The organism is Vibrio sp. PNB23_22_6, from assembly GCF_052877535.1.
In genome coordinates, this window is sequence record NZ_JBNFXP010000003.1 from 1 (window position 1) to 114,662 (window position 114,662).

The 114,662-nt window shown below is 46.0% G+C and carries 113 protein-coding genes and 1 pseudogene (1 of these 114 running past the window's edge); 80 read left to right on the plus strand and 34 right to left on the minus strand.

What is annotated here, in order from left to right; genetic code table 11:
- Positions 1–144 precede the first annotated feature (144 nt).
- Complete coding sequence (locus ACVA54_RS03090) at positions 145–990, minus strand: hypothetical protein (RefSeq protein ID WP_119464527.1); 846 nt, start codon at positions 988–990, stop codon at positions 145–147.
- A 679-nt stretch (positions 991–1,669) separates the two neighbouring features.
- Here ACVA54_RS03090 and dinB (ACVA54_RS03095) point away from each other — a divergent pair.
- The gene (dinB, locus tag ACVA54_RS03095) at positions 1,670–2,719 is read left to right on the plus strand and encodes a DNA polymerase IV (RefSeq protein WP_099079685.1); all 1,050 of its coding nucleotides are present in this window, start codon (positions 1,670–1,672) and stop codon (positions 2,717–2,719) included.
- A gap of 165 nt (positions 2,720–2,884) precedes the next feature.
- Positions 2,885–3,904 (plus strand): annotated as a pseudogene (gene dinB, locus ACVA54_RS03100) (DNA polymerase IV); the annotation flags it as partial.
- On the opposite strand, the gene ACVA54_RS03105 reads toward dinB (ACVA54_RS03100), so the two are convergent.
- On the minus strand, positions 3,901–5,826 hold the full coding sequence (locus tag ACVA54_RS03105; RefSeq protein ID WP_446649398.1) for a RecQ family ATP-dependent DNA helicase: 1,926 nt from the start codon (positions 5,824–5,826) through the stop codon (positions 3,901–3,903). The pseudogene dinB (ACVA54_RS03100) and the gene ACVA54_RS03105 overlap by 4 nt on opposite strands.
- Before the next feature lie 76 nt (positions 5,827–5,902).
- On the opposite strand from ACVA54_RS03105, the gene ACVA54_RS03110 reads away from it, so the two are divergent.
- The 3 genes from ACVA54_RS03110 to ACVA54_RS03120 all read left to right on the plus strand — a co-directional run bounded on the left by ACVA54_RS03110 (position 5,903) and on the right by ACVA54_RS03120 (position 8,784).
- A complete protein-coding gene (locus ACVA54_RS03110) occupies positions 5,903–6,382 on the plus strand; it encodes a GreA/GreB family elongation factor (protein WP_172438133.1) in 480 nt (159 codons plus the stop codon).
- Between the two features lie 60 nt (positions 6,383–6,442).
- Positions 6,443–7,186, plus strand: a complete 744-nt coding sequence (locus ACVA54_RS03115; RefSeq protein WP_099079806.1) for a YggN family protein — start codon at positions 6,443–6,445, stop codon at positions 7,184–7,186.
- 233 nt (positions 7,187–7,419) lie between these two features.
- A complete protein-coding gene (locus ACVA54_RS03120) occupies positions 7,420–8,784 on the plus strand; it encodes a sodium-dependent transporter (RefSeq protein WP_099079689.1) in 1,365 nt (454 codons plus the stop codon).
- A gap of 93 nt (positions 8,785–8,877) precedes the next feature.
- Here ACVA54_RS03120 and ACVA54_RS03125 read toward each other — a convergent pair whose 3' ends face one another.
- The 5 genes from ACVA54_RS03125 to tsaA form a co-directional block, all read right to left on the minus strand.
- The gene (locus ACVA54_RS03125) at positions 8,878–9,069 is read right to left on the minus strand and encodes a DUF4250 domain-containing protein (RefSeq protein ID WP_099079690.1); all 192 of its coding nucleotides are present in this window, start codon (positions 9,067–9,069) and stop codon (positions 8,878–8,880) included.
- On the minus strand, positions 9,066–9,275 hold the full coding sequence (locus ACVA54_RS03130; protein ID WP_099079691.1) for a YaeP family protein: 210 nt from the start codon (positions 9,273–9,275) through the stop codon (positions 9,066–9,068). Before ACVA54_RS03130 ends, ACVA54_RS03125 begins: the two co-directional genes overlap by 4 nt.
- Positions 9,276–9,388: 113 nt before the next feature.
- The gene (locus ACVA54_RS03135; RefSeq protein WP_099079692.1) at positions 9,389–10,057 is read right to left on the minus strand and encodes a tellurite resistance TerB family protein; all 669 of its coding nucleotides are present in this window, start codon (positions 10,055–10,057) and stop codon (positions 9,389–9,391) included.
- A gap of 146 nt (positions 10,058–10,203) precedes the next feature.
- Positions 10,204–11,919, minus strand: coding sequence for a proline--tRNA ligase (locus tag ACVA54_RS03140; protein WP_446581139.1), 1,716 nt, complete (start codon positions 11,917–11,919; stop codon positions 10,204–10,206).
- A 111-nt stretch (positions 11,920–12,030) separates the two neighbouring features.
- A complete protein-coding gene (gene tsaA / locus ACVA54_RS03145; RefSeq protein WP_099079694.1) occupies positions 12,031–12,726 on the minus strand; it encodes a tRNA (N6-threonylcarbamoyladenosine(37)-N6)-methyltransferase TrmO in 696 nt (231 codons plus the stop codon).
- Between the two features lie 424 nt (positions 12,727–13,150).
- Between tsaA and ACVA54_RS03150 the strand changes: the two genes are divergently transcribed.
- Entirely contained in the window at positions 13,151–14,737 is a 1,587-nt protein-coding gene (locus tag ACVA54_RS03150) for an AbgT family transporter (protein ID WP_099079695.1), read from the plus strand.
- Between the two features lie 65 nt (positions 14,738–14,802).
- On the opposite strand, the gene ACVA54_RS03155 is transcribed toward ACVA54_RS03150, so the two are convergent.
- Positions 14,803–15,246 (minus strand): YaiI/YqxD family protein, encoded by a 444-nt coding sequence (locus tag ACVA54_RS03155; RefSeq protein ID WP_099079807.1) that lies wholly within the window; start codon positions 15,244–15,246, stop codon positions 14,803–14,805.
- Positions 15,243–15,536, minus strand: a complete 294-nt coding sequence (locus ACVA54_RS03160) for a hypothetical protein (protein WP_099079696.1) — start codon at positions 15,534–15,536, stop codon at positions 15,243–15,245. Before ACVA54_RS03160 ends, ACVA54_RS03155 begins: the two co-directional genes overlap by 4 nt.
- 902 nt (positions 15,537–16,438) lie before the next feature.
- Between ACVA54_RS03160 and ACVA54_RS03165 the strand changes: the two genes are divergently transcribed.
- Positions 16,439–16,924, plus strand: a complete 486-nt coding sequence (locus ACVA54_RS03165; protein ID WP_172438134.1) for a GNAT family N-acetyltransferase — start codon at positions 16,439–16,441, stop codon at positions 16,922–16,924.
- On the opposite strand, the gene ACVA54_RS03170 is transcribed toward ACVA54_RS03165, so the two are convergent.
- Both ACVA54_RS03170 and ACVA54_RS03175 read right to left on the minus strand, forming a co-directional pair.
- On the minus strand, positions 16,884–17,183 hold the full coding sequence (locus tag ACVA54_RS03170) for a DUF3301 domain-containing protein (RefSeq protein WP_099079699.1): 300 nt from the start codon (positions 17,181–17,183) through the stop codon (positions 16,884–16,886). The genes ACVA54_RS03165 and ACVA54_RS03170 overlap by 41 nt on opposite strands.
- 13 nt (positions 17,184–17,196) lie before the next feature.
- A complete protein-coding gene (locus ACVA54_RS03175) occupies positions 17,197–18,234 on the minus strand; it encodes a DUF3549 family protein (protein ID WP_099079700.1) in 1,038 nt (345 codons plus the stop codon).
- A 76-nt stretch (positions 18,235–18,310) separates the two neighbouring features.
- Between ACVA54_RS03175 and ACVA54_RS03180 the strand changes: the two genes are divergently transcribed.
- Both ACVA54_RS03180 and truC read left to right on the plus strand, forming a co-directional pair.
- Positions 18,311–18,625, plus strand: a complete 315-nt coding sequence (locus ACVA54_RS03180) for a YqcC family protein (protein WP_446616984.1) — start codon at positions 18,311–18,313, stop codon at positions 18,623–18,625.
- 5 nt (positions 18,626–18,630) lie between these two features.
- Positions 18,631–19,395, plus strand: a complete 765-nt coding sequence (truC, locus tag ACVA54_RS03185; RefSeq protein WP_119463467.1) for a tRNA pseudouridine(65) synthase TruC — start codon at positions 18,631–18,633, stop codon at positions 19,393–19,395.
- 92 nt (positions 19,396–19,487) lie between these two features.
- Here truC and ACVA54_RS03190 read toward each other — a convergent pair whose 3' ends face one another.
- The 3 genes from ACVA54_RS03190 to map all read right to left on the minus strand — a co-directional run bounded on the left by ACVA54_RS03190 (position 19,488) and on the right by map (position 23,623).
- Entirely contained in the window at positions 19,488–19,871 is a 384-nt protein-coding gene (locus ACVA54_RS03190; protein ID WP_099079703.1) for a DUF3461 family protein, read from the minus strand.
- A 148-nt stretch (positions 19,872–20,019) separates the two neighbouring features.
- A complete protein-coding gene (gene glnD, locus ACVA54_RS03195; protein ID WP_099079704.1) occupies positions 20,020–22,644 on the minus strand; it encodes a bifunctional uridylyltransferase/uridylyl-removing protein GlnD in 2,625 nt (874 codons plus the stop codon).
- A gap of 100 nt (positions 22,645–22,744) precedes the next feature.
- Entirely contained in the window at positions 22,745–23,623 is an 879-nt protein-coding gene (gene map, locus ACVA54_RS03200) for a type I methionyl aminopeptidase (protein WP_099079705.1), read from the minus strand.
- Positions 23,624–24,013: 390 nt separating this feature from the next.
- Between map and rpsB the strand changes: the two genes are divergently transcribed.
- From rpsB to ACVA54_RS03305, 21 genes are all read left to right on the plus strand, one after another.
- Complete coding sequence (rpsB, locus tag ACVA54_RS03205) at positions 24,014–24,742, plus strand: 30S ribosomal protein S2 (RefSeq protein ID WP_099079706.1); 729 nt, start codon at positions 24,014–24,016, stop codon at positions 24,740–24,742.
- Positions 24,743–24,873: 131 nt separating this feature from the next.
- Positions 24,874–25,719: a translation elongation factor Ts gene (gene tsf / locus ACVA54_RS03210; RefSeq protein WP_099079707.1), complete on the plus strand. Its 846-nt coding sequence runs from the start codon at positions 24,874–24,876 to the stop codon at positions 25,717–25,719.
- A 149-nt stretch (positions 25,720–25,868) separates the two neighbouring features.
- Positions 25,869–26,600 (plus strand): UMP kinase, encoded by a 732-nt coding sequence (pyrH, locus tag ACVA54_RS03215; RefSeq protein ID WP_099079708.1) that lies wholly within the window; start codon positions 25,869–25,871, stop codon positions 26,598–26,600.
- Between the two features lie 97 nt (positions 26,601–26,697).
- Complete coding sequence (gene frr / locus ACVA54_RS03220) at positions 26,698–27,255, plus strand: ribosome recycling factor (RefSeq protein ID WP_099079709.1); 558 nt, start codon at positions 26,698–26,700, stop codon at positions 27,253–27,255.
- A 96-nt stretch (positions 27,256–27,351) separates the two neighbouring features.
- A complete protein-coding gene (locus ACVA54_RS03225) occupies positions 27,352–28,107 on the plus strand; it encodes an isoprenyl transferase (protein WP_099079710.1) in 756 nt (251 codons plus the stop codon).
- 12 nt (positions 28,108–28,119) lie between these two features.
- Positions 28,120–28,962: a phosphatidate cytidylyltransferase gene (locus ACVA54_RS03230; protein WP_099079711.1), complete on the plus strand. Its 843-nt coding sequence runs from the start codon at positions 28,120–28,122 to the stop codon at positions 28,960–28,962.
- A gap of 54 nt (positions 28,963–29,016) precedes the next feature.
- Positions 29,017–30,222, plus strand: coding sequence for a 1-deoxy-D-xylulose-5-phosphate reductoisomerase (gene ispC, locus ACVA54_RS03235; protein ID WP_119463465.1), 1,206 nt, complete (start codon positions 29,017–29,019; stop codon positions 30,220–30,222).
- Positions 30,222–31,580: a sigma E protease regulator RseP gene (gene rseP / locus ACVA54_RS03240; protein WP_099079713.1), complete on the plus strand. Its 1,359-nt coding sequence runs from the start codon at positions 30,222–30,224 to the stop codon at positions 31,578–31,580. The genes ispC and rseP overlap by 1 nt, the downstream gene beginning before the upstream one ends.
- Before the next feature lie 43 nt (positions 31,581–31,623).
- The gene (bamA, locus tag ACVA54_RS03245) at positions 31,624–34,038 is read left to right on the plus strand and encodes an outer membrane protein assembly factor BamA (RefSeq protein WP_099079714.1); all 2,415 of its coding nucleotides are present in this window, start codon (positions 31,624–31,626) and stop codon (positions 34,036–34,038) included.
- 13 nt (positions 34,039–34,051) lie between these two features.
- Positions 34,052–34,561, plus strand: a complete 510-nt coding sequence (locus ACVA54_RS03250) for an OmpH family outer membrane protein (RefSeq protein WP_172438131.1) — start codon at positions 34,052–34,054, stop codon at positions 34,559–34,561.
- 6 nt (positions 34,562–34,567) lie between these two features.
- Positions 34,568–35,599 (plus strand): UDP-3-O-(3-hydroxymyristoyl)glucosamine N-acyltransferase, encoded by a 1,032-nt coding sequence (lpxD, locus tag ACVA54_RS03255; protein WP_446616989.1) that lies wholly within the window; start codon positions 34,568–34,570, stop codon positions 35,597–35,599.
- A 173-nt stretch (positions 35,600–35,772) separates the two neighbouring features.
- The gene (gene fabZ / locus ACVA54_RS03260) at positions 35,773–36,225 is read left to right on the plus strand and encodes a 3-hydroxyacyl-ACP dehydratase FabZ (protein WP_009707417.1); all 453 of its coding nucleotides are present in this window, start codon (positions 35,773–35,775) and stop codon (positions 36,223–36,225) included.
- A 1-nt stretch (position 36,226) separates the two neighbouring features.
- Entirely contained in the window at positions 36,227–37,015 is a 789-nt protein-coding gene (gene lpxA, locus ACVA54_RS03265) for an acyl-ACP--UDP-N-acetylglucosamine O-acyltransferase (protein WP_099079716.1), read from the plus strand.
- A gap of 118 nt (positions 37,016–37,133) precedes the next feature.
- Positions 37,134–38,273, plus strand: coding sequence for a lipid-A-disaccharide synthase (lpxB, locus tag ACVA54_RS03270; protein ID WP_119463463.1), 1,140 nt, complete (start codon positions 37,134–37,136; stop codon positions 38,271–38,273).
- Positions 38,274–38,282: 9 nt separating this feature from the next.
- Positions 38,283–38,921: a ribonuclease HII gene (gene rnhB / locus ACVA54_RS03275; protein ID WP_099079718.1), complete on the plus strand. Its 639-nt coding sequence runs from the start codon at positions 38,283–38,285 to the stop codon at positions 38,919–38,921.
- 92 nt (positions 38,922–39,013) lie between these two features.
- On the plus strand, positions 39,014–42,493 hold the full coding sequence (gene dnaE, locus ACVA54_RS03280) for a DNA polymerase III subunit alpha (protein WP_446581123.1): 3,480 nt from the start codon (positions 39,014–39,016) through the stop codon (positions 42,491–42,493).
- 46 nt (positions 42,494–42,539) lie between these two features.
- The gene (gene accA / locus ACVA54_RS03285) at positions 42,540–43,499 is read left to right on the plus strand and encodes an acetyl-CoA carboxylase carboxyl transferase subunit alpha (RefSeq protein WP_099079720.1); all 960 of its coding nucleotides are present in this window, start codon (positions 42,540–42,542) and stop codon (positions 43,497–43,499) included.
- Positions 43,500–43,575: 76 nt separating this feature from the next.
- Positions 43,576–44,892, plus strand: a complete 1,317-nt coding sequence (gene tilS, locus ACVA54_RS03290; RefSeq protein ID WP_446649399.1) for a tRNA lysidine(34) synthetase TilS — start codon at positions 43,576–43,578, stop codon at positions 44,890–44,892.
- A 47-nt stretch (positions 44,893–44,939) separates the two neighbouring features.
- Entirely contained in the window at positions 44,940–45,254 is a 315-nt protein-coding gene (locus ACVA54_RS03295; protein ID WP_099079722.1) for a c-type cytochrome, read from the plus strand.
- A 139-nt stretch (positions 45,255–45,393) separates the two neighbouring features.
- Positions 45,394–45,732, plus strand: coding sequence for a nitrogen regulatory protein P-II (gene glnB, locus ACVA54_RS03300; RefSeq protein ID WP_172438132.1), 339 nt, complete (start codon positions 45,394–45,396; stop codon positions 45,730–45,732).
- A gap of 133 nt (positions 45,733–45,865) precedes the next feature.
- Positions 45,866–46,711 (plus strand): endonuclease/exonuclease/phosphatase family protein, encoded by an 846-nt coding sequence (locus ACVA54_RS03305; RefSeq protein ID WP_446596147.1) that lies wholly within the window; start codon positions 45,866–45,868, stop codon positions 46,709–46,711.
- A gap of 18 nt (positions 46,712–46,729) precedes the next feature.
- Here the strand turns inward: ACVA54_RS03305 and ACVA54_RS03310 are convergent, their stop codons facing one another.
- From ACVA54_RS03310 to gloB, 3 genes are all read right to left on the minus strand, one after another.
- On the minus strand, positions 46,730–47,416 hold the full coding sequence (locus tag ACVA54_RS03310; protein ID WP_099079725.1) for a YIP1 family protein: 687 nt from the start codon (positions 47,414–47,416) through the stop codon (positions 46,730–46,732).
- Complete coding sequence (locus ACVA54_RS03315) at positions 47,413–48,999, minus strand: lytic transglycosylase (protein ID WP_099079726.1); 1,587 nt, start codon at positions 48,997–48,999, stop codon at positions 47,413–47,415. The genes ACVA54_RS03310 and ACVA54_RS03315 overlap by 4 nt, the downstream gene beginning before the upstream one ends.
- Before the next feature lie 237 nt (positions 49,000–49,236).
- On the minus strand, positions 49,237–49,995 hold the full coding sequence (gene gloB / locus ACVA54_RS03320; RefSeq protein ID WP_099079727.1) for a hydroxyacylglutathione hydrolase: 759 nt from the start codon (positions 49,993–49,995) through the stop codon (positions 49,237–49,239).
- A 35-nt stretch (positions 49,996–50,030) separates the two neighbouring features.
- Here gloB and ACVA54_RS03325 point away from each other — a divergent pair, with 35 nt between their 5' ends.
- Complete coding sequence (locus tag ACVA54_RS03325) at positions 50,031–50,798, plus strand: class I SAM-dependent methyltransferase (RefSeq protein ID WP_099079728.1); 768 nt, start codon at positions 50,031–50,033, stop codon at positions 50,796–50,798.
- Here ACVA54_RS03325 and rnhA read toward each other — a convergent pair.
- Positions 50,795–51,259 carry a ribonuclease HI gene (rnhA, locus tag ACVA54_RS03330; RefSeq protein WP_099079729.1) on the minus strand — a complete coding sequence of 155 codons (465 nt, stop codon included), beginning with the start codon at positions 51,257–51,259 and terminating at the stop codon, positions 50,795–50,797. The genes ACVA54_RS03325 and rnhA overlap by 4 nt on opposite strands.
- Positions 51,260–51,317: 58 nt before the next feature.
- Here rnhA and dnaQ point away from each other — a divergent pair, with 58 nt between their 5' ends.
- From dnaQ to ACVA54_RS03345, 3 genes are all read left to right on the plus strand, one after another.
- Entirely contained in the window at positions 51,318–52,040 is a 723-nt protein-coding gene (gene dnaQ, locus ACVA54_RS03335) for a DNA polymerase III subunit epsilon (RefSeq protein ID WP_099079730.1), read from the plus strand.
- Positions 52,041–52,048: 8 nt separating this feature from the next.
- Entirely contained in the window at positions 52,049–53,299 is a 1,251-nt protein-coding gene (locus ACVA54_RS03340) for a TIGR03503 family protein (RefSeq protein WP_099079731.1), read from the plus strand.
- Between the two features lie 796 nt (positions 53,300–54,095).
- Positions 54,096–54,359: a DNA polymerase III subunit epsilon gene (locus tag ACVA54_RS03345; RefSeq protein ID WP_099079732.1), complete on the plus strand. Its 264-nt coding sequence runs from the start codon at positions 54,096–54,098 to the stop codon at positions 54,357–54,359.
- Between the two features lie 106 nt (positions 54,360–54,465).
- On the opposite strand, the gene fadE is transcribed toward ACVA54_RS03345, so the two are convergent.
- Complete coding sequence (gene fadE / locus ACVA54_RS03350; protein WP_446581111.1) at positions 54,466–56,910, minus strand: acyl-CoA dehydrogenase FadE; 2,445 nt, start codon at positions 56,908–56,910, stop codon at positions 54,466–54,468.
- Between the two features lie 358 nt (positions 56,911–57,268).
- Here fadE and lpcA point away from each other — a divergent pair, with 358 nt between their 5' ends.
- Both lpcA and ACVA54_RS03360 read left to right on the plus strand, forming a co-directional pair.
- The gene (gene lpcA / locus ACVA54_RS03355) at positions 57,269–57,844 is read left to right on the plus strand and encodes a D-sedoheptulose 7-phosphate isomerase (RefSeq protein ID WP_005436835.1); all 576 of its coding nucleotides are present in this window, start codon (positions 57,269–57,271) and stop codon (positions 57,842–57,844) included.
- A gap of 62 nt (positions 57,845–57,906) precedes the next feature.
- The gene (locus tag ACVA54_RS03360; RefSeq protein WP_446642103.1) at positions 57,907–58,752 is read left to right on the plus strand and encodes a class II glutamine amidotransferase; all 846 of its coding nucleotides are present in this window, start codon (positions 57,907–57,909) and stop codon (positions 58,750–58,752) included.
- A 135-nt stretch (positions 58,753–58,887) separates the two neighbouring features.
- Here ACVA54_RS03360 and purN read toward each other — a convergent pair whose 3' ends face one another.
- Positions 58,888–59,529 (minus strand): phosphoribosylglycinamide formyltransferase, encoded by a 642-nt coding sequence (gene purN, locus ACVA54_RS03365; protein WP_446581109.1) that lies wholly within the window; start codon positions 59,527–59,529, stop codon positions 58,888–58,890.
- A gap of 142 nt (positions 59,530–59,671) precedes the next feature.
- Positions 59,672–60,712 carry a phosphoribosylformylglycinamidine cyclo-ligase gene (gene purM, locus ACVA54_RS03370; RefSeq protein WP_446642102.1) on the minus strand — a complete coding sequence of 347 codons (1,041 nt, stop codon included), beginning with the start codon at positions 60,710–60,712 and terminating at the stop codon, positions 59,672–59,674.
- Positions 60,713–60,890: 178 nt separating this feature from the next.
- Between purM and upp the strand changes: the two genes are divergently transcribed.
- Positions 60,891–61,517, plus strand: coding sequence for a uracil phosphoribosyltransferase (gene upp, locus ACVA54_RS03375; protein WP_005445324.1), 627 nt, complete (start codon positions 60,891–60,893; stop codon positions 61,515–61,517).
- Between the two features lie 184 nt (positions 61,518–61,701).
- On the opposite strand, the gene ACVA54_RS03380 is transcribed toward upp, so the two are convergent.
- Complete coding sequence (locus ACVA54_RS03380; protein ID WP_099079737.1) at positions 61,702–62,955, minus strand: uracil-xanthine permease family protein; 1,254 nt, start codon at positions 62,953–62,955, stop codon at positions 61,702–61,704.
- Between the two features lie 234 nt (positions 62,956–63,189).
- Here ACVA54_RS03380 and ACVA54_RS03385 point away from each other — a divergent pair, with 234 nt between their 5' ends.
- Positions 63,190–64,476 carry a DUF2066 domain-containing protein gene (locus tag ACVA54_RS03385; RefSeq protein WP_446642101.1) on the plus strand — a complete coding sequence of 429 codons (1,287 nt, stop codon included), beginning with the start codon at positions 63,190–63,192 and terminating at the stop codon, positions 64,474–64,476.
- Positions 64,477–64,718: 242 nt separating this feature from the next.
- Here ACVA54_RS03385 and ACVA54_RS03390 read toward each other — a convergent pair whose 3' ends face one another.
- From ACVA54_RS03390 to bepA, 4 genes are read right to left on the minus strand one after another with little or no spacing between them, the layout of a single operon-like run.
- Entirely contained in the window at positions 64,719–65,159 is a 441-nt protein-coding gene (locus ACVA54_RS03390) for a DUF2069 domain-containing protein (protein ID WP_119463455.1), read from the minus strand.
- A 20-nt stretch (positions 65,160–65,179) separates the two neighbouring features.
- Positions 65,180–65,752, minus strand: a complete 573-nt coding sequence (gene wrbA / locus ACVA54_RS03395) for an NAD(P)H:quinone oxidoreductase (RefSeq protein ID WP_099079739.1) — start codon at positions 65,750–65,752, stop codon at positions 65,180–65,182.
- Positions 65,753–66,103 (minus strand): arsenate reductase (glutaredoxin), encoded by a 351-nt coding sequence (arsC, locus tag ACVA54_RS03400; RefSeq protein ID WP_099079740.1) that lies wholly within the window; start codon positions 66,101–66,103, stop codon positions 65,753–65,755.
- 16 nt (positions 66,104–66,119) lie between these two features.
- Positions 66,120–67,571: a beta-barrel assembly-enhancing protease gene (bepA, locus tag ACVA54_RS03405; protein ID WP_099079741.1), complete on the minus strand. Its 1,452-nt coding sequence runs from the start codon at positions 67,569–67,571 to the stop codon at positions 66,120–66,122.
- A gap of 277 nt (positions 67,572–67,848) precedes the next feature.
- Between bepA and ACVA54_RS03410 the strand changes: the two genes are divergently transcribed.
- Together ACVA54_RS03410 and ACVA54_RS03415 are read left to right on the plus strand one after the other, a co-directional pair.
- Entirely contained in the window at positions 67,849–68,085 is a 237-nt protein-coding gene (locus ACVA54_RS03410; protein WP_172438135.1) for a sulfurtransferase TusA family protein, read from the plus strand.
- Between the two features lies 1 nt (position 68,086).
- The gene (locus ACVA54_RS03415) at positions 68,087–69,157 is read left to right on the plus strand and encodes an AI-2E family transporter (protein ID WP_099079743.1); all 1,071 of its coding nucleotides are present in this window, start codon (positions 68,087–68,089) and stop codon (positions 69,155–69,157) included.
- Between the two features lie 69 nt (positions 69,158–69,226).
- On the opposite strand, the gene bcp is transcribed toward ACVA54_RS03415, so the two are convergent.
- Together bcp and ACVA54_RS03425 are read right to left on the minus strand one after the other, a co-directional pair.
- Entirely contained in the window at positions 69,227–69,697 is a 471-nt protein-coding gene (gene bcp / locus ACVA54_RS03420) for a thioredoxin-dependent thiol peroxidase (RefSeq protein WP_099079744.1), read from the minus strand.
- A gap of 15 nt (positions 69,698–69,712) precedes the next feature.
- The gene (locus ACVA54_RS03425) at positions 69,713–70,255 is read right to left on the minus strand and encodes a glycine cleavage system protein R (RefSeq protein ID WP_446618999.1); all 543 of its coding nucleotides are present in this window, start codon (positions 70,253–70,255) and stop codon (positions 69,713–69,715) included.
- A gap of 409 nt (positions 70,256–70,664) precedes the next feature.
- On the opposite strand from ACVA54_RS03425, the gene dapA reads away from it, so the two are divergent.
- The gene (gene dapA / locus ACVA54_RS03430; protein ID WP_099079746.1) at positions 70,665–71,543 is read left to right on the plus strand and encodes a 4-hydroxy-tetrahydrodipicolinate synthase; all 879 of its coding nucleotides are present in this window, start codon (positions 70,665–70,667) and stop codon (positions 71,541–71,543) included.
- A 65-nt stretch (positions 71,544–71,608) separates the two neighbouring features.
- Entirely contained in the window at positions 71,609–72,631 is a 1,023-nt protein-coding gene (gene bamC / locus ACVA54_RS03435; RefSeq protein ID WP_099079747.1) for an outer membrane protein assembly factor BamC, read from the plus strand.
- Positions 72,632–72,780: 149 nt separating this feature from the next.
- On the opposite strand, the gene ACVA54_RS03440 is transcribed toward bamC, so the two are convergent.
- From ACVA54_RS03440 to ACVA54_RS03455, 4 genes are read right to left on the minus strand one after another with little or no spacing between them, the layout of a single operon-like run.
- Positions 72,781–72,993 (minus strand): DUF2897 family protein, encoded by a 213-nt coding sequence (locus ACVA54_RS03440; protein WP_446649400.1) that lies wholly within the window; start codon positions 72,991–72,993, stop codon positions 72,781–72,783.
- Positions 72,987–73,688, minus strand: a complete 702-nt coding sequence (locus ACVA54_RS03445) for a M15 family metallopeptidase (RefSeq protein ID WP_119463453.1) — start codon at positions 73,686–73,688, stop codon at positions 72,987–72,989. The genes ACVA54_RS03440 and ACVA54_RS03445 overlap by 7 nt, the downstream gene beginning before the upstream one ends.
- Before the next feature lie 35 nt (positions 73,689–73,723).
- The gene (dapE, locus tag ACVA54_RS03450; protein WP_446581102.1) at positions 73,724–74,860 is read right to left on the minus strand and encodes a succinyl-diaminopimelate desuccinylase; all 1,137 of its coding nucleotides are present in this window, start codon (positions 74,858–74,860) and stop codon (positions 73,724–73,726) included.
- A gap of 18 nt (positions 74,861–74,878) precedes the next feature.
- On the minus strand, positions 74,879–75,229 hold the full coding sequence (locus ACVA54_RS03455; RefSeq protein ID WP_099079751.1) for an ArsC family reductase: 351 nt from the start codon (positions 75,227–75,229) through the stop codon (positions 74,879–74,881).
- Between the two features lie 301 nt (positions 75,230–75,530).
- On the opposite strand from ACVA54_RS03455, the gene ACVA54_RS03460 reads away from it, so the two are divergent.
- Entirely contained in the window at positions 75,531–75,818 is a 288-nt protein-coding gene (locus tag ACVA54_RS03460) for a winged helix-turn-helix domain-containing protein (RefSeq protein WP_005445349.1), read from the plus strand.
- A gap of 37 nt (positions 75,819–75,855) precedes the next feature.
- Here ACVA54_RS03460 and ACVA54_RS03465 read toward each other — a convergent pair whose 3' ends face one another.
- Positions 75,856–76,188 carry a DUF4156 domain-containing protein gene (locus ACVA54_RS03465; protein ID WP_099079752.1) on the minus strand — a complete coding sequence of 111 codons (333 nt, stop codon included), beginning with the start codon at positions 76,186–76,188 and terminating at the stop codon, positions 75,856–75,858.
- Position 76,189: 1 nt separating this feature from the next.
- Positions 76,190–76,543: a DUF2956 domain-containing protein gene (locus tag ACVA54_RS03470; protein WP_446649401.1), complete on the minus strand. Its 354-nt coding sequence runs from the start codon at positions 76,541–76,543 to the stop codon at positions 76,190–76,192.
- A 144-nt stretch (positions 76,544–76,687) separates the two neighbouring features.
- On the opposite strand from ACVA54_RS03470, the gene ACVA54_RS03475 reads away from it, so the two are divergent.
- From ACVA54_RS03475 to ACVA54_RS03655, 37 genes are all read left to right on the plus strand, one after another.
- The gene (locus tag ACVA54_RS03475) at positions 76,688–77,173 is read left to right on the plus strand and encodes a DUF2919 domain-containing protein (protein ID WP_099079753.1); all 486 of its coding nucleotides are present in this window, start codon (positions 76,688–76,690) and stop codon (positions 77,171–77,173) included.
- Between the two features lie 42 nt (positions 77,174–77,215).
- Complete coding sequence (locus tag ACVA54_RS03480; protein ID WP_099079754.1) at positions 77,216–78,118, plus strand: Dyp-type peroxidase; 903 nt, start codon at positions 77,216–77,218, stop codon at positions 78,116–78,118.
- 145 nt (positions 78,119–78,263) lie between these two features.
- Positions 78,264–79,397, plus strand: coding sequence for a flagellin (locus ACVA54_RS03485; RefSeq protein WP_119463452.1), 1,134 nt, complete (start codon positions 78,264–78,266; stop codon positions 79,395–79,397).
- 262 nt (positions 79,398–79,659) lie between these two features.
- Positions 79,660–80,793: a flagellin gene (locus ACVA54_RS03490; protein ID WP_099079756.1), complete on the plus strand. Its 1,134-nt coding sequence runs from the start codon at positions 79,660–79,662 to the stop codon at positions 80,791–80,793.
- A 289-nt stretch (positions 80,794–81,082) separates the two neighbouring features.
- Positions 81,083–82,213, plus strand: coding sequence for a flagellin (locus ACVA54_RS03495; RefSeq protein ID WP_099079757.1), 1,131 nt, complete (start codon positions 81,083–81,085; stop codon positions 82,211–82,213).
- An 81-nt stretch (positions 82,214–82,294) separates the two neighbouring features.
- Complete coding sequence (gene flaG, locus ACVA54_RS03500; RefSeq protein ID WP_099079758.1) at positions 82,295–82,729, plus strand: flagellar protein FlaG; 435 nt, start codon at positions 82,295–82,297, stop codon at positions 82,727–82,729.
- A gap of 20 nt (positions 82,730–82,749) precedes the next feature.
- A complete protein-coding gene (gene fliD / locus ACVA54_RS03505; protein WP_446649402.1) occupies positions 82,750–84,735 on the plus strand; it encodes a flagellar filament capping protein FliD in 1,986 nt (661 codons plus the stop codon).
- Between the two features lie 3 nt (positions 84,736–84,738).
- Complete coding sequence (locus ACVA54_RS03510) at positions 84,739–85,044, plus strand: flagellar protein FliT (RefSeq protein WP_119463449.1); 306 nt, start codon at positions 84,739–84,741, stop codon at positions 85,042–85,044.
- Positions 85,045–85,056: 12 nt separating this feature from the next.
- Positions 85,057–85,467, plus strand: coding sequence for a flagellar export chaperone FliS (gene fliS, locus ACVA54_RS03515; RefSeq protein WP_099079761.1), 411 nt, complete (start codon positions 85,057–85,059; stop codon positions 85,465–85,467).
- A 270-nt stretch (positions 85,468–85,737) separates the two neighbouring features.
- Complete coding sequence (locus ACVA54_RS03520) at positions 85,738–87,204, plus strand: sigma-54 dependent transcriptional regulator (RefSeq protein WP_446642929.1); 1,467 nt, start codon at positions 85,738–85,740, stop codon at positions 87,202–87,204.
- Between the two features lie 192 nt (positions 87,205–87,396).
- Positions 87,397–88,434 (plus strand): sensor histidine kinase, encoded by a 1,038-nt coding sequence (locus tag ACVA54_RS03525; RefSeq protein ID WP_099079763.1) that lies wholly within the window; start codon positions 87,397–87,399, stop codon positions 88,432–88,434.
- Entirely contained in the window at positions 88,434–89,846 is a 1,413-nt protein-coding gene (locus ACVA54_RS03530) for a sigma-54-dependent transcriptional regulator (RefSeq protein WP_446579886.1), read from the plus strand. The genes ACVA54_RS03525 and ACVA54_RS03530 overlap by 1 nt, the downstream gene beginning before the upstream one ends.
- Positions 89,847–89,971: 125 nt before the next feature.
- Positions 89,972–90,283, plus strand: a complete 312-nt coding sequence (gene fliE / locus ACVA54_RS03535; RefSeq protein ID WP_099079765.1) for a flagellar hook-basal body complex protein FliE — start codon at positions 89,972–89,974, stop codon at positions 90,281–90,283.
- A gap of 14 nt (positions 90,284–90,297) precedes the next feature.
- Positions 90,298–92,040 carry a flagellar basal-body MS-ring/collar protein FliF gene (gene fliF / locus ACVA54_RS03540; protein WP_099079766.1) on the plus strand — a complete coding sequence of 581 codons (1,743 nt, stop codon included), beginning with the start codon at positions 90,298–90,300 and terminating at the stop codon, positions 92,038–92,040.
- The gene (gene fliG, locus ACVA54_RS03545; protein WP_099079767.1) at positions 92,033–93,088 is read left to right on the plus strand and encodes a flagellar motor switch protein FliG; all 1,056 of its coding nucleotides are present in this window, start codon (positions 92,033–92,035) and stop codon (positions 93,086–93,088) included. The genes fliF and fliG overlap by 8 nt, the downstream gene beginning before the upstream one ends.
- A gap of 75 nt (positions 93,089–93,163) precedes the next feature.
- Positions 93,164–93,964, plus strand: coding sequence for a flagellar assembly protein FliH (gene fliH, locus ACVA54_RS03550; RefSeq protein WP_446649403.1), 801 nt, complete (start codon positions 93,164–93,166; stop codon positions 93,962–93,964).
- A gap of 3 nt (positions 93,965–93,967) precedes the next feature.
- Positions 93,968–95,287 (plus strand): flagellar protein export ATPase FliI, encoded by a 1,320-nt coding sequence (gene fliI, locus ACVA54_RS03555; protein ID WP_446639890.1) that lies wholly within the window; start codon positions 93,968–93,970, stop codon positions 95,285–95,287.
- Positions 95,288–95,293: 6 nt separating this feature from the next.
- Positions 95,294–95,737, plus strand: coding sequence for a flagellar export protein FliJ (gene fliJ / locus ACVA54_RS03560; RefSeq protein WP_099079770.1), 444 nt, complete (start codon positions 95,294–95,296; stop codon positions 95,735–95,737).
- Positions 95,738–95,899: 162 nt separating this feature from the next.
- On the plus strand, positions 95,900–97,612 hold the full coding sequence (locus ACVA54_RS03565) for a flagellar hook-length control protein FliK (RefSeq protein ID WP_446649404.1): 1,713 nt from the start codon (positions 95,900–95,902) through the stop codon (positions 97,610–97,612).
- A gap of 66 nt (positions 97,613–97,678) precedes the next feature.
- Positions 97,679–98,179 (plus strand): flagellar basal body-associated protein FliL, encoded by a 501-nt coding sequence (fliL, locus tag ACVA54_RS03570; protein ID WP_099079772.1) that lies wholly within the window; start codon positions 97,679–97,681, stop codon positions 98,177–98,179.
- 7 nt (positions 98,180–98,186) lie between these two features.
- Positions 98,187–99,233 (plus strand): flagellar motor switch protein FliM, encoded by a 1,047-nt coding sequence (gene fliM, locus ACVA54_RS03575; protein ID WP_099079773.1) that lies wholly within the window; start codon positions 98,187–98,189, stop codon positions 99,231–99,233.
- Between the two features lie 89 nt (positions 99,234–99,322).
- Positions 99,323–99,733, plus strand: coding sequence for a flagellar motor switch protein FliN (fliN, locus tag ACVA54_RS03580; protein WP_099079774.1), 411 nt, complete (start codon positions 99,323–99,325; stop codon positions 99,731–99,733).
- 1 nt (position 99,734) lies between these two features.
- Positions 99,735–100,148 carry a flagellar biosynthetic protein FliO gene (gene fliO, locus ACVA54_RS03585; protein ID WP_099079775.1) on the plus strand — a complete coding sequence of 138 codons (414 nt, stop codon included), beginning with the start codon at positions 99,735–99,737 and terminating at the stop codon, positions 100,146–100,148.
- Positions 100,135–101,004, plus strand: coding sequence for a flagellar type III secretion system pore protein FliP (gene fliP / locus ACVA54_RS03590; protein ID WP_446631300.1), 870 nt, complete (start codon positions 100,135–100,137; stop codon positions 101,002–101,004). The genes fliO and fliP overlap by 14 nt, the downstream gene beginning before the upstream one ends.
- Before the next feature lie 26 nt (positions 101,005–101,030).
- The gene (gene fliQ / locus ACVA54_RS03595; protein WP_099079777.1) at positions 101,031–101,300 is read left to right on the plus strand and encodes a flagellar biosynthesis protein FliQ; all 270 of its coding nucleotides are present in this window, start codon (positions 101,031–101,033) and stop codon (positions 101,298–101,300) included.
- Positions 101,301–101,308: 8 nt separating this feature from the next.
- Entirely contained in the window at positions 101,309–102,091 is a 783-nt protein-coding gene (gene fliR / locus ACVA54_RS03600; RefSeq protein ID WP_099079778.1) for a flagellar biosynthetic protein FliR, read from the plus strand.
- A 9-nt stretch (positions 102,092–102,100) separates the two neighbouring features.
- A complete protein-coding gene (gene flhB, locus ACVA54_RS03605; RefSeq protein ID WP_119463441.1) occupies positions 102,101–103,231 on the plus strand; it encodes a flagellar biosynthesis protein FlhB in 1,131 nt (376 codons plus the stop codon).
- A 245-nt stretch (positions 103,232–103,476) separates the two neighbouring features.
- Positions 103,477–105,576: a flagellar biosynthesis protein FlhA gene (gene flhA / locus ACVA54_RS03610; RefSeq protein WP_446618993.1), complete on the plus strand. Its 2,100-nt coding sequence runs from the start codon at positions 103,477–103,479 to the stop codon at positions 105,574–105,576.
- A gap of 28 nt (positions 105,577–105,604) precedes the next feature.
- Positions 105,605–107,116 carry a flagellar biosynthesis protein FlhF gene (flhF, locus tag ACVA54_RS03615; RefSeq protein ID WP_446608554.1) on the plus strand — a complete coding sequence of 504 codons (1,512 nt, stop codon included), beginning with the start codon at positions 105,605–105,607 and terminating at the stop codon, positions 107,114–107,116.
- A 14-nt stretch (positions 107,117–107,130) separates the two neighbouring features.
- A complete protein-coding gene (locus ACVA54_RS03620) occupies positions 107,131–108,018 on the plus strand; it encodes a MinD/ParA family protein (protein WP_099079782.1) in 888 nt (295 codons plus the stop codon).
- Positions 108,011–108,745, plus strand: a complete 735-nt coding sequence (locus tag ACVA54_RS03625) for an RNA polymerase sigma factor FliA (protein ID WP_099079783.1) — start codon at positions 108,011–108,013, stop codon at positions 108,743–108,745. Before ACVA54_RS03620 ends, ACVA54_RS03625 begins: the two co-directional genes overlap by 8 nt.
- Before the next feature lie 45 nt (positions 108,746–108,790).
- Entirely contained in the window at positions 108,791–109,159 is a 369-nt protein-coding gene (gene cheY, locus ACVA54_RS03630; RefSeq protein WP_099079784.1) for a chemotaxis response regulator CheY, read from the plus strand.
- Positions 109,160–109,269: 110 nt separating this feature from the next.
- Positions 109,270–110,010: a protein phosphatase CheZ gene (locus ACVA54_RS03635; RefSeq protein ID WP_446649405.1), complete on the plus strand. Its 741-nt coding sequence runs from the start codon at positions 109,270–109,272 to the stop codon at positions 110,008–110,010.
- Positions 110,011–110,019: 9 nt separating this feature from the next.
- Positions 110,020–112,242, plus strand: coding sequence for a chemotaxis protein CheA (locus tag ACVA54_RS03640; RefSeq protein WP_446649406.1), 2,223 nt, complete (start codon positions 110,020–110,022; stop codon positions 112,240–112,242).
- Positions 112,243–112,271: 29 nt separating this feature from the next.
- Positions 112,272–113,399, plus strand: coding sequence for a protein-glutamate methylesterase/protein-glutamine glutaminase (locus tag ACVA54_RS03645; protein WP_099079787.1), 1,128 nt, complete (start codon positions 112,272–112,274; stop codon positions 113,397–113,399).
- On the plus strand, positions 113,396–114,172 hold the full coding sequence (locus tag ACVA54_RS03650; protein WP_099079788.1) for a ParA family protein: 777 nt from the start codon (positions 113,396–113,398) through the stop codon (positions 114,170–114,172). The genes ACVA54_RS03645 and ACVA54_RS03650 overlap by 4 nt, the downstream gene beginning before the upstream one ends.
- On the plus strand, positions 114,165–114,662 hold the start of the coding sequence (locus ACVA54_RS03655) for a chemotaxis protein CheW (RefSeq protein WP_099079789.1). Its footprint extends 540 nt past the window's final position; the window shows 498 of its 1,038 coding nt (coding positions 1–498); the start codon lies at positions 114,165–114,167; the stop codon falls past the right edge of the window. The genes ACVA54_RS03650 and ACVA54_RS03655 overlap by 8 nt, the downstream gene beginning before the upstream one ends.

The window sequence follows — 114,662 nt, forward strand, 5'->3', positions numbered from 1 at the left end:
GTGGGCTGTCACCAAATGAGTATGAAAGACAGTATTTTCAGAAGCTTGAAAGTGTATAGAGATCTGGGGTCTTACCAAATTGTGACTCTGCAGCAAAGACTGAAAAAGAGGGCAATACGATTAATGGTAATATTTTTAGTCGGTTCATAGCGCGCCCTCCATTAGTGTTTTTGCATCAAACGAACACGACTTGTAGAACTCACTATATTTGGAACCTTTTGATACCACGCCTGCAATTTGCTCATGAAAAAGCGAATATCTTGCGGTTCTTTCCCGCGTACTCATTTGCTGCGATACTATCTCGCCGACAGCACGATCATAGTTCTCATCCATCACATATACCGTGCATTCAAAAGCACGTTCAAAGCGAAGTAAGTTTTCATATGATGCGTCTTTGGATTCTGCTTGAATAAGAATAAGCTGTAATGCTTTGGCCACATCCATGAGTGCCAGGCGGGACGCTTCATCACTTGAATGCGAGAGCCCTATGTGACGCTGTATATCGTCTCGAACCCCATCTTCATCACTGTCTACACCTGCGATCGTCAAGTCATTCTCAGGCCCTGGAGCTGGCGGAAGAGGTAGGTTCGAAGAAGGGGAGATAGTGAGGACAACAGGAAGTGGCGAAGGCAGTACTTGTTTCGGTTTTCCCGCTTTGACTTCTCTTACTTGAATTACTCCATCAACGGTTTTTAACCCCTCATCGCTTGGGATGTTAATGACTACAAACACTGTATGAGCCTGTTTTGTTGAGGTATCCTCAATGTAACTCGGTGTAATCGATATCCATTGTTGAAGAGCGGGAACTACATGTAGTTTGATTCCTTCTACATCTGGAACATTATTAATGACAAGTTTTACCTCCTTAACTTGGCCTTGCTCAACACTTAACTCTAGTGAGTCTTGACTCCATGTTACTTTATCACTCGATGCGTAACTTGCGGAGCAATAAAGGAACAAAGCGGAAGCCAACCATAACGTAATTTTCATAGTGCATCCTTTCATTCTAATAGGCCATATTAATATAGTTAATATTAATATGAATGCATATCATTTCTTATTAATTTTAAGCTAATCACGATTTCATGACTGCTTAAGGAGATTAATTGGAATTCTGTAAAAAGATGCTAGTCAGTGTTGTGGATGAGTTGATTTGGCCAAAGGATAAGAGGATTTGTCATATCTTTGATTATCCGTTAAATACTAATTTAGCAAAATCACTGACTCACTTTTGTCCAAAAGCTTGCTAGCACTCGGTTAATGAATATTGTGATCACCAAGCGATTCTGTCGTACCTTAATTACCAAGCGAGTAGGTCACAATTAATAAACTTCTATGGCCGCCGCAGGCGGTATAAGCAACCCACTGAATTAATTGGGATGATCAGAATTCAAATTGCGGAAACTGCTGAACTAAAGCGGGTCACTGACCCTCTTTTTCTTTCTTGCAAGACCAGGGGCTTATAGCAGGTTCGGACGTCAGATCGGATTTGCGCAGCAAATCTAGCGGAGTCGTGCGATACTGAAGCGATCAATTTTAAATTTTGTAAGTGACTTGCAAAAAAAAATCGAATGATATCAGGCGGTAACAGCTCAGTTTCAACACATGCAAATTTAACCAACTGGTTCAATCAATTTATAAATGACTAGCGAGTAGTGAGCTTTCGTTAATGAAAAAGATAATCCATATAGATCTCGACAGTTACTATGCTTCTGTTGAAGTCAGAGACAATCCTGAATTGCGAGGAATACCTCTTGCTGTTGGGGGGAAAAATGGACGTGGGGTGATTTCAACGTGTAGTTATGAAGCAAGGGCTTTTGGTGTTCGTTCTGCCATGTCTACCGCCAAAGCCTTACAGCTTTGCCCTCAACTAACGGTTGTTTCTGGAAATATGGAAAAATATCGCTCGGTTTCTAAACAAATTCATGAGATTTTTAGTCGCTATACCGACATAATAGAGCCACTATCTTTAGATGAAGCTTACCTAGATGTGACTGATTCCCCGTTATTTAAAGGTTCTGCAACTTTAATAGCTCAAGATATTAGGAAGTCCATTAAAACTGAGTTACATCTTACTGCTTCAGCAGGTGTTTCTCCGTTAAAGTTCGTTTCAAAAGTTGCATCGGATGTGAATAAGCCAAATGGTATTTGCGTTGTTACGCCTGATGAAGTTCAATCATTTATTGATAATTTGGATTTAGGCAAGATAAATGGTGTGGGCAAAGTTACTTTAGAAAAACTTAATAAGCTTGGTTTGTTTAAAGGTAAAGATGTCAAAGAAGCCGATAGGAATATTCTGATTAGTCATTTGGGTAAATTCGGTAATACTCTATGGGATAGGTGTCACGGAATAGATGATAGACCTGTTGTTGTTGAGAGGGTAAGAAAGTCAGTAGGGGTCGAAAGAACTTACTTAAATGATATTGATAACTTAGAGCAATGCCTTTTAGCAATTGATCCCTTGTTTTTAGAATTGGAAAAAAGATTGCAGAAAGCGCTTGAAGGGAAGTTTATTTCAAAGCTTGGTGTGAAGATTAAATTTAATGACTTTCAACAAACAACAGTTGAGCATAAGCATGATACTTTTGATAAGCAGTTTTTTATTAAGTTATGTGAAGAAGCATTTAATAGAAGAGAGGGCCGAAGTGTTCGTTTGCTTGGTCTAAGTGTTGGTGTTGAACCAAAACTATCTACAGGCCAGTTAGACCTCGCTTTGTGATTTTTTTGTAAGTGGATTTGTGGTTAAATCGCTACTCTTTTTTATGAAAAATCAAAATATTTATGTAAGGGGCTTTCGTTAGTGGGTTTTCCCTTGTAAGTCACTATATAAAAACGTTTTTTACTCACTCGCTCACTCACACTTACATTTTTTACCTCAGAGTTCTATTGTGCCGCAGTGGAAATGCGCGACAACCCGAAATTCCGGGGAGTGCCACTTGCTGTGGGTGGTCATGAAAAGCAACGTGGAGTAATTAGTACCTGTAATTATGAAGCGCGAAAATTTGGCATTCGAAGTGCGATGCCAACGGCGCGTGCACTCCAACTTTGTCCTAATTTGCTCGTTGTTCCTGGGCGGATGCATGTATATAAGCAAGTCTCTCAACAAATCCGTGCTATTTTCGAGCGTTATACCCAGACCATAGAGCCATTGTCTCTCGACGAGGCGTATCTGGATGTGACCAACGCGACGGTATGTCGAGGCTCTGCGACCTTAATTGCAGAATCGATTCGTAATGATATCTACAATGAACTTGGCCTAACTGCCTCTGCAGGTATCGCGCCGATTAAGTTTCTTGCCAAAGTTGCGTCTGATATGAATAAGCCGAATGGCCAGTTTGTTATTCCACCTGATAAGGTTCAAGAGGTGGTGGATAAACTACCTTTAGAAAAGATACCGGGAGTGGGTAAGGTCAGTTTAGAGAAATTACACCAGGCTGGCTTTTATCTTTGCGAAGACATTAAAAATAGCGACTACCGCGAACTGTTACGCCAGTTCGGCCGCCAGGGCGCTTCGCTGTGGAAACGCAGCCACGGTATTGATGATCGAGAAGTTGTGGTTGAGCGAGAACGTAAGTCGGTGGGGGTCGAGCGTACCTTTAGCCAGAATATTTCAACTTATGATGAATGCTGGAAGGTGATTGAAGATAAGCTTTACCCTGAGCTAGAGAAACGTTTGGAGAAAGCCAGTCCGGATAAATCGATCATCAAGCAGGGCATCAAACTTAAGTTTGCCGATTTTCAGCTTACGACGATTGAGCATATCCACCCTCAGCTTGAGTTAGAAGACTTCAAAGCGCTTCTAAGAGATATCCTTAAACGACAAAATGGCAGAGAAATACGTTTACTGGGCCTGAGTGTGATGCTCAAGCCCGAACAGCAAGCGCGTCAATTAAGCTTCTTTTAGGCTCGCAGCGCTTCAACTTGTTTTAACACTTGCTCGAAAGAGACATTCGCCAGAGCGCCATACCCTCTTAGTTTACTTGCTTTCAGCTGAGTGATGATTGGTGTGCTGATCCCACATAGAAAACGAGCCACGGCCTCATTGCTGATGGCGCTAGGTGAGAGTTGAACAAACTCATTAACCCATGCTTTCAGATGGCGTGTTTCTGGTTGCTCATGTTGCGTTCGAGGGAACGTCGCCACTTCTCCGCGACATACTGAGCAATGACCACATCGTGTTGGTGCATTATGGTCTGCAAAGTAATGCGCCAGTTGATGACTTAAGCAATCGGACGATTGGAACAGATTCAGCATCGTATGGATACGCTCAATATCCTTGCGTTCTTTGGATTGGAACAGTTCAACCAAATGCTGAGAGAGATCCTCTTGGTTTTGAGTGGCAGGAAGAACCGAATACACATCTGTTAGCTGCTTGCTCTCTAATTCAATCCAACCGTTCTGGTGGAAGTAGTCAAGCGCCGCGACCACACGAGCACGTTCTGATTGATAGTTCATCCATAGTGCTTCTAAGTCCACTTGGCACCAAACTTTGGCTTTGGTTGAGCAAGCGAAAATAGCCTCAACAAATTGACGACGTTCGCCTTGGAAATGGTTGAGAATGAAGCTTTGCTCTTGTGAAAATTTGAATCGATATTCGGCGAAATAACTGTATTTTGCTTCAATCACTTTTGCCAGTTCAAGGTAAACTAATAAGGTTTTAAGCGGTAGTTGGCGAATGTTGCTGTCGCGAGATAAACGCAGTGCCATCACTTCCCATTGTGGCGTGTTCTCGCGGATTTGTTCCAGTACATAATTGATAGAACTTGGTTCTGGCGTGTCACCGTAAATGAAGTTCTCGAGTACAGTTAAGCCAGAAGTATTGCCCAGCAGAATACACTCCGAACGCTGACCATCTCGTCCGGCACGCCCAATTTCCTGCGCGTAGTTTTCGATAGATTTCGGCAAGTCGAAGTGAATTACACGGCGAATATCAGATTTATCTACCCCCATACCAAACGCGATCGTTGCGACAATACAGTCGATTTGCGAGTCCATAAATTGTTGTTGGATTTTCTCACGGATGTCGCTCTTCATACCTGCGTGGTAAGCGTGAGCATTGATGCCCAAACGAATCAGTGAGTTGGCCACTTGCTCTGCGGTTTGCTGTTGAGTTACGTACACGATACTCGGCAGTTTAGGCGCTGCAGCAACGATGTCATTAAGCTGAGTTTGCTTGTTTTCTTCATCACAAGGCACCACGGAAATGTCGAGGTTAGGGCGGTAGAAACCAGTAACAGTAATGTTCTCGCCCGCGATATTAAACTTGCTTTGCATATCTTCAATAACCGCTGGAGTAGCTGTTGCGGTTAGCAAAAGAGTCTGAGGGATATTCAGTTCACGCTGGTATTGAGGCAGTTTAAGATAATCTGGTCGGAAGTTATGCCCCCATTCTGATATACAGTGCGCTTCATCGACCACCATCAAAGAGATTGGGATTTGACGGATGAATTCACGAAAGCGTTCATTCTTTAGTCTTTCTACCGAGATCATCAATATTTTTATCTGACCGTTCTTAACGCCAGCCATAACTTGTTGGGCGTCTTCTCGGCTTTGACTGCTATCAATCGAGGCGGCAGCAATGCCTTTGCTTTGTAAAAAGGTGAGCTGATCTTTCATCAGTGCAAGCAAGGGAGAGATCACCAAGGTAAGATTCGGTAATTGCGTTGCGGGAAGCTGATAACAGAGTGACTTTCCCGAGCCTGTAGGAAAGATTGCCGCTGCAGAGTAACCATTCATTACGGCCTCAATGACAGGTTGTTGACCGGCTCTTAAGCAATCAAAGCCAAACACGGATTGAAGGGTTTGCTGAAGTGGGCCACTTTGCATAATGGGGAAACCTTTCTTTGATGATAAACTAGAGCACATTACCATATCCTTAGTGCTCAATGCGCGCCTTAAAAGTATGAACAAAGCAGAGCTAGTCCAAATTATCATTACGCAATTGGAAGACAAACTTCACATTGCCCATGCATCGACTCAACGAGCTATCGATGCCGCCACCGATGAACAGACGGTGCCCGAGCACAAATATGACACCTTAGCGTTAGAAGCGTCTTATCTTGCTCATGGGCAGGCAATGCGAGTACAAGAGAGTGAAGAGGAGCTACGTCAATATCGTGCACTGGTTATTCGTGACTTTACTGAATCTCCGATTGCTGTCGGTGCATACGTTGAACTGCAGGATGAGAATGATATTGAGAGATCATTTTTCATCGGCCCATGTTCAGGTGGGTTAACGGTGGAGTGGCAAGATAAGGAAGTATTTGTTCTTACTTCCAAATCTCCGCTTGGTCGTGCTTTAATGGGCAAAGAAGATGGCGAAGAGATAGAAGTTAAAATTCACGATAAAACGAAGTGTTATGAGGTTGTGACGGTCTACTGACATCCAACCGATCATTCACTGTTATAGTTGATAGAAATCACCATGACAAAAGAGAAAGTAATGAAAAAACTGTTCACACTCTCATTGCTGATGGTCAGCGCAACTGGCTATGCAGCGCAATGTCGTGTCGACATCAATAATGAAGTTCGGATGGATGGTCAGAACTTAGAAATTTTACACGCCAACGGTGAAAAAGCGGTGGTGGATGAAGATAATAACCTTTTCATAAAAGGCGAATTGATCACTCTCAATGCGGATCAAAAGGCCGCGATTGAAGATTATCGTGAAAAGATGAATGCGTATATTCCGCAAGCAAAGCAATTGGCAAGCGACGGTCTGGCGCTAGCAAACGACATCATTGATGATATCGCAGTGAGCTTAGACGCGCCGGATTCATTTGATAATGTGAAAGTTGCCGTGAAAGCGTTCTTTGCGGATGTTGAGGCTCGTTACTACAAAGATGGCGATTTTATTCTACCTGCTGAGAGCTTCGAGTCTATGAGTGAATCTTGGACCGCGGACTTTGAAAAAGCCCAGGAGATTTTTAACAAAGAGTTCATCGCGAGCGCGTTTGATGCACTCTCAGCGAAGATGAAAGAAGAGGGTGGTTTAAATTTAACAGCATTGTCGGAAAGCATGACGGAATTGGCTGCGAAAGTAGAACAGCGTTTAGCTGAGCATTCAAAAGAGGTTGAGCAGCAAGCGGAAGGCTTGTGTGAGTCACTGGATGAAATGGCTGATCAAGAACAAGAACTATTGAAGAAGATCCCGGCACTAAGAGACTACCAAGTGTTTACGATCTAAATTGGTTTTTTTAGTTACGCCAAGATACAGGCCGTTGAGTGTTCTCAGCGGCCTTTATTATATCGATTTTCGAATGCATTCCTCGTCGGTGTGGGATGTATGCGGAAATTTACCAATTGAATGATGGCGAATGAATTTGATTGCCGAGTAATTAACCTAATTGCTCTTGTTTAATAGATGACATTGCTATAGTGTACTAGTTCACTAGTTCGTTGATATTTCGTGTGAGTAGTATGACACAACAAACCTCTTCTCAATCCCGTGAGCATTTTAGCTCTCGTCTTGGGTTCATTTTAGCGGCGGCAGGGGCGGCTGTGGGCTTAGGTAATATTTGGGGGTTTCCTACTCAAGCGGCAAGCAATGGCGGTGGTGCCTTTTTGCTGGTTTACTTAGTGATGATTCTTATCGTCGCTTTCCCTATGCTAGTGGTTGAGATGGCGATTGGTCGCCATGGCCAAGCTAACCCAGTAGATAGCATGCGTTCATTAACGGACAACCCAGTCGGCAAGAAGTTAGGTGGCATTGTTGGTTGGATTGGCTTGAGTGTGCCAAGTGCTGTACTGGCGTTTTACTCTATCGTTGGCGGTTGGTTGATCTGTTTTATGCTCGGTGCAATCAGCGACATCATGGGCATGGAAGCGGCGACACAATGGTTGAAGGGCTTCAGCGTTGAACGCAATCTTTTCGGTACGATTACCTTTTATGTATTAACTATTTTGATTGTACAAGGTGGCGTAAAACAAGGTATTGAGAAGTGGTCGACACGCCTAATGCCTGCATTGTTTGTTCTGTTTGGTTTGCTGTTCATCTACATCATGACACAAAATGGCGCGATGGAAGGTTTGAAGCACTACTTAGTACCGGACTTTGATAAAGTATGGGATCGCAAGCTTATCCTTGCAGCAATGGGACAGGGCTTCTTCTCACTGACCATTGGTGGCTGTTCGATGCTGATCTACGGCTCTTACTTAAGCAAGAAAGAGAATTTACCTAAGATGGCCATGAACGTAACCATGGTCGATACCGCCGTTGCCTTTATCGCAGGTTTGGTTGTCATGCCTGCTATGTTTGTTGCGATGCAAAAAGGTGTGCAAATCTACGCGGAAGATGGCTCGCTACTGAGCTCAGACACCTTGGTATTCACGGTACTACCGTTGATGTTTGATAGCCTTGGTTTGTTAGGACAGTTATTCTCAATTGCTTTTTTCTTATTGCTCACCATTGCTGCGTTGACGTCATCGATTTCTATGTTGGAGTGTCCAGTTGCGTTAGTTGGCGAGCGTTTTAATACTAAGCGCAGCACAACCAGTTGGGTGTTAGGTGGTTTGATAGCGCTATTTAGTGTGGTGATCGTATTTAACTTTGGTGCCTTATTTGGCATGGTCGCAACGCTTGCGACGCAATATCTACAACCAATGGCAGCGTTGTTGTTCTGTCTATTCGGTGGCTGGGTATGGAACCGCCACTCGAAAATTAAAGAACTTGAGCAAGGTTGCCCTGAGTTTACACAAGGCTGGTTTGGTAAGTTGTGGCCTGCGTATGTGAAGTTCGTTTGTCCGATTCTCGTGGCGACGGTTATCTGGGCTTCATTCGGTTAATGAGCTGACACAATGCACAAATGAAAAGGGCTTGATGAATGCATCAAGCCCTTTTATCTATTCGTTGTTTACGTTGTCCGTCGTGATTAACGATTAACGGAACTGTCCGGCGTCAGGCAAAAAGTCAAAACCTGCAGACGCCAGCTTTGCTTCAAGCGCGGCACGGTCAATCTCAAAAAAAGCCACGAGTTTATCGAGATCACCACCGAAGTCGTCACGCAGCTTCATGTTGACGATGCTCATCAGCATTATTGGATCCATCGATTCAAAGTTCGCCAAGTTCATTGCTTATCCTCGAAATCAGAGATCAGTAGGTTTGCCGCAGCAAATGCCGCTTTTTCACGAACGTCTTTAGGTAGAGACTCGTCAGCCGCAACGTCGTTCAGTGCTCTTACTGCACATGAGATTGCTTGAGGGATGTAAGCTTGATCGCCACTACCAATTTGAGCGTAAAGCTCACGAACCAAATCACAACAGCCGTATACTTGCATGGCTAAATCCTTAATAAATGATAACTGCTCTCAAATATACACATAGCCGTTTTGAAACTCAAAGCAGAGAATTGTTTTGGCTCAAATTCACAGACAACTTGAGCAAATATTCATCACTGTAATTGTACTTCCAGTTGATGTGTGACCTCTGGAGAAAGGTTGAGCTGTTTCGCAAGCTCTTGTAAGTAAGCTTTTTCCATAAAGTTTTGCTCATCTGCCACAATCAGTGATGCGAGATAAATTTCTGATGCTTGCTGGGGTGATGTCGCAAGTCGCGCGATTTCGGCAGGATCGAGTGGCTTGTGCAGTTCTTGGTGAACTAATTGCCTTACTTGCTCGTCTGCGCCCATTTCAGTTAGTGCTTGTTCAATACGAACCATCTCTTCTTTGTCCACATGGCCATCAGCTTTTGCTGCGCCAATCATGGCTTTGAGAATCAGCTTTGCGTGCTTGTTGTCATTCGGGTCGAAAGTTTCATTAATGCCTTGCGCATCTTGTTTGGCTTGCCAATCGTTGTAGACTTTGTAAGCCAGTGCGCCTAGTGCAGCAGCACCGCCGACCTTAAGTGCACCTGTGCCCATTTTCTTCGCCATCTTTTTGCTTTTTTTCGAGCCCATTAGCATGCCAATGAGGCTGCCACCAATTGCGCCTGCGCCAAGTGTTTTCAGTTGGCTAGATCTGGATGATGATTTGATATTGCTCGTTTGTTTGCTGAGCGCATCGGTACCTTGTTTAAGTAGGTCTGATTTGAGTGCTTGGTTAAGAAGACTTTTTAGATCCATGAGTAACCTCCTTACTAGATTGAATCCAGTTTAAGGTGATAAATCTGAACCAAAGATTAACAACACAAATAATAGGGGGCTTTCTACAGACATAAAAAAGGGCTGACCGAAGCCAACCCTTTTTATCGCTATGTATTCAGAACAGATTATTGTAGCTGAGCTTTAATGTGCTCAACGATATCAGCCATCGCTACCGCTGTTTTCTCACCGCTACGACGGTTCTTGTATTCGAAGTTACCTTCGTCCATGCTGCGGTCACCAATCACGATAGTGTGAGGGATACCGATCAGTTCCATATCAGAGAACATAACACCTGGGCGTTCTTTACGGTCATCGAATAGCACTTCGATGCCCATAGCTGTCAGTTCAGTGTATAGCTTCTCTGCTGCTTCTTGAACGCGTTCAGATTTGTGCATGTTCATTGGTACGATAGCAACTTGGAAAGGCGCGAGTGCGTCTGGCCAGATGATGCCGTACTTGTCGTGGTTCTGTTCAATAGCAGAAGCGACAACACGTGATACACCGATACCGTAACAACCCATCTCTAGGATCACGTTCTTACCGTTAGAATCTAGAACACCACAGTTCATCGCTTCAGAGTAAACATTACCTAGTTGGAAGATGTGACCGACTTCGATACCACGCTTAAGCATGATAGTACCTTGGCCACATGGGCTTGGATCGCCTTCTACCACGTTGCGTAGATCAGCGATTTGGCCTAGTTCAACATCACGGCCCCAGTTAATACCGAAGTAGTGTTTGCCGTCGATGTTTGCGCCCGCACCAAAGTCACTCATTACTGCGACTGAGTGGTCAACGATAAATGGTAGCTCAAGACCAACAGGGCCTAGTGAACCTGCGCCAGCACCGATTAGCTCACGCATTTCTTCTTCGGTTGCCATCTCTAGAGGAGAAGCAACTTCAGCTAGGTTTTCTGCTTTGATTTCGTTCAGCTCGTGGTCACCACGGATGATCAGGGCAACGATAGGTGCATCGATTTCATCTGAAGCTTTCACGAACAGAGTTTTAACGGTTTTCTCGATTGATAGACCGTGTTGCTCAACCAATTCCGTGATAGTTTTCGCGTTAGGTGTATCAACTAGCGTCATTTGCTGAGTTGGCGCAGGACGTTCAATCGCAGGCGCAACCGCTTCTGCTTTTTCGATGTTTGCTGCGTAATCAGATTCAGTCGAGAAGGCGATCAAATCTTCGCCGCTTTCCGCTAGAACGTGGAATTCTTGAGAACCATTACCACCGATAGCACCAGAGTCAGCCAGTACAGGACGGTATTCTAGGCCCATGCGGTCAAACGCTTTACAGTAAGCGTCGTGCATTGCTTGATAAGATTTCTCTAGACCAGCTTTGTCGATATCAAAGCTGTATGCATCCATCATGCAGAATTCGCGTGCGCGCATTACGCCAAAGCGTGGACGACGCTCATCACGGAATTTAGTTTGGATCTGGTAAAGGTTGATCGGAAGTTGCTTGTAAGAGCTGACTTCGTTACGAACCAATGCAGTGATCACTTCTTCTGCTGTTGGGCTAAGTACAAACGGACGAATATGGCGGTCAGTAAAGCGAAGCAGTTCAGGACCCATTTTCTCAGAGCGACCTGTTTCTTCCCATAGTTCAAACGGCTGAACAACGGGCATCAAAGTTTCGATTGCACCTGCATTGTCGATTTCTTGACGAACGATGTTTTCGACTTTACGCAGTACACGTAGACCAGTAGGCAGCCAGGTGTAAAGACCTGAAGCCAGCTTACGGATCATACCCGCACGTAGCATGAGCTGATGGCTCACTACTTCTGCGTCGTTTGGAGTCTCCTTCAGAGTAGAAAGAAGATAATTACTGGTACGCATTAAATTTATCCGTTTATTAAAGTTAAATACTCTCGCCAAAGTGGGCTAGAGTACGAAGGCCCCATGATGGGAAAATGGTTAGCCACCTATAATATCAGCCAAATGACTTTGTCAAAAGCTTTCGATCGCAGTAACTGATATTAAGTTTTCGTTGACAGTAAACTTCACGTTTAGATCGAACAAATTTACCGCATATTCCTTGCTGTCAGGTTTATTTTTCTTATAAGCCGGGCGAGGATCCTGTGCGAGAACTTGTTCAATAACAGTGGTCACATATTCAGTATCGTTGCGTTTTTCTAACATCGCCAATGCATCGGATGAGAAGGCGACAGAAGATTTATCTGGTGCGCCTTCCGCATACCCACCAACCGCTTCTGGAATGGAATCTGAGTAGGGGATATAAGGTTTGATATCGATAATGGGCGTGCCATCGACTAAGTCTACGCTGCCTAGTTCCAAATAGTTTTGGTCGCCTTTCTTAGTGACGCCTTTTACTTCAACTGCTGACATCCCAATACCATTGGGTCTGAAGGTTGAGCGTGAAGCAAACACACCAATACGCTCGTTGCCACCTAAGCGCGGTGGCCTTACCGTAGGCTTCCATCCCGCTTCCAGATTTTGATCAAATAAAAACAGTAACCAGACATGAGAGAACTGATCTAAACCTCTTACGGCTTCAGGGCTGTTTGCGTCCCCCACGAGTTTGACTCGAGACCTTGCCGCAGGTACCAAACGAGGTTGACGTGGAACGGCAAACTTCTCTTTATATGGGCTTTCAATAATGCCTATTGGTTCAATGGAATACATAGATAGTGATTTCAATTAAGGTTTGAAACGAAAATACCATAAATTTGGTTGGTTTTTGTTGTGGTTTTTAAATCTTAAGGGAAGAACCTTGTAGAGGGCGTCTCATGCGAATTGCTGCATTATAAAAGTCGGTAATCCATCGAGCAGAAATTCCGGCTAAAAGGAATGTATAAGTTCAACACGTGATGAAGAAATAGCCACAAGTATCTTAGCGTTTATAGCTGTGGCCAATGCATAGTTCTGAGTTATTTTATCTATGTGGATGATGTAACTGCCTTCTGGGTAATTTATGGTTAAAATATCGGCCTTTATTTACAAATTGTAACGTATTGAACTTTAACTTAACTCTCGTGTCGAGTAACCTGCGCAAGCTTTGTGACATTTGTGTCACATATGCGCAGGAATAACTACAAGGAGGAAACAGATGAGTTCATCTGCTTCGATTAAACAAAACTCGCCAAAAAAGCCGTTATTTACGCGCTTCCTCGATACTGTTGAATATTTGGGGAACCTTTTACCCCACCCAATTACGCTTTTTGCTATCTTCTGTGTGGCCATTTTAGTGACGTCAGGCATCGCTGGATATTTCGAAGTATCTGTCATGGATCCCCGTCCAGAAGGAGCCAAAGGCCGTGCTGCTGATGGCATGATCTACGTAGTAAGCTTGCTCAATGCAGAAGGCTTGCAGCTCATTGTGACTAACTTAGTGAAGAACTTCGTTGGCTTCGCGCCGTTGGGTACGGTGCTTGTTGCAATGCTTGGTGTTGCGATTGCTGAACACTCAGGTCTATTGTCTGCAGCAATGCGTGGCATGGTGATGGGTGCATCTAAGCGTATGGTCACTTTTACCGTCGTGTTTGCTGGTATCATTTCAAATACAGCATCTGAACTTGGCTACGTGGTATTAATTCCACTGGCAGCGATGTTGTTCCACTCTTTAGGTCGTCACCCATTAGCTGGTCTTGCTGCGGCATTTGCTGGTGTCTCTGGTGGCTACTCAGCAAACCTTCTGATCGGTACGGTTGATCCACTGCTTTCAGGTATTACAGAAACAGCCGCGCAGATGATTGACCCAACTTACACCGTTGGTCCTGAAGTAAACTGGTACTTCATGTTTGTATCTACCTTCTTTATTGCGATTACCGGTGCATTCGTTACTGAGAAAATCGTTGAGCCAAAACTTGGCAAATACAACGATGAAGAAGCGTCAGAAGACCTATCAAATGACTCGATGGGTAAGCTAACAGATCTTGAGAAGAAAGGTCTTAAGCTAGCGGGTCTTGCCGTTCTTGCTGTATCAGCACTCCTTGCTTGGACGATTGTGCCAGCTGACGGTGTTCTACGTTCGGCAACAGGTACCGTTGCAGGTTCTCCATTCCTGAAAAGTATCGTAGCGTTTATCTTCGTATTCTTCGCAATCCCGGGTTTCGTCTACGGTAAAGTGACAGGTTCAATGAAGACTGACCGCGACGTGATTGACGCAATGGCGAAGTCTATGTCTTCGATGGGCATGTACATTGTACTTGTATTCTTTGCTGCTCAGTTTGTTGCTTTCTTTAAATGGACGAACTTCGGTCAAGTATTCGCAGTAGCGGGTGCGAGCTTCCTACAAGAAATTGGTCTAACAGGTCCAATGTTGTTCTTCGCATTCATCCTAATGTGTGGCTTCATTAACCTAATGATTGGTTCAGCTTCTGCGCAGTGGGCGGTAACGGCACCTATCTTTGTACCAATGCTAATGCTTGTGGGTTACGCTCCGGAAACGATTCAGGCGGCGTACCGTATCGGTGACTCAACCACCAACATCATTACTCCAATGATGAGCTACTTCGGGTTAATCTTAGCGGTAGCGAGTCGTTACATGAAGAACTTAGGCATCGGTACGCTGATCGCAACAATGCTACCTTACTCGATCTGCTTCATCGTGGGTTGGAGTGTGTTGTTCTACCTATGGGTATTCGTATTTGGTCTACCTGTAGGCCCAGGAGCGGCAACGTATTACACGCCTTAGCGAGTACGCGTTTAGTCGTTCTATTGCAAAGCCTGCGATGTCGCAGGCTTTTTTGTTGCCTTCGCTTAGCGTTTTGCAAGGATTCTATCGAGGTGATTAGCGAACTCACGACGTTCAGTTTGTGACAGTGCCGCCGGACCACCAGTTTGGATGCCGCTTGAACGCATGGTATCCATAAAATCACGGATATTGAGACGTGCTTTAATGGTGTCTTTGGTGTAGAGCTCTCCGCGAGAACTCAGTGCTAACGCGCCTTTGCTGATCACTTCATCTGCAAGTGGGATATCAGAGGTAATCACTAAGTCATTGGCCTCCACGCGTCGAACGATTTCGTTGTCTGCAATATCAAATCCAGCAGGCACTTGAAGCGAATGAATATTGGCACGCTTTGGTACTGGCACGATATGGTTGGCGATAAATGTACAGTCAACGCCGGTGCGTTCTGCCGCGCGAACGATGGTTTCACGAATCACTTTCGGACATGCATCCGCATCTACCCATAGTCTCATGATGTTTTCTCGCATAATTTGGCTTCTAATTCTTTAATACGCACGACCAACTTCGCCACGGTATTTTCTAGGGCAGTGATGCGATCGTCTTCACTCGGTGTTTGTACTGCTACTTCCACCTTAGGAATTCGACTTGCGCTCTTCCAACTCTTGATGGCTGCGATCAGCGCAGGCATCGGTACAGGCGTTTTCATACGAGTTTTGACTAGTGCAACAGTTGGTTGTTTGCCTTGTTGTTGCAGTTGGTCCATCACGGCTTCCAGCTCTTTAGTGACGTCTTGAGTTAACATATTTTGTCCCTACTAAAATGACTTTTATCATCATACTTTGAGCTGCTGAATTTGGCGAATGGCAATTTCGGTAGTACCTTGTGCGAGATCTCTCACACGGCGTGTGAGAAAAAACGATTTCGTCATCATTAAACTAGACAGATATAATTTTAAGTATTTGAATAATAACAAGTTAACATATCATTAACGAGATTTTTTCAGCAAAAGATTTTTTAGGTGGATTGCGATTTTACGGGAAAAGCGTAAATTAAACCTTGTCAGCAGGAAGCAGACATGGAACAGGAAAGCACCAGGGATTTGGTTATCGTCAGGACGACGATTTGGTCATTCAGGATGCGTGATCAAGCATGGAGCGAAGGACATTGTAAGGACACAATCATCAATAGGATGTTGATGACTAAGGATAGGCAATGGACCCCTCATAGGATTGAGGTAAGGACAGCATCAGGACGATGCAAGGGACACCGCTCAAGGAACAAGTGATGTGCGCTAACGAGGAATGTTAGTTATCAGGATGATAAGGACACCGCTAGGACGGCGACGTAAGGATTAGGCGAACGGAATCAGCCACTATTATGGATGATGCATGGAGCACGAATAGTAGCCGGACTGCTGCGAGTAAGACCATGGCCCCGATACCTTTGTGTCGGGGCCTTTCTTATTTTTGCACTTTTACAACGTTAGGTAATTGAAAGTGTCAACATCACAGAATTTATAAAATCCGCGCGTCACCGAATAAAAAACAACCCAGATCAATATTCTTTCCACCCAGTTGGTTTAACTTTCGGCTTCTCAAATTAAAGGCGTTATGTACTGCAGATTCTTAGCCTATATGGTTTTTTCTGTAGATAAATTAAGTTTGTTGTAATCAAGGAATAGATGTGACCATAGTAACCAGAAGAATGCTTCTTCTACCCTACAATGAGTCGTTGCAACTAGAGTTCGTGATGTTGAATTGCTGTGCTCAAAATCGCGCAGAAATGAACGGGCCGTATACGGTATCTTCGGCAAAGCAATTGTTTGAAAAGATACTGGATGATGAGAATGTCTATAGCATGGCTGTGTTAGAAAGTACCAACCGTGACTACATGGGACACGTGTTCATTTCTCATCTTGATGACGAACCTGAGCTAGGGTTTATCTTTGATAAAGCTTATTGGGGTAAAGGGTTAGCGACAGAAGCGCTAAAGGCGTTTTTGCCGAAGGCATGTCGTGAACTAGGGCTGCACAAAGTAAAAGCAGGTGTGAATAGCCACCATGAAGCACCCATGGCTGTACTGGAAAAACTTGGATTTATAAAGAAAAGAGAAAGCAAGGACCTATACGGCCCTTACTTTGAGATGGAATTTACAAGCGATGTGGCGGTAGGTGAAAGTTCAGCGGCCTAAATCCTATCATCGTCAGTTGTCCTTGGTAGCAATCATCACCAAGAGATGAAAACTCAAACTCATACACGGTATGCCAACGCCAGACTCCCTCTGGCGTTTTCAGTTTATGGGCACCAAAAGCGATGCTGACTAATTGCAGGTCCAGTTGCTCGCATTTACGTGCAATAGCGACTTTCGCCAATTCCGATTGGCGTCGTTGTTGCCAAAATAGAAAGCAAAAAAAGCACAGTGCCAAAATTGCGATTAGGTCATCAATCATCCTTAACCCTTTCTTATCCTTTGGTAGCTTGCTGTAATTTAATCAGCGCCATTGCGAGCTCTTCCGATGGGCTCGAGTGTAGTAGGGGCAGCAGCACCATTCTTAGCTCCGGTAGCATAACCAAATCGGCAAACAATTGATTAAATAGTGCTTGGTTACCGGTTTGTGCGAGGCGCAGTAAAAATAGTTCTGCGGTATTTGCGTCAGCCAATAGGTGCCAAGTACGGCCAGCAATACCAATCAGTACCTCTTGATGGCTCAAACGTGGACTTTGCAAAATTGCTTGTAGCACTGGTAGAGATACTTCAGCTTGAGCACCAGATAGTGCTCGAATCAATGCTGATAGCAAGAATAGGTCTGGCTCATTGCTTTCCACCTCTTGTTGCGCTTTTACAGCGATACGCTCGGCTAAGCGTTGTTGAAGATCGACATGCTCTAGTGCCCCAAGTAGGGCGTAGAGTGGTTCGTTTGGGAGATGGTTAAGGGCTTTACGAAAGATCACGGCATTTTGTTCTTTACCTAGGCGAGCTGCCATATCGGTAATGCCTTGCAGGCCGACGGTTTGCCAGTTTTCCCAACCTAATCCCCCAGTGAAGTAGTGCTGAGTATGTTCGTAGTATTGGCTGGTGGGTAAATCCAAGTTTGCACGCACTTGGCTATGGAATACGGCCATCTTCTCTTCAGCAGGTTTGAAAGTGTATGGGTTATTGGCAAGCTTTTGTTGCTGCTCTTCAGACATTTCTTCACTTAGACGAGTGCCCATTGCTTCTACAACGTATTTAATGAAGTTGCCGATATCTGCTTGCTTTAACAAGCCTCTTTCGTCTAATTCAAACTTAAGGAACCAAATCCAAGGTTGCTTTTGTTCATTCCAGTAAGCGATCGCTAAATGCGCTTTGCGCTGCATTGGAAATGGGTAAGGGCATTGACCTTTCTCTACATCAGCAAACATTTGTGGATCGATAGTTTTAATACGACGGCCAAGGTCGAAAATTTGATATTCACAATTGCTGTTGCGAAGTAGCTGAGTGAGGGTTTGAATATTTTCCATTAAACACGACATCCTAACGTTCTTTTCACAAGAAATGGTATCATTCTTGGCTAATTCAAGGTTCGAGATGGAATTAATGGTAACAAACACACAATTGGCCGACTTACTTCACCAACTTGAAGCGCAACTCCAACAGCATGAACTGTGGCAGCAAACCATGCCATCGCCGCAAGCTTTGCAAAGTGTGGAACCATTTGCGATTGATACACTACATCCACATGAATGGCTGCAGTGGGTTTTTATTGCTCGAATGCGCGCTTTAGTGGAAAGTAACCAACCATTGCCTAGAGGCTTTTCTATTGAGCCGTACTTTGCCGAAGCGTGGAAACATGAGCCGCAGTATGCAGAGCTATTGGTTACCATCCGAACTATCGACCTACTATGTAAGTAATCTCAATGTCAGAACAAGAAACATCACAAGTTGTTGCTCCAGTGGAACTGGAGATCGTTTATCAGGACGAATACTTTGTCGCAGTGAACAAACCTGCGGGTATGTTAGTGCATCGTAGTTGGTTAGATAGACACGAAACTCAGTTCGTCATGCAAACCCTACGAGACCAAATTGGTCAGCATGTATTCCCGTTACACCGTTTGGATCGTCCGACATCAGGCGTATTAGTGTTTGCTTTGTCGAGTGAAATCGCATCACAAGTAATGCCGATGTTTGCTGAGCATAAGATGGAGAAAACCTATCATGCGATCGTGCGTGGCTGGATTGAAGAAGAGGGTGTTTTGGATTATGCACTCAAAGTCGAGCTGGATAAGATTGCTGATAAGTTTGCGTCTCAAGAAAAGAATGCACAAGAGGCCGTTACCGCATACAAGCCTTTAGCTAAAGTAGAAGTGCCGTACTCGACCGGTAAGTTCCCTACGACGCGTTACTGTTTGATGGAAATGAAGCCGAAGACAGGGCGTAAGCACCAATTGCGTCGTCATATGGCGCACCTGCGTCATCCGATTGTGGGTGATACCACCCATGGTGACGGCAAGCATAACAAGTTGTATCGCACAGAATTTGACTCGCACCGTTTGTTACTGCATGCATCAGAGCTGAGTTTTGTACATCCGTTTACCGGCGATCATGTTGTGATGAAGGCAAGTATCGATGAGACTTGGCTGCAGTTGTTTACTCGATTTGAGTGGAATGAATCGCTCGTTTAATAAAGAATGACCTCTGTGAGTGCCAGAGCACTCGCTGAATTTAAAAGGGTTGGCATGCGCCAGTCCTTTTAAATTCTTATCAATTCATAGGGTTACTTAAGCTTCTCTAAATCCGCTTCGATCTCGGCGATCTTGCTGGAAACCACTTTTTCAAGATGGCGAAGGTCAGAAAGAATTTTTTCTTTTACATCCACATCAGCAATTTTTGCTGGCTTGGTTATTTTGTTTAACTCATCGATTACTAACGTAAGATTGCGATTGATTTCGGTGACTTCTTTGTATTTGTGGCTACCGCTATCGACCAGAACACTTTTTATTTGGCGTGGATACTTGAACTTAACGCTTTTTGCAAAGAACTCGCCTTTCTGTTTGTGGAAGTAGATTTTGAGGACGTCTTTGTGTGCTTCTTGGCGCAGGGAGTAACGTTCAATCTGTTTTGGGTCGTGAATGCCCAATCCAGTGAGGTGTGGATACATAGGCTACCTCTGTGTATTGAATGAAATATCAGTGTACTTGACTCACTGTAGCAGCCTATACGTGAGCTAGGTAGTTGATATTTAGTAAATTGCTCAACTTGTGGGCAAGATCGCTATCGTTCTTACCCACATGGATTATTAGCCTTGCTTAACTTGATGCGTTGTCAGACAACTTCTCAATGAGTTTTTCGCGCAACTCTTCTTGTTGCTCTTCACTTAGCCTGCCACCAGTTTCACTGGTGAGAATGAACAAGTCTTCCGCGCGTTCACCAATGGTGGTGATTTTTGCTGCGTGTAGGTTAATGCCTAAGTCAGCAAAGGTTCGACCAACTTTAGCCAGAAGCCCTGGTGTATCTAAAGCGACAAACTCCATCAACGTGCGTTTCTTGCTCTTAGTTGGTAAGAAGTCGACTTTGGTTTTCACGTTAAAGTGTTGAAGCTTATTCGGTGTACGACGTGTTTTAATCTTCGTCGGGCGGCCGTCTTCGAGCACGTGAGTAATGTGTTTGGTCACCGCTGCGTGGCGACCTTCTTCAATGGCTTTACCATGTTGGTCAAGCACCATAAAGGTATCGAGCACGAAGCCATCTTTACTGGTCATGATTTGAGCGTCGTGTACGTTGAAGTTACGACGGTCAAGCTCCGCAACAACGGTAGCAAATAACGCGGGTTGATCTGGGCTATAAACGAACACTTCGGTACCGCCACGGGTGGCTTTTTTACTGATAAGCACCAACGGCTTAGTTGGGTCTTCCATGCGTAGTAAATTTTCACAGTGCCAAGCGATTTGTTTATGGGTGTGACGTAAGAAGTAATCGGCTTTAAAGCGTTGCCACAGCACTTCGATTTCACGGGCCGAAAAGCCTTCTTTACGTAACAATGCTGACGCCATTTGCTGGTTATGACGAATTCGTTCACGTACATCAACCGGATTCTCTAAACCACGACGCAGCGCTCGTTGAGTGGAGTAGAAAAGCTCGGCAAGCAATGTACGTTTCCAGCTATTCCACAGCTCTGGATTGGTTGCACAAATATCGGCAACGGTCAGGCATACTAAGTACTCAAGACGTTCTTCATCGCGAACTTGCTTAGCAAACTCGGTAATAACATCAGGATCATAGATGTCACGGCGTTGGGCGGTGACGGACATCAGTAGGTGATGCCTGACCAGCCAACTGACTAATTTAGCCTCTGGGTTGGATAAGCCGTGTTCGATACAGAAGTCGTAGGCTTCACCCTCTCCAATGACGGAGTGATCACCGCCACGTCCCTTTCCGATGTCATGGAAAATTGCTGCGAGGATCAGCAATTCTTTTTTTTGAATCCGAGGGTAGACTTCACAACAAATAGGGTGCTTACTGTGGTTTTCTGCGTAGCTAAACGTGTTGATGTGTTTGAGCAAGCGGATACTGTGTTCATCTACTGTGTACACATGGAACAAGTCAAACTGCATTTGCCCAACAATGCGACTCCATTGTGGAAGGTACGCCGCTAAAACGCCGAGTTTGTGCATTAAACTGAATGCTTTGTGTAGTGCATTTGGGTGGCGACACAGCGCCATGAATTTTTCTCGCGCCTGAGGAATAGTATGCAGGAATTTATTCAATCGACGACGCGCAGTACGCAGTTGGCGCAATGTTGGAGGGCTGACTCCTTCAATACTGGAATCATTGGCAATATGTAAGAACATATCTAAGATTGTTTCTGGGCGAGCTTGGAATAATGCGGGTTTTCGCGCCTCAATTAATGCCCCACGGCGTTGGAAATCGTCATCTATGATCTCTGCATCTTCTGATGCACCACCGTTAATGATCGCTTGGTCAAACAATTTTAATAGCATTTTGTTCAATTCAGCGACGCGGCGAAGGGTACGGTAGAACTCCTTCATCATCATTTCTACGCCGCGATTACCTTCCCCGACATAGCCAAGGTGCTCGGCAACCTGAGCTTGATGAGCGAAGGTGAGTCGGTTGTCGTAACGGCGTAGTTCAATATGCAGAGCGAAACGCACACGCCATAAAAAATCTTGGCACTCGACAAGCTCACGGTACTCTGCATCCGTTAAGAACCCATAGCGGCTCATTTCGAGTAGGGAAGTTGCACCAAAATGTCGGCGTGCAACCCAGCTAAGGGTATGAATATCGCGCAATCCGCCTGGCGTGGATTTGATATCTGGTTCTAAGTTGTAGGTGGTATCGTGGTAGCGGGTATGACGTTCGCGCTGCTCTTGGATTTTCGCGCGGTAGAAGGTTTCGCTCGGCCAGAAAGAGTCTGACAGCACCACCTTCTTCAGCGCTTGGAAAGTATTTTCACTACCGCATAGTAGACGAGCTTCTTGAAGGTTTGTTGCGACCGTTAAATCACTGCGGCCGATTTCCGCACACTCTTCGACACTACGTACCGCATGTCCAACTTCGAGCTTTAAATCCCAAAGTAAGGTAATAAACTCACTGATTTTTGCTTCGAGTGCGGTGGGTAGGCGATGGTTTGACAGAATGAGAATATCAATATCTGAAAGTGGGTGGAGTTCACCACGGCCGTAACCGCCTACGGCGATCAAAGAGATATTGTGGATATCATTGAAGCCAAAGTGTTGCCAGAGGCGGTTAAGGAATAAATCCATGTATTCAGCGCGTGACAAAACGAGATTGGTCACTGGGTGGTGACTAAAAAACTCTTGTTTTTGGTATGCGCTGAACTTCTCGAGTTCTTGTTTTAGTTCACTGATCTTGATTTGTTCGTCGGTAAACGTAAGAGGAGACTGAAGGGTCATATTTGCTATCCGTGCACCTATCTAATCAAAGCAATGTATCAAATTTGATGCTGATAAAAAATATCCCCGCAAGAGCAGGGATATGGAAAGTTATTTGGTGTTACGCGTTTTTCATTAGACGAGGAATCGTATCGTCGTTACGAAGTGTTAACACTTCACAGCCATCATTGGTTACGACAATCGTGTGTTCCCATTGCGCTGAATTTTTGCCGTCACCCGTGTACACTGTCCAGTCATCTTGTGCGTCAACGGTACAACCGTACTTACCTGCATTGATCATTGGCTCAATGGTGAAACACATGCCTTCTCTTAGCACGCGGCGATCTTTGTTCTTGTAGTGTACTACTTGTGGTTCTTCATGGAACTCATCACCGATGCCATGACCGCAGAAATCTTTAACAATAGAGAACTTGTTGCGTGGGTTATTCTTATTGTTGTCTTTGATGTATTTCTCGATAGCAGTACCGATATCACCAACCGTTGCTCCAGGCTTAACTTGACGCATGCCGATGTAAAGCGCTTCTTGAGCGACCATACATAGGCGTTTGTTTGCAGGTGTTACGTCACCGACGAGGAACATCTTAGACGTATCACCATGGTAGCCCTGTGGGCGTACACTTAAGTCTGCGTTTTCATCGTTCGGGATGATCACGGTTATATCTACGTTGATGATGTCGCCATCTTTTAATACGGCTGGTTTGATTTGGCCGTTTGCACCTTTCTCGTCTTCAGTCGATGGGATGCCGTGACAAACAATGTGGTTGATAGACGTACAAATTGATTTAGGGAAACCATGGTAATCAAGTGGTGCAGAGTAGGCGCCTCTTTCAAGTGCGTAATCGTGACAGATTTGGTTTAGTTCTTCCGTTGTAGTACCAGCCTTAATATGTGGCTCGATCATTTCTAGAACTTCTGCGGCTAGCTTGCCCGCAATGCGCATGCGTTCGATTTCTTCAGCAGTTTTAATCTTGATTGACATTAGTTTTCTCTACTTATTCGTAAGCACGTAAACGTGCGAATGGACACATTCTATCAGACAACTTGCTATGAACCCAAGCCAGTTAAGAATATGAGTCATTCTTACTTGAATAGCTTGAATAATTCCGCGAATTCCCAAATCGCCTATTAGAAGTATCACGGGTTAGAAACAATTTTTTCTAGCCATGATGGGCTAAAATATGGTATAAAGCGCGCCGGAATCGAGGACTGTTCTCTTCACTTTTCGTAAGACGAGTGGCGAAGCAAGCTTCTTCCAAAAACTTTATATCTTTAAATCACACACATTCCGTCACGTATTCCGGGGTGCTGAGCAGAAGCTTGGTCGGAATTATGGGGGATGTGGAGGCCTAACCCCATAGAGGATTTTAAAATGGCAACTGTATCAATGCGCGATATGCTGAAAGCTGGTGTTCACTTCGGTCACCAAACTCGTTACTGGAACCCAAAAATGAAGCCATTCATCTTTGGTGCTCGTAACCGCGTTCACATCATCAACCTAGAAAAAACTGTACCAATGTTCAACGAAGCTCTAGCTGAACTAGCTAAAGTTGGCGAGAAGAAAGGTAAAGTTCTATTCGTAGGTACTAAGCGTGCTGCATCTGAAGCTGTTAAAGAAGCTGCTATCGCAAGCAACCAATACTACGTAAACAACCGTTGGTTGGGCGGCATGCTAACGAACTACAAAACAGTTCGTCAATCTATCAAGCGTCTAAAAGAATTCGAAGCACAGTCTCAAGACGGTACTTTCGACAAACTAACTAAGAAAGAAGCTCTAATGCGTACTCGTGAAATGGAGAAGCTAGAGAAATCTCTTGGTGGTATCAAAGATATGGGCGGCCTACCAGACGCTCTATTCGTAATCGACGCTGATCACGAGCACATTGCAATTAAAGAAGCTAACAACCTAGGTATTCCAGTATACGCTGTGGTAGATACTAACTCTAACCCAGACGGCGTTGACTACATCATCCCAGGTAACGACGACGCGATCCGCGCAGTACAACTATACCTAAACGCTGCAGCTTCTGCAGTGACTGAAGGTCGCAACAAAGACGTTGCAGCAGTTGCTGAAAAAGACGGTTTCGTAGAAGCTGAATAATAACGGCTCTGTGTCACACTTAGTCTATGCGCAACCTTTTTGTTGTATAGATTGAGTTATAGTTAGCATCAGGGGCCGATAATGTAGGCCCCTGTTTTTTACCTTATTTCGAATCAAACGAGGAATAGAGAATGGCAACTGTAACTGCTGCTCTAGTTAAAGAACTTCGCGAGCGCACTGGCGCTGGCATGATGGAATGTAAAAAAGCGCTTGTAGAAGCAAACGCTGACATCGAACTAGCAATTGAAAACATGCGTAAATCAGGCGCAGCGAAAGCAGCTAAGAAAGCTGGTAACGTTGCTGCTGAAGGCGCAATCATCATCAAAGAAGAAAACGGTGTTGCTGTTCTTCTTGAAGTTAACTGCCAAACTGACTTCGTTGCTAAAGACGGTAACTTCACTGCATTCGCAGAAGAAGTTGCAGCTGCAGCTCTAGCTTCTAAAGCTTCTGTTGAAGAACTACAAGCTCAATTCGAAGAAGCTCGCGTTACTCTAGTAGCTAAGATCGGTGAGAACATCACTATCCGTCGCGTACAGTACGTTGAAGGTGCATCTATCGCTTCTTACCGTCACGGCGAGAAAATCGGTGTAGTTGTTGCTGGTGAAGGCGACGCTGAAACGCTTAAGCACGTAGCAATGCACGTTGCTGCATCTCGTCCTGAGTACGTAAACCCAGAAGACGTACCTGCAGACGTAGTGGCGAAAGAGCGTGAAGTTCAAGTAGAAATCGCTATGAACGAAGGCAAGCCAAAAGAGATCGCAGAGAAAATGGTTGAAGGCCGCATGAAGAAATTCACTGGCGAAGTTTCTCTAACTGGTCAAGCTTTCATCATGGAACCTAAGAAATCTGTAGGCGAAATGCTGAAAGAAAAAGGTGCTTCAGTTTCAACATTCGTTCGCCTAGAAGTTGGTGAAGGTATCGAGAAAGCAGAAGGCCTAAGCTTCGCTGAAGAAGTAGCACTAGCGCAAAAAGGTTAATCCTTAGCGAACTGTGTAAATATTAGACCGTGGCCTAGGCTGCGGTCTTTTTATGAGCAGAGAACGATTTGCCGTGATTGATGTAGGTTTTACGTAAAGCCTTTATCCATGACTGTTAATCAACAACTCTCTTTTGGAAGGTAAACTCCATGACTACGAACCCTAAACCAGCGTATCAACGTATTCTATTAAAACTAAGTGGTGAAGCTCTTCAAGGCGAAGAAGGTTTTGGTATTGACCCTGCTGTTCTTGAACGTATGGCGCAAGAAGTAAAAGAGCTGGTTGAACTGGGTGTTCAAGTGGGTGTCGTTATCGGTGGTGGTAACTTGTTCCGCGGAGCTGGCCTAGCGGAAGCGGGCATGAACCGAGTAGTGGGCGATCACATGGGGATGCTTGCAACGGTAATGAATGGCCTAGCAATGCGTGACGCACTTCACCGTGCATACGTAAACGCACGTGTAATGTCTGCAATTCCTCTTAACGGCGTATGTGACGACTATAATTGGGCAGATGCGATCCGTGAACTGCGCCAAGGTCGCGTGGTGATCTTCTCTGCAGGTACTGGCAACCCATTCTTTACAACGGATTCTGCTGCATGTCTACGCGGTATCGAAATTGAAGCTGATTTAGTTCTGAAAGCAACGAAAGTTGATGGTGTATTTACGGCTGACCCAGTAGCAAACCCAGACGCAGAGCTGTATGATAAGCTAACTTACGCAGAAGTTCTGGATAAAGAGCTGAAAGTGATGGATTTGGCAGCGTTTACATTGGCGCGTGACCACAAAATGCCAATTCGCGTATTTAACATGAACAAGCCAGGCGCACTACGCCGCGTGGTGATGGGCGAAACGGAAGGCACGCTAATCAGCGATAACGCTTAATTCCAAGACGCCATTCAATGCTTTTTGAATGGCGTTTCGCTTTACTCAATCCTTTTAAGCTTTCTTCAGGAAAGATGACATTTTTTAAGGTGAAATTGTGATTAACGAAATTAAAAAAGACGCTCAAGAGCGCATGGATAAAAGCGTAGAAGCGCTGAAAAACAACCTTTCTAAAGTTCGTACAGGTCGTGCGCACCCAAGCTTACTGTCTGGTATCTCAGTAGAATACTACGGAGCAGCAACACCTCTTAACCAGGTAGCAAACGTTGTTGCCGAAGATGCACGTACTCTAGCAATCACAGTTTTCGACAAAGAGTTAACTCAAAAAGTAGAAAAAGCGATCATGATGTCTGACCTTGGTCTAAACCCAATGTCTGCTGGCACGATCATCCGCGTTCCACTACCTCCGCTAACTGAAGAGCGTCGTAAAGACCTTGTTAAAATCGTTCGTGGTGAAGCAGAAGGTGCTCGTGTTGCGGTACGTAACATCCGTCGTGACGCAAACAGTGATCTTAAAGGTCTTCTCAAAGATAAAGAAATTTCTGAAGATGAAGATCGTAAAGCACAAGAAGAAATTCAAAAACTGACAGACGTTGCAGTGAAGAAAGTCGATGACGTTCTTGCTGCGAAAGAAAAAGAGTTGATGGAAGTTTAATTATCCCATCCACATCACTGTTGGAAAACGCTGTGCTCACAGCTCAGCGTTTTTTTATGTTAGTCTATCCAACTGATGGAACTCACTTAACACCCTATGCAAAATTCTCAAGCCTTCTCTGACTCCCTTCCTAAACATATCGCCATCATTATGGACGGTAATGGTCGCTGGGCTAAGTCCAAAGGAAAACCTCGCGTATTCGGCCATAAAAAAGGTGTGAATGCCGTTCGTAAGACCGTTGCTGCGGCTTCTAAACTTGGTATTCAAGCCGTGACTTTGTTTGCTTTCAGTAGCGAAAATTGGCGTCGTCCAGAAGAAGAAGTCGGCCTTTTAATGGAGCTGTTCATTTCTGTTCTATCGAGCGAAGTGAAAAAGCTACACAAAAATAACTTACGCCTACGTGTTATTGGTGATACCAGTCGTTTTAGTGAGCGCTTACAAGGTAAAATTGCAGAAGCAGAAACATTAACAGCGAACAATACAGGAATGGTGATCAACATTGCGGCTAACTATGGCGGCAAATGGGACATCACAGAGGCGGCAAAATCGTTGGCACTGAAAGCGCGTAACGGTGAGATCCGTATAGAGGATATCAATGAGCAGCTAATTACCCAGCATCTGACCATGGCTGATTTACCTGAGGTCGATCTTTTGATTCGTACCAGTGGTGAATGCCGGATCAGTAACTTTATGCTGTGGCAAATGGCTTATGCTGAAATGTACTTTACTGAAGAGTACTGGCCTGATTTTGATGAAGACAGTTTGGTTAACGCCGTGACTTGGTTTATTAACCGAGAGCGCCGTTTTGGCTGCACTGGCGAGCAAATTAAGGCATTAATGGCTGCTCAATAAGGACTAGTTAGTTTGAAACAGAGAATAATAACAGCACTAATTTTAGCTCCCCTGGTTATTTTAGGTATTTTTAAATTACCGCTGATGGGCTTTATCCTCGCATTGACGGCGATAACCCTGTTAGGTTTTTGGGAGTGGACGAAATTCACGGAAAGCACATCACGTATGGCTGCATTTATTCCAGCAGTTATGGCTACAGGACTTAGCTTTCTATTTATTTCGCCAGATGCGACCAGTCTTAACTTCCTTGCGACTCCGCACTACACCATTTTAGTACTTGGTTTCCTTTGGTGGATTGTCGCTAGCGCAATGGCGATTACTTACCCTAAAACGACGAAATTTTGGCAAAACAGCAAATTGCTTCGTCATGTGTTTGGTTTTCTGACGTTAATTCCTTTCCTTTGGAGTGTGATCATTCTTAGGGCATCGGATATTTCAGTCGATCCTTATCACGGTGCAAAACTTGTGCTCTTTGTGTGCTTCTTAGTATGGGCAGCAGATAGCGGCGCTTACTTTGCTGGAAAAAGTATGGGCAAACGAAAAATGGCACCGAATGTTAGCCCAAATAAGACCATAGAAGGCCTAATTGGTGGCATCATCGCGGCACTGATTGTTGGTTGGTTGTTTACTGGTTGGTTTGAGATTCAGTTTACTAGCCCAATTCATATGGTGCTCATCACACTCGTTACCGTGGTGATTTCTGTACTTGGTGACTTAGTAGAAAGCATGTTCAAGCGTGTCTCTGGTATCAAAGACAGCAGTAACATCATTCCAGGGCATGGTGGCATTCTTGATCGTATCGATAGTCTTACCGCCGCATTTCCAGTATTTGCCCTTCTTTACTACGTATTCTAATTTATCGGGAGCGCCATTGTTGTCGCTCCTGAGATTTTCAAACGGTCTTACATCATGCAAAAGTTAACGATTCTTGGTGCAACAGGCTCAATTGGTGCAAGCACATTAAAAGTGGTTGAACAAAACCCTGAGCTGTTTTCTGTGGTCGCCTTGGCGGCAAGCACGAACGTTGAAAAGATGGTCGCACTTTGCCATAAATGGCAACCTAAATATGCCGTTATGGCAGATAAGGTCGCGGCCTTAGCTGTGCAATCTGAGCTAGTTTCAATCTCACCTAACACTGAAGTGTTGGGTGGCGTTGATGCACTTTGCCATATTGCTTCTTTAGAAGAAGTAGACAGCGTGATGGCGGCGATTGTAGGGGCCGCGGGCTTGTTGCCAACCATGGCCGCAGTTAAGGCAGGTAAACGAGTTCTGCTAGCAAACAAAGAAGCATTGGTGATGTCAGGGCAACTGTTTATCGATGCCGTTGCAGAACATGGCGCAGAATTGCTTCCTGTCGACAGTGAGCACAACGCTATCTTCCAGTGTCTTCCACAGCAAGTTCAGACCAACTTAGGTCGTTGCAACCTTGAAGAGCATGGTGTTTCTTCTATTCTGCTTACTGGTTCGGGCGGTCCGTTCCGTTATACCGACATCGCAGAATTAGACACAGTAACACCAGCACAAGCGATCGCCCATCCAAATTGGTCAATGGGGCCGAAAATTTCGGTTGATTCCGCGACCATGATGAATAAAGGCCTTGAGTACATTGAAGCTAAATGGCTATTCAATGCGGCTCGCGAGCAACTAAAGGTGATCATTCACCCACAATCTGTTATCCATTCGATGGTGCAATACCGTGATGGTTCAGTACTGGCACAGATGGGTGAGCCTGACATGGCAACACCGATTGCTCTTACGATGTCTTACCCTTCACGTGTCGATGCTGGTGTTAAGCCACTCGACTTTACCCAAGTAGGTGAGCTAACGTTTTTGCAACCGGATTTCGCTCGCTATCCATGTTTGAAGCTGGCAATTGATGCGTGTTATGAAGGACAGCATTTAACGACAGCACTCAACGCTGCAAATGAAATCGCGGTAGATGCCTTTTTGAATAACCGAGTAGGATTCACTGATATTGCTCGTATTAATGACTTCGTTGTGAATAAAATCGCAGCAAGCCATCGCGCGGAAACGGTGAATAGCTTGGAAAGCCTGCTAGAGCTAGATAGAATAGCACGAACTATCGCCTTAGAATTTTTACGCGAGCGTAGCTAATGACTGGTATCTTGTGGAATCTGGTTTCTTTTATCGTAGCATTGGGCATCTTGGTGGCCGTGCACGAATTTGGCCACTTTTGGGTTGCTCGCCGTTGTGGCGTCAAAGTTGAAAAGTTTTCGATCGGCTTTGGTCAGTCTATCTGGAGCAAGGTAGGTAAGGACGGCACCGAATACAGCATTTCGATGATCCCTCTAGGTGGCTACGTCAAGATGGTGGATAGCCGAGTCGACGAGGTGCCTGAAAATGAAAAGCACGTGGCATTTGATCAAAAGCCGCTATGGAAACGCACTTCCATTGTTGCCGCTGGCCCTATCTTTAACTTTTTATTTGCTATCTTTGCCTACTGGCTGGTTTTCCTTATTGGTGTACCAGCAGTCAAACCGGTAATTGGTGAAGTGACGCCCAATTCAATCATTGCTCAAGCAGGAATTGAATCAGGGATGGAACTAAAGTCTATCTCAGGTATCAAAACTCCGGATTGGGAGTCAGTCAACATGGGATTAATCTCTCATATTGGCGACGATTCAATGACAGTGACGCTTACTTCAGCGAATGAAGTCGGCTCTGAAGTGACAAAAACGCTTGATATCCGTAATTGGCATTTTGATCCAGAAACCCAATCTGCGATGCATTCATTAGGCTTTACGCCATTTACTCCAGAAATTTATACGGAGTTAGCGCAAGTTGGTGAAGGCTCTGCTGGTGAAAAAGCGGGTTTACGTGCGGGTGATAAAATTGTCGCCATGGGCGGTAAAAATATATCTAATTGGAATGAAGTGGTTGAAGCCATTCGTTCTAACCCAGAAACGCCAATTGAAATGACGGTGTTGCGTCAAGGTGATGAGCAATCATTAACATTGACTCCGAGTAGCCGTGAGCTAGCTAACAAACAAGTGGTCGGCTTTGCAGGTATTGCACCTGAAGTCGCAGAATGGCCAGAAAGTTATCGCTTCGAATTACAGTTTGGTGTATTCGATTCTGTAGGCAAGGCGATTGATAAAACGGGGCAAGTAATTGGGTTGACCATCAGTATGCTTAAGAAGCTGATTGTCGGAGATGTTGGTCTAAACAATCTGAGTGGACCAATTTCAATTGCAAAAGGTGCAGGGGCGACAGCGGACTACGGCCTGGTCTACTTTTTAGGTTTTCTGGCGTTAATTAGTGTTAACCTAGGTATTATTAACCTCGTTCCTTTACCAATGTTGGATGGTGGGCATCTGCTGTTTTTCGCAATCGAAGCGATCATCCGACGTCCAGTACCGGAAAAAGTACAGGAAATGGGCTATCGAATTGGAGGGGCGATTATCTTCTCGCTCATGGCGTTAGCGCTATTTAATGATTTTACTCGTCTGTGATGGTTCAGAGACAAAGCAGTAGCAAGGAATAATTAGAACAAGTATGGCGATTAAGCGAATTCTATTTGCAAGTTTACTGGCGACCAGTGTATCTGCAAATGGAGCAGAGAACTTTGTAGTTCAAGATATTGAAATCGATGGATTGCAGCGTGTTGCACTAGGTGCGGCGCTGCTGAAAATGCCCGTACGCGTTGGTGATACGGTTGATCAAGGTGATGTTGCAGAGATCATTCGTGCATTATACGCATCAGGTAACTTCGAAGACGTAAAAGTACTGCGTGACGGCGGTGTTCTGGTTGTTCAAGTTAAAGAACGTCCAACTATTGCTGGCATCTCGTTCTCGGGTAACAAAGCAATCAAGGATGAACAGCTACAAGAAAACCTGAATGCTTCTGGTGTTCGCGAAGGTGAAGCGCTTGACCGCACTACACTAAGTAATATTGAAAAAGGCTTGGAAGATTTTTACTACAGTGTTGGTAAATACAACGCGACAGTAAAAGCCGTTGTTACTCCATTGCCTCGTAACCGTTCTGATCTAAAGTTTGTCTTCACCGAAGGGGTATCGGCAAAGATTCAGCAGATCAACTTTATCGGTAATGAAGTCTTTTCTGACGAAGACCTTCTTTCTCGCTTCAACTTAAACGTCGATGTGCCATGGTGGAACTTCCTAGCGGACGAAAAATACCAAAAGCAAGTTCTTGCGGGTGATATTGAAGCACTGAAGTCTTACTACCTTGACCGTGGTTATCTTAAATTTAACGTTGATTCGACACAAGTGGCGATTTCTCCTGACAAAAAAGGCGTATACATTACGCTTGGCTTGGAAGAGGGGGATGTGTATACCGTTAAGGATGTGAAATTCCGCGGTAACTTGATTGGTGAAGAAGCAACATTCGAAAAACTCATTCCATTTGAAGACAATGAGACCTATAACGGCTCTCGCGTGACGTCGATGGAAGAAGGCATCAAGCGTGTGCTTGGTGAATCGGGTTACGCTTATCCACAAGTAAATACCATACCTGAGTTTGACGACGAGAATAAACAAGTTTCTCTTGTTGTTAGCGTAGACCCTGGCAGCCGTATCTATGTCCGTGATATCCGCTTTACGGGTAACAACTCGACTAAAGATGAAGTCTTGCGCCGTGAAATGCGTCAGATGGAAGGCAGTTGGTTGAACTCGAAATCCATCGAAACGGGTAAAACGCGCTTAAACCGTCTTGGCTATTTTGAGAATGTTGAAGTCCAAACTGTACGTGTACCTGGTAGTGACGATCAAGTTGACCTTGTCTACACTGTGAAGGAGGCCAACTCCGGTAGCGTTAACTTTGGTGTTGGCTACGGAACAGAATCAGGTATTAGCTTCCAAGTTGGTTTACAACAGGATAACTTCCTAGGTAGTGGTAATCGCGTAGGTATTAACGCGATGATGAATGACTACCAGAAAAACGTAAGTTTGGATTACCGTGACCCTTACTGGAACCTTGATGGTGTTAGCTTAGGCGGTAGAATATTTTACGATGAGTTTGAAGCCTCTGAAGCGGGTATCGTTGACTATACCAATGAAAGCTATGGTGCGAGCCTGACATGGGGCTTCCCATTCGACGAACTCAACCGTTTTGAGTTCGGCGTTGGATTTACCCACAACCGAATTGGTAACTTGTCACCTTACCTACAGGTAGAACAGTTCCTACAAGCGCAAGCAGACAATATTGATTCTAGCGGAGCGTTGAATACTAATGACTTTGATTTCAACATGTCTTGGACGCGCAATAATCTAAACCGCGGTTACTTCCCAACAGCTGGTAACCACCAACGCGCGTTCTACAAGATGACCGTACCTGGCTCAGACGTACAGTACTTCAAAATGCAGTACGATGTTCGTCAATATATTCCACTAACGAAGAAGCATGAATTCACGCTCCTATTCCGTGGTCGCCTAGGCTATGGTAATGGTTACGGTCAAACGGATGGTAACGATAACTTGTTCCCATTCTACGAAAACTACTACGCGGGTGGTTTTACAACACTACGTGGATTTGGCTCGAACTCTGTGGGTCCAAAAGCGGTTTACCGTGATTACTCAGGCTCAAACAATGGTGCAGATACCGCAACGAATGATTCGGTTGGTGGTAACGCAGTTGCACTGGCAAGTCTTGAGCTGATTGTACCGACTCCATTTGCGTCGGATGAAGTCCGTAACCAAATTCGTACCAGTATCTTCTTCGACATGGCAAGTATTTGGGATACCGAGTTTGACTACCGTAGCTCAGGCGCTGAATATGGCGATAAGTACTACTACGATTACTCAGATCCAACGAACTACCGTTCATCGTATGGTGCTGCGTTGCAATGGATGTCTCCAATGGGGCCACTAGTATTCTCACTAGCGAAACCAATTAAGAAATTTGATGGCGATGATGAAGAGTTCTTCACATTCACTATCGGTAGAACCTTCTAAAGAGGAAAATATTTTGAATAAAATGATCAAAGCGGCTGGGATTGGCCTTGTTGTACTGAGTTCTTCAATGTTCGCCAATGCGGCAGAAGCGGCTCAAAAAATCGCGTACGTTAACACAGCTCAGGTATTCCAAGCGCTTCCTCAGCGTGAAGTCGTTCTACAGAAAATGCAGAAAGACTTCAAAAGCAAAGCAGATGAGCTGAAATCGATTCAAGCTCAAGCGAAAACGAAAATCGAGAAGCTACAGCGTGATGGCGAGCTACTAGGTCAAGACGAAGTGGAGAAACTACGTATTGACATCGGCAAGCTAGACAGTGAATACAAAGTGAAAGCACAAGCACTAGAGAAAGCAAGTGCTCGCCGCGAAGCGGAAGAAAAAGCGAAGCTATTCAAAACGATTCAAGATGCAGTGAAAAAAGTGGCAGATAAAAAAGGTTACGACCTAGTTATCGACATCTCTTCACTTCAATACGGTAAGCCAGAGTACAACATCTCTGAAGACGTAATTAAAGCTCTAAAATAAGAAGTTATGAAGACATTGACATTAGCCGAGTTGGCAACAATTACCGGGGGTGAGCTATTTGGTGACGAGTCACTCGTTGTTAGCCGCGTAGCTCCAATGGATAAAGCACAAGAGGGTGATGTGACCTTCTTGTCTAACCCAAAATACGCAAAGCACCTTTCTGAGTGTCAAGCGACTGTAGTTATGGTTAAGCCCGAGCATAAAGACCAATGCACTGGTCATGCGCTCGTGGTGGCAGATCCTTACGTTGCGTTTGCTCGTGTGGTTCAAGCGCTAGATACGACCCCAAAACCAGCTGAAAATATTGCACCAAGTGCGGTTATCGCAGCTGACGTTAAGATGGGGGCAAACGTAGCAGTCGGTGCAAATGCAGTGATTGAGACGGGTGTAGAGCTTGGTGACAACGTGATCGTTGGCGCAGGTTGCTTTATTGGTAAAAATGCAAAGTTAGGTAATAACACCAAGCTTTGGGCTAATGTTACGATCTATCATGAAGTATCACTGGGCGATGACTGTCTGATTCAATCGGGTACAGTCATTGGCTCTGACGGTTTCGGCTACGCAAATGAAAAAGGCGAGTGGATTAAGATCCCTCAACTTGGCTCCGTGCGCATTGGGAACCGTGTTGAGATTGGTGCATGTACCACCATCGACCGTGGTGCGTTAGACGATACCATCATCGAAGACAACGTGATTCTTGATAACCAGCTTCAAATCGCTCATAACGTGCAGATCGGATATGGTACGGTGATGCCAGGTGGTACTATTGTTGCTGGCAGTACGACAATTGGTAAATACTGCCAGATTGGCGGCGCGTCGGTTCTTAATGGGCACATCACTATCGCAGATGGTGTTGCTATCACCGGTATGAGCATGGTCATGCGCAGTATCGAAGAGAAAGGTTTATATTCATCGGGAATTCCCCTGCAGACGAATCGAGAGTGGCGTAAAACCGCAACTCGAGTTCATCGCATCGATGAGATGAACAAACGCCTGAAAGCGGTTGAAAAACGGCTGGAACCGAAAGAAGAATCTTAGTTCCATATTCTGAACAAAGACTCGCGAAATGCGAGTCTTTTTCTTATATAATAACGCGCTATAAGTAGATTTATCACCGAGCTGGTATACACTTCGCGGGCATTATTTAAAATGCGGCCTTTTGCCGCTGCCTTGCCAACTTGGTTGTTGAGAATTGATATAGGAATACGACTTTGACTACTGAAAAGAAAACGATGAACATCTCTGAAATTCAAGAGCTACTTCCTCATCGCTACCCATTCTTATTGATCGACCGAGTGATTGATTTCCAAGAAGAGAAGTATCTTCACGCTATCAAAAATGTGTCGGTTAACGAACCTCAGTTCACAGGTCACTTTCCACAATTGCCAGTATTTCCAGGCGTTTTGATCCTGGAAGCGATGGCACAGGCGACAGGCCTACTTGCTTTTAAATCGTTTGGTGCGCCAACAGAAAACGAACTGTACTACTTCGCAAGCGTTGATGGAGCTAAGTTCCGTAAACCTGTAGTACCAGGTGACCAAATGATTATTGAAGTGGAATTTTTGAAAGAACGTCGCGGCATTGCTGCATTCAAAGGTGTAGCGAAAGTTGACGGTGAAGTAGTATGTTCAGCTGAGCTAAAATGTGCTCGTCGAGAGTTTTAATATGATTCATGAAACCGCTAAAATCCACCCAGCGGCGGTGGTAGAAGAAGGCGCGAAAATTGGCGCTAACGTGACCGTTGGTCCATTCACTTATATCACCTCAACGGTAGAGATCGGTGAAGGCACGGAAGTGATGTCGCATGTCGTGATCAAAGGTCATACCAAAATTGGTAAAGACAACCGCATTTTTCCACACGCTGTGATTGGTGAAGAAAACCAAGATAAAAAGTATGGTGGCGAAGAGACAACGGTGGTTATCGGTGATCGTAACGTGATTCGCGAAGCGGTTCAGGTTCACCGTGGGACGGTTCAAGACAAAGCAACCACAGTGATTGGCGACGACAACCTTCTGTGTGTAAACGCACACATCGCACACGATGTTATCGTTGGAAACCACACTCATATTGGCAACAATTCGATTCTTGGTGGCCACGTAACGGTCGAAGACCATGCAGGCGTGATGGCGCTTTCTGCGATTCATCCATTCTGTACCGTTGGTGCTTACGCCTATGTTGGCGGTTGTTCTGCGGTTGTTCAGGACGTTCCTGCTTATGTACTTGCACAAGGTAACCACGCGACACCATTTGGTTTGAACTTGGTTGGCTTAAAGCGCAATGGTTTTGAAAAACCAGAAATTCGCGCATTACAAAAAGCGTACAAAGAAATCTACCGTTCAGGTAAGACTCTAGAAGAAGTGAAACCTATCTTGGCTGAAATGGCGCAAGAGTGGCCAGCTGTGAAACGTTTCAGTGATATTCTGGAAGCGACGGAACGTGGCATCATTCGTTAATTGACGAGTGAATGAGTTATTTATAAAAGATCGCGCCTAGATTAGGCTGCGATCTTTTTGTGTTTTATGGATAAGGTGCTCCCTTATCCATAGTGCATAGGACACAATCGGAATGAACATGGAAAAACCATTACGTATTGGCATCATTGCCGGAGAACTATCAGGCGATACGCTTGGTGAAGGTTTTATCAAAGCGGTGAAAGAGCAGTACCCAAATGCGGAATTTGTTGGTATTGGCGGACCGAAAATGATCGCCCAAGGCTGTGAATCTCTTTTTGATATGGAAGAGCTCGCCGTCATGGGGTTGGTTGAGGTCTTAGGCCGTTTGCCAAGATTGCTAAAGGTTAAAGCTGAGTTGGTTAAGTACTTCACTCAAAATCCGCCAGATGTTTTTGTTGGTATTGATGCGCCGGATTTTAATTTACGTGTTGAGCTAGATTTGAAGAACGCGGGTATCAAAACCGTGCATTACGTTAGCCCTTCCGTTTGGGCTTGGCGTCAAAAGCGTATCTTTAAGATTGAAGCAGCGACCAACTTAGTATTGGCTTTTCTACCATTTGAAAAAGCGTTTTACGACAAATTCAATGTGCCTTGTGAGTTTATTGGCCACACGTTGGCAGATGCGATTCCATTGCAGTCAGAAAAAGCGCCCGCTCGTGAATTATTGGGCTTAGAGCAAGATAAAAAATGGCTGGCCGTGTTACCTGGCAGTCGTGGTAGTGAACTGAAAATGTTGTCTGAGCCATTTATCGAAACTTGTCGACGACTGCATCAGACATTTCCCGAACTGGGGTTTGTGGTTGCGCTTGTTAACCCAAAACGTCGTGAGCAGTTTGAGCAAGCCTGGAAAGTTCTCGCACCAGAGCTAGATTTCAGACTGGTGGATGATACGGCCCGTAACGTGATTACGGCTTCTGATGTCGTCATGTTGGCGTCAGGCACGGTTGCGCTAGAATGTATGTTGCTGAAGCGTCCGATGGTGGTTGGCTACCGTGTGAATGCTGTTACTGCTTTCCTCGCCAAACGTCTGCTAAAAACAAAATACGTATCGTTACCTAACATCTTGTCTGATAGCGAACTGGTAAAAGAGTATTTGCAAGAAGACTGCACACCAGAAAACTTATTCAACGAAGTGTCTCGTTTACTAGAGAGCGATAACCAAAGAATGTTGGATAAGTTCACCGAAATGCACCACTGGATCCAAAAAAATGCGGATCAACAAGCCGCAAATGCGGTATTAACACTGATAGAGAAATAGAGATTTACCATGGCTGTGAAGGCAAAAACCACAAAAGCGAAAGTTGAGCTCCCACCGTTTGAATACCCACAAGGTTACCAATTGGTCGCTGGTGTGGATGAAGTAGGGCGTGGCCCTCTGGTTGGTGATGTGGTTACCGCTGCGGTCATTTTGGACCCGAATAATCCAATTGAAGGATTGAACGATTCAAAAAAACTCAGTGAGAAAAAGCGCTTGGCTTTGCTTCCAGAAATCAAAGAGAAGGCATTAGCCTGGTCTGTTGGTCGTTGTTCACCTGAAGAGATTGATGAACTGAACATCCTACAAGCGACCATGGTGGCGATGCAGCGTGCGATTGCCGGTTTGAAAGTTCAGCCAGATTTGGCGCTTATCGATGGAAACCGCTGTCCTGCGCTGCCAATGGACGCTCAAGCAGTGGTGAAAGGCGACTTACGCGTGGCAGAAATCAGTGCAGCATCCATCATTGCTAAAGTCGTACGTGACCAAGAAATGGAAGAACTGGATAAACAATACCCGCAATTTGGCTTTGCGAAGCACAAAGGTTACCCAACCAAAGCGCACTTTGAAGCCATCGAACAGCACGGTGTGATCAACGAACATCGCAAGAGCTTTAAGCCAGTAAAGAAAGCCCTGGGCATCGAAGAGTAGACCAAATTCGGGATTGGCGTATAACGAGGTTATAATCCACGTCCCCTTTAGGTTAGAATTCCATAAAAGATTTAGTTACACGGTACCTGCTAATGTCAGATCCCAAGTTCATTCACCTTCGTGTCCATAGTGATTACTCGATGGTGGATGGTATCAACAAAGTTCCACCGCTAGTTAAGAAAGTCGCCGAGCTCGGCATGCCAGCAATGGCACTGACCGATTTCACCAACTTATGTGGTTTGGTGAAATACTACGGCACAGCACACGGTTGCGGTGTGAAGCCGATCATTGGTGCAGATTTCAAAATGCAGTCCGATGAATTTGGTGAGGAGCTGACACAATTAACCGTACTCGCAGCAGACAACACGGGTTATAAACACTTAACGCTGCTGATCTCGAAAGCGTACTTACGTGGTCATGTCCAGCATCAACCTGTCATTGATAAAGCTTGGCTTGCTGAGCTATCAGAAGGGCTTATTGTCCTTTCTGGTGCAAAAAACGGTGAGATAGGTAAAGCATTACTTAAAGGCAACCGCAAGCTTGTCCAGGATTGTGTTGAGTTTTATCGACAACACTTCGCCGATCGCTTTTATCTGGAGTTGGTTCGTACTGGCCGTCCAGATGAAGAGACCTATTTGCACTTTGCTGTTGAACTGGCAGAGCAAGAAGACCTGCCAGTAGTAGCAACCAACGAAGTGGTGTTCATCAGCGAAGATCTGTTTGATGCGCACGAAATTCGCGTGGCGATCCATGATGGCTATACCTTAGAAGATCCACGTCGTCCAAAAAATTACAGCCCAGAGCAGTACTTACGCACTGAAGAAGAAATGTGTGAGCTGTTTGCGGACATTCCAGAAGCATTGGAAAACAGTGTTGAGATTGCCAAGCGTTGTAACGTCACCGTACGTTTAGGTGAATACTTCCTGCCAGCCTTCCCAACAGAAGGGATGAAAGAGACCGAATTTTTGGTCATGAAGTCACGCGAAGGTTTGGAAGAACGTTTAGAATTCCTATTCCCAGATGAGGAAGAGCGCTTAACGCGTCGTCCAGAATATGACGAGCGCTTACAAATCGAACTCGACGTAATCAACCAAATGGGCTTCCCGGGTTATTTCCTGATCGTAATGGAGTTCATTCAATGGTCAAAAGACAATGATATTCCAGTAGGTCCGGGGCGTGGTTCTGGTGCGGGCTCGTTAGTGGCATATGCCCTGAAAATCACCGATCTTGATCCGTTGGAATACGATCTGCTCTTCGAACGTTTTTTGAACCCAGAGCGTGTCTCCATGCCCGATTTCGACGTCGATTTCTGTATGGATAAACGTGATCAAGTTATAGACCACGTAGCCGAAATGTATGGCCGTGACGCGGTGTCGCAGATCATCACCTTTGGTACCATGGCAGCGAAAGCGGTTATCCGCGACGTAGGCCGTGTACTTGGTCACCCATTTGGTTTCGTTGACCGCATCTCGAAGTTGATCCCGCCTGATCCTGGCATGACGTTGGAGAAAGCGTTCAAAGCTGAACCGGCGTTACCTGAGTTGTATGACGCGGATGAAGAAGTCAAAGAGCTCATCGATAAGTGTCGTATTCTAGAAGGTTGTACCCGAAATGCCGGTAAGCATGCGGGTGGTGTGGTTATTTCACCAACGACCATTACGGATTTTGCACCGATCTATGCGGACTCGGAAGGTCACTTCCCAGTGACTCAATTTGATAAAAATGACGTTGAAACCGCTGGCTTGGTTAAGTTCGACTTCTTGGGTTTACGAACTCTAACCATCATCGATTGGGCGCTTGGTCTGATTAATCCGCGCCTAGAGCAAGAGGGTAAAGAGCCCGTTCGTATCGAGTCAATACCTCTTGCGGATCCAGCCTCTTTCCGTTTGTTACAGAACTCAGAAACCACCGCGGTATTCCAGCTGGAATCGCGTGGCATGAAAGAACTGATCAAACGTCTTCAGCCTGACTGTTTCGAAGACATCATCGCACTGGTAGCACTGTTCCGTCCAGGACCGCTGCAATCAGGCATGGTAGATAACTTTATCGACCGTAAACATGGCCGAGAAGCGATCTCTTACCCAGATGAAAAGTGGCAACACGAATCACTAAAAGAGATCCTCGATCCGACTTACGGCATCATTCTGTACCAAGAGCAGGTTATGCAGATCGCGCAGGTTCTGTCCGGTTACACCCTTGGTGGTGCGGATATGCTTCGCCGAGCAATGGGTAAGAAAAAGCCAGAAGAGATGGCTAAGCAGCGTGCGACTTTTGAAGACGGTGCGATAAAGAATGGCGTCGACGGCGAGTTGGCGATGAAAATCTTCGACTTGGTAGAAAAGTTTGCGGGTTACGGCTTTAACAAATCGCACTCGGCCGCTTATGCACTGGTTTCTTATCAGACGCTTTGGCTGAAGACCCACTATCCGGCAGAATTCATGGCGGCGGTAATGACGGCCGATATGGATAACACGGAAAAAGTCGTTGGCTTAGTAGACGAATGTTTGCGAATGAAGCTCACCGTTCTACCGCCAGATATTAACTCAGGGTTGTACCGTTTTAACGTGGATGAAAACGGCGCGATTGTTTACGGTATTGGCGCGATTAAAGGGGTGGGTGAAGGTCCGATTGATGCGATTTTAGCTGCTCGCAAAAAAGGCGGATACTTTAAAGATCTGTTCGATTTCTGTGCGCGTATTGATCTGAAGAAAGTTAATAAGCGTGTGATTGAAAAATTGATTTACGCGGGCGCACTGGATCGATTAGGCCCTCATCGCGCCGCACTCATGGCCTCTTTGGATGATGCCGTAAAAGCGGCGAGCCAACACCATCAAGCCGAAGCGTTTGGTCAGGCCGATATGTTTGGCGTGCTGACGGATGCACCAGAAGAAGTGGAGCATAAGTACACACAAGTGCCAGCTTGGCCTGAAAAAATATGGCTAGAGGGTGAGCGTGAAACGCTCGGTTTATATTTGACCGGGCACCCAATTAACGCCTATCTGAAGGAACTGAACAAATACACCAGTTGTCGACTTAAAGACGCAACGCCGACACGTCGTGATCAATCGGTGACCATTGCTGGTCTCGTGATTGCCGCGCGTGTGATGACCACAAAGCGCGGAACCCGCATCGGTATCATGACGCTGGATGATCGAAGTGGTCGAATGGAGGTGATGCTATTTTCAGATGCACTTGATCGGTATGCAGAACTTCTCGAAAAAGATAAAATTTTGGTCGTATCGGGACAGGTCAGCTTTGATGATTTCAACGGTGGGCTTAAAATGTCAGCGCGTGAAGTGATGGATCTCGGCAGTGCACGTGAAAAATACGCCCGTGGTTTGTCAGTATCGATTGATGCAAACCAAATCAATGACAAGTTCTTCGAGCAATTTAGTCGTATTTTAGAACCGCATAAAGCCGGAACTGTCCCTATCAATGTATACTACCAACGTGCCGACGCCAGAGCGCGGTTAACATTGGGCACAGAATGGCGCGTGACGCCAAGTGATACATTACTAGAAGATTTACAACAGTTACTTGGTAAAGGCCAGGTAGAACTCGAATTTAACTAAAAAATTCAGCGCGATACGTAAGACGCTGAGTCAAAAGGATTCATAGATGAGCCTAAACTTTCTTGAATTTGAAAAGCCAATCGCAGAGCTAGAAGCAAAAATCGAAGCGCTACGCGATGTTTCCCGCCACGGTGGGGATTCTGCGATTGACCTGGATAAAGAAATCGAACAGCTTGAGAAAAAGAGCCTAGAACTGAAGAAAAAAACATTCAGTAATTTAGGTGCATGGGAAACAGCTCAACTGGCTCGTCACCCTCTACGTCCATACACGCTTGATTACATTCAGCATGTATTTGAAGAATTTGACGAGCTTGCGGGTGATCGCGCATTCGCTGATGATAAAGCGATTGTTGGCGGTATTGCTCGTCTTGAAGGTCGCCCTGTGATGATCATCGGTCATCAGAAAGGCCGTGAAACCAAAGAGAAGGTAAAACGTAACTTCGGTATGCCAAAACCAGAAGGTTACCGTAAAGCACTACGTCTAATGGAAATGGCAGAACGCTTCAAGATGCCAATCATCACCTTTATCGATACGGCGGGGGCATACCCTGGCGTTGGTGCAGAAGAGCGTGGCCAATCTGAAGCTATCGCAAAAAACCTTAAAGTAATGTCTGGTCTTAAAGTGCCAGTGATCTGTAACGTGGTGGGAGAAGGTGGTTCTGGTGGTGCATTGGCCATCGGCGTCGGCGACTACGTGAACATGCTTCAGTACTCTACGTACTCAGTCATCTCTCCAGAAGGTTGTGCATCAATTCTATGGCGTGATTCAGATAAAGCACCACAAGCAGCGGAAGCGATGGGCTTAACTGCCCCTCGTCTAAAAGAGCTGGGCCTTATTGATGAAATCATCGATGAACCACTAGGCGGTGCGCACCGTGACCACGTTCAAATGGCAGCTAACATGAAAGCAAACCTGCTTCGACAGCTTGAAGATCTTGAGCAGCTTGATCAAGAAACACTACTTGAGCGTCGTTATCAGCGTCTAATGAACTACGGTTACTGCTGATATCTCGCAAGAGAACGGATAAAATAGAAAGGGTTGGGCAAACGTCCAGCCCTTTTTTGTACCTATCGGATCGCTTATGGAATCGCTTTACCCACATGTTGCTCATGTACTAGACGCACATTACCAGCCTAAAACTAAGATCGTCTTGGCCTTCAGTGGTGGGGTGGATTCGCGTTTATTACTTGAACTGCTCAGCCGCTATCAACGAGCTCGCTCAGTGACTTGCCACGCAGTGTATGTTCATCATGGCCTGAGTGCCAATGCCGATGACTGGGCAGAGAAATGCGTCTTGTGGGCGAAGCAAGCCGGTATATCATGCACCATTGAGCGTGTCAGTTTAGACATCCATAGTGGTGAGAGCATTGAACTGCTGGCTCGTGAAGCGCGCTATCACGCATTAGCCAAGCATGTTCAAGACGGTGACTTACTCCTGACAGGTCAGCATGCGGATGACCAAGTAGAGACTTTCCTGCTTGCTCTTAAACGTGGAAGTGGCCCAAAAGGGTTGTCCTCAATGGCAGAAAGCATGCCTTTTTCGGGGGGCATGTTAGTTCGTCCGATTCTTTCAGTTCGTCGTGAGCAAATTGAACGTATCGCGCATCGCCTTGGTCTTGAATGGGTTGAGGACGAGAGCAACCAAGATACGCGCTATGATCGAAACTTCTTACGCCATCGTATTGTTCCAGAACTCGCTGCTCGTTGGCCGAATATTCATCAAGCCGTTCAACGCAGTGCTAGCTTATGTGCCCAACAAGAAGCACTGCTTGATGAGTTGTTATGCGCCACTTTTGAACAAACGCTACACCCTGATTTTAGCTTGAGGATTGGCGGCCTAACCTCACACAGTGATCTTGCTCGTGCGCATTTGATTCGTATGTGGTTAGCAAAATTAAACGTCAATATGCCCAGTCAGACACAATTGAGTTTGATTTGGAATGAAGTCGCATTAGCTCAGCAAGATGCGAATCCAAAGCTAAAGTTGAAACAAGGTGAAGTGCGACGTTTTCAACATCGACTTTATTGGGTCACCGAAACGGTAGACGTGAGTGCGTGGCAAAGTTCGCTTCAATTGGACGTTGCGTTACCGCTTCCTGAGCGGTTGGGAGAATTAACCCTGACTACGACATCGAATCAAGCCAATATTGCCTTACCACCCTATCCAGAGCGTCTAAGAGTGATTTTTAATCCTGAGGGACTCACTGCGCACCCAACCACACGGGGTCACAGTCGCAAGCTGAAAAAGCTGTTTCAGGAATACAACGTACCAAGTTGGCTTCGTCGGAAAATGCCGATCTTGATGTATCAAGATCAAGTGGTGGCTGTGGCGGATTTGTTCGTTGATCAAGCCTTTGGCGGTCAGGATTGTGAGCTAGTGTGGCGCAAGTTATTGTAACTTATGACACAATGCTGGCTATAAATACAACAAATTCAGGTGAAGTAATGAAGAAAGTGATCATGGTCGCAGTGGTAGCGTTAACGATGATGAGTGGTCAAGCATTGGCATCCGGTGATGCAGCAGCTGGGCAAGCGAAAGCTGCGGTATGTGCCGCTTGTCATGGCCCAGACGGTATTGCCGTGATTCCGGGTTACCCAAATATAAAAGGTCAGAATGAGCAATATATCGTGAGCTCAATTAAGTCTTATAAAGATGGTCAACGCACGGGTGGCTTAGCGGCAGTTATGCAGGCACAAGCATCATTACTGTCTGACGCGGATATCGCCAACTTAGCGGCTTACTATTCAAGCCTTAAGTAATCGCAACACATTATAGAGACAAGGGCAGGGCAATGCTCTGTCTTTTTCAGTATTTTTACCTCGGAATTATGACAGGCATTGAATGTTGTGAGATGCTAACCGATAATATGCGCAAACGATTGAAGCTTAAGGGATGAACATGAAAAAGATTGAAGCGATTATTAAGCCATTCAAATTGGATGATGTCCGAGAAGCATTGGCTGAAGTAGGCATTACAGGGATGACTGTCTCTGAAGTCAAAGGCTTTGGTCGTCAGAAAGGTCACACAGAGCTGTACCGCGGTGCAGAATACATGGTGGATTTCCTTCCTAAAGTGAAGCTAGAAATCGTTGTGACTGAAGACGTAGCAGATAAGTGCGTAGACACCATCATCGAAACGGCACAAACTGGTAAGATCGGTGATGGTAAGATCTTCGTAACAGACATTGAGCGTGTGGTTCGTATCCGTACGGGTGAAGAAGACGAAGACGCGATCTAATCTCTATTCAGATAGATATTCGATTTCACTACGATATGTGATGAATATTTGATTAAGCTAAAAGGGAGCCTATGTATGGCTCCTTTTTCATTGGTTATCCCAAGCTCAGATTATTAATTGTTTAGGTTGGATTATGTTTAAGCGCTTTTTTCTTTCTCTCGCTTTTCTTAGTTTGGCGGCTGTGACTGCTTTTCATTTGGTGTTCATTGTGCCAGAGCAGCCACAAATCATTACTCAGACAGGCACGAAGATTATTCAAGAGATTCGCTGCATGGAGTTTGACGCGCCACAAGTGTTGGACAAGCACGGTGAACTGAATGTACTGGTGTGGAATATTTACAAGCAAAACAAAGAGAATTGGCAACAAGTGTTGAACTCACTCTCCGCTGATAAGCAGTTATTGTTACTGCAAGAAGCCAGCTTAACCGATGAGTTTAAAACTTGGCTGATAGAAGGGCATTGGGTCAGCAATCAAGTGAGTGCATTTAAGGCGTTAGGTAATGGCGCTGGCGTAATCACTATCGCCCAGGACGAACCTATTCGAGCCTGCGCTTACACTTCAAAAGAGCCGTGGCTACGATTGCCTAAGTCCGCGTTGTATAGTAAGTATCTGTTGAGTAATGGTCAAACCTTAGCGGTGATCAACATTCACGCTATTAACTTCACGGTGGGGACAGAAGAATACACGTCTCAACTTACAACGCTTGAAAAGGTGCTTAAAGAGCACAAAGGTCCGGTTTTGTTTGCGGGAGACTTTAACAGCTGGAGTGGGGAGCGTATTGCTGCGATGAAGAAAGTCCTACACAAAGCTAACTTGCAAGAAGTCCAGTTTAGCCCGGATAACCGAACCCAGTTCATTAATGGCTTACCGCTTGATCATATTTTTTATCGAGGGCTGATGTTCAAAAATGCGAAAGCGCCGCAGAGCGACGCTTCCGATCATAACCCATTATTGGTATCGTTTACGCTTAACGACTAGTCATTGTATTTCAAACGCTTAAGCAATAACGATGTACAATGCCCAAATCACGTAGAACGCCATCCATGGCAGGCTAGCAATAACAAGAGCCTGTCCGCGTTCGAACTCAGTCCAAGTCAGTACGATACCGTAGCCCAATACTATGTACCAAGGCAGAAGCAGTGGTAGTGAGCTAGCAAAGTGAGACCATTCGCTGGTTAGCGGTAGCTTTAGTAGACCATTTAAGCTGTTTAAATCGGCAGCGTATGTCATCACCTGACCGTGTTTAAGCAGCAGACTCGCATAGCTTGCAATATCTCCCAAAACGGCAGGAAACAGAATTGCACACGATGCAGCAAACCATTTCCAGTAACCGTATTGTTGTTTACTTGCTTTCGTTGCTAAGAAGAACCAAAGCGCCAGCAGTAGCAATGTCGCAAAGCGGTTAAATACATCATTAATGATCGCCGTGGCCATCAAGGTGTTTGGTTCCAACAGCTCAATCTGCTTTGGATCGATCTGTTGGAACTGAGCGGTGAGCTGCTCACTCAACCAAGTAAAATCGACATTCGAGAAATAGGCCCCCCAAAATAGAAATGGACTGATCACCAACACGATGAAAGGTTGCCATCCCCAGCCTCCACGCTGATACAGCGCTAAGAAGCAAGATGTTGGAGAACGGAAAATATCCAACAACATTACAAGAGGGTTACTCGATGGGTTCATACACTTACCTTGGTTACGTCAACATACAACTTAAGCTTCTGACCTGGTTTCAGGTACTGCTGCTTTTGAAGAGAATTCCATTTCACGATGTCGTTGCTCTTCACCTTAAACTTGCTCGCAATGCCGCTGATGGTGTCGCCAGAACGCACATTGTAGAACACAGTGCGAATGACTGCGCCTTTGTCGGAGTTCTTCCAGATCACCATTTTTTGGCCAACGCGTAAGGTGTCTTTTGGCCCCATGCCGTTCCATTTCGCCAGAGACTGATGAGAAACTTTGTTCTCTTTTGCAATGGACCACAAGCTCTCACCAGATTGAACAACGTGAGTCAGCTTAAATTGACCACGAGCTTGAGATTGCGTTTTGTTTAAGCGATTCTCGGCACTTAACGCATACTTAGAGTCGTCTTTGGTTGAGGTTGGGATCAGCAGGTACTGACCAATGCGGATATTATTGTTCGATAGGCCGTTTGCACGACGAATCACTTTGGTTGTTGTACCGTATTTGTTGGCTAGCATGCTCAGAGAGTCACCTGACTTCACTTTGTAGCGCGCCACTTTTACACCCTTACCACGATTTTTATTCACTTGAGCAAGGAATTGATCCTTTTTCTCTACTGGAATGAGAAGCTGGTGTGGACCATCCGGTGCGGTAGACCATTGGTTGTAAGCTGGGTTGTAACTTTGCAATTCTTTAACCCCAATACCGGCATAATCTGCGGCAATAGCCAGATCGAGCTGTTCTTTTGGATCAATAAGCGTGAGCACTGGCTTGTTAGGAATCGCAGGAATATCGATACCATATTTCTCTTGGTTCGCGACAATGTCCGCTAAGGCAAGGAGTTTAGGTACGTAGCTACTGGTCTCTTTTGGTAGATCCAAAGAGAAGAAATCGGTTGGCTTACCTAGTTTCTTGTTTTTACGAATCGCACTGGATACACGACCGCCGCCACTATTGTAGGCTGCAATGGCGTGCTGCCAGTTGCCATCAAAACGCTTACTTTGCTGTTCTAGGTAGCTAAGAGCAGCATCAGTAGACGCGGAAACATCACGGCGGCCGTCGTACCAATAGTTTTGCTCAAGCCCCATCATTTTGCCGGTACCAGGAACGAATTGCCACAGGCCTGCGGCACTACCGTGCGAGTAGGCAAAGGCATCAAATGAGCTTTCTACGACCGGTAAAAGCGCCAGTTCCATGGGTAGACCACGTTCTTCGATTCGTTTGGTAATCATGTACAAAAACGGCTCTGCGCGTTTAGATACAGTGCGAAGGTGGCTTGGGTGCTTTAAATACCAAGTGCGGTAATACGCAACTTTTTTGTTGTCTGGGATGTCCATGTCCAATTGCATAGCGATACGTTGCCATACATCCTCTTGATCCTGAGGAGCAATCACTTTTGGCGTCGGTTTTGCCGTTTCCTTCGCGACAGGTTGCTTTTTAGAGGAATCAGCCTGAGCTTTGTCTTGTTTTACAATTTGCTCAGGGTTATTGGTTTCTTGGGTTGGAGAGTTGGTCGAATCTGGTTGAGCTAATTGACAGCCAGATAGCAGTAACGTCAACGCCAAAGTGTACTTTAAACGCATGGATTAAACCTATTGAGGACCTATTATCGACACTTACCCATTGTTAAGCGAGGTAGCCGTCAGATATTAGGCATCTTCTAACACTAAAGGACGAGGGCAATGCCTCAATTATGCGCTTGGGTATAATGCAATCAGGTTTACATTACCCCAAACACAATAGAAGCGCCGGAGGCGCTTCTATAAAAAATTAAGCTGAAGATAATACTTGTGTCCGATAAAGTTACAAGTAAAAAATGGTTAAAATTCGTTCTTCCATTCACGCAGAGCCGCAAAAACCGAGCATGGATCGCTATTTTCGATGCGGTTCGCGACCGATTTTACTATTTCTGGCTGAGTGGTACGTAGGAATGGGTTAATCCATTTCTCTTTGCGTAGTGTGGTTGGAATCGTTGGAATGTTCTGTGCGCGCAGACGGTTCACATCATCGCGATATTGGCGTAAGTGGTCATTGTCGGGCTCTACAGCAAGGGCAAAGGCGACGTTGCTCGCGGTATATTCATGTGCACAGAAAACTTCGGTCTCTTCTGGTAGTGCCGCAATTTTACTCAGGGATTCGAACATTTGCTCGTGCGTTCCTTCAAACACACGACCACACCCTGCAGAGAACAGCACATCACCACAGAACAGCTTACCGTCACCCACATAGCCAATGTGACCTAACGTGTGACCAGGCAGCCCTAGCACCATAAAGATTTCACCGAATAGCTCAAGCTTATCGCCTTCTTCCATCGCATTGGTTAAGGTTGGGATTGGCTCTGCCTTTGGTCCTACAACCGAAACGTGAGGAAACGCACGAACCAAATCTGGAACGCCGCCGATGTGATCGTTGTGGTGGTGTGTAATTAGGATTGCTTCTAAAGTTAACTCGTTAGCCTGTAGATATGCCAATACTGGTTTTGCATCGCCTGGGTCGACCACGGCACAACGTTTCTGGCTATTTTGTATCAGCCAGATGTAATTATCATTAAATGCAGGTATGCTTTTGATCTGTAACACGATTCGTTCTCCGTCACCCTATTAGCAGGTGGTAAATGAAACCAGCACTCAGCAACAAAACTATCCAGCACCCATCGACTTGGTCAGACATGAACAATGGCCCTTGGGTATATGAGTCAATCCAAACCCGACTTGACGAATGGTGCCCGAAATTGTTCGGCTACCACATGTTAAAATTGGGCGGGTTGAGCTGCGAGTTAACCAGTTGTAATTGTAACATTCAACACCAAGTTAACGTAGATATCCAGAACCCGTTGCATAATGTCATCGCAGATGGTTACGAATTACCCTTTTTAGAGAAAAGCTTTGATGTTGTCCTGCTAGCTCATCAGCTTGACTATGCAAGTGACCCCCACCGACTGTTGCGAGAAGTGGATCGCGTGATGATGGATGACGGTTACCTTATTATTACCGGATTCAATCCGTTCAGCTTCACGGGCGTTGCGAGCTTATTACCTTGGCGTAAAAATAACTTGCCATGGAGTAGTCGTATGTTCACCTCTAACCGCATTAAGGATTGGTTGGGCGTGCTGAACTATCAGGTGATCCATTGCGATCGCTATGCATTGTTTCCAATGATGCGTTATAAAACGTTATGGACGTGGTTAGAAAACAGTTTGGGAGATTGGGCTTCATCAGCAGGAAGCTTGTATTACATCGTTGCTCGTAAGCGAACTTACCCTCTTCAACCTATCAAGCCACATTGGCGTATGAAAAGAAAACTTGCGCCATTGGGAGTCATGAATCGAGAGGGTAATACGGTTAGGAAAGTATCTAACGAGAAATTTAGGTCAGCAGTCTAAGATGGCTGATAACCGGTGTCTTCTTCGGTTGGATTTTCAGCGGCTGTACGTGCAAGTTCATCACAGATTTCATTTTCTCGATGACCTGCATGGCCTTTTACCCAGCGCCAATCGACGTGATGGCGAGCGGTTTCTTTGTCTAGCGCTTGCCACAAGTCGGCATTCTTTACCGGTTTTTTATCTGCGGTTTTCCAACCACGTTTCTTCCAGTTGTGAATCCACTGCGTAATGCCTTGGCGCACATATTGGCTATCGGTGGTTAATGTAACTTGGCAAGGCTCTTTAAGCGTTTGGAGTGCGACCACTGCGGCCAACATTTCCATGCGGTTATTGGTGGTCAGGGTGTAACCTTTAGCGAGGGTCTTTTCCGTTTGCTTGTAACGTAAAACGATGCCGTATCCACCTGGGCCAGGATTTCCTAAACAAGATCCGTCTGTGAAAATCTCAACGTGTTTGGTCATATTTTTGGTACTATTAGCCGAATCATTTAATAAAGCATAGTCTGACACACATAACCTTATGAATACCAGCAGCAATTCTGAACATAATCGTATTGTCGTTCTCGATACCGAAACCACGGGTATGAATTTAGAAGGTGGTCCACACTACATGGGCCATCGCATCGTTGAAATCGGTGCCGTGGAGATCATCAACCGTAAGCTGACTGGTCGTCACTTCCATGTCTACCTCAAGCCGGATCGTGAAATTCAGCCAGAAGCAATAGGCGTTCACGGTATTACCGACGAGTTTTTGGTCGACAAGCCCGACTATGCAAGCGTTCACCAAGAGTTCTTAGACTTCATTAAAGGTGCCGAACTGGTTGCCCACAACGCACCCTTCGATACCGGTTTTATGGATTACGAGTTTGAAATGCTCGATCCAAATATCGGTAAAACGGATGATTATTGTAAGGTGACCGATACCCTTGCCATGGCGAAGAAAATCTTCCCGGGCAAGCGAAACAACCTCGATGTATTGTGTGAACGTTATGGCATTGATAACTCACACCGTACTCTCCACGGGGCATTGCTCGATGCGGAGATTCTAGCCGACGTTTACCTCCTAATGACGGGTGGTCAAACGAGTCTAGAATTCAATGCCAACAAAAAAGAGGGTGAAGCAGAAGGCATTCGTCGCGTAGAAGGAAGAAAAGGGCTAAAGGTTTTGCGTGCAAGTGCCGATGAACTAGATGCACACCAGAAAAGATTAGAGCTGGTGGATAACTGTATCTGGCACTTATAGGAGAAGCTATGTTGAGGGCTTTGTCGATCGCTGTTTTAGCGATCTGGAGTTGTTTTGCGTTTGCTGCGAGCGAGTCCGCCATGTCTTTGTTAGATAACCGCTTTCGAGTTGACCCAAGCATCGAGCAAATCACCTTTTTGGTTTATCGTGAACAAAGCTCTCAGCCAGTTGTATTAGTACGCCCGGATGGTAAAAAGTATTATGCATGGGGTACTTACGATAACGTACGCTGGTATCAGGAGTCCTCTTTAGACATTATTTCTATAGACAGCCCAATGCCAGGTCCATGGCAAGCGGTGGGCAAAGTGACCCCGAAAAATAACATTCGCTTGATTTCACACCTTAAGCTCAGCACGGATGTATTCCCAACCCGTCTTTATAAAAGCGAAGCGCTGAAGTTCACCTCACGTTTAACCTCCGATGGTATGCCGCTGGTACTGCGTGATTTTTTGGATCGCGTTAACCTGCGTGTGACCTTTACCAAATTTGTTGAGAACGAAGATCAACTGATTAAGGAAGCGCGACCAATCCCGATGGTGATTGGTGAGTTCTCCGATGATGGCCGAGGTTTGGATGAAAGAGCCGGCGATGGCGTATTTACGGTTCAGTTACCCATTGATGCAGAGCCGGGCAAATACCGCGCGCGTATCACTTCCGGCAACGGAGTATTTCTACGAGCGCAAGAGCAAGTCGTTCTGGTGTATCCAACGCCAGTTACACGTACTTTTATCCAATCACGCCACCCAGACCAACCTCATCAGCTGGTGGTCAGCGGTGAGCAGGGGATGATCACTCCCGGCTCAATTGCCGTTAACATTGAGCAAGAAGCACCGGATGGTTTCATCAGTTACAGCCAAGGTCAAGTGTCGGCTGACGGCACGAAAACCACGCTTAAAATGGATAACGACCCGGAATTAGGTAAATACGCCTGGAAAGGGGAAATCTTTGCCACCGATTTAGCCACCAAACGTTCACTGGTCTTCCCAATTGAGGAGCAAGGTTTTAGTGTTGTGGATGAAATTAACCTAGAAGTTGCTCGTAAAGCCAAAGAAGCCGAACTGGCAGAACAGCACCGTATTGAGATGGAGAAACGTATCCTCGCCGAGCGCGAAGCGGAACGTAAGCGCAGCATGATCATCATTGCGGTTGGTAACGTCATCGTTTTGATACTGGTGGTATTGCTGTGGGTAGTATGGTCTAAACTGCGAGCAAGGCGTGAATCCATCCCAGAGATGCAATTGGAAGTCCCGAAGAAATAATATTGAAGATTTAGACTGAAAAGCGGAGCTGATGAGCTCCGCTTTTTTGCTTGATATCCAAATCAACTTAGGGAGTGTTTTTCGTACTAAACACCCTAGATAACATCTCTATTTCATCTTGGTTTAATATTGGATGAATGTTATTGTTAGATTTGTTAATTCTTTGTAATTCTTCATTTAAAGCCAGTTTTTGCGTCTTACTTAGCCGAGAAATCTCTTTAAGTAAGAGCTTAAAGTTTTCTTCTGTCATACGATTACGATTACGATTTGTAATAACAGGACCATCAGGTAGTGGTCTGTTGTTTTTTTGGTTACACAGCAATCAATTAGCCAACTGAGTTGCTTTTATTAGGGAACCGAGAAGATAAGTCACCAGCAACTTCTAAATGTAGATTAATTGTTATTGATGCGTAATAGAAGATATATTGCTCCCATTTCACAGTGCAACTGAGTGTAAACATGAGTGATTCTGTGAATTTGTTGTTGGAGTGAGATGGTTATAAATAATTGGGGATACTTTTGAGCCCCCCTGTGCGTACAGAAGTTTGATAACTGGAAGTGAGTCGTCATTCTAGCGAGCTCCAGCGAGACTAAGAATCTGCCATCAACGTACTGGGATGTTTGAGGCTTCATTCAATAGAGCCGCTTGAGAATAAACTCTAAATCACGAAAGCAATCACTCCACTATTCATGCCATTATCTATGTTAAACTCACGCCATCAGCTATATGAATGACTTCTCATTTGTTTACCTGAGGGCAGCAATTGGGCTGCTGTTTATTATTAAAGGCATAAAAATGAGCAAATTAAGTTCAGCTGAACGTAAAGCACGTGACAACGAACGTTTCTCGCAACGCGTGAGTGAACGTCGTGAAAAAGGTGAAGATGTCGTCGCGTACGCATTGGCGAATAAAAAAGCGGTGAAGTTCTTGAGCAAGTCAGAAAAGAAAGTACTGAACGAACGTAAAGCGACGCTTCAAGAAGAACTTAAGCTGAAAGAGCAGGAAGAACTGCGCAGAATTGAACAGTCGTTTATTGTTGAAGAAGATAACAAAGAATAAACGCTTCTCTAGCTAAGACCATGCTCTGTTTTGCTGAGATTCAATACAAAACGGGAGCCTCTGCTCCCGTTTTACGTTCCTATTGATCGTTTAGGCCATTAACCACTTAAGCGACGTGCTCCATCTGTGGGTAAAGCGGCTTTGCGGCCAAGACCTCTGGCTCAAAGTCGTCTACGTTGATAGTGTCAAGGCGATGCTGCTCTGCTTCTCTCAGTAGTTCCGCTTCTTCTTGCGTGATCAAACTTTGGTCAAGACCTTCTTGAGCAACCATATCCAAACGTAGGAATGGACGACGTTTGCCTTGTGCTTTACATACCTTGTCGAACACAGGTTCAGCTTGAAGAATCACAGATAGCGCAAGCTCAATCTTACCCGCAGCGTTGTGCTCTGTTGGTTCTAGGTACTGACCTCGACCAATGCGTGAACGTGTTGCACTTGGCGTTTGTAAAATACGTGCTACTTTGCTGTCTAGCTTATCGTTTGGTGCTTTACGAACGCGACCAAATGGCATGATCAACACGCGCAGTGCTCGGCCAATCACCTTGTTCGGGAAGTTCGCCAGGAACTCATCAATCGCTACTTCTGTCTGCTTCAAGCTGTCTTGCAAGCCCCAATGCACCAGTGGCAAATCTTCGACAGGACGACCATCTTGTTCGAAGCGTTTTAGCGTTGCAGAGCTTAGGTATAGCTGGCTAAGAATATCACCAAGACGTGCAGACAGACGCTCTTTACGCTTCAATGAACCGCCTAGGGCAGCCATAGAGATATCGGATAGCAAGGCAAGGTTGGCGCTGTAGCGGTTCAATTGTTGGTAGTAACGTTTGGTTGCATCCTTGGTTGGTGATGAAGAACCCAGACCGTCACTTAGGCCGAACCAGATGCTTCGTACTAGGTTACTCATGGTAAAGCTCACGTGACCCGCTAGCGCTTTATCGAATTTCTCAACGGCATCGCCTGCGTCTGAGTACGCTGCGTTCATTTCTTCTAGAACATAAGGATGGCAACGGATCGCACCTTGGCCATAAATAATCATTGAACGAGTCAGGATGTTAGCACCTTCTACCGTTACCGCAATCGGGGCACCTTGGTAGCCACGCGCTAGGAAGTTAGAAGGACCCATGCAAACCCCTTTACCACCGACAATATCCATCGCATCGATGATGCTTTGCTGACCACGGTGTGTACAGTGGTACTTCACGATAGCCGAGATAACCGATGGTTTCTCACCTAGGTCGATACCTGCCACGGTGAGGTTACTCGCAGCGTCCATCACGTAGGCGTTACCGCCAAGACGTGCTAATGGCTCTTCAACGCCCTCCATGTGGCCGATAGGCTGTTTGAACTGACGACGAATACGCGAGTAAGCACCCGTTGCCAATGCTGCCGTTTTGATGCCGCCAGTTGAGTTAGAAGGCAGCGTAATACCACGACCGACTGATAGACACTCAACCAGCATACGCCAGCCTTGGCCTGCCATTTTCTCGCCACCGATGATGAAGTCCATCGGTACAAAGATGTCTTTACCGCGTGTTGGACCATTTTGGAATGGCACGTTAAGCGGGAAGTGACGGTTACCTATCTCAACGCCTTTTAGATCCGTTGGGATAAGCGCACAAGTGATACCGAGATCTTCTTGGTCACCTAATAGACCATCTGGGTCACGCAGTTTAAACGCCAGACCAAGTACGGTTGCGACTGGCGCAAGCGTAATGTAGCGCTTGTTCCAAGTTAGGCGCATGCCCAATACTTCTTCGCCTTCCCATTCGCCTTTACATACCACGCCGAAATCTGGAATTGCGCCCGCATCGGAGCCAGCCTCTGGGCTGGTTAGGGCGAAACATGGGATCTCTTTACCTTCGGCGAGGCGAGGTAGGTAGTGATTCTTTTGCTCTTCTGTACCGTAGTGTTGCAGTAGCTCACCAGGGCCTAATGAGTTGGGAACACCAACCGTTGATGACAGAACGCCAGACACACCGGTTAGTTTTTGCAGGACCAAAGATTGCGCATACGCTGAGAATTCTAGGCCACCGTATTTCTTCTTGATGATCATGGCGAAGAATTTGTTGTCTTTCAGGTATTGCCATACTTCTGGTGGCAAATCAGCCAGTTCATGCGTTACTTGGAAGTCACTCACCATGGCACAAACTTCGTTGACGGGACCGTCTAGAAAGGCTTGCTCTTCTTTGCTTAGTTTAGGCGCCTTGATGGCGTGAAGTTTATGCCAATCCGGTTTGCCTTTGAACAGTTCTGCTTCCCACCAGACCGTACCGGCATCTAATGCTTCTTTTTCGGTTTGAGACATGGCAGGCAGCACTTTCTTAAATAGTGCTAGTGCTTTGCGGCTAATAAGGGATTGGCGAATGCCTGAAACGGTGAACACGGCAATCGCAGACACGTAAACTGCCCAGCCTATGAGGCCTACAGAGCCCGCGATGGTCAGCGCTAACATGACGGCAGTAAGCAGGCTAACGGATTTTACGAGCGACATTCTATGGTAAAGCGTAATGCCTAACACAATTGTCAGCGCTACGATTGAGAGCAAGATATCCATATGTTTATTTCCTTTTCAGACTTTATTAATGTTGTACGTCCGCATCCTGGAAAGAGGTCTAACCAGTTCTTGTAAGTGTAATCAAAATATTAAAGAAATGTAAAACACGATATTGGGTAAAAAGTGATCTAGGTAGAGCTAAAATTCTAAAGTTGAGATTTGAATGGTGATTTCATAAGCAGGTTGGCAAGTTTATTACCATGATGAATCCAAATCTGCCGGTTCGCTATCGACACTAATTCTCGTTTGTGGGTAAACTCTGACTAATGAAATGTTCGGTGCGAGGTTCGCATCAGTTCAAATGCCGAGTGGGAATGCCATTTCACCACTGAGGCCGAAATAATAAAGAGAACGTCCTATGTACCAAGATCTGATTAGAAGTGAATTAAACGAAGCTGCTGAAGTCCTGAATAAGTTTTTAAGTGATGATCACAACATCGCACAAATCGAAGCAGCAGCGAAAATGATTGCGGACTCATTTAAGCAAGATGGTAAAGTATTGTCATGCGGTAACGGTGGCTCACACTGTGACTCGATGCACTTCGCTGAAGAGCTAACAGGTCGTTACCGTGAGAACCGCCCAGGTTACGCGGGGATCGCGATTTCAGATCCAAGCCACCTTTCTTGTGTGAGTAATGACTTCGGTTATGATTTCGTATTCTCCCGTTACGTAGAAGCGGTTGGCCGCAAAGGCGATGTGCTATTTGGTCTATCGACGTCTGGCAACTCAGGCAACATCCTAAAAGCGATTGAAGCTGCACAAGCGAAAGGCATGAAGACCATCGCACTAACAGGCAAAGATGGCGGTAAGATGGCTGGTCTTGCAGACATCGAAATTCGCGTACCACACTTTGGATACGCAGACCGTATTCAAGAAGTACACATCAAAATCATTCACATCATCATTCAGTTGATTGAAAAAGAGATGGAATAAAAAGGATGCTAACGTCGAAGGTGCGGTGTTGGCGTGTTTTAAGGTAAGGAGCTCGTTTAACCATGTGTGAATTGCTCGGCATGAGCGCAAATGTTCCAACCGATATTTGTTTCAGTTTTACAGGATTGATGCAGCGCGGTGGCCGTACAGGGCCGCATCGTGATGGTTGGGGGATCACTTTCTATGAGGGAAAGGGGTTTCGCACTTTCAAAGATCCAAACCCAAGTTGTGACTCTAAAATTGCTGAATTAGTGCAGAATTACCCGATCAAAAGTCGTGCGGTGATCAGTCACATCCGCCAAGCGAACCGAGGTGGGGTAAATTTAGAAAACACCCATCCGTTTACTCGAGAACTTTGGGGGCGTTATTGGACGTTTGCACACAATGGCCAACTTACGGATTACCAAGAATTAGATTCTGGCCGGCACCGTCCTGTTGGGCAAACTGACAGTGAAATGGCGTTTTGCTGGCTATTAAAGCAAATGGAAGACAAGTTCCCTGAACCACCTCAGGATATGGAAGCGGTCTTTATCTATGTCGCAAAGTGCTGCGATAAGCTGAAAGAGAAGGGCGTGTTTAACATGCTGCTCAGCGACGGTGAGTTTGTGATGACTTACTGTACCAACCATTTGTATTGGATCACTCGTCGTGCACCATTTGGTAAAGCAGCCCTGTTGGATGAAGATGTAGAAATCAATTTCCAAGAAGAGACGACGCCAAATGATGTGGTTTCTGTGATTGCGACTCAGCCGCTAACTGGCAATGAGACATGGCATCGAATGAAGCCAGGTGAGTACGGTTTATTCCATGTTGGTGAATTGGTATTGAACAATGCTAAGGCACTAGAAGATGTGCCATTTGCTGCACCGAAGCCGGGCAACCAAGCGCCGACGGAGCCATTGGAGTAATGGCTTCTCAAACTGAATAACCGAATAAAGCTCACTTAATCGCGAGCTTTATTTTTATCAGTGTTATATCTAGTGTTGAGCATAACGAATAAAAGGCAGTCCGAGGACTGCCTTTTATTCGTTTGGGATTCAGGCTTACTCTTCTGCGGCGTAGCCGTGTGTGCCGAGTTCGAAGCCATCAAGGTACGCTTTGCCATCTCTCATCGATAGTCTTTCATCGACTAACCACTTAGTGACCATTGGGTAGATGTTGTGCTCTTGAGTTTGCACGCGGGCAGCGAGGGCATCTGCATTATCATCTACAAACACTGGTACTTTTGCTTGCAGTATAACCGGGCCGCCATCGAGTTCTTCTGTCACAAAGTGAACACTGGTGCCGTGCTCTTTATCACCCGCATCAATCGCGCGCTGGTGGGTGTGTAAACCAGGATACTTTGGCAGAAGAGAAGGGTGGATGTTGATCATTTTACCCATATAGTGCGAAACAAACGCGCTGCTCAGAATGCGCATGTAACCTGCGAGAACAATCACGTCCGGTTGGTATTCATCAATTTGCTTCATCAGTTCAGCATCGAAGTCTTCACGCGAGTCGAATGCTTTTGGATCGATAAAGTGACCGTTCACATCAAACTGTTTCGCTCGTTCCAAACCATAAGCATCGGCTTTGTTTGAGAACACGACTGCGACTTGTGCATTTGGCATGTTGTCTTCGCAAGCTTCCAAGATGGCTTGCAGGTTACTGCCGTTACCCGAAATGAGGACCACTATGTTTTTCATGATGTTGAGACTGCCTTGCTATTGTAGGTTTGAAGTGCGTAGCCGCTAAATTACCTACTATTAGAATGGTTTTCGATGTTCCAGATAGCAGAATGAGGACGTGGCGTCCTCATTCATATCTTTATGTAGCGCAACTCACAAGTTATTGGATTTCAACTTGCTCTTCATTGGCTTCAGCTTGAGCGATTTCACCAATCACCCACGCCTTTTCGCCTTCTTCTTTTAGAAGTGCAACGGCTGCGTCTGCTTGGCCTTTAGGTAGTGCAACGACTAGACCAACACCACAGTTGAACGTACGGTACATTTCGTGCGTTTCAACGTTGCCTTTCTCTTGTAGCCATTTGAAGATGATTGGCCATTCCCAGCTGTTACCGTCGATCACGGCTTTTGTGCCTTCAGGCAGTACGCGTGGGATGTTTTCCCAGAAACCACCACCAGTGATGTGAGAGATCGCGTGGATGTCGTGCTTCTCAATCATCTTAAGTGCTGATTTGATGTAAATCTTAGTTGGTTCTAGTAAGTATTCACCAATAGTACGGCCTTCTAGCTCTTCGTTCTTGTCTGCGCCAGACACTTCTAGAATCTTACGGATCAGAGAGTAACCGTTTGAGTGTGGACCGCTTGAGCCAACGGCGATAAGTGCATCGCCAGCAGCTACTTTCGTGCCGTCAATCACGTTTTCTTTTTCTACTACTCCAACACAGAAGCCAGCAACGTCGTAGTCTTCGCCTTCGTACATGCCCGGCATTTCAGCGGTTTCACCACCGATAAGTGCACACCCTGCTTGAACACAGCCATCAGCGATACCAGACACCACGTCTGCCGCTGTGTCTACGTCTAGCTTGCCTGTTGCGTAGTAATCTAGGAAGAACAGTGGCTCAGCACCTTGCACGATTAGGTCGTTGACACACATAGCCACAAGATCGATACCGATAGTGTCGTGCTTGTTCATATCCAGTGCTAGGCGAAGTTTTGTGCCTACACCGTCGGTACCAGAAACCAGTACAGGCTGTTTGTATTTAGTTGGTAATTCGCACAATGCGCCAAAACCGCCGATACCACCCATTACTTCAGGGCGACGAGTACGTTTTACCGCACCCTTAATACGATCTACAAGTGCGTTGCCCGCATCAATATCTACACCAGCGTCTTTATAGCTAAGAGAAGAGTTATTACCACTCACAGTGAAGTCCTCGGGTTGAAGTTGGATATGAAAACGGCGCTATTCTAACAGTGCTTAAATACAGATAGCAAACGTTTGCGTTAGTTTTTTTCTTCAGCGATCTATCCTTATAACACTGAAAAAATAGTGTATAATCTGAAGGTTTATTTAAATATTGCCATAAAAGCCGGAGATGGAAATGAAAGTTGTTGAAGTAAAACACCCTCTAGTAAAACACAAAATTGGTCTAATGCGAGAAGGTGACATCAGCACGAAGCGTTTTCGTGAGTTAGCGACAGAAGTCGGTAGCCTTCTTACTTACGAAGCGACAGCAGACTTTGAAACAGAAAAAGTAACCATTGAAGGTTGGAACGGTCCTGTAGAAGTTGATCAAATCAAGGGCAAGAAAGTAACCGTAGTGCCAATCCTGCGTGCAGGTCTAGGTATGATGGATGGCGTTCTTGAGCACATGCCAAGCGCACGTATCAGTGTTGTAGGTATCTACCGTGATGAAGAAACGCTAGAGCCAGTGCCATACTTTAACAAACTTGCTTCTAACATCGATGAGCGTATTGCTCTCGTTGTTGATCCAATGCTTGCAACGGGCGGTTCTATGATCGCAACTATCGATCTTCTAAAAGAGAAAGGGTGTCAGGCAATCAAAGTACTTGTTCTTGTAGCAGCTCCTGAAGGCATTGAAGCACTAGAAAAAGCACACCCTGACGTTGAGCTGTACACGGCGGCAATCGATGAGAAGCTAAACGACAAAGGTTACATTGTTCCTGGACTTGGTGACGCAGGTGACAAGATCTTCGGTACTAAGTAATTATTACTGAATAGAAAAAACAAAGGCTTGGTTTTCACCAAGCCTTTTTTGTATTTGTTCGTTTCGAATGGAGAGAGCACCGTTTTATGACCAATCACAGTAAGTAATCAGAGTTATCGAGTGTTATAACAAGCTAGAATGATCAGCTATTTACTGCGATTGGTATAATTACAGCGCAGACGAATTACTTCGCGTTCTCTTCTTCCATTTGAGCATTATCGACCACGTGGTTTTCACCTAGGTCGTGTGGCAATACTAGGTTAAGAATAATTGCCACGATACCACATAGACTGATGCCTTGTAGGCTGAAGTCACCGATACCAAATGCCATGCCACCGATACCGAACACAAGTGTCACTGCAACAATCACAAGGTTGCGGGACTTGTGCAGATCAACGTTGTTTTTGATCAGCGTGTTTAGACCCACGGTTGCAATAGAGCCGAACAGCAGAATCATGATGCCGCCCATTACAGGCACAGGGATCGTTTGCAGCATTGCGCCTAACTTCCCTACAAAAGCAAGCACGATTGCCGTGATCGCTGCCCACGTCATGATCGCAGGGTTGAATGCTTTGGTTAGCATTACTGCACCCGTTACTTCACTGTAAGTTGTGTTTGGTGGCGCACCAACCATAGAAGCGGCAATAGTCGCAACCCCGTCACCTGCAATTGTGCGATGCAGGCCTGGTTTCTTCAGGTAGTTTTTACCCGTTACGTTTGAGATAGCCAACATGTCGCCAACGTGCTCAACCGCTGGTGCGATAGCCACTGGGATCATGAACAAGATAGCGTTGATGTTGAACTCTGGTGCTGTGAAATTAGGCATTGCTAGCCATGCAGCTTGAGCGACAGGAGTAAAATCCACTACGCCGTACATGAGTGATACAGCGTAACCCGCTAAGATGCCGCCCACAATAGGAACCAGCTTAAGGAAGCCTTTTGCAAATACACTCAGCGTGATGGTTGTTAGGAGTGAGATGGCTGAAATCATAATGGCAGCATCACCATTCACAAGTTGAATCGCACCGTCACCAGATTTACCTACAGCCATGTTGACTGCCGTAGGCGCTAAGCCTAGGCCGATAACCATGATCACAGGGCCTACAACGACAGGTGGTAGGATTTTGTGAATAAAGCCTACACCGCGCACTTTAATCATTGCGCCAAGGCCAACGTAAACCAGACCTGCAGTCATTAAGCCGCCCATCGTCGCACCAATACCCCAAGTTTGGATACCGAACATGATTGGAGCAATAAAAGCAAAAGAAGATGCTAGAAAAATTGGAACTGAACGTTTTGTAATCAGTTGGAAAAGAAGAGTACCGACACCAGCGCCAAAAAGAGCAACGTTTGGATCAAGGCCAGTAAGAAGTGGCACTAGTACGAGAGCACCAAAAGCGACAAAGAGCATTTGAGCGCCTTGTAACGCATTATTCATAATAATTCCCTATTCAAAGATACGCAGACAAATCCGGCGAATATTAGCATTCTGCAAACGTTTGCAGTATTGCCTAGATCAAACTTTTGTATGGAGTGATAAGAAAGATGAATGTTTTGTTGCCTCAATGGGCGTCAACTTGGTCGGATCCGGATAATTCACTCCGTACTTTTCTTGCTCAGAAATTGATAGTTGCTTATCATGCGGGTTCTTGTTTAGAGGATTATGAAAACTATGCGCTATTTAGCTCTCTTACTGATAGGTTGGTTGTCCCTGCCTGCTTACGCTCTTACTCAGGTAGATGTCTACCGCGCAGAAGTCGTGATAGACAGTAATCAGAAAGATGGTGAGTCTTTAGCTCGTCAACAAGGTATGCAAGATGTAATAGTACGCGCGACAGGCACTGACGCTTCTCTTAGCAATCCAGTCATTCAGAAGGCGCTTGGTTCCAGCTCTCGCTATATTTCTCAACTTGGTTACGGTCAGGTTGACGGTCAAAACGGTCTGAAAATGCTATTTAATAGCGGGCAGATCCGTTCATTATTGACCCAAGCACAGCTGCCATTTTGGTCACCAAACCGTGCTAACATTTTGGTGTGGTTGGTCGAAGAGCAAGGCTACGATCGTGCAATTACTTGGGAGCACTCTGATTCTCAGAGTGTTGTGGCACTACGTAATGCTGCCCAAGTGCGTGGTTTACCCCTTACTATCCCAGTGGGTGACTTTGACGACGTTACGGGGGTGAATGTCTCTGATATTTGGGGTGGGTTTATTGATCCTATCCGTCAAGCGAGCGTTCGTTATCCTGCTGATGCCGTGCTAATTGTACGAGTACAAGGGGACAAGATTCGTTGGACACTTTACGATCAATCACCAGTGCAACTGTCTGAATCGCAACCCACTCCACGTAGCGGTTCTACGTCGGGCAGCGGTGCTATCGCAGCAATGGTTGGTGACATCGCAGATTACTACGCGAAGAAGAGTGCGGTGGTCGTGTCGAGCAAATCTTCAGAATCGATTGACGTGAAAGTACTTAATATTGCTTCAGCGGTGGATTTTTTCGGTTTAGAGAAAGCGTTAACTAAGCTAAATTCTGTGGCAGGCACAGAAATCAAACGTGTACAAGGTAATGAGGTGACATTGACGATCCATCTGCTTGCGTCACAACAAGCGTTTGAGCAAGAAGCATCTTCGATTTCGCAACTGATGGTATTTGAAGATCCGTTAGGTGGTTTCTATGAACAGGCTGTTCCTGTTCAGCTTCCTGTCGAGTCTGTGGAGCCAATACAATTGCCAATTGAAACGTCGGCAGATAAGGTAGCGAGTGTGGTTGAACAAGGTGCGGCTGCTGAAGACGTACAACTTTCAGTACCTGCTCAACCTATCAATATTGAGTCAGTGCCAGAACAATACGATCTGATTTACCAATGGAAAGCACTTGTTCGTTCTAAAGTCACACCAGAACCAGAGTCAGAACTTGCCCCAACACTTGAGACAGATACTGTGTCAAACCTCGGTTGAGGTCTACCCTGAATAAAAAAGAGTCGCAGCGAGCGACTCTTTTTTTGTGTGGAATTTGGCTCAGGTTATAGCAATCACAGTAAATATCCTCAGCTCGGGATAATCTAAGCCACTCAGCACAGCGCTTTTAGCGCCTAACGTCGTTAAAATGACCGCAATAGGACTAGCTATTGACTTGCTATTTTGCCTCGTTATCGAGCATCTACCAAACTAGAATGAACCAATATTTATTACGATTGGCACTATTTATTAAATTTGGCCTTTTCGTCTTTTTCTACTTGAGACAGGCGTTTGAGCCTCAAACCTAACTCTTTTCCGCGTGCACGAGCAAACAGTATATTACCAACGAAGCCAAGCGACGTGAGCACGAGTTCAACCACGGCCAGCCAACGCTCACCATCATCGACGTAAAGAATGGTCAATGCATGGAGGAAGTAGAGCATTAATACAAAATTTGCCCAAGCATGGGTGTAAGGTTTACCCGCTAAAATACCCGGAAGAGGCAGCAATAAAGGAATACACCAAGCGACGGCTAAGGTTGTGCTGCTTAAGTGCGGATGAGGAGAGAGCGCAAGTTGCCAAATGGCGACCCAAGCTAACAGCGCTAGGTTACTAACTAGAGCCATGTAGCGATAGGCTTGAGTTTGTTTACTAAGAGGTGGTTGGTCGATAGAGTCAGTCATCGATTTACTTATCCTTGATCTTACTGGCGGCCAGTCAGCTTTTGTGCTGTGGTCGCCAGTCGTTTTCCTAATTGTTGTGCAAGGCGAATCTCTTCTGCCGTCAGGCTGGGGTCTTGTCCTACGCTGCTTGCGCCATAAGGTGTCCCACCGGATTGCGTTGAATGCAGATCTGGCTGTGAATAGGGAATGCCTAATACCATCATGCCGTGATGCAGCAGCGGGGTCATCATGCTTTGTTGCGTTGTTTCTTGGCCGCCGTGCATTGAGGATGATGAGGTAAACACACAAGCCGGTTTGTCGATTAGGTCACCATTTACCCACAGGGGGGTGGTTTGATCCCAAAAATGTTTTAACGGCGCCGCCATGTTGCCAAACCAAACTGGGCTACCAAGTGCAAGGCCGTCGCACTTTTTCAATTCGTCTAGAGTAACAATTGGGTCTGAAGGGGAGTGTGAGTGAGGTGACAATTCTTCAACGGTACGCAAAATAGCTTCGCAATGAGGAGTCGATTCGACTCCTCGTGCTATCTGTCTTGCCAGCTGTTTTGTTGAGCCGTGGCGGCTAAAGTACAAAATGAGGATCTGGCAATCCATTTATAGGATATCCAACACTTGCTCAGGTGGGCGGCCAATTTTTGCTTTGCCGTTAGCCACCACAACAGGACGCTCAAACAATTTTGGGTTTTGTGCCATTGCTTCGAACAGTTGCGCATCCGTTACTGACGCTTCACCAAGTGCAAGTTCTTTGTAGATGTCTTCTTTGGTACGCATCATATCGCGCACTGAAGAGAAACCGAGTTGCGCGTAAAGTACTTTTAGTTGCTCAACATTCAGCGGCGTATCAAGGTATTTAACCACTTCCGGTGTAACACCATTCTGTTCTAGTAGTTCAAGGGTTTGACGGCTCTTTGAGCAACGAGGATTGTGATAAATCACGACTGACATGGTTTTCTCCATTTCGTTATTGTAATGCCATGAATCGATCTCTTTGGATCATTAGTTGGTCGATACGAGCATCGTATCGAGCTTGTTCTAAGCTGCCCAGTTCGGCAATTTTACTTGCTTCACTATAATATTGAATTGCTTTATTCCAGTTTGCTTGCAATGCCAAAATTTCAGCACGTGCAGCTAGCTCTTCATCATTGTGTCCTAACGCTTGGTTACTTTTCGATAATAAGAACCAACCGTTAGTGTCTTCAGGGTTATCGTGGGTATAACGTTGCAGAACGCGAATAGCCTTTTCATTCTTATTGGCTTCAATGAGTGCATTCGCGTAGTTGATGGTAAGAACCGCATTTTGCGGGTTACGCTTGAGCGCTTTATTTAGCATGTCTAACGCTTTTTGTGGCTGTTTCTTCTCGATGTATAGATCGCTCATGGCATCAAGATAGAACGGGTTGCCGGGATCGTGCTTTAGCAGTTTATTCAATATGGGTTCTGCTTGATCGAGACGTTTATTATCGAGATGAACCAGTGCGCGTCCATAGTCAAACGATGGCATGATCTCTGACGAGGCTTTTTTTTGGGTACGCTCAAACCACCCCAAAGCGGCTTGACCATCTATGTTGGCATAACGGGCAACAATGCGAGCTCGGGTTAGGTGATAATCAATCGAAGGAATGACCCGCATCGGAGGGTAAGCTTGAGCGCGCTGTCGGGTATCGGTAATCCGGTCCTCTGGCAGAGGGTGCGTCAGCAACATCGGTGGTGGTTTGCTTGCATAGCGGTATTGGTCGGCTAGGCGTCCAAAAAAGCGTGGCATGGCTTGCGCCTCAAAACCCGCTTTTGCGAGTGTTGCAATACCAAAGCGATCGGCTTCTTTTTCGTTTGAACGAGTGTAGTTAATTTGGCTCTGCATGTTGCCCGCCGTGGTGGCGGTAATGGCGGCCATGCCTGCTTGTGGTGAGGCAATGGAAAGTAACAGAGCGCCTGCCAAAGCTGCCATTGTTGCTGGAGAGCGGCGAGCCTGTTCTTCCATGCTTCGCGCTAGGTGTCTCTGTGTCACGTGTGCGATTTCGTGGGCAACCACGGAGGCGAGTTCGCTTTCAGTGCGAGCATGCAGGAATAGACCTGAGTGCAGCGCAACATAACCACCAAAGAAGGCAAATGCGTTAATATTTCTGTCACGGATCATGAAGAAATGGAATGGCGTTTTTACGTCATTCGCATTGGCGACCAAACGGTGACCGAGAGAATCAATATACGCATTGATCACTGGATCGTTAACAATAGGACTGCTGGCTCTGAGCATACGCATATAGGCATCGCCGTAGAGCAACTCTTGGTCTATTGTCAAAGTGCTACCTGCAGCCGTGCCAATATCAGGAAGCTCTAGAGTATTAGCATAAGTTGTTGGGGTGCTAAGTGCAGCAGCAAGGCAGATACAAACTAGCGAGCGAGTGCGTTTTAACATACGGTGCAAAGGTTCTCCAAAATACCGAAGCACGGGGAGAAGAGAGCGCCTCTTCCTTCCATTATCATGCTTTATGATCATCCCAATGAGATGAATATGCTAGCAATAAGACCAACAATAAACGAATTGGTTTCGTAAATAGTGATACCAAAGGTTTTGAATTATGACCTGTAAAGCGTTATTTCTGTACTTAAATCGTACGAGAAACGCTAGCACCAACTCAAAAAGCCGTTACAATACCACCCTATCATAAGTGCAGAGCAATACAATGGAATCCATGTTACTTGATTTGCGCGAGCAACGCTGCCCAATGGCACTGTTACTTGCTAAACGTCACGCTGCTGATGTGTTTCAGGGAGAAACTCAGCAGTATCAACAGCTTGTTATTCAAGTCGTGGACAGCAGCTCTAAACGAGACATTGTGAAGTATTTGTCTACTCAAGGGTATATCGTAGATTGTCAATCTACATTGGAACACTTTACTCTGACTGTATTGAATAAGGAATCATCATAAGATGCTAGAGATGGTAAGTCGTTGGTATAAGCGACGCTTTTCAGACCCACACGCAGTGAGCCTCGTTGCGATCTTGCTGTTCGGCTTTATCACTATTTACTTCTTTGGCCATTTGATTGCACCATTATTGGTTGCGATCGTACTGGCGTACTTACTGGAATGGCCTGTGGCTCAAATGTTCCGTTTAGGCGTTCCTCGTACTTTCTCTGTGATTACCGTTATTCTGATTTTCATCGGCTTGATGCTGATAGCCGTGTTTGGATTAGTACCAACTATCTGGACTCAGGTGGGCAACTTAATCAACGATATTCCGAATATGTATTCAGGGTTGCAAAAATACATCGCAACCTTGCCACAGCGTTACCCTGAATTGGCGAACCTGCAGATTGTAGAAACGGTCGTTACCAATGCGAAAAACCAGGCGATAGGCTTGGGTGAAAGTGTCGTAAAAGGCTCGCTGGCATCGCTGGTGAGTTTGGCAACGCTGGCGGTTTACTTAATTCTAGTGCCTTTATTGGTATTTTTCTTACTCAAAGACAAAGAAGAAATGCTCAGTATGGCAAGCGGCATTCTGCCGAAAAACCGGAAACTAGCAAATAAAGTGTGGCACGAGATGAATGAGCAAATCTCGAATTACATTCGCGGTAAGGTGCTAGAGATTCTTATCGTTGGTGGTGTGAGTTACGTGACGTTTGCAGTGCTCGATCTGCGTTATTCAGCGTTGCTTGCCGTTGCTGTCGGTTTGTCTGTTCTTATTCCATACATTGGTGCGGCAGCGGTTACAGTACCTGTCGCGATTGTGGGTTTATTTCAATGGGGCCTATCACCACAGTTCTACTGGCTGCTGGTGGCTTACGGGATCATTCAGGCACTAGATGGTAACGTGTTGGTTCCGGTGTTGTTCTCTGAAGCGGTAAACCTTCACCCTGTGGCGATTATCGTTGCGGTATTGGTGTTTGGTGGGTTATGGGGATTTTGGGGCGTCTTTTTCGCTATCCCACTAGCAACGTTGGTGAAAGCCGTATGGAATGCACTACCTAGTTCGGAAGAGAGTAAACCGATACAAGAGTGATCTGCATAACCGCCCCAATAAAAAGCCCAGCGATTGCTGGGCTTTTTTGATGTTTGTATAAGATGATGGTTACGCGTTTTCTTTCAGGTAGCTCACAACCACGTCGTGATGGTCTTTAGTTTTGAACTTGTTGAACACGTGCTCAATTACACCTTCTTCGTTGATCAGGAAGCTGATGCGGTGAAGGCCGTCGTAGACTTTACCCATAAATTTCTTCTCGCCCCACACGCCGAATTGCTCCGCTACCGTGTGGTCTTCGTCGGAAAGTAGGGTGAAGTTAAGTTCATCACGCTCAATGAATTTACCAAGACGTTTTACTGGATCGATACTGACGCCCAATACCACAACGTTGTGGGCATCGAGTTCTGCTTTAACGTCACGAAGACCTTTTGCTTGAGTTGTACAGCCCGGCGTCATCGCTTTCGGGTAGAAGTAAAACAGGACTTTTTTACCTTTAAAATCACTGAGAGATACGGTATTGCCATCTTGGTCGAGCAAAGAGAAGGCTGGTGCTGGCGTGCCTGCTGTCAGCGTGTTCATTATTATTTCCTTTATTTATTGTGTGTTTTTAATGAAATTGAGTGAACCTTGTACATTGAGTGACTGGCAAAGTTCATCGAAATCCTCTTGTAATTGCATGAGGTTGCAATCTGCGCTGACAGAAGCAGTAATCGCAATGTGGAATTGATCCGCATCGAGCTGAACTTTTGATTTACTGATGGTTTGTGCGCTGAGGGAGTCGAGGCCAATCTGTTTATCGGCAAAAAATTGGGTGAACTTCTCGGTTAACCCCATGCGATCCTCTGACTCAATGAAGACTTCAATGGTGTAGCTATTATCGATTAACTCGTGCGTAGAGGTTCGCTTCATTATTGTGATCAAGTCATGTTCTTGCCCAAGCAGTGGCAATTGAGTTTCGACTCGAGTGACGTTACTTGCATTACCAGTGAGTAACATGATTAGGGTAAATTCATTCCCAAAGATAGCAATACGGCTATCGATAATATTACAGCCAGCTTGTGTGACGAGCTTAACCACTTGGTTACAAATGCCCGGACGATCCGTTCCAACCGCTGTAATTACCAGATGTTGCTTCATAAATCAGCTTCTTGTCCTTTTTTCGATAGACAGATGTTAGCACAGATATCGTCGAGAAATATCGAGTCAGTTCTTTTTTTAAGCTAGTGGAAATACTCGGTTGATGAAATGGGTATCTTGGTTGTAAGGCGGGGAAACAAATTCACTCGACGCTGACTTAGACAAGATAGTGAGAGAGTATATTCCGCGCCTTATTGTACTAGGGAAGTAAAGTGATAATGTGGCTTTCCTAGTGACGGCACGATTATCAGAGTTGCTGCGAATCAAACCAAATTGAGTAATTAAGTTGCTAGACCTCTAACAACTGATAATTATTCATTCATTTGTACTTTGTAAGCGAGCGTTCGCTCTTGTGTTTTTCAATCGCATTACAGTACCATGCATAAAGAGTAAAATGAGGGAGATAAACATGTTTTCAGGAAGTATCGTAGCGCTGATTACACCATTTAAGCCAGATGGTGAGGTGGACCTCGAAGGTCTACAAAAGCTGGTTGAATACCATATTGAAGCAGGTACAGACGGTATTGTGGCAGTTGGCACGACTGGTGAGTCTGCGACCCTGACCGTTGAAGAGCATGTAAAGGTCGTTAATAAAATCGTTGAATTTACCGGCGGTCGTATCCCAGTGATTGCGGGTACGGGGGCAAATGCAACCCACGAAGCAGTGACATTTAGCAAATTACTTGCAGATTCTGGTATCGCTGGTTATCTGAGTGTGACGCCTTACTACAACAAGCCAACACAAGAAGGTTTGTTCCAACACTACAAAGCAATTGCAGAAGCGAGTGATGTACCTCTCATTTTGTACAATGTACCAGGCCGTACAGCCGTTGATCTGTTGCCAGAGACAGTGGCACGCTTGTCAAAGCTTGATAATATTGTGGCGCTTAAAGATGCAACGGGTGATTTGAGCCGAGTTGCACTTCATCGTGAACTTTGTGGCGAAGATTTTATCTTACTAAGTGGCGATGATGCGAGTTGCCTAGAGTTTGTTAAACTTGGCGGCCATGGCGTTATCTCGGTGACCAATAATATCGCAGCGAAAGATATGGCTGATATGTTCCATTTGGCAAGTGAAGGTAAGTACGAAGAAGCAGAAATCATAAATCAACGTTTGATGACTCTGCACAAAAATTTATTCGTAGAATCAAGCCCTATACCTGTAAAATGGGCGGCTCAAAAACTTGGTTTGATTGAAGATGGTGGTCTGCGCCTTCCTTTGACCCCTCTTTCTGAAAAAGCGCAGCTGATCGTGGAACAGGCGCTAACAGACGCCGGTATTTATTAAGATTGAGTGACTAGGATTGAAGTTCATGCTGAGGGTAATAAGCCCTCAGTGTTTTAGGAGTATAAATGAAGCTTTCAAGCCAGTTAGTGTTAAGCTCACTAGCTGTATTCGTATTGACTGCCTGCTCAGGTGGTGCCAACCAACGTCGTCAAGCAAAGGATGATTTCGAGTATCTGAACACCCCAGCTTTGGATGAGTGGAGTGTACCAGTAGATGCGCAACCGCAGTTCTACCCAAATTATCAGATCCCTCAAGGGAATTATGTGGGTGGTGTTGGTAAATCGGTTGATATTCGTCCTCCACAGCAAGTGTTAGAGTTGATCCCAGGAGCTCGTCTTGAGCGCAGTGATAATGGTGAGGTAACACTTTGGCTGCTGCGAAAAGACGAGTTAGATAAAGTGTGGCAAACCGTGCAAGATATGGTTGCCGAAAATAAGATCCCGGTTGAAAACCAAACAGATTTTCGCATTGAGACGGGGTGGGTGACGTGGAACTCTCCGGATGAAGATGTGGAAATTGGTAGCCGATACGAAATCACGCGAGCAGATGCGGCGAATGGTCGCCATGGTTTTAAAGTCAGCTTGATTGACTGGCGTGAGGGTAACCAAGAGAAAGAAGTAACACATACTAACCGTGAGCGTTACAACGTGTTTATGACGAACTTGGTAACGGCGCGTTACGATCAGCACGTTCGTGAAGAGGCACAACGTAAAGCTCAAGAACTTGTTAAGCACATTCCAATTACCATGGGTAAAGATCGCAGCGGTCTGCCAGTGATTATTGCTCGTGCGCAATACAATGTATTATGGCAGCGTGTGCCTGATATTTTGCCGAAGCTTGGTTTTGATATTGAAGAGCGCAGCCAGTCACAAGGTACGGTTACGGCTCGATATGCTTCGCCAGATGATGAGTTCTGGAATGAAATTGGTGTTAAACCGATTGATTTAAGCCCGGGTAAATACATCTTCCTACTTGGTGATTTAGGTAACCGAACTTCAATCAACATTACGGATTCTTCTGGTAAGCCAGTAGAGGCAGAGTTCTTGAAGTCACTAACACCAGTATTGGCAGCGGTTGTGGAAGAGTGATCGAGTCGTTTTAACAGCAACAAACGGCTAGAAATATTGATATAAAAGGGACCAACCGGTCCTTTTTAATTATTCAACTTGGTGGAATTATACCTAAGTAACCTCAAAGTGCTTGGTTCAGCGAGAATGACTTGGCTTACTCAACGGCATTAACGAGATTTTTCCTTTTTCTCGTCTGTTTGGTCATCGTGACCATAGCGTTCTTTATCGAGCTTATTCAGTTTGTCTAAGTCGTTTTTTCGACTTTTGTCCATTTGACCTAACTTCATGTTCGCGGTGTATTTCAGCGCGGCAATATTACCAAAGACCACACTCAACACCACGATGATGATCACCCAAGGGTTGGTAAGCAGTTCTAACATAGTGCCTCCGACGATGTGATATTGTGAATAAATCGAGCTATGATCTTATCCAAATTATTCATGATGACTTCAATCCCTGCAATGGGGTCGATCTGATTCTGCTGGATTAACTGATTTTTCAGTAGATCTGACGTCATACCTGTTAAGCATTGCTGTGCTACTGTTTTATGGCTGATGTGCCAAGGCTCAATAGCGACGCCCCCCAAATCTTGCTGGTAGGGGAAGAAGAAGCCAAACCGCTCTAGATTTGCTGCTAACCATTGATAAAAAGTGAGCTGGTGGCCTTCCAAGAACTCCCAGGGTTCCAGTTGTAACGTGGTGTTTGGTGGCAACAAGTTACGAGCATAAACATCAAAATCACAGCCCCAATGATGTCGGCTGCCACCGGGTAGGGCAGACCAGCGAAGAATTGCCATCAGCTTTTCTTCATCACTGAGTTCCGCCTTGTTTAAAGGCTGGGAATTGGAATCTAGGATCGTTAACTCACCAGCAAACTTACCGTTCCAGATGCTTTTTTGACGGTTGAAGTCGCGAAAGCCGCTGGCAATTTCCATCTTAAAACCGGCTTTGGTTGCAGCTTCAATCATTTTGAGCAAATCATCCACTACTTCTGGGTGCAGCAAAAATGCCTTTTGGCCCACCAGTATGGATGTAAGGTGAGAATCTGTTGTTCCGGTAAGTTGCGCTGGTGTCATGGTGTTCTCGTTAATTGTGTCACTTCATTGCTTAGCTACTTTGCGAGCAAGTGCTTGAGCGTTTTCTCATACATGTCAGTCAACTTCTCTAGATCGTCAACTCTCACGCACTCGTTCACTTTGTGAATCGTGGCATTCACGGGACCAAGTTCAACGACTTGGCCGCCCATGCGCGCGATAAAACGACCGTCCGAAGTGCCGCCAGTGGTGAGCAGTGCTGGTTTGGTGTAGTTCACTTCATCGACGGCGGCAACCACCGCATCAAGTAGTGCGCCAGTGTCGGTTAGGAACGGGTCGCCATTGAATGTCCATTTTAGATCGTAGTTCAAGTCATGTTTGTTCAAGGTTTCAGTCACGCGTTGAACAATCACTTCGTTGTTCAGTTCGGTGCTAAAGCGTAGGTTGAACTGAACGTTAAACTCACCTGGGATCACGTTAGATGCGCCCGTACCAGCCGAAACGTTCGGGATCTGGAAGCTTGTTGGTGGGAAGTAATCATTACCTTGATCCCACTCTGTTGTCGCGAGTTCATGAATTGCCATCAGAGATTGGTGAACAGGGTTGTTTGCTAGGTGAGGGTAGGCTACGTGGCCTTGTGTTCCATTGACAGTAAGATCGCCAGTGATAGACCCTCGGCGACCATTTTTTACCACATCACCCACGATTTCTGTACTAGAAGGTTCGCCAACGATACACATGTCGATGTTCTCACCACGTTCCATCAGAGTTTCAACCACTCGAACCGTACCGTTGATGAAAGGGCCTTCTTCATCTGATGTGATCAAAAAACCGATAGAGCCCTTGTGGTCTGGGTTTTCTGTTATAAAGCGTTCCACAGCCACAACCATGCAAGCCAATGAGCCTTTCATGTCTGCTGCGCCGCGCCCATGAAGGTAACCATCGATAATGGTTGGTTCGAATGGCGGTGTACCCCACTGTTCTAATTTGCCCGCAGGGACTACGTCAGTGTGGCCTGCGAAAGCGAACAATGGTGCTTCTGTACCACGGCGAGCCCAGAAGTTTGTGGTGTCTTCGAATACCATGACCTCGATTTCAAAACCAAGCGCTTTTAGGCGTTCGATCATTACATCCTGACAGCCTGCATCTTCAGGCGTTACGGACTGGCGGCTGATCAGGTCTTTAGCAAGTGCCAATACTGGACTGTCTGTCATCCTTGAGTATTCCTTACATTAAGAGTTAAAAATGGTCGCGTATTGGTCTGCTTTGAAACCGATATGGAGTTGGTCTGCCACTTTCAAGATAGGGCGCTTAATCATTGCTGGGTTTTCTACCAAAAGCGCAATTGCGTTTTCTTGGTTAAGTGTATTTTTTTGTTCTTGAGTCAGTTGACGGTAAGTTGTGCCACGTTTGTTTAGAACTTGTTCCCAACCTAAAGTGTTGCAGAACGCCGTCACCATTGCGGCATCGACACCTTGTTTGCGGTAGTCGTGAAAATCAAATGCTAGATCTTGTGCTTCTAGCCATTTTTTGGCTTTTTTAATCGTGTCGCAGTTTGGGATGCCGAACATGGTGATCGTCATATTATTTCCTTTCTCTGAATTCTTCATACATAGATGGCTGTTATGTGTCGCCACTTTTGCATGATTTTGGGCTGTTGCAGCATCCTACCAAGAAGCAACCAAACAGACAAAATCAAGCGGTGAATAATGCTGTCTTATATAGTGCAGAATGAATAGATTTTGTTCAAACCCTCGTCGTTAAGCAAGGTGTCGAATAAAAATGCGGCTTTAAAGGGGATGGAAAAGTCGAGTTATTGATCAAACGCAACATCTCCCTGAGCAAAAAGGAAATAATGAATCGGCACAATTTTAGGAGGTTTAAATGGAATTGAGTCCTGTTTTTGCAAGGCGGCTATATTTGGCCTTGTTGGTGGAAAACCTAGAAAGACCAAATGTACCAAAATTGATCGAAAGAACGGGGTGGCCTCGTCGTACTATTCAAGATGTACTCAAGGCATTACCGGGGATCGGCATCGAACTTATCTTCGTTCAAGATGGCCGACGTCATAATGATGGCTATTACCAGCTTTCAGATTGGGGGCCTTTTGATAGTCAATGGGTTCTTGAGCGGGAAGGTGATATCGCTAGCAGTCTTGGATTTCGTGCGTAAGCCAGCAATTGCTGGCTTTTTTACTTTTTAGATAGGTTTATTGGCAGCGGTAGGCGGTGCCTAGCACGCTAAATGAAGTGACAAAATCTTGCGGTGAGAGCATAAACACAGTATCGGCTTGAATGGATGCCGCATTGTTTTTCAAATCGTTCATCGCACCTTGCATCATGGCGTCATTGGTAAAAAATAGGTAGCTGTACCAATGACCCTCACTGCCAGTGATCTCGCCTAAATACTCGCATTGTTTAGGATTAAACTGGCTGTCGATGCGAATCTCAACGTCTTGGCTTTGCTCATAAGGTTGGTTTTTTGGGGTGCTGCAGCCAAGAAGCGTTAAAATGATACCCCCAATCATAACAGTACGAAACACATTATCTCCCTATCAAGATGTAAGTTGCGAAACCAATCCAACTCAGAACCAACAGAGCCCAAGGTAACACGGAGGGTTTGTCTTGTGGCATATTGGTAACCACTTCCTCTTGCGCTGTTACCTGTTCACGTCGACGCTGCTTCTCTTTCTGCTGCATCTTCTTTGCTCTGTCGGCTTGTCGATTGCGTTCTTTTTGTTGTTTTTTGTAAAGTGCGATGCCCTTCTCAATACCCTGTGCGATCAGTTTGGTCTGTTCTTTGGTTTGACCTGGCTTTTGCGTCGCCTTAGCCACTTTCATCGCTTCGGCTTGCGTTTCTTGGGAAGGGGCTGGCGCTGCTGTATTTCTCTTTTTCATGGCTTTTTCTACGTCACTTGTCATTTGAAGTCAGTTTACCTGCCAAATAGGATGAAATGAACTTTCGTTCTCGAAATTGGAATGTTGAAGTTCTAAGCCGATCGGTTAAAGTGACGCTTTTCCGAAAGCAAAGAAGACAATATTGTGCGTTACTCATTTGATCAATACGATGCTCATGGATTTTTGAAAGCGCCAATTCTGTTATGGCTGGGTTGGATGTTCCTAGCGCGCTCTTGGGTGGTGTTTGCCTTGGCAGGAGTGAGCAGAGATAGTGGTAGCAAAATATTAGCGATTGTTTACCCTGACTCTAATACGTTATATCTCGGGCTATTGATGGGTATTCCTAGCTTGTTATTGATGTGGTTGATGGGTTTGCGCTATCCAGACCGAGGTTGGGTGAATCAAATTACACAACATGGTCGTGCTATGACTTTGATCTTGTGCGGTATTCAATTGGCTCAGACCATGTATCATGTCTACCTCGAACACGGTGTATTTAATTGGGCGAATGCGCTCACGATTACCTTGTTAACTTGGTTTGTGATCTATCTACTAAATGGAAGATGGGTGAAAGACTGCTTCTATGTGCCACAATTTGAGCACAATGAAGGACAGCCATCAAAAAATTAAGAACAAAAATTTCCCGTACGGGGCAATAAAGAGGATATCTCAATGCCACAAGCTCAAACGGCGATTGTGCCTGAAGCAGGACCATTTGCACTTTACACTCAGTTAAAGGTGAACCAAAACCGTGAAAATGTTTTGGCAAAACTAAAAGCGCTACCTGAGTTAGTCAACGAGCTCAATGCGAATCAACCAGGTGCAGATCTAACGATTTCTATCGCATTCACTAAGGCTTTCTGGCAGCACCTAAACATGCAAATGCCAGACGAGTTGATTGATTTCCGTCAGTTAGGAGAAGGCGACATCATCGCACCAGCCACAGACGTCGATGTTCTGATCCACTGTCACTCCACACGTCACGACTTGCACTTCTACGTTCTGCGTAAGTTCCTAGTTGATACTGCCGAAGACGTAACCGTTGTTGATGAGACATACGGCTACCGTTACCTAGATGCTCGTGACATGACAGACTTTATCGACGGAACAGAAAACCCGAAAGGCGACGCTCGTGCAGATGTTGCCTTGATCAAAGATGGCGCGTTCGCTGGCGGTAGTTACGTGATGGTGCAGCGCTTTGAACACAATCTTCCAGCATGGAACCGTCTGAGTGTCTCTGCTCAAGAGAAAGTGATTGGTCGTACTAAACCAGATTCTGTTGAACTAGAAGACGTACCAGCGGCATCACACGTTGGTCGTGTAGACATTAAAGAAGAAGGCAAGGGCCTTAAGATTGTTCGTCACAGCTTGCCATACGGTACCGCGACTGGCGCACATGGTCTTCTGTTCATCTCTTACTGCAACACTATCCACAACATCAAAGTGATGCTTGAAAGCATGTACGGTGTGACGGATGGTAAGACTGACCAACTGCTTCGTTTTACTAAAGCGGTAACAGGTGCTTACTTCTTCGCTCCTTCACAAGTAATGCTAGCGGAATTGGCAGTTAAGTAATACTCTTCAACGCTTTTCAAGCCCTCCATCTCGGAGGGCTTTTGTTTTCCATTTTTCTTTGTTCTATTTACTTTTAAAAAATCACTAAACCTTTGCTGAATGTGGTCGATAAACATACAAAGCCTTAATTTTGGACCCTTTATTCGTGGCGATCACTGTTAATACCAATGTGGCAGCGCTTGTCGCACAGCGTCATTTGACCAGTGCAACGGACATGCTGAACCAATCCATGGAGCGTTTGTCTTCAGGGAGGCGTATTAACAGCGCAAAAGATGACGCTGCGGGTCTACAAATTTCTAACCGCTTGCAATCACAAATGCGCGGTATAGATGTCGCGGTGCGTAATGCGAACGATGGCATCTCCATCATGCAAACTGCGGAAGGCGCGATGAATGAAGTGACCAACATCATGCAACGTATGCGTGATTTGTCGCTTCAGTCGGCCAATGGCTCAAACAGCCAGGCGGAGCGTACTGCGCTGCAAGAAGAAGTCACCGCATTGAACGATGAGTTAAACCGCATTGCAGAAACGACATCCTTTGGTGGGCGCAAACTACTTAATGGCAGTTTCGGTCAATCATCGTTTCAAATTGGCGCTGCTTCTGGTGAAGCGGTTCAGGTTGAATTGAAGTCGATGCGTACCGATGGTATCGAGATGGGCGGCTTTAGTTACGTCGCGAATGGGCGTACAAGTTCTGATTGGAAGGTAAAAGACGGTGCTATTGAACTGAGCATGTCATTCACTAACCGCTTGGGTGAAACAGAATCCATTCAAATCAATGCGAAAGCAGGCGATGATATTGAAGAGCTTGCTACGTATATTAATGGTCAAACGGATAAAGTCACAGCATCCGTGAATGAACAAGGGCAGTTGCAACTCTTTATGGCAGGTGCAGAAACGTCGGGCACAATTGCTTTTTCTGGTGATTTAGCAAGTGAACTGGGTTTGCAGCTAAAAAGTTACGACGCGGTCGATAGTCTCGACATTACTTCTGTAGGGGGAGCACAACAGGCGGTTGCGGTGTTAGATACGGCTATGAAGTATGTAGACACCAATCGCGCAGAGTTAGGTGCGTATCAAAACCGCTTTATTCATGCGATCAGTAATCTGGATAACATTCACGAGAATCTCGCCACCTCGAACAGCCGCATTCAAGATACCGACTACGCCAAAGAAACCACGCACATGGTGAAGCAGCAGATCTTGCAACAAGTCAGCACCACGATTCTTGCACAAGCAAAACAGGCGCCAAACCTAGCACTTACGCTACTGGGTTAATAAATTACGTGACGTGATTTCTACGCGAAACAGCCTGTATCGACAATTCCAAACGAAGCTTTAGCAAAAAAAGAACGTTTCTTTGCTTTTTTATCCGCTTCATCACGATTTGCCTGCCAAACAAACTATTTTCAAAAAAATCTTAAACTTTTCCTAAAGAAACCATGAACTGCGCCGTTAATAAAAATAACTTTGAGAGAACTACTTGGTTTTCCGAGACGTCGGAAACCGCACCATCGGAAAATCAATTGGAGAAATCACCATGGCAGTGAATGTAAACACAAACGTATCAGCAATGACCGCTCAGCGTTACCTAAATAGCGCAAACTCAGCACAACAAACGTCAATGGAACGTTTGTCTTCAGGTTCAAAAATCAACAGCGCAAAAGATGACGCTGCGGGTCTTCAAATTTCGAACCGCTTGAATGTACAAAGTCGTGGTCTTGATGTGGCGGTTCGTAACGCGAACGACGGCATCTCTATTGCACAAACGGCTGAAGGTGCAATGAATGAGACAACCAACATTCTGCAACGCATGCGTGATCTTTCTCTACAATCGGCAAACGGCTCAAACTCAAAAGCAGAGCGTGTTGCGATTCAAGAAGAAGTAACGGCACTAAACGACGAGCTCAACCGTATCGCTGAAACTACTTCTTTTGGTGGCAACAAGCTACTAAACGGCACGCATGGTTCTAAGTCTTTCCAAATCGGTGCAGACAACGGCGAAGCAGTGATGCTTGAGCTGAAAGACATGCGTTCAGACAACAAAATGATGGGTGGCTTGAGCTACCAAGCAGAAAACGGTAAAGACAAAAACTGGAATGTAGCTGAGGGTAAAAACGACCTTAAAATCAGCCTAAAAGACAGCTTTGGTCAAGAGCAAGAAATCAACATCAACGCGAAAGCGGGCGATGACATCGAAGAGCTAGCAACCTACATCAACGGCCAAACTGACCTAGTAAAAGCATCAGTAGACCAAGACGGTAAACTGCAATTTTTTGCGGGTAACAACAAAGTTGACGGTGAAGTGTCTTTCTCTGGCGCCCTATCTGGTGAGCTAGGCTTCGGTGAAGCGAAGAACGTAACAGTAGATACGATTGACGTAACATCCGTTGGTGGTGCGCAGGAATCTGTGGCTATCATTGATGCGGCACTAAAATACGTAGACAGCCACCGTGCAGAGCTAGGTGCTTTCCAAAACCGTTTCAATCACGCAATCAACAACCTAGACAACATCAATGAGAACGTGAATGCGTCGAAGAGCCGTATCAAAGATACCGACTTCGCAAAAGAAACGACTCAAATGACTAAGTCACAAATTTTATCGCAAGCGTCAAGCTCTATCCTTGCGCAAGCGAAACAAGCGCCAAACTCAGCGTTAAGTCTACTAGGCTAATTTGCCCAGTAAGAGAACCCCATTCGCTCGTGGTGAGAGATGAGCGAGTAAACCCAGCTTCGGCTGGGTATTTTCTGCTTGAACACAGAGTGAGTATTTCTTTTGTGAGCTAGGGCTGTTTGAGCTGCATCACACTTCAGTAAGTGACAGAAAATAATCACAAAAAAATAAATTTTTTGTCTAAAGGATATGGATTGATCGCCGTTAAAGGGATTGAGAGAAATAAGATGTACCTAAGTGAGGTGAGAGACACGACGGTGCATCAATCAAAGCCTTAAGGAGATCAACTATGGCGATTAACGTTAATACTAACGTTTCTGCGATGACCGCACAGCGTTACCTAAACCAAGCGGCTGAAGGTCAACAAAAATCAATGGAGCGTTTGTCTTCGGGTTATAAAATCAATAGCGCGAAAGATGATGCTGCAGGTCTACAAATTTCTAACCGTTTGAACGCGCAAAGCCGTGGCCTAGACATGGCGGTAAAAAATGCGAACGACGGCATTTCTATTGCACAAGTAGCTGAAGGTGCAATGAATGAGTCTACCAACATCCTACAACGTATGCGTGACCTATCGCTGCAATCTGCGAACGGTTCAAACTCAAAATCAGAACGCGTAGCGATTCAAGAAGAAGTCACAGCGCTTAATGATGAATTAAACCGTATCGCTGAAACCACCTCTTTTGGTGGTAACAAACTTCTTAACGGTACTTACGGTACTCAATCTTTCCAAATCGGTGCGGACTCAGGTGAAGCAGTCATGCTGACTATGGGTAACTTGCGTTCTGATACTTCTACAATGGGTGGTAAGAGCTACGCAGCAGAAGAGGGTAAAGATGCGTCTTGGACAGTTGGTGAAAAAACTGAACTAAGCATGAAGTACACCACTAAGCTTGGTGAAGAGAAAGAACTGACGATCAACGCAAAGCAAGGCGATGATATCGAACAGCTAGCGACTTACATCAACGGTCAAAGCGAAGACGTAAAAGCGTCTGTTGGTGAAGACGGTAAGCTACAAGTATTTGCTGCTTCTCAAAAAGTAACGGGTGACGTTGAGTTCTCTGGCAACCTAGCGGGTGAAATTGGTTTTGGCAAAGCAAAAGACGTTACGGTTAAAGATATCGATGTTACCACTGTAGCGGGTTCCCAAGAAGCGGTTGCTATCATCGATGGCGCACTGAAATCAGTAGACAGCCAACGTGCGTCTCTTGGTGCGTTCCAAAATCGTTTTGACCATGCAATCAGTAACTTAGACAACATTAACGAGAACGTTAATGCATCTAACAGCCGTATTAAAGATACTGATTACGCGAAGGAAACGACAGCAATGACTAAGTCACAAATTCTTCAGCAAGCAAGTACTTCAATCTTGGCTCAAGCAAAGCAGTCTCCATCTGCAGCGCTAAGCTTGTTGGGTTAATCGGGTCGACTCCTGCTTAGTGATTAATTCACCAAAGTGATAGACCTATTCGTTAGCCCATAAGGTGGAAGGGAGACTGTGATGGAAATATCCTCTTATGCATCGAACATCCAGCCTTACGCTACGCCGAATGGCACAAAAGTTGCAATTAAAAATGGCAATGGCATAGACACGCCTAGCACAGCAAATTCGAATGGCCATCTTTCGCCGGATAAAGCGAAGAGGGCCGCACATGATCTCTCTGTTCAAGCTGCATTAGAAATGGCGGGAAGTCGCCAAGAGCTGAACAGAGAAGAACGTGAAAAAATGGTCGCACAGATGAATGAATTTGTGAGTTCCATGAATAAAGGAGTCTCTTTTCGTGTGGATGAAGAATCTGGGCGAGACGTAGTGACGATTTACGAAGCCACAACGGGTGATGTGATACGTCAAATTCCTGATGAAGAAATGCTCGTGGTATTGCGTCGTCTAGCTGAGCACACAGCTAACAGCGGATTGTTAGTTGAAAAGGTGTAAGTCGTTTTTGAGGTGATTTGATGAGTTTAAGCCCTTTGGGGATGTCTGGTGGCATGGATATCAATTCCATGGTCAGCAAAATTGTGGATGCAGAGCGTGTACCAAAACAGCAAAGTATTAACAATGAGCGTACAAGTATTGACGCCAGCATCAGCGCTTATGGCAGACTCAGAGAATCGTTAGATACGATGAAAAGTCTCATGATGAATTTTCGTCAGGAGAAAGCCTTCGCCGCTCGCACGGTAGAGACTACAAATGACAACATCGTATCCGCCACTGCAACTACTGATGCTATCGCTGGTAAGTATGCTATCGATGTGTTGCAGCTTGCACAGAGCCACAAAGTCGCTTCTGACGTTTTGCCAGAAGACGCAAAGTTTGGACCTGGTAAGCTGCAGATTTCTCTTGGCGATGACGCCTTCGACGTTAATGTCCGCTCTAGCTATAAGCTCGTCGAGGTCGTGCGTGGAATTAACAGTGCCAAAGATAACCCTGGTGTTCGTGCTTCCCTAATTAACGATGTAGAAGGGCCGCGCCTGATCCTTACTTCAAACCTGCCAGGCAAGGACAACCAACTTAAAGTCAGTGTCGATGCCGAAGTTGGTAATCCTCTGAAACGTTTCGAATACAAGACACTGGAAGACCGCGTGAATGCGCTTGAAGAAGCTCGTGAAGCGGCAGAAGCAGTGTTAGGGCCTCTCAAAGAACCAGAACAACCAACCGATGCAGACGGCAATTCTATACCTCCTGAAGAACAAAAAGCGGCAGAGAATGCACAAGATGATGTAACGGATGAACCGATCTCTGCAGCCGGTGCCGCCGCGGCAAAAGCGGGGCAAGAAGCCATCGACAAAGCCAATCAACGCGCAAGCATGCGTTCACAAGACAGCATCCCGGGGTGGACCGAAACGGCATCAGGCACATTGCTTGATTCTTATCGCCCACCAGAGTTAGAACTGGATGAAGCGGCGATTGCTAAAGCGCCAGATGTGCCAGGTTGGAACAATACCGCATCTGGTACATTGACCGATTCTTACGTTACCACGAAAGAAGCTCAACAGCAGCTCGTACAAGAAAAAGCAGAAATCGAGCAGAAAATTGCCGCTGAAAAGCAACAGCTGGATCAAAAGGTTGAGCGCGGTGAGTTAACCGAAGAACAAGCCAAAGAGATTCATCGTTCCAAGCTAAAACCAGAAGAACGTGAACGCTTAGAAAAAATCGATGTCGCAGAAGCAAAAATTGCACAAGCACAGAAATCATTTGAAGCTTATTCAGGCATGACGCAAGTTCAAGCAGGTCAGGATTCTCTGGTGATGCTAGATGGTATTGCCCAGCTTTCTAGCCACAACAACGTGATTGAAAATGCGATTGAAGGGGTGAACTTAACTCTGAAAGGCAAATCCGAAGTTGGTAAGCCGCCATCAGAAATTGGGGTGGAATATGATCGCCAAAGTGTGCGAAGCGATATTGAAACTTTCGTTGCAGCTTACAACAACTTCTATCAGACTTCGAAAGCCTTAGTGAGTGTCGATCCGACAACGGGTCAGCGAGGCCCGTTGGCTGGGGACAGTACGGTCCGCAGTGCTGATGCAAGGTTGAAGTCGGTATTCTCCACCGCGATCGATAAAGCGCCGGAAAATTTAAAGTCATTGACGGAGTTTGGTATCACCACCACACGTCAGGGCACGCTTGAAATCAACTATGACATGCTGGATCGCCAGTTGAATAACAACTTTAACGAGCTTGAGAAGTTTTTCGGTGGTAATTCCGGCTTTGCAAAACAAGTGGAAGAAGCCATTCATGGTATTACGGGCATCACCGGTAGTATCCGCACTCGAGAAAAGAGCCTAACCGAGCTGAACTACCGGCTGAATGATGACCAAGCGGCATTGGATCGCCGTATGGAAGGTTTAGAAAAACGCACCCATGCTAAGTTTGCCGCTATGCAAGATGCCACTGGCAAAATGCAAGGCCAGATCGGGGCATTGATGAACGTGCTGGGTTAATAGATGCAAAATGAACTTAGAGAAATTGCTGACATCGATCAACTAATTACGCAAGAGCTAGAAAAAGTTGACTTTAATGCTGAAGAAATTCTTCGTTTGGTCGATATCAGAGAATGCTTATTACAAGACCTGTTAGTAATGGTTCAGAGCAACCCATTAGAGAAGCAGGGACTCGAGTGGCAAGACTTGCTGACTCGCACTAAAAAAATTGTTGAGCAGATGCAATCGGAAACCTCAAATGTCGGTAAAGAGCTTTATAAGTTCCGTTATGGTCAACGTTCGCTTCAGCAGTACAAAAAATTTATTTAAAAGAGGAATACTATGCGCGGTTCTTTGCAAGCATACAAAAAGGTATCAGTCGACAGCCAGCTGAGTGCGGCTTCTCCGCACAAAGTCATCCAAATGCTGATGGCAGGTGCGATTGAACGCCTTATTCAAGGCAAAGCGGCAATGCTGGCTGGTAACATTCCAGCAAAAGGCGAGCGCCTTGGTAAAGCCTTGGATATTATTATTTCTCTTCGTAGCTGTCTTTCAATGCAAGATGGTGGCGAGATTGCATCTAACTTGGACGCACTTTATGAGTTTATGATCACGCAGATTTCTGCGGCGAACCATAAAAATGACCCTCAACCCATTGATGATGTCATTGATATCATTCGTGAAATTAAATCAGCTTGGGATCAAATTCCGGCGGAATACCACAACTTGACCGCCGCTGAGGTGGGTATTTAGCCATCTCGAATAAAGCGTTGTTTTTGACGGATGGCAAAGTCATGTAGTGAATAAAGTTACAACCAAGCTCACACCTCGATATTGCTTGGTTGCCTTATTTTTTTATTCAAATAAAATAGAAATCATTAATGGCCCTAATGGCTTTTTTTTGTTGCTAATTTCCCTATTTATCTATCGTTAATTGAGCGCAGTCCCTCCTTTCTGTTTATCAATTACGCAAATCAAGGTTTGGCCGCAACGTACCTGATACAAAGGCAATCATTCTTACTTATGCAAGGTTTGGCAAAGCTGCTTATCATTGATGACGATGTTCAGAATCGTTTAGCAATAAGCAATATATTGGAATTTGTTGGAGAAAGTTGCGAAGCTGTTAGCTCGGAGCAGTTAGGCGAACTCGATTGGTCTGGTGTTTGGGCTGGTTGTATTGTTAGCAATATTTCTGCTGGTTGGGCTTCGACAACATTAATGTCCTACCTCAAACAAGCGCACCATATTCCACTTCTTGTCATGGACTCTTTCTCCTTCCCCGTCGATGACTTACCAAACTTTGTTGGTGAATTAGAGCAACCTCTTAACTACCCGCAACTGAGCGAAGCATTACGTCACTGTAAGGACTTCCTTGGCCGCAAAGGGGAGAGTCGGGTTGCTTGCACGCGCAAGAATACCCTTTTCCGTAGCCTTGTCGGTCAAAGCCGCAGCATTCAAGAAGTCCGTCATTTGATTGAACAGGTGTCAGGGACTGATGCGAGTGTATTGATCTTAGGTGAGTCTGGCACGGGTAAAGAAGTGGTTGCACGTAACATTCATTACCATTCTAAGTATCGTAATGGTCCGTTTGTTCCAATTAACTGTGGTGCGATTCCGGCAGAGCTATTAGAAAGTGAGCTGTTTGGCCATGAGAAAGGGGCCTTTACTGGGGCGTTAACTTCTCGTAAAGGGCGTTTTGAACTCGCTGAAGGCGGCACTATTTTCTTAGATGAGATTGGCGACATGCCAATGCCTATGCAAGTCAAATTGCTGCGTGTACTGCAAGAGCGATGCTTTGAGCGCGTTGGTGGTAATACGACGATTAAAGTCAATGTTCGTGTTGTGGCCGCGACGCACCGTAATCTAGAAAACATGATCGAAGACGGTATATTTAGAGAAGATCTCTTCTACCGCCTTAATGTTTTTCCAATTGAGATGCCAGCGCTGAAAGAGCGTAAGCAAGACATTCCGTTATTACTCCAGGAGCTGATGACTCGTCTGGAAGCGGAAGGCGGTCAACCAATATGTTTTACACCTCGTGCAATCAACTCTTTAATGGAACACCATTGGCCGGGTAATGTGCGCGAGCTTGCTAATCTGGTTGAGCGTATGGTTATCTTGTACCCAAATAGTTTAGTAGATGTGAATCACCTGCCCACCAAATATCGTTACAGTGATATTCCGGAATTCCAACCAGAAAGTAACCCGTTTATTTCAGTTGAAGAGCAAGAGCGTGATGTCTTCCAAGATATTTTTTCTGAAAACTTCAGTTTTGACGATCAGAATGATCTTGACCACAACGTGAATGCGCCTCAAGGTTTACCGCCAGAAGGGGTGAACTTGAAAGAGTTATTGGCCGATCTAGAAGTGAACATGATCAGCCAAGCGCTAGAAGCACAAGGTGGTGTGGTAGCAAGAGCCGCTGACATGTTGGGCATGCGACGCACAACGTTGGTTGAGAAAATGCGCAAATATAATCTGCAGCGCTAGTGCTCTCATTTCTATTTCAAGCCCGCCAATTAAGCGGGCTTTGTCATTTTTACTGACAATAAAAGGACGCTTTTCTTAGTGTCAACTTCTTGTCTGTACCCTAACTCTATGATAAATATTAAAAATAGCTTGGTACGCTAATTGCTTGCCAAGCTGTTTGTTTTTTAATGGCGACATTTCGATAGGCAGTTAATGGACAATAACACCAACCAATCCCATTTAGATTCAGTAGAGAGTCAAGTAGAGCGTTACAAGCAAGTCTTGGATGTGATGCCTGCTGGTGTGATTTTGCTTGATACGCATGGTGTTGTGCGTGAAGCGAATCCAGAAGCGCATCGAATTCTTGAGATTCCACTGGTCAACGAGAAATGGTTCACCATTATTCAAGCGGCTTTTGATCCGCGTGAGGATGACGGCCACGAAGTTTCACTGCGCAATGGTCGCAAAGTGCGTTTGGCGATATCCGCGTCGACAACGGGCCAGCTTATCCTCATCACGGATTTAACGGAAACGCGTCTATTGCAAGCACGAGTCAGTGACTTGCAACGTTTGTCCTCATTGGGGCGTATGGTGGCATCATTGGCTCACCAAGTAAGAACGCCACTATCGAGTGCAATGCTTTATGCCTCTAATTTAGGCGCGCCAAATCTTCCACCGACAACAAAAGATCGATTTCAAAGCAAATTAATGGATCGACTGCACGATTTGGAAAAGCAGGTGAATGATATGCTGCTTTTTGCCAAAGGTGGTGATAATAAAGTCATTAAACCATTTAACATTGCCCAGCTTGTGGCGGAATATCAGCCAATGGTAGAAGCCGCGCTGAAGAACAACCACATCGATTACTGCCTAGAAGTTGAAGAAGAGCAAACTGAATTGTTGGGCAACGCCAACGCCATTGCTTCAGCGCTGAGTAACTTAGTGATGAACGCGATTCAGATGTCTGGCAAAGAATCTCAAATTGATGTCTTTTTCCGTCCGGTAAATGATGAGTTGCGTATTTCTGTACAAGACAGTGGCCCGGGCGTACCAAAAGAACTGCAAGCCAAAATTATGGAGCCATTTTTTACCACCCGTTCTCAAGGTACTGGATTGGGACTCGCTGTGGTTCAAATGGTCTGCCGTGCCCATGACGGTCGATTGGAACTTATTTCAGAGCAGGGCGATGGAGCCTGCTTTACCATGTGCATTCCGCTAGAGCGAGTGCAAGCAGATACTGGAGAATCATAATGGCGCAAAGCAAAGTGCTGATCGTAGAAGACGATGAAGGTCTTCGTGAAGCCCTAGTGGATACTCTGGCTCTGGCAGGGTATGAGTGGTTAGAAGCGGATTGTGCCGAAGACGCTTTGGTGAAACTGAAGTCGAACACGGTGGACATCGTCGTTTCTGATGTACAAATGGCAGGGATGGGCGGCTTAGCGCTGTTACGTAATATCAAACAGAATTGGCCAAATCTGCCCGTGTTGCTGATGACGGCATACGCCAATATCGAAGATGCGGTTTCGGCCATGAAAGAAGGTGCGATTGATTACATGGCGAAACCATTTGCACCAGAAGTGTTGCTGAACATGGTAAGCCGTTATGCACCAATTAAGAGTGACGATAATGGTGATGCCATCGTGGCCGATGAAAAAAGCCTGCGCTTGCTTGCTCTGGCAGATAAAGTCGCACGTACTGATGCTAACGTGATGATCTTGGGACCGAGCGGCTCGGGTAAAGAGGTAATGTCGCGTTATATCCACAACGCTTCTAACCGTAAAGGTGGCCCGTTCGTTGCCATCAACTGTGCTGCGATTCCTGACAACATGTTGGAAGCGACCTTATTTGGTTATGAAAAAGGGGCATTTACTGGCGCGGTACAAGCGTGTCCGGGTAAATTTGAGCAAGCTCAGGGCGGCACGATCTTGTTGGATGAAATCAGTGAAATGGATCTTAGCCTACAAGCGAAGCTTCTACGCGTATTGCAAGAACGTGAAGTGGAGCGCCTTGGTAGTCGCAAGAGCATCAAACTGGATGTACGCGTGTTAGCGACCAGTAACCGCGATCTTAAGCAATATGTCTCGCAAGGTAATTTCCGAGAGGACTTGTACTATCGTCTGAATGTTTTCCCAATCTCATGGCCAGCGTTGTGTGAGCGTAAAGGCGACATCACGCCGCTTGCCAAACATCTCGCTGAGCGTCATTGCAGCAAGATGGGAATGCCAGTACCTCAGTTCTCAGCGATTGCGTTAGATAAGCTGCTGCAATACACATGGCCGGGTAACGTCCGTGAACTGGATAACGTGGTTCAGCGTGCATTGATTTTAAGTGAAAACGGTGACATTGATGCAGAACACATTTTGCTAGAAGGTGTAGATTGGCAAGACGCAAACAGCCTGCAATACGTTGTACAGAATGCTGAGACACTGGTGCCTGATGTCAAACCCGTGGCAATGGTGGAGTCATCAGTTAGCCGTGTTGCAGCGGGCAGTGAAGGGCTTGGTGGTGAACTGCGTGATCAAGAGTACGCCATCATTCTTGAAACGCTGATCGAATGTAATGGCCGTCGCAAAGAGATGGCGGAGAAGCTAGGGATCAGTCCGCGAACACTGCGTTATAAACTGGCCAAAATGCGTGACGCCGGTATCGATATTCCAGCGTAGTAGCCACACGCATAGCCATAAGACAAAAGTGTGGGTACACTATAACACTATTGTCTTATGGCACAGTAATTGCTGTGTCAAAATTAGGTTTTATTTATAGTCAAACATTTGGCTTAGAGGTGATAATGAAAGTTGATGGTATTCAAGCAGAAATGCGCGCCATGATGGTAGATGCGGCGAGTACCGCTCCTACTGCAACCGGTGCAAAAGTTGGCGAAGATTTTGGTGATCTCCTAACTAAAGCTATCAATAACGTTAACTCACTGCAAAAATCATCGGGCGATCTCCAAACGCGCTTTGACCGAGGCGATGCCGATGTTTCCCTGTCTGATGTGATGATCGCACGTAACAAATCTAGTGTTGCTTTCGAAGCCACTGTTCAAATCCGCAATAAGCTCGTCGAGGCCTACAAAGACCTCATGAACATGCCGGTGTAATTTAGGTAATAAGAGTGGCAGACAAGTCTACAGATTTAACCGTCACCGGTGGTGGCTCTGACGGTACATTGATTGCGAATTCCGATCTGGATATGGAAAGCCAAAATCCAGATCTTGAAGAACGCAGTGCATCAAAATTTGATATGGCCGTGGGTGATCTCGACTTACTTCGACAAGTCGTACTCGTGTTGTCTATCTCTATTTGTGTTGCATTAATCGTGATGTTGTTCTTCTGGGTTAAAGAGCCTGAAATGCGCCCTCTTGGCGTATACGAGACCGAAGAACTGATCCCCGTGCTAGATTATCTCGATCAGCAAAAAATCAACTACAAGCTTGACGGTAATAATGTGTCAGTTGAGTCGAGTGAATACAACTCGATCAAGCTTGGCATGGTGCGCGCAGGCGTCAATAAAGCGACCGAAGCGGGCGATGACATTCTGCTACAAGACATGGGCTTTGGCGTGTCGCAGCGCCTGGAGCAAGAGCGACTTAAGCTGAGTCGTGAGCGACAACTTGCTCAGGCCATCGAAGAGATGAAACAAGTGCGGAAAGCGCGAGTGTTACTGGCTTTGCCAAAACACAGTGTTTTCGTACGTCACAACCAAGAAGCATCGGCGTCGGTATTCTTAACCTTGTCTACAGGGGCAAACCTAAAGCAACAAGAAGTGGATTCGATTGTTGATATGGTGGCCAGTGCCGTCCCGGGCATGAAGACATCACGTATCACCGTGACAGATCAACACGGCCGTTTGCTTAGCTCAGGTTCGCAAGATCCTGCTTCTGCCGCTCGTCGTAAAGAGCAAGAGCTAGAACGCAGCCAAGAACAGGCGCTACGTGAAAAAATTGATTCCGTTCTTTTGCCTATTCTTGGTTTTGGTAACTACACTGCGCAAGTCGATATTCAGATGGATTTCAGTGCGGTAGAGCAAACGCGTAAGCGCTTCGATCCAAATACACCAGCAACGCGAAGTGAATACGCGCTAGAAGATTACAACAACGGCAATATGGTTGCGGGCATCCCTGGCGCGTTGAGCAACCAACCGCCTGCGGATGCATCGATTCCACAAGATGTGGCACAGATGAAAGATGGCTCGGTTTTGGGGCAAGGCTCGGTGCGTAAAGAATCCACACGCAATTTTGAACTCGATACCACCATTAGCCATGAACGCAAACAGACGGGAACCGTGGCGCGCCAAACCGTATCTGTTGCGATAAAAGAGCATCGTCAAGTGAACCCTGATACGGGGGAAGTGACGCATACAGCAATGTCAGAGTCTGAAATTAATGCGATTCGTCAGGTGCTTATTGGTGCGGTTGGCTTTGATCAAACCCGTGGCGATTTGCTTAACGTATTGAGTGTGAAATTTGCTGAACCTGAAATGGAGCAGATGATCGACCCACCAATTTGGGAGCACCCGAACTTCAATGACTGGGTTCGCTGGTTTGCGAGTGCGTTGGTGATCATCGTCGTCGTTCTTGTTCTGGTTCGTCCGGCGCTGAAAAAACTGCTTAACCCAGCAAGTGGCGATGAAGACGAAATCTACGGGCCAGATGGTCTGCCAATTGGTGCGAATGGTGAAACCAGCTTAATTGGTAGTGACATTGAAAGTAGTGAATTGTTTGAATTTGGCTCAAGCATTGATCTGCCGAACCTTCATAAAGATGAAGATGTATTGAAAGCGGTGCGAGCGCTTGTTGCCAATGAGCCTGAACTTGCCGCACAAGTAGTGAAAAACTGGATGAATGACAATGGCTAACGATATCGTAGCGCAAAATGATAACGGCGTGGGTCTGCCGGTAGACTTTGATGCATCAACCATTACGGGAGACGAGAAAGCGGCGATTTTGCTATTGAGTCTGAATGAGCAAGATGCGGCAGGTATCATACGCCATCTAGAGCCCAAACAGGTTCAGCGTGTGGGTAGCGCAATGGCAAAGGCGAAAGATCTTAGCCAAGACAAAGTTTCGGCGGTGCATCGTGCATTTTTGGAAGACATCCAGAAATACACTAACATTGGTATGGGCAGCGAAGACTTTATGCGTAATACACTTATCGCAGCCCTAGGTGAAGACAAAGCAAATAACTTAGTTGACCAAATTCTATTGGGTACCGGTTCCAAAGGCCTAGACTCATTAAAATGGATGGACCCACGTCAAGTGGCGAGCATCATTGTTAACGAACACCCGCAAATTCAGACCATTGTCTTGTCCTATTTGGAGGCCGACCAGTCGGCAGAAATCCTTTCTCAGTTTCCGGAGCGTGTGCGTCTGGATTTGATGATGCGTATTGCCAACCTAGAAGAAGTTCAGCCATCTGCTCTAGCAGAGCTGAACGAAATCATGGAAAAACAGTTTGCTGGTCAAGCGGGGGCTCAAGCGGCTAAGATTGGCGGCCTGAAGGCAGCAGCAGAAATTATGAATTACCTAGACAACAACGTCGAAGGTATCTTGATGGATCAAATCCGCGATCAAGACGAAGACATGGCGACACAAATTCAAGATTTGATGTTTGTCTTCGATAACTTGATCGAAGTGGACGATCAGGGTATTCAGAAGTTGCTGCGTGACGTGCCACAAGACATTCTACAACGTGCACTTAAAGGTGCGGATGAATCACTACGTGAGAAAGTCTTGAGGAACATGTCTAAGCGTGCTGCTGAGATGATGCGCGACGATATCGAAGCGATGCCACCAGTTCGTGTGGCCGATGTAGAAGCGGCTCAGAAAGAAATTCTAGCCATTGCTCGTCGTATGGCAGACGCTGGCGACCTCATGTTGTCTGGCGGCGCAGACGAATTCTTATAATCCTCCTTAGCGCTTTTCATTGTATTGAAGAGCGCTGATTTCCCTCTGTTATAACAAGCAAACGGTAGACTAATCATGGTTGGCGATAGAAAACGTGGATTTATCCGTCCTGATGAAGATGATGCGATGATCGAACCGCAACGCTGGGGTTTGCCAGATTACGGTGAGCCAAAAGCGAAACAAGCCAAAGAAACTGCGTTTAACTACGACCCTGGTTGGGTGCCGAATTTCGATGAACCGGAAGAAGAACAACCTCTTGAACTCACGGAAGAGCAAATCGAACTGATTAAGCAAGGCGCTTATCAAGAAGGCTTATATCAAGGGCAAGAAGCGGGGTTCAAGCAGGGATACGACAAAGGCAAAGAAGAAGGCATACAGGCCGGTCACGCTGAAGGTTTAGATCAGGGTAAGGCAGAAGGAGTAACAGCGGGGCAAGAGTATATCCAGCAGCAAGTAGATACATTTTTGCATCTTGCTAACCAGTTTGCACAACCTTTGGAGCTGATGAATGCTCAGGTAGAAAAGCAACTGGTGGACATGGTGCTCTGTCTCGTTAAAGAAGTCGTGCATGTCGAAGTGCAGACCAACCCTCAGATTATTCTCGATACGGTGAAGCAATCGGTCGAAGCGTTGCCAATCTCTGGCCACCCAATTACGCTGCATTTAAATCCAGATGATGTTGCGATTATCCGTTCGGCTTATGGTCAAGAAGAGCTTGATTGTCGTAACTGGACATTGGTTGCAGAGCCAGCACTGAATCGTGGCGATTTACAAATTTCGGCCGGTGAATCGAGTATTAACTATCGCATGGAAGAGCGCGTGAAAAGCGTGCTAAACAGCTTCTGTGGCGCAAACCGCCATCAAGGGAGCGAGTAACCGATGCAAGCCTTAGCCGACCGTTTAAAAAACTACAAAGTAGAAGGCTTAACCACGCGTCCCGTTGCGTCTGGCAAGCTAGTGCGTGTAGTCGGCTTGACGCTAGAGGCGACGGGCTGTCGCGCACCGATTGGCAGTTTGTGTTTAGTTGAAACTATGTCCGGTCATATGGAAGCGGAAGTGGTGGGCTTTTCCGGTGATAACCTATTCTTGATGCCGAGTGAACAGATCACGGGCATTCTCCCAGGTGCAAAAGTGACACCTTTGACCAGCGAAGCGGGATTGCCCGTTGGGATGGAACTGCTTGGCCGCGTCATTGATGGTGTAGGGAATCCACTCGATGGCCTCGGCCCCATCTACACTGAGCATCGCGCGTCTTTTAACGCAGACCCGATAAATCCGTTGTCGCGTAAACCGATTTCTGAACCTTTGGATGTGGGGTTAAAAGCGATCAACGGTTTGCTCACGGTGGGTAAAGGCCAGCGTATCGGCCTTTTTGCCGGCTCTGGTGTGGGTAAATCGGTCACATTAGGCATGATGACTCGAGGCACTACCGCGCAGGTGGTCGTGGTGGGCTTGATTGGTGAACGTGGACGAGAAGTTAAAGAGTTCATTGAAGATATTTTGGGTGAAGATGGACGTCGTCGTTCCGTTGTTGTCGCCGCACCAGCAGATGCTTCCCCTTTGATGCGTTTAAAAGGTTGCCAGACAGCACTGACCATCGCTGAGTATTTCCGTGACCAAGGCTTAGATGTTTTATTATTGATGGATTCACTCACCCGCTTTGCTCAAGCGCAACGTGAAATTGCCTTATCAGTGGGTGAACCGCCTGCAACGAAAGGTTATCCGCCATCGGTATTTGCTAAGTTACCAGCGCTGGTGGAGCGTGCGGGTAACGGCAGTCCAGAGCAAGGCTCGATCACGGCATTTTTCACCGTACTAACCGAGGGTGACGATCTTCAGGACCCGATTGCGGATGCATCCCGCGCGATTCTCGACGGTCACATCGTGTTGTCGCGTGAAATGGCTGATGCAGGTCATTACCCCGCGATTGATGTTGAAAAGTCGGTCAGTCGTGTTATGCCGCAAATCACCACAGAAGAGCACGTGTTAATGTCGAAAGCGGTGCGTCAGGTATTGTCGATTTGTCGTAAAAACCAAGATTTGGTCTCGATTGGAGCCTATAAGCCAGGTGCTGATCCGGCTATCGACAGTGCATTTACGTTAAAACCGAGGTTAGACGATTACTTGCAACAGCGCATGAAAGAATCGGTGCCATACGACATGTGTGTCAACATGCTAAAAAGCATTTTGGGTGGGTAATAGCGTATGGAAAACGCCATGGAGTTTCTGCTTGAGCAGTCGAAAGAACGAGAAGACCAAGCGGTATTAGCCCTTAACAAAGCGCGAACCGAACTAGAGGATTACTACCGTCAAGTTGAGCAGATCGAAAAATACCGCCTTGATTACTGCCATCAATTGGTTGACCGAGGAATGGCGGGATTAACGGCAAGCCAATATGGTCATTTAAATCGGTTTCTTACTCAGTTAGATGAAACACTTTCTAAGCAGAAACAAGCCGAAAGCCATTTCAAAAACCAAGTCCAAAACTGTCAAGACTATTGGTTGAATATGCGTAAAGAGCGCATGTCTTACGAATGGATGATAGAAAAGCGCGCCAAAGAGAAGCAGCAAGCCGAAGCAAAAAAAGAGCAAAAGCAGATGGATGAATTCTCGACGCTGCTCTATAGTCGCCAAAAAATCCAGTTTTAATCCCATTGCTCTGGCCTGAGCACACCATGATTAGTGGCGGTCGTCAGAAAAGTCACGCTTCACATTGGCGTGATTTTTGCTTTTTTACCTCATAAACTCAATCTTGCCACTGATGCGGAATTCGACAGTGCAACGTAACACGCTCACGACGAGAGCTTCTATATGAATGTGAATTTGCCAAATATTTCAGCGACCAATAAGGCTTCGACAGTTGAGTCGGCTACCATGGCGGCGACAGACAACCCGGCAAACAACGGTTTTTTGGAAACTTTAGCCGGGGCGTTTACGGATTCGCAACAAACAGAAAAGCCTGCTGAACTAGAAAGCGAGAGCCAAGAAAAAGTCACGACGGATGAGTTATTGACTCAAGGGGAAGTGAAGGCCACGTCGGCTGAAGACTCACTTGAAGAAGCGGTTGTTTCCAATTCACCAACCAGCATGAAACCGGTCACCGAAACCGACATTGCCTCTGTGAAGGGGCACGAGGTTGAAAGCGCGATGGATGAAGGTCAGCAGTTATTGGGGCGAATCCAAACGGCCAACCAAACATTGAATTCGAATAGCACTTCGTTAGAAGGCGGCAAAGGATTGCCTGGGCAAGTTGATGCAATCGCCAACGGCATTTCTGCCGCTCAGTCTGGTAACGAAGAACAAGCATTGAACCAGCATCCAGTCACCGAATTGCCCGTTCAGACAGATGTTAAGGCGCAAGATGTTCAGCAGGGTATTGCAGGTTCTGAAAATGAGGCATCTTCAGCCAAGTCGGTTGACCTAGGTGAAGGGGTTAGTGAAACAAAAGCTAACGTGACAGCCCATATTGATTGGAATTCATCAAGTACACAAGCTGCACAGACCCAAGCAATGACGGAAGCGGGCGCTGTGACACGTATCTCTTTAGATACGCTAGAAGTCATTGATAATAAATTAGCTCAAGGCCAGCCGCTTTCTCAGCAGGAGCTTGAAGTGATTGATGGTTTGCGATCGGGCTTGGTCGTCGCGGATATACCAGAGCAAGATTTGGCACAGCTTGTTGCCTTGCCTAGTGACGGAAAAGTGGCGCTGTCTGAGCAGCATGCAGCTCAAGTGAACACGGCACGACAAGGGGTTTCAATGTCGATGGCACAGCAGGCTAACCATTCAGAAGTGAAGCCAACGGCAGCGCAAGTCCCACTCAATTCAGATAAAGTAGCGGTGTCATCTACACCGGATGCGCTACTGACCGCAAATACGAATCCTACGGCTCAGGCTAATGCTGAATTAAGCAAGACGGTGATGAATGCCGGTTTAACGGCGAGCGCACTTAAAGCCGCTGTGAATAAGCAAGATAAGAATGAGCCACAACATGGTTTTGCTGGGCAAATTCAAGCGGCAGCGAGCCATCAAGGTGTGAATGCGACTCAACAAGCTCGCATTGATGCGGCGCAGCAAGCACAGCTCCCATTACAGTTGACCAAAGAGTTGGCCAATGAACAAATGGCGGAAAAAGTGCAGATGATGATGTCAAAGAATTTGAAAAATCTCGATATCCGTCTTGATCCGCCGGAACTTGGGCGTATGCAGATCCGCATGACCATGAATAATGATTTGGCTAACGTGCACTTTACGGTGACAAACCCTCAAGCTCGCGAGATCATTGAACAAACCATGCCACGTCTGAGAGAAATGCTTGCTCAGCAGGGGATGCAGTTAGCAGAGTCTTCCGTTCAGCAGCAAAGCAGTGGTCAGCAACAAGAACGACATACGACGTCTGAGCAGAACGGTCAGGGGGCATTAAGTCGAGAGCTTTCGCAAACGTCAGATGAAAACGTTGATGGTGATGTGAATCTTGATTTGAATGTGGCGTCAAAGCGTGATGGAATTAGTTTCTACGCATAGAATAGCAGCCTGAAATGATAATAAATAACCTCAACCTAGGTTAAGTAGTAAGAAAAAGAGGCAGGAATGGCAGAAGAACAGCGACAAGGAGCCGACGCTCCTAAAGGAAAAAGTAAGCTATTGATCATCATTATCGCAGTGGTCGTATTGCTTGTTGGCGGTGGTGCAGCGGCATTCTTTTTCATGGGTTCTGACGAGCTAGCGCAAAGAGAATATGCCCAGCAAGCACAAGCTGCAACGGCAGCTGCCCCCATTGCTTATGTGAATATTCCACAGCCCTTTATTTTCAATGTGACGGGTGACCGTCGTGATAGACTAGTGCAAATCCAAGCACAGCTAATGGTGCGTGGTAGTGAGAATGAGCAGCTTGCTCGTTACCACTCTCCTCTTATCGAAAGTTCATTGCTGTCAACCTTTGCCTCGGCCACTGTTGAGCAACTACGCTCTCCTTCTGGCCGTGTTGAGCTGCGTGACCGTGCGTCTGACGACATTAAAGCGGCGCTGAACGTGGCCGTAGGCAAGCCAGTCATTGAAAAAGTGCTGTTTACAGATTTTGTAATTCAATAGGTATAACGTGACCGATCTATTAAGCCAAGACGAGATTGATGCGCTGCTACACGGGGTTGATGATGTTGATGACATTGACGACTCCATAGATAACGACATCGAAGGTGCTGTCAGTTTCGATTTCTCGTCTCAAGACAGGATTGTACGTGGCCGCATGCCAACGCTCGAACTTATTAACGAGCGTTTTGCACGACATTTGCGTATTAGCCTGTTTAACATGTTACGCAAAACGGCTGAAGTGTCGATTAACGGCGTACAGATGATGAAATTTGGTGAATACCAAAACACCCTATACGTTCCAACGAGTTTGAACATGGTGCGTTTCCGTCCGCTTAAAGGCACGACGTTAATCACCATGGAAGCGCGTTTGGTTTTTATTCTGGTAGAGAACTTCTTTGGGGGCGATGGCCGATTCCACGCCAAGATTGAAGGGCGTGAATTTACCCCAACCGAACGACGCATTATTCAGTTACTGCTGAAGATTGTTTTTGAAGATTATAAAGAAGCGTGGTCTCCAGTAATGGGGGTTGAGTTCGAGTACTTAGATTCAGAAGTGAACCCAAGTATGGCAAACATCGTGAGCCCGACAGAGGTGATCGTTGTGAGTTCGTTCCATATTGAAGTGGATGGCGGCGGCGGCGACTTCCACGTGGTGATGCCGTACTCAATGGTGGAACCCATCCGTGAACTGCTTGATGCGGGTGTACAGTCGGACAAGATGGAAACCGATGTGCGCTGGAGCTCAGCACTGCGTGAAGAAATCATGGATTGCCCAGTAAACTTCCGTGTGAATTTGCTAGAGAAAAACATCTCTCTTCGTGATTTGATGGAGTTGCAACCGGGCGATGTGATCCCGATTGAGATGCCTGAACACGCAACCATGTTCATTGAGGATTTACCGACATACCGAGTGAAAATGGGTCGCTCTGAAGACAAAATGGCAGTACAGATTTCTCAAGAAATCGAACGCCCGAATGTAGTAAAAACCGATTTAGCGTTTTTGAATAAAGACATCATGTCTGAACTTGAGAACGACGACGATACTGACGACTAAAAATACTTTACTGAAGTTACGCGCCTCCGGGTTCAATGGTTTGAAACTGGACTATAACGGCGCGAATAGGTTTAACACAGGACATTAAAATGGAACTAAGTGACGATCAAAAGCTTGCAGACGAATGGGCAGCCGCTCTTGGCGAAGACCCGTCAGCGCCTTCTATTAACGTAGATGAAGTATTGGCAGCGCCACTGGAAGAGTTAAAAGATACCTCAAGTCCAATCACTGATGATGAGCGTCGTAAACTCGACACCATTATGGATATCCCAGTAACCATCTCTATGGAAGTGGGCCGTTCACAAATTAGCATTCGTAACTTACTGCAATTGAACCAAGGTTCAGTCGTGGAGTTAGATCGTTTAGCGGGTGAATCATTGGACGTATTGGTTAACGGCACGTTGATCGCGCACGGCGAAGTGGTTGTCGTCAACGATAAATTTGGTATTCGTCTAACCGACGTGATCAGCCAAACTGAACGCATCAAAAAGTTGCGTTAATATGAGCCGTTCAATTAAACCGAGATTGAAGCAAATCACAGGAGCACTGAGCTTAATGCTAAGTGCTCCTTATGCATTTGCGGCCGCACCAAGTAATCTAGATCTCGCGACGACTCTTGGCTCATTAGTACTGGTGATTGGTGTGATCTTATTGCTGGCTTGGCTGCTTAAACGCATGCAAGTACCGACAATGGGACAGCAAAAAGGTTTGCGTATTGTCAGTCAATTGCCTGTGGGTACTAAAGAACGTATTGCGGTTGTCCAAGTGGGCGAGGAGCAGTTTTTGGTGGGGATTACCAGTCAATCTATCCAAACCCTAGCTAAGCTTGAAACGCCACTAAAAGAGGAAGCGTTAGCAAGCAGCGCTTTCGCCAGTCACTTTAGTCAACTGATAAAAAAACATGATCAAGGATAATTCGATCCGCCGGCTTTTCACCAGCTTGATACTGCTGGTAGGCATGCTGCTGTCATCTCTTTCGTTTGCTCAGGCAGAAGAACCGACGTTGCCTTCAAACTTGGCAGCAGGTGATAGTGTGACTGTACAGGCAATGCAGAGTGACAAAGGCGCAAGCCGTTCGATGTCTGTCAGCAATGGTAGTGGTATCCCAGCCTTTACCATGACCACCAATCCAGATGGCAGTGAAGATTATTCGGTGACGCTACAGATCTTAGCGTTAATGACCATGCTGGGTTTCTTGCCTGCGATGGTGATTTTGATGACTTCGTTCACGCGCATCGTCGTGGTGATGTCGATTTTACGTCAGGCGATGGGTCTGCAGCAAACGCCGTCAAATCAGGTGATCATTGGCATTGCACTTTTCTTGACTTTTTTCGTCATGTCACCGGTTCTAAACGAGATAAATGAGCAAGCGGTTCAGCCGTACTTAAATGAGCAAGTGACGGCACGCCAGGCTTTTGATGCAGCACAAGCGCCGATGAAAGCGTTCATGCTGAAACAAACGCGTATTAAAGATTTGGAAACCTTTGTCAATATGTCGGGCGAGCAGGTGAGCAACCCAGAAGATGTGTCGATGGCAGTGCTGATCCCGGCCTTTATTACTTCTGAGTTGAAAACCGCGTTTCAGATTGGCTTTATGCTATTTCTGCCATTTTTAATCATCGACTTAGTGGTCGCTTCAGTATTGATGGCAATGGGTATGATGATGCTGTCTCCGATGATCGTATCGCTACCATTTAAACTCATGCTGTTTGTACTAGTGGATGGTTGGAATCTAATATTGTCGACACTCGCCGGCAGTTTTGCCCTTTAGATGGCACAGAGAGAAGAGGGTAGGACATGACTCCTGAAATGTTTGTCGATCTTTTCCGTGAGGCACTGTGGATGGTGCTTATCATGGTTTGTGCCATTATTATCCCAAGTTTGCTTATTGGTCTTATTGTGGCCGTATTTCAAGCGGCGACCTCTATTAATGAACAAACGCTGAGCTTTTTACCGCGTTTGATCGTGACCTTACTCGCGTTGATGCTGTTTGGCCATATGATGACGCAAATGATGATGGACTACTTCTATGGCTTGATTGAGCGTCTGCCTCAAGTGCTGTACTAGGGGCGATAATGGAGTATCCAACCGGGGTTGTCTTAGACTGGATCGCCAACTATTTCTGGCCTTATGCGCGCATCTCCGCGATGTTGATGGTGATGACGGTAACCGGAGCGCGTTTTGTCTCGCCTCGAATTCGCCTCTATCTTGGTCTTGCGATCACGTTTGCCGTGATGCCTGCCATTCCTGCTGTTCCACAAGATATTGAATTGCTCTCGTTTCGTGGCTTTATGACCATCGCCGAGCAAATTATCATTGGTGTTGCCATGGGAATGGTGACGCAGTTCATGATCCAAACTTTTGTATTGCTAGGCCAAATCCTCGGTATGCAGTCAAGTATCGGTTTTGCGTCAATGGTTGATCCTGCGAATGGTCAAAGTACGCCGGTACTGGGCCAGTTGTTTATGTTCCTAGCCACCATGTTCTTCCTAGCGACCGATGGGCACCTTAAGATGCTGCAATTGGTGGTGTTCAGTTTTAAAACCCTACCAATAGGCTCTGGTTCGTTAAATTCGGTCGATTTTCGTGAAATGGCGGGGTGGTTAGGCATCATGTTTAAAACGGCATTGAGTATGTCGTTGTCGGGTATTATTGCGCTACTGACCATTAACTTGTCATTTGGTGTCATGACCCGTGCAGCTCCTCAGTTGAACATCTTTTCGCTCGGTTTTGCATTTGCTCTGATGGTGGGTTTATTACTTTGTTGGTACATTCTGGCTGGTTTATACAGTCATTATGAAATGTTTTGGTCAGTGGGTGAGGCGCAGATTTGCCGGCTCATTCGCTTAGATTGTTAGGAGGCTGGTTTGGCAGAGTCAGACGGTCAGGAACGCACCGAAGAAGCCACACCCAGACGGTTACAACAGGCAAGAGAGAAGGGGCAAGTTGCTCGCTCAAAAGAGCTCGCATCCGCATCAGTATTGATTGTAGGGGCTGTCGCGTTAATGTGGTTTGGCGAGTCACTAGCACGCGCGTTGTTCTCTATCATGAGCCGTCTATTTGATCTGCAAAGGGATGAGATATTCGATACCTATAAGCTGTTCGATATTGCTGGTGGCGCGTTGCTTGACTTGTTATTTCCGTTATTCTTAATTCTTGTCACTTTGTTTGTCGCTGCTATTGTTGGTGCGGCAGGGTTAGGTGGGATCAGCTTTTCAGTCGAAGCGGCGATGCCTAAATTGTCGAAGATGAATCCTCTCAGTGGATTAAAGCGTATGGTAGGCATGCAGAGTTGGGTTGAACTTGTAAAGTCAATTTTAAAAGTGGCACTGGTCACTGGCGTGGCCATTTACCTGATCCAAGCATCGCAGGCCGATTTATTTCAGCTTAGTATGGATGTGTACCCACAAAACATCTTTCACGCCCTCGATATTCTGCTTAACTTCATTTTGCTGATCAGCTGTTCGCTATTGATTGTCGTCGCGATCGATATTCCCTTTCAGATCTGGCAACACGCTGATCAGTTAAAGATGACCAAGCAAGAGATCAAAGATGAATACAAGGAAACCGAAGGTAAGCCGGAGGTGAAAGGTCGTATTCGTATGTTGCAAAGAGAAGCCGCTCAGCGTCGCATGATGGCCGACGTCCCGCAAGCCGACGTTATCGTCACCAACCCTGAGCACTTCTCAGTGGCGTTACGCTATAAACAGAAAACCGATCGCGCGCCCGTCGTCATTGCCAAAGGGACCGACCACATGGCAATGAAGATTCGAGAGGTAGCACGGGAACATGACATCACGATTGTCCCTGCTCCTCCATTGGCTCGTGCGCTTTATTACACCACAGATCTCGAACAGCAAATTCCCGATGGGCTATTCACCGCCGTCGCGCAAGTATTAGCGTTTGTTTTTCAGCTTAAACAATATCGTAAACGGGGTGGTCAGCGACCAAAAATCCAGGACTATGAATTTCCCATTCCTCCTGAGCACCGTCACTAATGAACGCGACGACGATGACAGTGGTTCCGAGCGAAAAAAAATGTATAAGCTCATAGGGTTGAGGGGTATTTGAGTGATTAGTCATTATTTTGGCGTTGAATGTGGTACACAGATTGCTTAAACAACAGGAATCAATAACAATAGCTAAATTTGACTAAAGCCGTTGCGTAGTATTTATGCCAGCATGTAGAAAGATCATCAGCATGTTGAAAGACGCTTCCTGACCGATTGAGACACCCCGCAGTATGAAGTTAAGCCTGCCATTTGCAGATAAATTACCAAAAATTCCTCAGCGCTCCATGCCGGCGATTGGTGCGCCTGTTATGGTTTTGGCCACCCTTGCGATGGTGGTTCTGCCTATACCTGCATTTCTGCTCGATCTGTTTTTCACCTTCAACATCGCACTCGCCATGGTCGTGTTGTTGGTCACGGTTTACACTCGTCGTCCGCTCGACTTTGCGGCTTTCCCGACTGTCCTTCTGATCGCGACATTGTTGCGTCTGGCGCTAAACGTGGCGTCGACACGTGTGGTATTACTTCACGGTCATGAAGGGGGCAACGCTGCGGGTAACGTTATTGAAGCGTTTGGTAGCGTCGTTATTGGCGGTAACTACGCTGTCGGTCTGGTGGTGTTCCTTATCTTGATGATCATTAACTTCATGGTCGTTACCAAAGGTGCGGGTCGTATTTCTGAGGTAAGTGCTCGCTTTACCTTGGACGCCTTACCGGGTAAGCAGATGGCGATCGACGCGGATTTGAACGCTGGTTTGATCGACCAAGAGCAAGCGCGTTTACGTCGTTTTGAAGTGACTAAAGAAGCAGACTTTTACGGCTCCATGGATGGTGCGTCCAAATTCGTAAAAGGTGACGCTATCGCCGGTATCTTGATCCTGTTTATTAACATCATCGGTGGCTTGTCTATCGGTATGGTTCAATATGGTTTGGGTTTTTCTGAAGCGATGCAAATCTACACCTTGTTGACCATCGGTGACGGTTTGGTGGCACAAATCCCATCATTATTGCTCTCTATTGCTGCGGCAATGATGGTAACGCGCCAAAATACTGATGAAGACATGGGTGAACAGCTGGTTTTCCAGATGTTCGACAACCCGAAAGCGCTAATGATCACCGCCATTATTCTTGGTGTAATGGGCATCGTACCGGGCATGCCACATTTTTCTTTCTTATCGCTCGCTGCCGTTGCGGGTGGCGCTGCTTATTGGTTAGACAAAAAACGGAAGCAGAGAGCAAAAGAGCCGGCACTGCCCGCTAAGGCAGAAGATGGCAGTGAGCCGATTTCTCAACGTGAACTCTCATGGGATGATGTTCAACCGGTTGATATTATCGGCCTAGAAGTGGGTTATCGTTTGATTCCTTTGGTGGATCGAGATCAAGGTGGCGAATTGCTTGAGCGCGTAAAAGGTGTGCGTAAAAAACTGTCGCAAGACTTTGGTTTCCTGATCCCAGCTGTTCATATTCGTGACAACCTAGAACTTACACCAAACAGTTATCGAATCACCTTGATGGGGGTGGCAGTGGGTGAGGCGGAAATCCGCCCAGACCAAGAGCTTGCGATTAATCCAGGCCAGGTGTACGGGATGATTGAAGGTGAGCCAACCATAGACCCTGCGTTTGGACTCGAAGCCGTTTGGATTCGTGAGGAGCAGCGTGAGCATGCGCAGGCACTGGGTTATACCGTCGTGGACTCTTCTACGGTATTGGCCACTCATTTGAGCCAGTTACTGACCAATAATGCTTCCCAATTACTAGGTCATGAAGAAGTACAAAATCTAATGGAAATGTTAGGCCGTAGTGCGCCAAAACTGGTGGAGAGCTTCATTCCTGATCAGTTGCCTCTTGGTGTGGTCGTTAAAGTACTACAGAATTTGCTTAACGAAGCGATCCCAATTCGCGATATTCGAACTATCGTGCAGACGTTGGCTGAATATTCAAGCAAGAGTCAAGAAGCTGACATTCTCACCGCTGCGGCGCGTATCAGTTTGAAACGCTTAATTGTTCAGGAAATCAATGGTATAGAGCCTGAGTTACCAGTGATTACGCTTATCCCTGAGCTGGAACAAATATTGCATCAAACTATGCAGGCATCAGGGGGGGAGTCCGCGGGGATTGAGCCGGGACTGGCAGAGCGACTTCAGTCCTCTCTGAGCCAAGCAACACAGGAACAAGAATTGAGAGGTGAACCTGCTGTTCTGCTAACCTCTGGTGTATTGCGTTCCACACTGGCGAAGTTTGTTAAGAACACAATACCTAACCTCCGCGTACTGTCTTATCAAGAAATACCGGACGAAAAACAGATCAGAATTGTGCAAGCCGTGGGCAATTAGCTCCGTGCATTATTAATGGATTAATAGTTTGAAAATAAAACGATTTTTTGCCAAAGACATGCGAGCCGCGTTACTTCAAGTGAAAGAAGAACTCGGCGCGGACGCAGTGATCATGTCGAACAAGAAGGTGGCAGGTGGAGTAGAGATCGTTGCCGCGATTGATGGCGAGTCGAATGCTTCTCCCTCTGCAAGCGCACCATTACTATCAAGCCGCACCACCGTTCAGCCGAATCGTTATAGTGAACATCGCCAGATGTCTTCATCCGTCGCCGACCGTTTCCAACATCGTCGTTTGGATGAAGACAAAATCAGCCTAAATGCAAACAATGAAAAATCAGGCTCGATGACGCAACGCTTCGCGAACATGCTCAAGCAATATAGCAGCGGCGCATCAGACTCTGACGAGCATGTTGCTGAAAACGAAGATTCGCTATCGGCGCTGTTACAACGCCAAAACAAGCACCGTGAAAGTTATGACCAAGAAAAGCCTGCACCGTATCAGGCAGACTCTCCTTTGGCAAAACTGATTGCTCAAGACAGTCGTTTTGAACGCCCAACCCCAAAGTTGGATCCAACGCGATATGACCGTCGTCGACCTACGGAAGATCGCGATGAGGCGGCGAGTGAGCTTGAGAACATGCGTGAAGAGATGACCTCGATTCGTCGCCTTCTTGAGCACCAAGTGTCGGGTTTGATGTGGCAAGAAGTCGAACGCCGTGAACCGCTGAGAGCGATGTTGATCAAACGCCTAGAGAGAATGGGCGTGTCTCCTGAGCTTGCTGATCAAATGGCGTGTTACATTCCAGAAGACACCAAACCGGCGCGAGCGTGGAAGGCTCTACTTTCTCTCGTGGCGGATCAAATCAATATTCCAAAGCAAGATATCCTTAAGCGTGGCGGAGTGGTTGCACTGCTCGGCCCTACGGGAGTGGGCAAAACCACCACCGTCGCTAAGCTTGCTGCGCGTGCTGCGATGGAATACGGTGCCGACAATGTCGCTTTGGTGACAACGGACACTTATCGTATCGGTGCACATGAGCAGCTCTCCATTTACGGAAGAATTATGGGATGTCCTGTAAGAGTTGCTAAAGATTCTAACGAGTTAGCCGATGTTATATATCAGCTAAGGAATAGAAGACTAATTTTGGTTGATACAGCCGGCATGGGGCAGCGAGATGTCAGACTCTCTGAGCAACTCGATACCCTGATGCAAGAGAGTGGTGAAGTGATTCATAGCTACCTTGTATTACCCGCTACTGCTCAACGTCGAGTGTTGCAAGAAACTCTGGACCATTTCCGACGCATTCCATTGTCGGGCTGTATTTTGACTAAGCTCGATGAGTCATTGAGCTTAGGTGAATTCATCAGTGTAGTGATTCAGAATGCAATACCAGTGGCTTATATTGCCAATGGTCAACGCGTGCCAGAAGACATTGTGATAGCACAACCAAAATACATGATCGCGAAAGCAAATGAACTGTTAGAGAAGTCGACAGAGAACGAACCTCACTTTTGGAACAGTGACAATGAAGAACTCTAGGGCGGCGGACTACTATGACTGAGAATATGATATACGATCAAGCAAGCGGCCTCCGTCGCTTAACGCAGCCATCATTGACCCAAGTAATCGCGGTTACCGGCGGAAAAGGTGGTGTGGGTAAATCAAACGTGACATTGGGTTTGGCGATTTGTATGGCTCGTCAAGGCAAGAAGGTGATGGTTCTTGATGCTGACCTAGGTTTGGCTAATGTTGACGTTATGCTCGGAATTCGCTCAAAACGTAATCTTGGGCATGTCCTAGCAGGAGAATGCGAGCTAAAAGATGCGATTGTTGAAGGCCCTTATGGTATAAAGATTGTCCCTGCAACGTCGGGCACACAAAGCATGACGGAACTCTCACATGCTCAACATGCCGGACTGATTCGCGCATTTGGTAGCCTTGAAGATGAGATGGATGTACTGCTGATCGATACCGCTGCGGGTATTTCAGACATGGTCATCAGCTTTTCTCGTGCAGCTCAAGAAGTGGTGGTTGTGGTTTGTGATGAACCGACTTCCATCACCGATGCTTACGCATTAATTAAGCTATTGAGTAAAGAACATCAGGTGCAACGCTTCAAAGTTGTTGCAAATATGGTCAGAAGCTACCGTGAAGGTCGAGAATTGTTTGCAAAGTTGACGCTAGTCACAGAGCGGTTCTTGAATGTTAGCCTTGAACTCGTAGCATGTATTCCATTGGATGATAAAGTACGCCAGGCCGTTAAAAGGCAGAAGATAGTGGTGGATGCATTCCCTCGCTCTCCTGCGGCTTTAGCGATCAGCTCATTGGCGAACAAAGCTCTTACGTGGCCAATACCTAAAACACCAAGTGGTCACCTTGAGTTTTTTGTTGAAAGATTACTAAATCGTACCGAATTCACAGAGGACCCTTTTGGTGAATAACGCGATAACCTATAACCAACATGGCAGATTTAATAGTCAGCAGGCGTTCATCGAGCGCTACTCAGTGTTGGTTAAGCGTATTGCTCACCACCTGTTAGGCCGCTTACCGCCGAGTGTTCAGGTAGAAGATTTAATTCAGGCTGGAATGATCGGTCTTATCGAAGCTCAGCAGAATTATGATGGTTCTAAAGGTGCGAGCTTTGAAACTTATGCTGGTATCCGTATTCGCGGAGCAATGTTAGATGACATTCGCAAAGGCGATTGGGTACCACGTTCTGTTCATAAAAATAATCGAGAGATTAACCAAGCGGTTGCAGAACTGGAAGGCATTCTAAACCGTGATCCTTCAGACTCAGAAGTGGCAGCGCATCTCGGTATGACACTAACTCAATATCATAGTGCGCTTACCGACATAAACTGTTCAAGGTTAGTGGGGATTGAGGACTTAGGTGTCTCTGATGATGTGATTTCTCCAGCGGATGAAACCGATGATAGCAACCCGTTCAAAGGTGTGGCTGATGAATCGTTTCGAAAAGCACTGGTTGAATCAATAAAACAGCTCCCAGAGCGTGAAGCTTTGGTTCTTTCGCTTTATTATGACGAAGAACTTAACTTGAAAGAGATTGGCGATGTGTTGGGCGTAAGCGAATCTCGCGTAAGCCAAATACTGAGTCAATCTATGCAACGTTTACGCACCAAGCTCAGTGCGTGGACACAAAATGACTAAACACACTGATTTTACGATTCAGTGGAGGCAATTTTGAATAAAAACATGAAGATCCTTATTGTTGATGATTTCTCAACAATGCGCCGTATTGTTAAAAACCTACTTCGTGACTTGGGTTTCAATAACACTCAAGAAGCGGATGATGGTTTAACTGCATTACCAATGCTGAAAAAAGGTGACTTCGACTTTGTTGTGACTGATTGGAATATGCCGGGAATGCAGGGCATTGATTTGCTTAAACACATCCGTTCAGATGCAGAATTAAAGCACCTTCCTGTTCTTATGATCACTGCAGAAGCAAAGCGTGAACAGATCATCGAAGCCGCTCAAGCAGGTGTAAACGGTTACATCGTGAAGCCATTTACCGCAGCAACACTAAAAGAAAAATTAGATAAAATTTTCGAACGTTTATAACCCTTACTTTCTCTTTGTTAACCGAGTCATTACTCCTAATACTAAAGGATGGCTCGTTTGACACTTAAAAAGTGATAAGAAAGAACGAAACGTAAAAGGGTCTATTCAGGATGATCTCACTAGAGCAGGCGAAGTCGCTCGTTCAGATGCTAGAAAATGGGGAACAAGACCAAGCGAATGAGCTTGTTGCCTCGATATATGAAGGTGATGGAAATCCGATGCTTCAAGAAATCGGAACATTAACCCGTGACCTTCATGATTCACTTAATCAGTTCAATCTCGAACAACGCATGACTGAAATCGCGAAAGCGGAAATCCCAGACGCTAGGGATCGCCTGCAATACGTGATTGATAAAACCGAACTAGCGGCAAACAAAACCATGGATGCGGTTGAATGCTGCTTGCCTATCGCTGATAACCTGCACGAGTGCCTTCAACAAGTTCGCCCTCAGTGGAACGAACTCATGCATGGCCGCATAGAATTAAGCGAATTTAAAACGCTTTGTTACCGCATTGATGAACTTTTAGTTCAAGTCGAGGGTGACAGCACCGAGCTGCGTGGTCAATTGACCGAGATTCTAATGGCACAAGATTTCCAGGACTTAACTGGCCAAATCATTCGTCGCGTGATTACGCTTTCCAATGAAGTGGAAGAGCGCCTGGTTGAGATCTTGACCGTCTTTTCTGGTAGTAAAGCCGCAGAACCGACTCAAGTTTTTGCAAAACCGACAGATAAAAAGAATAAACCATCAAGTGAAGCAGAAGGCCCTATTCTTCATCCAGAGCTAAGGGAAGATGCGGTTTCATCGCAGGACGAAGTCGATGACTTATTGTCCAGTCTTGGATTTTAAAGGTAACGTATGAGCTACGATTTAGACGAAGATATTCTTCAGGACTTTCTCATTGAGGCTGGAGAAATCCTGGAACTGCTGTCTGAGCAGTTGGTAAAGCTGGAAAATAACCCAGAAGATAGGGACTTACTTAACGCGATTTTCCGCGGCTTCCACACGGTTAAAGGTGGTGCTGGCTTCTTGTCTTTGACTGAACTGGTGGACACTTGTCACGGTGCAGAGAACGTGTTCGACGTGTTGCGAAATGGCCAACGCTCAGTCACGCAAGGTCTAATGGATACCATGTTGAAAGCGTTGGATACAGTGAATACTCAGTTCCAAGCGGTTCAAGATCATGAGCCTTTAGACGCGGCAGATCCCGCATTGCTTGATGAACTTCACCGTCTTTGCAAACCAGAATCTGAAGACGAAATCGCGGCAGTGGTTGATGCGCCTATTGTAACGCCTGAGCCTGTTGTCGAGCAGCCAGTTGTACCCGCACAGTCAAACTCTGCGTCAGCAAGTGTTGGCTCTGTTGATGAAATCACTCAAGACGAGTTCGAAAGGCTGCTTGATGAGCTGCACGGTAAAGGTACGGCTCCGGGGGCATCCACGCAAACGCCAGATGTGCCAGAAGAGCCGCTTCAAGTGAATACCCCTGTGGCAGACAGTGGTGACATTACCGACGATGAGTTCGAGAGACTTCTAGATGAGCTGCATGGCATCGGTAAGAGCCCGTCTGCATCAGACGCTGTCTCAGTTGAGCCGCCAAAAGCGCAAGAGCCAGTTGCTCTAGCTGCATCTTCGTTTTCAAGTGATAGTGACCTGATGACAGATGAAGAGTTCGAAAAGCTGCTTGATGAATTGCATGGTGCAGGTAAAGGCCCATCAATTGAAGAGCTCGAGTTTGCAACAAAACTTGCATCGGAAAATGTTGTATCTGAAACGCCAAAAGCGAAATCAGCACCTCAGCCTGAACCTGTCACCGTGGTGCCCGAATCTAAGCCGGAAGTAAAACCGATTGCGATAAAAAAAGAAGCTAAAGCAGTAGCGCCTGCGGCTAAAAAACCGCAAACGGAAGCCACGGTTCGTGTTGATACTTCAACCTTAGACACCATCATGAATATGGTGGGGGAATTGGTGTTGGTTCGTAATCGTCTACTCAGTCTTGGCTTGAACAGCAACGATGAGGAAATGTCGAAAGCGGTATCCAACTTGGATGTTGTGACTGCCGATCTTCAAGGCGCAGTAATGAAAACCCGCATGCAGCCAATCAAAAAAGTATTTGGCCGTTTCCCTCGCGTGGTTCGCGACTTAGCGCGTAATCTGAATAAAGACATTGTGCTGGAAATGCGCGGTGAAGAGACCGACCTAGATAAAAACCTAGTAGAAGCATTAGCGGATCCATTGATTCACTTGGTGCGTAACTCGGTTGACCACGGCATTGAGATGCCCGATGACCGCGTAAATGCGGGCAAATCACGCACTGGTAAAGTGATTCTTTCTGCATCTCAAGAAGGTGACCATATTGAACTGGCTATCGTCGATGATGGTGGCGGTATGGATCCAGATAAACTTCGTGGTATCGCAGTGAAACGTGGCATGATGGACGATGACGCAGCGGCTCGCCTTACCGATAAAGAATGCTTTAATCTGATCTTTGCACCAGGCTTCTCAAGTAAAGAAAAAATTTCTGATATCTCCGGTCGTGGCGTGGGCATGGATGTGGTTAAGACGGCAATCAATACCCTAAATGGCTCTATTGATATCGACTCTGAGCTTGGCAAAGGAACGAAGATTACTATCAAAGTACCATTAACACTGGCAATCTTGCCGACGTTGATGGTTGGCGTTGGAGGCCACCCGTTTGCGTTGCCGTTAGCGTCTGTGAATGAAATTTTCCATTTAGATCTTAGCCGTACCAATGTTGTCGATGGTCAATTAACCATTATTGTTCGCGATAAGTCTATTCCTTTGTTCTACCTACAGAATTGGCTAGCACCGAAGTCTCCTCGCATTCAAGAACGTACTGGGCATGGTCACGTGGTGATTGTTCAAATTGGCAGCCAGCGCGTAGGGTTTGTGGTTGATACTCTAATTGGCCAAGAAGAAGTGGTTATCAAGCCACTAGACAACTTATTGCAAGGTACGCCAGGAATGGCTGGTGCGACGATCACGAGTGATGGTCACATTGCATTGATTCTTGATGTACCAGATCTACTTAAGCAGTATGCTGCAGCTTCACGTATTTAAGTGAAGCTGAAGTTTATAAAAGGAATAAAATGGCGATTAAAGTACTAGTTGTTGATGATTCAAGTTTTTTCCGTCGTCGCGTAAGTGAAATCATCAACTCAGAATCGCGCCTAGAAGTGATAGACGTTGCTGTTAATGGTCGAGAAGCGGTAGAAAAAGCCAAATCACTGAAGCCAGATGTCATCACGATGGATATTGAAATGCCAGTCATGGACGGTATCACTGCCGTTCGTGAAATCATGGCTACGTCTCCTACGCCAATCCTGATGTTTTCATCCCTGACTCACGATGGGGCGAAAGCCACACTTGACGCACTAGATGCTGGTGCGCTGGATTTTTTACCGAAAAAATTCGAAGACATTGCACGTAATCGTGATGAAGCGGTGTCGCTACTTCAGCAGCGTGTGATTCAAATTGCTTCTAAGCGTGCCTTTCTGCGTCGCCCAATCGCAAAACCGGCTGCGATGCCTGCCAGTTCGATTAGTCGTCCATTGGCATCTCGTATGGCAGCGCCAACCGCATCGACGCTAAGTCGTCCATTGGCAGCAAAATTCCGCGCTTCGGGCAAAAAATATCAGTTAACCGCAATCGGTACTTCAACCGGTGGCCCTGTTGCACTGCAGAAGATACTGACCCGCCTGCCAGTCAATTTTCCGCACCCCATTGTGCTGATCCAACATATGCCAGCAACCTTTACCGCAGCGTTTGCTAGTCGCTTGAATACACTATGTAAGATTCAAGTTAAAGAAGCACAAGATGGTGATGTGTTACAGGCTGGCGTTGCTTACCTAGCACCAGGCGGCAAACAAATGATGGTGGATGGTCGCGCGGGTGCGGCTCGCCTTCGAATTATCGATGGTGGCGATCGTATGAACTACAAACCATGCGTTGATGTGACTTTTGGTTCGGCGGCGAAAGTATACGGCGACAAAGTACTGTCCATGGTGCTGACAGGCATGGGTGCAGATGGTCGTGAAGGTGCACGCATGTTGAAAACGGCAGGCTCAACCATTTGGGCGCAAGACGAAGAAAGTTGTGTCGTATATGGCATGCCGCAAGCCGTCGCGAAAGCGGGCATCTCTACTGAAGATTTACCTCTTGACCGTATCGCAGAGCGAATGTTGGTAGAAGTCGGTTTAGCGCAGGAAACATCATGATCGTTTGGAGTGTAGCGAACCAAAAAGGTGGGGTGGGTAAAACCACGTCGACGGTGACATTAGCGGGTCTGCTAAGTCAGAAGGGACATCGTGTGCTGATGGTCGATACCGATCCACATGCGTCGCTGACCACTTACCTTGGGTATGACTCAGACACCGTTGCTTCAAGTTTGTTTGACTTATTCCAGCTTAAGACGTTTTCGCGAGATACGGTAAAGCCGTTGATCTTGCAAACCGAGTTGGAAGGGATGGACATTATTCCTGCGCATATGTCATTGGCAACGTTGGATCGTGTTATGGGTAACCGCAGTGGTATGGGGTTAATCTTAAAACGAGCCCTTCAGGCGGTTGCTCAAGATTACGACTATGTGTTGATCGATTGTCCACCAATCTTAGGTGTGATGATGGTAAATGCACTGGCAGCGAGCGATCGAATTTTGATTCCCGTACAAACTGAGTTCTTAGCAATGAAGGGCCTAGAGCGAATGATTCGTACGTTAACTATCATGCAGAAATCGCGTCCTGATGGTTTCAAGGTTACCATTGTGCCAACCATGTACGATAAGCGCACGAAGGCGTCATTACAGACGTTAATGCAGCTGAAGAAAGATTACCCAAATCAAGTTTGGACGTCAGCAGTACCGATTGATACTAAGTTCCGAGATGCAAGTTTAAAGCATCTGCCAGTATCGCATTTTGCTTCTGGTAGCCGCGGCGTATTCGCATATAAGCAGTTATTGCTTTACTTGGAGAGGTTAATGTTCGATGAGTAGTCACGACATACTTTCCAGTGAACAAGCACTTGATGATTACTTTAGCGCGTTGCTTGGTGACGAGCCTGGTGCATCTGAGTTAGAAGATGAGTTTGACTTGCTGGCGAAGGAAGTATTGTCTACAGAGCCAGAGCCCAAATTACAACTGCAATACGCAGAACCGGAGTCGTATCAATACAGCGAAATGCATTCTCCAGAGTTAGAAGCGCCTAATTTGGAAGATGTTCAGCGATTGCTTAGCCAACTTGAGTCCACCAATGTGGTGGCAGAGTTGGACATCGACGACATTCTGGAGCAAAACACCATTGATATTGCAACTGAAGCAAAAGTCGTGGTGCCAGAAGTTGAAGTCAAAACAGCGTTGGAACCCGTTGAAGAAATTCAAGAGTGGGTGATCGACGAAGAGCCGATGCCGACTGTTGAGGTTGAACAACCTGAGCCAGTTTGGGAGCAACCAGAAATTGAAATGGTTGAACCGAATGTTGATGTT

Excerpts from the sequence above, each read along its gene's own strand:
- ACVA54_RS03445 (WP_119463453.1), bottom strand. The coding sequence starts at position 73,688 with ATGACACCAGCGCAACTTACCGGAACAACAGATTCTCACCTTACATCC.
- fliQ (WP_099079777.1), top strand. The coding sequence starts at position 101,031 with ATGACTCCTGAAATGTTTGTCGATCTTTTCCGTGAGGCACTGTGGATG.
- ACVA54_RS03340 (WP_099079731.1), top strand. The coding sequence starts at position 52,049 with ATGTTGAGGGCTTTGTCGATCGCTGTTTTAGCGATCTGGAGTTGTTTT.
- ACVA54_RS03490 (WP_099079756.1), top strand. The coding sequence starts at position 79,660 with ATGGCAGTGAATGTAAACACAAACGTATCAGCAATGACCGCTCAGCGT.
- lpxA (WP_099079716.1), top strand. The coding sequence starts at position 36,227 with ATGATTCATGAAACCGCTAAAATCCACCCAGCGGCGGTGGTAGAAGAA.
- flhA (WP_446618993.1), top strand. The coding sequence starts at position 103,477 with ATGAAGTTAAGCCTGCCATTTGCAGATAAATTACCAAAAATTCCTCAG.
- ACVA54_RS03170 (WP_099079699.1), bottom strand. The coding sequence starts at position 17,183 with ATGATTGATGACCTAATCGCAATTTTGGCACTGTGCTTTTTTTGCTTT.
- cheY (WP_099079784.1), top strand. The coding sequence starts at position 108,791 with ATGAAGATCCTTATTGTTGATGATTTCTCAACAATGCGCCGTATTGTT.
- bamC (WP_099079747.1), top strand. The coding sequence starts at position 71,609 with ATGAAGCTTTCAAGCCAGTTAGTGTTAAGCTCACTAGCTGTATTCGTA.
- wrbA (WP_099079739.1), bottom strand. The coding sequence starts at position 65,752 with ATGGATTGCCAGATCCTCATTTTGTACTTTAGCCGCCACGGCTCAACA.
- ACVA54_RS03620 (WP_099079782.1), top strand. The coding sequence starts at position 107,131 with ATGACTGAGAATATGATATACGATCAAGCAAGCGGCCTCCGTCGCTTA.
- bepA (WP_099079741.1), bottom strand. The coding sequence starts at position 67,571 with ATGTTAAAACGCACTCGCTCGCTAGTTTGTATCTGCCTTGCTGCTGCA.
- rpsB (WP_099079706.1), top strand. The coding sequence starts at position 24,014 with ATGGCAACTGTATCAATGCGCGATATGCTGAAAGCTGGTGTTCACTTC.
- rseP (WP_099079713.1), top strand. The coding sequence starts at position 30,222 with ATGACTGGTATCTTGTGGAATCTGGTTTCTTTTATCGTAGCATTGGGC.
- ACVA54_RS03110 (WP_172438133.1), top strand. The coding sequence starts at position 5,903 with ATGAACAAAGCAGAGCTAGTCCAAATTATCATTACGCAATTGGAAGAC.
- truC (WP_119463467.1), top strand. The coding sequence starts at position 18,631 with ATGTCAGAACAAGAAACATCACAAGTTGTTGCTCCAGTGGAACTGGAG.
- upp (WP_005445324.1), top strand. The coding sequence starts at position 60,891 with ATGAAAGTTGTTGAAGTAAAACACCCTCTAGTAAAACACAAAATTGGT.
- map (WP_099079705.1), bottom strand. The coding sequence starts at position 23,623 with ATGTCAATCAAGATTAAAACTGCTGAAGAAATCGAACGCATGCGCATT.
- ACVA54_RS03390 (WP_119463455.1), bottom strand. The coding sequence starts at position 65,159 with ATGACTGACTCTATCGACCAACCACCTCTTAGTAAACAAACTCAAGCC.
- ACVA54_RS03305 (WP_446596147.1), top strand. The coding sequence starts at position 45,866 with ATGTTTAAGCGCTTTTTTCTTTCTCTCGCTTTTCTTAGTTTGGCGGCT.
- ACVA54_RS03155 (WP_099079807.1), bottom strand. The coding sequence starts at position 15,246 with ATGAGACTATGGGTAGATGCGGATGCATGTCCGAAAGTGATTCGTGAA.
- glnD (WP_099079704.1), bottom strand. The coding sequence starts at position 22,644 with ATGACCCTTCAGTCTCCTCTTACGTTTACCGACGAACAAATCAAGATC.
- ACVA54_RS03165 (WP_172438134.1), top strand. The coding sequence starts at position 16,439 with ATGCTTCTTCTACCCTACAATGAGTCGTTGCAACTAGAGTTCGTGATG.
- ACVA54_RS03410 (WP_172438135.1), top strand. The coding sequence starts at position 67,849 with ATGTTACTTGATTTGCGCGAGCAACGCTGCCCAATGGCACTGTTACTT.
- fliO (WP_099079775.1), top strand. The coding sequence starts at position 99,735 with ATGAGCCGTTCAATTAAACCGAGATTGAAGCAAATCACAGGAGCACTG.
- ACVA54_RS03150 (WP_099079695.1), top strand. The coding sequence starts at position 13,151 with ATGAGTTCATCTGCTTCGATTAAACAAAACTCGCCAAAAAAGCCGTTA.
- fliE (WP_099079765.1), top strand. The coding sequence starts at position 89,972 with ATGAAAGTTGATGGTATTCAAGCAGAAATGCGCGCCATGATGGTAGAT.
- glnB (WP_172438132.1), top strand. The coding sequence starts at position 45,394 with ATGAAAAAGATTGAAGCGATTATTAAGCCATTCAAATTGGATGATGTC.
- tsaA (WP_099079694.1), bottom strand. The coding sequence starts at position 12,726 with ATGTATTCCATTGAACCAATAGGCATTATTGAAAGCCCATATAAAGAG.
- ACVA54_RS03425 (WP_446618999.1), bottom strand. The coding sequence starts at position 70,255 with ATGAAGCAACATCTGGTAATTACAGCGGTTGGAACGGATCGTCCGGGC.
- ACVA54_RS03345 (WP_099079732.1), top strand. The coding sequence starts at position 54,096 with ATGAGCAAATTAAGTTCAGCTGAACGTAAAGCACGTGACAACGAACGT.
- ACVA54_RS03415 (WP_099079743.1), top strand. The coding sequence starts at position 68,087 with ATGCTAGAGATGGTAAGTCGTTGGTATAAGCGACGCTTTTCAGACCCA.
- ACVA54_RS03175 (WP_099079700.1), bottom strand. The coding sequence starts at position 18,234 with ATGGAAAATATTCAAACCCTCACTCAGCTACTTCGCAACAGCAATTGT.
- arsC (WP_099079740.1), bottom strand. The coding sequence starts at position 66,103 with ATGTCAGTCGTGATTTATCACAATCCTCGTTGCTCAAAGAGCCGTCAA.
- fliI (WP_446639890.1), top strand. The coding sequence starts at position 93,968 with ATGCAAGCCTTAGCCGACCGTTTAAAAAACTACAAAGTAGAAGGCTTA.
- ACVA54_RS03385 (WP_446642101.1), top strand. The coding sequence starts at position 63,190 with ATGCGCTATTTAGCTCTCTTACTGATAGGTTGGTTGTCCCTGCCTGCT.
- ACVA54_RS03325 (WP_099079728.1), top strand. The coding sequence starts at position 50,031 with ATGAAACCAGCACTCAGCAACAAAACTATCCAGCACCCATCGACTTGG.
- dapA (WP_099079746.1), top strand. The coding sequence starts at position 70,665 with ATGTTTTCAGGAAGTATCGTAGCGCTGATTACACCATTTAAGCCAGAT.
- lpxD (WP_446616989.1), top strand. The coding sequence starts at position 34,568 with ATGAAGACATTGACATTAGCCGAGTTGGCAACAATTACCGGGGGTGAG.
- ACVA54_RS03140 (WP_446581139.1), bottom strand. The coding sequence starts at position 11,919 with ATGCGTACCAGTAATTATCTTCTTTCTACTCTGAAGGAGACTCCAAAC.
- ispC (WP_119463465.1), top strand. The coding sequence starts at position 29,017 with ATGCAAAAGTTAACGATTCTTGGTGCAACAGGCTCAATTGGTGCAAGC.
- ACVA54_RS03295 (WP_099079722.1), top strand. The coding sequence starts at position 44,940 with ATGAAGAAAGTGATCATGGTCGCAGTGGTAGCGTTAACGATGATGAGT.
- dnaQ (WP_099079730.1), top strand. The coding sequence starts at position 51,318 with ATGAATACCAGCAGCAATTCTGAACATAATCGTATTGTCGTTCTCGAT.
- ACVA54_RS03470 (WP_446649401.1), bottom strand. The coding sequence starts at position 76,543 with ATGAAAAAGAGAAATACAGCAGCGCCAGCCCCTTCCCAAGAAACGCAA.
- ACVA54_RS03650 (WP_099079788.1), top strand. The coding sequence starts at position 113,396 with ATGATCGTTTGGAGTGTAGCGAACCAAAAAGGTGGGGTGGGTAAAACC.
- ACVA54_RS03530 (WP_446579886.1), top strand. The coding sequence starts at position 88,434 with ATGGCGCAAAGCAAAGTGCTGATCGTAGAAGACGATGAAGGTCTTCGT.
- ACVA54_RS03310 (WP_099079725.1), bottom strand. The coding sequence starts at position 47,416 with ATGAACCCATCGAGTAACCCTCTTGTAATGTTGTTGGATATTTTCCGT.
- dnaE (WP_446581123.1), top strand. The coding sequence starts at position 39,014 with ATGTCAGATCCCAAGTTCATTCACCTTCGTGTCCATAGTGATTACTCG.
- ACVA54_RS03180 (WP_446616984.1), top strand. The coding sequence starts at position 18,311 with ATGGTAACAAACACACAATTGGCCGACTTACTTCACCAACTTGAAGCG.
- tsf (WP_099079707.1), top strand. The coding sequence starts at position 24,874 with ATGGCAACTGTAACTGCTGCTCTAGTTAAAGAACTTCGCGAGCGCACT.
- ACVA54_RS03455 (WP_099079751.1), bottom strand. The coding sequence starts at position 75,229 with ATGACGATCACCATGTTCGGCATCCCAAACTGCGACACGATTAAAAAA.
- ACVA54_RS03135 (WP_099079692.1), bottom strand. The coding sequence starts at position 10,057 with ATGGATCTAAAAAGTCTTCTTAACCAAGCACTCAAATCAGACCTACTT.
- ACVA54_RS03190 (WP_099079703.1), bottom strand. The coding sequence starts at position 19,871 with ATGTATCCACACCTCACTGGATTGGGCATTCACGACCCAAAACAGATT.
- ACVA54_RS03565 (WP_446649404.1), top strand. The coding sequence starts at position 95,900 with ATGAATGTGAATTTGCCAAATATTTCAGCGACCAATAAGGCTTCGACA.
- rnhB (WP_099079718.1), top strand. The coding sequence starts at position 38,283 with ATGGCTGTGAAGGCAAAAACCACAAAAGCGAAAGTTGAGCTCCCACCG.
- ACVA54_RS03520 (WP_446642929.1), top strand. The coding sequence starts at position 85,738 with ATGCAAGGTTTGGCAAAGCTGCTTATCATTGATGACGATGTTCAGAAT.
- ACVA54_RS03380 (WP_099079737.1), bottom strand. The coding sequence starts at position 62,955 with ATGAATAATGCGTTACAAGGCGCTCAAATGCTCTTTGTCGCTTTTGGT.
- fliJ (WP_099079770.1), top strand. The coding sequence starts at position 95,294 with ATGGAAAACGCCATGGAGTTTCTGCTTGAGCAGTCGAAAGAACGAGAA.
- ACVA54_RS03115 (WP_099079806.1), top strand. The coding sequence starts at position 6,443 with ATGAAAAAACTGTTCACACTCTCATTGCTGATGGTCAGCGCAACTGGC.
- lpxB (WP_119463463.1), top strand. The coding sequence starts at position 37,134 with ATGGAAAAACCATTACGTATTGGCATCATTGCCGGAGAACTATCAGGC.
- dinB (WP_099079685.1), top strand. The coding sequence starts at position 1,670 with ATGAAAAAGATAATCCATATAGATCTCGACAGTTACTATGCTTCTGTT.
- fliL (WP_099079772.1), top strand. The coding sequence starts at position 97,679 with ATGGCAGAAGAACAGCGACAAGGAGCCGACGCTCCTAAAGGAAAAAGT.
- ACVA54_RS03105 (WP_446649398.1), bottom strand. The coding sequence starts at position 5,826 with ATGCAAAGTGGCCCACTTCAGCAAACCCTTCAATCCGTGTTTGGCTTT.
- ACVA54_RS03440 (WP_446649400.1), bottom strand. The coding sequence starts at position 72,993 with ATGTTAGAACTGCTTACCAACCCTTGGGTGATCATCATCGTGGTGTTG.
- ACVA54_RS03480 (WP_099079754.1), top strand. The coding sequence starts at position 77,216 with ATGCCACAAGCTCAAACGGCGATTGTGCCTGAAGCAGGACCATTTGCA.
- bcp (WP_099079744.1), bottom strand. The coding sequence starts at position 69,697 with ATGAACACGCTGACAGCAGGCACGCCAGCACCAGCCTTCTCTTTGCTC.
- dapE (WP_446581102.1), bottom strand. The coding sequence starts at position 74,860 with ATGACAGACAGTCCAGTATTGGCACTTGCTAAAGACCTGATCAGCCGC.
- ACVA54_RS03130 (WP_099079691.1), bottom strand. The coding sequence starts at position 9,275 with ATGCAAGTATACGGCTGTTGTGATTTGGTTCGTGAGCTTTACGCTCAA.
- fliS (WP_099079761.1), top strand. The coding sequence starts at position 85,057 with ATGCGCGGTTCTTTGCAAGCATACAAAAAGGTATCAGTCGACAGCCAG.
- fliH (WP_446649403.1), top strand. The coding sequence starts at position 93,164 with ATGGTTGGCGATAGAAAACGTGGATTTATCCGTCCTGATGAAGATGAT.
- lpcA (WP_005436835.1), top strand. The coding sequence starts at position 57,269 with ATGTACCAAGATCTGATTAGAAGTGAATTAAACGAAGCTGCTGAAGTC.
- ACVA54_RS03460 (WP_005445349.1), top strand. The coding sequence starts at position 75,531 with ATGGAATTGAGTCCTGTTTTTGCAAGGCGGCTATATTTGGCCTTGTTG.
- ACVA54_RS03160 (WP_099079696.1), bottom strand. The coding sequence starts at position 15,536 with ATGTTAACTCAAGACGTCACTAAAGAGCTGGAAGCCGTGATGGACCAA.
- ACVA54_RS03315 (WP_099079726.1), bottom strand. The coding sequence starts at position 48,999 with ATGCGTTTAAAGTACACTTTGGCGTTGACGTTACTGCTATCTGGCTGT.
- pyrH (WP_099079708.1), top strand. The coding sequence starts at position 25,869 with ATGACTACGAACCCTAAACCAGCGTATCAACGTATTCTATTAAAACTA.
- fliD (WP_446649402.1), top strand. The coding sequence starts at position 82,750 with ATGAGTTTAAGCCCTTTGGGGATGTCTGGTGGCATGGATATCAATTCC.
- ACVA54_RS03495 (WP_099079757.1), top strand. The coding sequence starts at position 81,083 with ATGGCGATTAACGTTAATACTAACGTTTCTGCGATGACCGCACAGCGT.
- fliP (WP_446631300.1), top strand. The coding sequence starts at position 100,135 with ATGATCAAGGATAATTCGATCCGCCGGCTTTTCACCAGCTTGATACTG.
- ACVA54_RS03645 (WP_099079787.1), top strand. The coding sequence starts at position 112,272 with ATGGCGATTAAAGTACTAGTTGTTGATGATTCAAGTTTTTTCCGTCGT.
- tilS (WP_446649399.1), top strand. The coding sequence starts at position 43,576 with ATGGAATCGCTTTACCCACATGTTGCTCATGTACTAGACGCACATTAC.
- fliR (WP_099079778.1), top strand. The coding sequence starts at position 101,309 with ATGGAGTATCCAACCGGGGTTGTCTTAGACTGGATCGCCAACTATTTC.
- ACVA54_RS03640 (WP_446649406.1), top strand. The coding sequence starts at position 110,020 with ATGAGCTACGATTTAGACGAAGATATTCTTCAGGACTTTCTCATTGAG.
- flaG (WP_099079758.1), top strand. The coding sequence starts at position 82,295 with ATGGAAATATCCTCTTATGCATCGAACATCCAGCCTTACGCTACGCCG.
- purN (WP_446581109.1), bottom strand. The coding sequence starts at position 59,529 with ATGAAAAACATAGTGGTCCTCATTTCGGGTAACGGCAGTAACCTGCAA.
- ACVA54_RS03125 (WP_099079690.1), bottom strand. The coding sequence starts at position 9,069 with ATGAACTTGGCGAACTTTGAATCGATGGATCCAATAATGCTGATGAGC.
- fadE (WP_446581111.1), bottom strand. The coding sequence starts at position 56,910 with ATGGATATCTTGCTCTCAATCGTAGCGCTGACAATTGTGTTAGGCATT.
- fliN (WP_099079774.1), top strand. The coding sequence starts at position 99,323 with ATGGAACTAAGTGACGATCAAAAGCTTGCAGACGAATGGGCAGCCGCT.
- ACVA54_RS03510 (WP_119463449.1), top strand. The coding sequence starts at position 84,739 with ATGCAAAATGAACTTAGAGAAATTGCTGACATCGATCAACTAATTACG.
- bamA (WP_099079714.1), top strand. The coding sequence starts at position 31,624 with ATGGCGATTAAGCGAATTCTATTTGCAAGTTTACTGGCGACCAGTGTA.
- ACVA54_RS03525 (WP_099079763.1), top strand. The coding sequence starts at position 87,397 with ATGGACAATAACACCAACCAATCCCATTTAGATTCAGTAGAGAGTCAA.
- ACVA54_RS03090 (WP_119464527.1), bottom strand. The coding sequence starts at position 990 with ATGAAAATTACGTTATGGTTGGCTTCCGCTTTGTTCCTTTATTGCTCC.
- fliG (WP_099079767.1), top strand. The coding sequence starts at position 92,033 with ATGGCTAACGATATCGTAGCGCAAAATGATAACGGCGTGGGTCTGCCG.
- rnhA (WP_099079729.1), bottom strand. The coding sequence starts at position 51,259 with ATGACCAAACACGTTGAGATTTTCACAGACGGATCTTGTTTAGGAAAT.
- ACVA54_RS03635 (WP_446649405.1), top strand. The coding sequence starts at position 109,270 with ATGATCTCACTAGAGCAGGCGAAGTCGCTCGTTCAGATGCTAGAAAAT.
- accA (WP_099079720.1), top strand. The coding sequence starts at position 42,540 with ATGAGCCTAAACTTTCTTGAATTTGAAAAGCCAATCGCAGAGCTAGAA.
- ACVA54_RS03225 (WP_099079710.1), top strand. The coding sequence starts at position 27,352 with ATGCAAAATTCTCAAGCCTTCTCTGACTCCCTTCCTAAACATATCGCC.
- ACVA54_RS03360 (WP_446642103.1), top strand. The coding sequence starts at position 57,907 with ATGTGTGAATTGCTCGGCATGAGCGCAAATGTTCCAACCGATATTTGT.
- ACVA54_RS03120 (WP_099079689.1), top strand. The coding sequence starts at position 7,420 with ATGACACAACAAACCTCTTCTCAATCCCGTGAGCATTTTAGCTCTCGT.